The organism is Pararhizobium sp. P1_E7 (assembly GCF_056405855.1).
The window spans coordinates 1-87,564 of the sequence record NZ_JBFUBH010000016.1; the positions used below are offsets into that span (position 1 = coordinate 1).

Consider the following 87,564-nt stretch of genomic DNA (forward strand, 5'->3'; position numbering starts at 1 on the left):
GCTCTTGGCCCAGTCGGCCAGGAAGGTTTCGAGGCCCTTGTCGGTCAGCGGGTTTCTGACCCGCATTCTCAGCCTGCTGTTCGTTTGCAGCATGCTGTCCGTTCAACCTTAATTAGAGTGCCATAACGATGGCGATGAAAGCCGAAATCAAGTCCTGTATCTTGGCGGGGTTGGCCGATCGTCTCGATCCATACATGATCGAGAAAGGGTTCTCTCGTGGCAAGTCGAGTTTGATCTATAAGCGCGTTATTCAAGGTTCTACGCAAAAGATCGACATAGCCGTGCAGGTTCATCCCAAGGACAATCCTAACGCGGCGGCTGCGATTTATCCGCAGATGGAAGTGATCGTTCCCGAAGTGGATTCGGTTCTTGAGGATATGGTCGGCGAAAATGTCGGCCTTCTCGAAGGGATAACCGGCGGGAGATCGAAACAGCCGATTGGATTTCTTTCTGAGAAGGCGCACGCTGGTCGCTGGTTCGTACATCAGTCGGACTCGGCGTTGGGTGTAGTTGAAGATATAGGGGCTTTCATCAAACGTTGGGCTATCCCGTTTTTGGCTGGCTATGCTACGCCTGAAGATATCATCGCGGCCGATCAGCGTGACGATGGAAGGTTGGCTCGCAACCGGGCGCAGATGATGCGGGTGGTCGCTGCGGCGCTGGTGAGTAAGCGCAAGGACTATGCACAGGCGACAATGGAAAAGTGGCTTGGAACACCCGGCACACGTCGCCGTTATGAGCAGATTTACGACTATATCCAGCGGGTAGCCTAACTGGGCGACTATCCACTCACTTTTGCTCGAAGATTATGATCCACAAAATGCGGTTTGAATGCTGACCAACGATATAGGAAGATCGATTGCATTTTCATGCTTGATAAAAAGCCCCGCGATCGTCTCGCGGGGCTTCGTGCATTCGATGTCCAAAAAATCAGGCGATCTTCTGGCCGGTCTTGGCCCAGTCGGCCAGGAAGGTTTCGAGGCCCTTGTCGGTCAGCGGGTGCTTGACGAGTGCCTTCAGCGTTGCCGGCGGGGCGGTGATGACGTCGGCGCCGATCAGGGCTGCTTCCTTGACGTGGTTGACCGTGCGGATGGAGGCGGCGAGGATTTCGGTCTCGTAGCCGTAGTTGTCGAAGATCTGGCGGATTTCGCGGATCAGGTCCATGCCGTCGAAAGCGATATCGTCGAGGCGGCCGACGAAAGGCGATACGAAGGTAGCGCCGGCCTTGGCGGCGAGCAGGGCCTGGTTGGCCGAGAAGCACAGCGTCACGTTGGTCAAGTGACCGTCCGACGACAGGTTCTTGCAGGCCTTGAGGCCATCGAGCGTCAGCGGCACCTTGATGCAGATATTGTCGGCGATCTTCGAAATGACGGCCGCTTCCTTCATGATCGTTTCGTAGTCGGTCGCTGCAACTTCGGCCGAAACCGGGCCTTCGACGATGCTGCAGATTTCCTTGGTCACTTCGAGAATGTTACGGCCGGACTTGAGGATCAGCGAAGGGTTGGTCGTCACGCCGTCGACGAGCCCGAGGTCGTTCAACTCCCGGATTTCGTTCACATCGGCGGTATCGACAAAAAACTTCATTTGTATTCTCCCTTGGGATGCGGGGGCTGCTTGATGTTTCGGGGTTTTCTTTAACGCAATCCGGAGGCAAGGTCACGGCCGATGACTGAAGATTCGACCGATTTGTTTGACGACCTGTTCGCCCGCCGTGTCGTGCCCGTTCTGGTGCCGATGCCCGCCCCGAAAGCATACTCCTATGCCGTTCCGGAGGGAATGGCGGTCGAGCCTGGATCGATCGTCCAGGTGCCGCTCGGCCCGCGCCAGGTCGTGGGCGTCGTCTKGGACGGTGTCGATGATGGAAGCGTTGATCCAAAGAAATTGAAGCCGGTTACCCAGGTCTTCGATTGCCCGCCACTGGCAAGAGACATGCGGACCTTTCTCGATTGGGTCGCCACCTACACCGTCTCGCCACCTGGCCTCGTTGCCCGGATGGCGCTGCGGGCTCCGGCGGCGTTCGATCCGGAACCGATGATCGAGGGATTGCGGCTCACCGATACCCGGCCGGAACGGATGACATCGGCGCGCGAGCGGGTGATCGCAACGGCCGACAACGGGTTTACCTGGACGCGCTCAGGTCTGGCCCATGCGGCCGGTACCTCGTCCAGCGTCATTGACGGGTTGACGGCGCAGGGCGTGTTCGAGACGGTCTTCATGCCGCCGCCGCCGGTGGTGGCAGCGCCCGATCCAGATTATATGGAGCACCGGCTTGAAGGGCCGCAGAAGCAGGCGGCCATCGATCTGCTGGAAAGCGTCGATGCCGGCGGGTTTTCCGTGTCGCTGATCGACGGCATTACCGGCTCCGGCAAGACCGAGGTCTATTTCGAGGCCATCGCCGCGACGTTGAAGGCCGGTAAGCAGGTGCTGATCCTGTTGCCGGAAATTGCGCTGACGGCGAGCTTCCTTGAGCGATTCCAGGACCGCTTCGGCTCGAAACCGGCCGAATGGCATTCCGACCTTGCACCGCGCACCCGTGAAAAGGTCTGGCGGCAGGTGACGGAGGGCGGCGTGCGGGTCGTGGCCGGTGCCCGCTCGGCGCTGTTCCTGCCGTTCGAAAATCTCGGTCTCATTATTGTCGATGAGGAGCACGATCCGGCCTACAAGCAGGAAGACCGCGTCTTTTACAATGCACGCGACATGGCGGTGGTCAGGGCCCGCATCGGTGAATTCCCGATCGTGCTGGTGTCTGCGACGCCGTCGGTGGAAAGCCGGGTCAACGGCGATCTTGGCCGTTACAATCCGATCCACCTGCCGACACGTTTTGGCGATGCGGCGCTGCCGGATCTCGGCCTTGTCGATATGCGCAAGCATCCGCCGGAGCGCGGCGGTTTCCTGTCGCCGGTGCTGCTGCGCTATATCGGCAAGGCGGTCGAGCGCGGCGAGCAGGCGCTGTTGTTTCTCAACCGGCGTGGATATGCGCCGCTGACGCTCTGCCGTGTCTGCGGCCATCGTTTCCAGTGCCCGGATTGCTCCAGCTGGCTGGTCGAGCACCGGTTTCGCGGCCAGATCCAATGCCACCATTGCGGCTATGCGCAGAAGACGCCGGAGAGCTGCCCGGAATGCGGCACGCTCGATCATCTGGTTGCCTGCGGCCCGGGCGTCGAGCGGATCGCCGAAGAGGTCGACCGGCATTTTCCCGATGCCCGCACCATTGTTCTGTCCTCTGACCTGATGGGCGTCAAGCGGCTGCGGCTGGAACTGGAGGCCATTGCCAAGGGCGAGGCGGATATCGTCGTCGGCACGCAGCTGGTTGCCAAGGGGCATAACTTTCCGATGATGACCTTCGTCGGCATCGTCGACGCGGATATCGGCCTTGCCAATGGCGATCCGCGTGCGGCCGAGCGGACATTCCAGCTGCTTAGCCAGGTGACGGGCCGGGCCGGGCGTACCGGCCTGAAGAGCCTCGGGCTGCTGCAGACTTACCAGCCGCAGCACCCGGTGATGCAGGCGATCGTTTCGGGTGATTCTGAAGCGTTCTACGAGCGCGAGATCAGCGAACGGGAAAAGGCGCTTTTGCCGCCGTTCGGACGCCTTGCCTCGATCATCGTCTCGGCCGACACGCGCGCCGACGCGGAAGGGCATGCCCGCGGCTTGCGGCAGGCCGCCCCCAAGGTCAGCGGCATCAGTATCCTGGGTCCAGCCGAGGCCCCGCTGGCGCTGATCCGCGGCCGCCACCGGTTCCGGCTGCTGGTGCACGGCCGCCGCAACAGCGACATGCAGGCATTTGTGAAAACGATGATGGCGAACGGCCCGAAGCTGCGCGGGTCGGTCAGCGTGCAGCTGGATATCGATCCGCAGAGTTTTTTGTGAAGCCTACCAGTCAGGCTCGAGGGAAGGCGGGGTGCTTTCTTTTGTTTCGGCAACCAACGTTGCTGCTCGACGCCTCAGTTCCAGCGGAAGCGCGTTGAGGGCGGTTTCTTCGAAACCCAAATGCGGCAGGTGTTTGGCGATCAGCTCGGCGACAAGATAAGCCTGATCCTTAGATGCAGTTCAAGAGTTATCCCCATTTGTCGGAATTTCCGCATGGTAGGGATAATGGCAGCTATTTTAGTGCCTTACCGCGAAAGCGTGGGAAAGCGCGACCCGCGGGGCCGATCTTTTGGTAGGGTTTCAGCGCTTCCAGGCAGAATCCGTCTGTGCGATAAGCGAATCGGCTGATCGAGCGGGGAGCATATGTAATGGAGTTCTACATTCCGACGGAAACGGGAGAGTTCCTGGCGTTCTGCGCAGCCGTGATCACATCTCTGCTTGGGCTTGTCTTCCTGTTTGCGCCGGGTATCGCCTTTCGGGCTTTGGGAATCGGTCTGCGTGAAGGCCGGCGCGGCGGTTATGCGGAGGCGCGTTCGACGATGGGCGGCTTTCATCTTGGTCTTGGTGTCGCAGCCCTGCTGCTTGCCCAGCCGATGGTTTACCTGGCGCTCGGCGCCGCCTTTGCACTTGCGGCGTTCGGACGCATCCTGTCGATGCTGTCGGACAGCGGCAATACCGTGGTGAATTGGTTGTATTTGAGCGTCCAGATCGTGCTTTCGGCCTTACTCTTGGCCTATGTCTTCGGTTTCGTCTGAGCCCGGCTGTCAGGGCCCTACAGTATGGACCTCGTCAGTTCATACCCCATTTTTGTCAAAATTTGGCCAAACCGGGCTGAACTATGCGCATTCGTGCGCTTCGCGTGTTGCGAGTCCAGATATCCTATGCTAGACGAACCGCGACTTGTGGGGGGAACAGGCCGCTCGGCCTGTGCATCCTTTAAAATATAGCAACAAATTCAAGGTGTTGGGTTTACGGTTCTCCGCAGACATCGCCCTTGAATTAAAATAAGAGAAGCTTGTGCCCGTGGCAGACACATCCCAGCTTATTTCCGGTGTTGCAGAAAGGTACGCGTCTTCGCTTTTCGATCTCGCACTGGAGGCGGGTTCGGTGGAGAGCGTAGGGGCGGATTTGGACAAGTTCCAGTCGCTGATCAATGAGAGCGCCGACCTGAAGCGCCTTATCGTCAGCCCGATCTTTTCTGCCGACGACCAGTTCAAGGCCATTTCCGCGATCGTCGCGAAGGCTGGAATTACAGGTCTGGTCGGTAACTTCCTGAAGGTGGTTGCTCGCAATCGCCGCCTGTTTGCGGTGCCCGGCATCGTCAAGTCCTATCGCGAAACCGCCGCCCGTCATCGCGGCGAAGTTTCTGCAGACGTGACTTCGGCGCATGCCCTGACGGCAGCGCAGCAGACTGAATTGAAGGCGGCGCTCAAGGGCGTCACCGGCAAAGACGTGACGCTCAACGTCACGGTTGAACCCTCTATTCTCGGTGGTCTGATCGTCAAGGTCGGGTCCCGCCAGATTGACACTTCCCTTCGCACAAAGCTTTCTAGCCTTAAGCTTGCACTGAAAGAGGTCGGCTGATGGATATCCGCGCCGCGGAAATTTCCGCAATTCTCAAAGATCAAATCAAAAACTTCGGCCAGGAGGCAGTTGTCTCCGAAGTCGGTCAAGTGCTTTCCGTCGGTGACGGTATTGCCCGCGTCTACGGTCTGGACAATGTCCAGGCAGGTGAGATGGTCGAATTCCCGGGTGGAATTCGCGGCATGGCGCTGAACCTTGAAGCCGACAACGTTGGTGTCGTTATTTTCGGCGCCGACCGCGAAATCAAGGAAGGCGACACCGTCAAGCGGACCGGCGCCATCGTTGACGTTCCGGTTGGTCCGGAACTGCTCGGCCGCGTCGTCGATGCGCTCGGCAACCCGATCGACGGCAAGGGCCCGATCAATGCCAAGCAGCGCTCGCGCGTTGACGTCAAGGCGCCGGGCATCATCCCGCGCAAGTCGGTTCATGAGCCGATGTCGACCGGCCTTAAGGCCATCGACGCTCTGATCCCGGTCGGCCGCGGCCAGCGCGAGCTGGTTATCGGTGACCGCCAGACCGGCAAGACCGCCATCATTCTCGATACGATCCTGAACCAGAAGGCCATTCACGACAATGGCCCGGATGCTGAAAAGCTGTATTGCGTCTATGTCGCTATCGGCCAGAAGCGTTCGACGGTTGCCCAGTTCGTCAAGGTGCTCGAAGAGCGCGGCGCACTGAAGTATTCGATCATCATTGCCGCAACGGCGTCCGATCCGGCGCCGATGCAGTATCTCGCACCGTTCGCCGGCGCTACCATGGGCGAATATTTCCGCGACAACGGCATGCACGCGCTGATCGGCTATGACGATCTTTCCAAACAGGCCGTCGCCTACCGTCAGATGTCGCTTCTTCTGCGCCGTCCTCCGGGCCGCGAAGCTTATCCGGGCGACGTTTTCTACCTGCACTCCCGCCTTCTCGAGCGCGCTGCAAAGCTCTCGGACGAAAAGGGCGCCGGTTCGCTGACGGCTCTGCCTGTTATCGAAACCCAGGGTAACGACGTTTCTGCGTTCATTCCGACCAACGTGATTTCGATCACCGACGGCCAGATCTTCCTTGAAACGGACCTGTTCTATCAGGGTATCCGTCCGGCCGTTAACGTCGGTCTGTCGGTTTCCCGCGTCGGTTCGGCCGCCCAGATCAAGGCGATGAAGCAGGTTGCCGGCTCGATCAAGGGTGAGCTCGCCCAGTATCGCGAAATGGCTGCGTTTGCCCAGTTCGGTTCCGACCTTGACGCCGCGACGCAGCGCCTTTTGAACCGCGGTGCACGCCTGACCGAACTCCTGAAGCAGCCGCAGTTCTCGCCGCTGAAGACGGAAGAGCAGGTCGCGGTCATCTTCGCCGGCGTGAACGGCTACCTCGACAAGATCGCCGTCAACAAGGTTGGCGCGTTCGAGCAGGGTCTGCTCTCGTACATGCGGTCCGAAGGCAAGGACATTCTTGAAGCTATCCGCAAGGACAAGGCTATCAGCGACGACGTCAAGGGCAAGCTCAAGGCTGCCATCGACACGTTTGCGAAATCCTTCGCCTGATCGGGTTCCATTTAGGACGGATAACGGATGCCTTCACTTAAGGATCTGAAAAACAGGATCGCCTCCGTCAAGGCGACGCAGAAGATCACCAAGGCGATGAAAATGGTCGCCGCGGCGAAGCTTCGGCGTGCCCAGGAGGCGGCCGAGGCCGCACGGCCCTACTCGCAGCGGATGAGCGCGGTTCTTTCGAACATCGCTCAGGCTGTCGGTTCGGATGACAGTGCGCCTCGCCTGATGACCGGCAACGGTCAGAACCAGACGCATCTGCTCGTGGTCTGCACGGCGGAACGCGGTCTTTGCGGCGGCTTCAACAGCCAGATCGCCCGCTTTGCCCGCGATCACGTGCGCAAGCTGCTTGCCGAAGGCAAGACAGTGAAGATCATCTGCGTCGGCAAGAAAGGCTTCGATATCCTGCGTCGCGAATTCGCGTCGCTGATCATCGATCGCGTCGATCTGCGCGAAGTCAAGAAGATCGGCTTTGAGAACGCTGACCTGATCGGCAAAAAGGTCATCGGCCTGTTCGAAAAGAACGAGTTCGATGTCTGCACGCTGTTCTATTCGGAGTTCAAGTCCGTCATTTCGCAGGTTCCGACTGCACTTCAGCTGATCCCTGCTGCCGTTCCGGCAGAAGCGGTATCGACTGATGCAGCGGCTGCGATCTACGAATACGAGCCAGATGCGGGCGAGATCCTCAGTGATCTTATTCCGCGCAACATTTCGGTGCAGGTTTTCCGGGCTTTGCTCGAAAATGTTGCCGGTGAAATGGGTGCCAAAATGAGCGCGATGGACAACGCCACGCGCAATGCCGGTGAAATGATCAACAAGCTGACGCTGTCCTACAACCGTCAGCGCCAGGCTCAGATCACCAAGGAACTCATTGAAATCATTTCGGGCGCGGAAGCGCTCTAAGGTTACGGAAAGAGGGTAAGGATTATGGCTAAGGCAGCTACCCCCAGTACAACAGCAGCGGCTAAGAAGCCGGCAGCAGTGAAGGCAGCAGCGGAAAAGCCGGCAGCAGCAGCGAAGACCGCTGTGGCGAAGAAGGCACCGGCAGCCAAGGTCGCCGTTACGGCAACCGGCGCAGTCGGCCGCGTCACGCAGGTCATCGGCGCCGTCGTCGACGTGACCTTCGATGAAGGTCAGCTGCCGCAGATCCTCAACGCGCTGGAAACCGACAACAACGGCAACCGCCTCGTTCTCGAAGTTGCACAGCATCTCGGCGAAAACGCCGTCCGCACGATCGCCATGGACTCGACCGAAGGTCTGGTTCGCGGTCAGCCGGTCACCGACACCGGCGCTCCGATCACCGTTCCGGTTGGTCTGGAAACGCTCGGCCGCATCATGAACGTCATCGGCGAGCCGGTTGACGAAGCTGGCCCGCTGATCACCTCGGGCAAGCGCTCCATCCACCAGGAAGCGCCGTCCTACGTCGAGCAGTCGACGGAAGCACAGATCCTCGTCACCGGCATCAAGGTCGTCGACCTTCTGGCTCCTTACGCCAAGGGCGGCAAAATCGGCCTGTTCGGCGGCGCCGGCGTCGGCAAGACGGTTCTGATCATGGAGCTGATCAACAACGTCGCCAAGGCGCACGGCGGTTACTCGGTGTTTGCAGGCGTGGGTGAACGTACCCGCGAAGGCAACGACCTTTACCACGAAATGATCGAATCCGGCGTGAACAAGCACGGCGGCGGCGAAGGCTCCAAGGCTGCCCTCGTTTACGGCCAGATGAACGAACCGCCGGGCGCCCGCGCTCGCGTCGCTCTGACCGGTCTGACGATCGCTGAACAGTTCCGTGACGAAGGCCAGGACGTTCTGTTCTTCGTTGACAACATCTTCCGCTTCACCCAGGCAGGTTCCGAAGTGTCGGCTCTTCTCGGCCGTATTCCTTCGGCCGTGGGCTATCAGCCGACGCTCGCCACCGACATGGGCCAGATGCAGGAACGCATCACCACGACGACCAAGGGCTCGATCACCTCGGTTCAGGCCATCTACGTTCCGGCCGACGACTTGACCGACCCGGCACCGGCAACCTCGTTCGCCCATCTGGACGCAACGACCGTTCTGTCGCGTTCGATCGCTGAAAAGGGTATCTACCCGGCCGTTGACCCGCTCGACTCGACCTCGCGCATGCTCGACCCGATGGTTGTCGGCGAAGAGCACTACGAAGTGTCGCGTAAGGTGCAGACGACCCTGCAGCGTTACAAGTCGCTCCAGGATATCATCGCCATCCTGGGCATGGACGAACTGTCGGAAGAAGACAAGCTGGCCGTTGCCCGCGCCCGCAAGATCGAGCGCTTCCTGTCGCAGCCGTTCTTCGTCGCTGAAGTCTTCACCGGTTCGCCGGGCAAGCTGGTTGCTCTCGAAGACACGATCAAGGGCTTCAAGGGCCTCGTCAACGGCGACTACGATCACCTTCCGGAAGCCGCCTTCTACATGGTCGGTTCCATCGAAGAAGCGATCGACAAGGCCAAGCGCCTGGCTGCAGAAGCCGCTTAATGACTTTCGACCGGGGCGCCAAGCGGTGCCCCGGTCGTCACTCGCTGCGGCTGGCACGTGCCCGGCCGCGCCGAACGGGATTTTCTGCCGGGGTTTCTCGCCGGTAGCGCCAAAAGAAGCGAATGATCATGGCTGATTTCAATTTCGAACTCGTCTCTCCGGAGCGCCTGCTGCTTTCCGAGCGCGTCAGCGAAGTCGTCCTTCCGGCAACGGAAGGCGAGATGACCGTCATGGCCAATCATGCGCCGACAATGACGACGATCAAGCCGGGTGTCGTGACAGTCAAGGGCATCGACGGCAAGGTAACGCGCTATGTTGTGTTCGGCGGTTTTGCCGACATCCTGCCGACGGGTTGCACCCTGCTGGCCGAATCGGCTGTTCCGGCCGAGGAGGCTGATCGTGCCGCCATCGAAAAGCGTATCGAGGCGGCAAAGCACGAACTTCAGGACGGCGCGCACAGCGACGAGCATCGCACGCGCGTCGAGACGTTTCTGACCGAGCTTACCCAGCTGAACGGTATACTCGTCGCGTTCTGATCCGGCCTTCCGGACCATTTTCAAAACCCGCTTCGGCGGGTTTTTTATTGCCTTGATAATGGACAGGATCGCGGCAACGATGAGCTTTGCGGTCCGGCGCAGCAGGCCTTTTCTTTCCAGCGTCAATGTTTTTCTGCGTTAACGCTTTGATTTTACGAACGGTCGCATCGGCGAAATGATTTTACATACCCTCGTTTTTCGTTAGGCTTTGCTCGTCGCAGGCGGTTTTGAGATTTACGCCTATGATTTGACAAGAGATAAGAAGGTGCGCATGGCTTCGAAGATCGTGCCGGTCATCATGGCCGGCGGCAAGGGAACGCGGCTTTGGCCGCTGTCACGCGCAGCGGCGCCCAAGCAGTTTCTCCAGTTCCTCGGCGATCACTCGCTGTTCCAGAAAACCCTGCAGCGGGTTTTTGATCAGGAACGATACGCGCCGGCCATCGTGGTAACGAACGCCGAGTTCCGCTTCATCGTTGCCGAGCAGGCCCGTGCGCTCGATGCGCCGCTGTCGAGCATCCTTTTGGAACCTGTCGCCCGCAACACCGCGCCGGCCCTTGCAGCGGCCGCCTTCGTCGTGCTGCGCGAACATGGCGATGACGCCATCATGCAGGTGCTGGCCTCCGACCACGAGATCGATGCCGGGGCGCACTATTTCGATTGCATCCGCATCGCGCAGGAGACTGCACGGACAGGAAAGCTGGTGACCTTCGGTATCACGCCGACGGAGCCGGCAACCGGCTACGGCTATATCGAGATGGGTGATGATCTCGAAACGGGCGCCAAAACCGTTGGCCGCTTCGTCGAAAAGCCGGATCGCGAGCGGGCGGAAGAGCTGCTGGCGAGCGGGCGCTATCTGTGGAACTCAGGGATGTTCATGCTGCCCGTCGGGCAGTTTCTCGCGGAAATCCTGCGCTATGCACCGGCTGTTTACGATGCCGCTCAACGGGCGATCCAGGGCGCTCAGCGCGACCTCGATTTCGACCGCCTGGACGAAGCGTCGTTCTCGCAGGCGCCGAATATCTCGGTCGACTATGCCGTGTTCGAGAACACGCCGCATGCCGCCGTCGTACCGTCATCGTTCAGCTGGTCTGATCTTGGCAGCTGGGACAGCGTCTGGGCGATCGGTGAGAAGGACGAGGCCGGCAACGTCGTCGGTGAGAAAGCAACTGTCAGCGACACGCGCAATTCCTTGGTCCTGTCGCGCGATATCCATCTGGCGGTTCAGGGGCTGGATGATGTCGCTGTCATCGCCAGCGAGGACGCCGTCTATGTCGGGCGCATGGAAGATAGCCAGAATGTCGGTGAAATCGTCAAGCAGCTGGCACTTTCGGCGAAGACGCGAGGGCTGACGGAAAACCATCCGACCTCCTATCGCCCGTGGGGGGCTGTCGCATCGGTGTTGAGCGGCGAGCGCTTCGAGGTCAAGCGCCTGCATGTGACCCCCGGCCGCAAGATCTCGCTGCAGAAGCATCATCACCGGTCCGAGCACTGGATCGTCGTGCGCGGCACGGCGGAGATCACCATTAACGGCGAGACGCGGCTGCTGCATGAAAACGAGTCGGTGTATATCCCGCAGGGCGTCGTCCACCGGCTGACAAATCCCGGCAAGATCGCGCTGGAGCTGATTGAAGTACAGACCGGATCCTATCTCGAGGATGACGATATCATTCGGCTGGATGACGAGTTCGGCCGGACCTAGCGGGCTCGGAACTAGGTTTTGTTCAAAGAAGACGCGAAGGCGGCAAGCCTGCGGTCGGGGCCGGACACGCCGGGGTCAAGCCCCGGCTGCGAATTCGGCCGATCAACCGGAAACAGCACGGTCCGGCGCGTTAAGCGAATCGATCTTGCGCAGCTGCGGAAAGCCGAGCGCCCAGATAACCGCAACGGCGAGGGTGCCTACGCCGCCGATCACCACGGCCGGAACCGCGCCGATGATATGCGCCATCGTGCCGGCCCGGAATTCGCCGAGTTCGTTGGATGCACCGACAAACACCATGTTGACGGCATTGACGCGCCCGCGCACGGCGTCCGGCGTCCACAGCGCGATCAGCGTTTCGCGCACATAGACCGAGATCATATCCGCCCCGCCCATCAGCATCAGCGCCGCAATCGACAGCCAGGCAACCTGCGACAGGCCGAAGATCACCGTGCCGACACCGAACAGCGCCACGCCGGCAAACATCAGCCTGCCGGCATTGTGGCGGATCGGGTAGGCGGCAAGCGTCACGGCAACCAGGATGGCGCCGATGCCGGGTGCGGCACGCAACAGGCCAAGACCGAGTGGACCGAGCACCAGGATTTCGCTGGCAAACACCGGCATCAGCGCGACGGCGCCGCCGAGAAGTACGGCAAACAGGTCGAGCGAAATCGCCCCGAGCACGATCTTTTCCGTCCGGATAAACTTGAACCCGGCCAGCACCGAGGTCCAGTCGCGCGGCTCGCTCAGGCTATGCTGCGCCGGCTTCTCGATCATGAAAATCAGAATGGACGCAAGGACAAGAAAGACAAGCGCGACCGAATAGGCAACAAGGGCACTGAGACCATAGAGTAGACCGCCAGCCACCGGCCCGAGAATGGCGGCCGTCTGCCAGGACGATGAATTCCAGGCAATCGCGTTGGATAGATCGTGGGCCGGAACGAGGTTCGGTGCCAGTGACTGCACTGCCGGCGCCATGAAGGCGCGCTCGATGCCGAAGACGACCAGGATGGCAAACACCGGCCAGGGTGAAAAGGCGTCGGCAATCGTCAACCCGAGCAGGGCCGCCGCGCAGAGCGCGCTGACGATCATGCAGATCGAGACGATCATGCGCCGCGAATGGCGGTCGGCCACCGATCCCGTAATGAGGATGAGCAGCAGCGACGGCAGGAACTGGAAAAGGCCGATCAGGCCGAGATAGAGCGTGTTCTGCGTCTGCGCGTACATCTGCCATCCCACAGAGACGCTGATGATCTGGATGGCGAAGGACGCGAGAAAACGGGCGAAGAAGAAACGCGCGTAGGAGACATGCCGGAACGCGGCGAACCGGTCAGCACCCTGATGGACGGACATGCGGCAATCTTTCCGAAAAACGGCAGGCTAGCGCGCCGTATTAAACATGTTTGGCCCATCGCGAAAGCACGGACTTGCCGGTTTAGTCGTCAATGTCTACATGTCTGTCAATAACGAATTGGAGACTGGCATGCTTGCTGTCATTGCGACCCTGAATTTCATCATCAACATTGCGTGGTTCCTGGTCATCGCCTCGGCCATTTTTTCCTGGCTTTACGCTTTCAACGTGATCAACGTGAACAACAACGCCATCAACATGATCGGCCGCTCGCTCTACCAGCTGACCGAGCCGCTCTACCGCCCGATCCGCCGCATGCTGCCTGATATGGGCGGCGTCGACCTGTCGCCGCTGGTCGTCCTCGTGATCCTTTACTTTGCCTGGTACCTGCTCAACACCACCATCGCCGCAGCGCTGCTCGGCTGATAGAGATCGGGCAGACAGCCCCTTCAGACGTGAAAAAACCTCCGGATCGRYCGATCCGGAGGTTTTCTTTTAAGGTCTGCAGGCTTCGCAGCCGCTTGGCTTACTTCGCTGCCTTGGCACGATCGACGGCTTCGACGATCAGCTTCTGGGCAACGGCGGAGTCCTTCCAGCCGTAGATCTTCACCCACTTGCCGGGTTCGAGATCCTTGTAGTGTTCGAAGAAATGCTCGATCTGCTGCAGGGTGATTTCCGGCAGGTCGGTGTAGTCCTTCACCTTGTCGTAGCGCTTGGTCAGGTGATAGTTCGGCACGGCAACGATCTTTTCGTCCTTGCCGGAATTGTCTTCCATCATCAGCACGCCGATCGGGCGCACGTTGATGACGCAGCCGGGAACCAGCGGACGGGTCGAGGCGATCAACACGTCGATCGGGTCGCCGTCTTCCGACAGCGTATGCGGCACAAAGCCGTAATTGCCGGGATAGGTCATCGGCGTATAAAGGAAACGGTCAACCACCAGCGTGCCGGCTTCCTTGTCCATTTCATACTTGATCGGATGCCCGCCAACCGGAACCTCGACGATGACGTTGATATCTTCCGGCGGATTCTTTCCAATCGAAATTGCATCAATACGCATGAGTTTTCCTTCAAAGGCCAGTTTTTCGGATGGGACGTCCGATATCGGGAAACATGCGGCGGCGCAACATTACTTTCGTCCGGGGGCGAAAAATGCGAGGTTTGGATGAATATTCACGCGCTGCGGGGCGTATCTTGAGGAGGAGCACGCATGAGACAGTTCGCCTATGCCATACCGTTTCTGATCCCGTTGCCGATGGCGCCCGGTGCCGCCCTTGCCAATGACAGTGCCTATACCGATCTCGACACGGATCACTGCAAGTCCCTTTTGCCGGAAGACATCGAAGGCGGCAGCATTTCGCTGCGATGCAAGGGGTTCAAGGATTATGCCGTTTATTTCAAGGAAGGCGATCTGCGCCAGAGCATCCTTTACGGCCCCGTCAGCGGCGCCTATATCGACGACGTCTTCGAAAGCTTCGAGCCGTTCAACACTGCCACGCGAAAGATCGAATGGCGGCTCGGCGCGGACGGCAAGCCGGTTGCGACAATCCTGCGTTGGTTCCTGGAAAACATCGATCCGGCCACCTACGAACCGTCGCCGAAATTGAAAGGCCAGGTTCTCGTCGTCTCGAAAGTGGCGGATGATGACGGACAAGGCTGCGTGGTCGGCTATGTCGATGCGCTGGCCAATGCCGAACCCAACCTATTGGCCCGGCAGGTCGCCGACACCAGAGCCGGAGCCTTCGTCTGCGGCCGGGACATGGCCGGGTATCACGGCATACGGGGCTCGACAGCGGCCGAACCGACACATGTTTTTCCAGATTGAAACAAGAGCGCAAGCACATTGCCTGCATCACGGCATGAGTCGCAGCCACCAGTCTGCGCGCGCGGCTCAATCCCAGATATAGCCGATCTTCTTCAGGTTCTTCTCGCCGAAATCTTCCATGCCCTCGCAAATGTCGCGGCCGCCGGCCATGCGGAAGAAGCGGTCGGCATGGTGGCTGTCTTCCAGGCACCAGACGACGAGGCCCTGGCAACCGAGCGACTTTAAGAGGTTCTTCGCTTCGCCGAACAGGATGCGGCCAAGCCCGATGCCCTGGTATTCCGGGCGCAGATAAATCTCGTAGACCTCGCCTTCCTGCGGCAGGGACCGGGAGCGGTTGAGGCCGAGCGTCGCGTAACCGGCGATCACGCCAGCGACTTCGACGACGAGCAGCGTCGAGGGTCCGCGCGTGGCCTTGCGCCACCACGCATGGTCGCGCCGGTGAACCATCTGGGTCAGCGGCTTGTGCGGAATGAGGCCGCTATAGGCCTGCAGCCACGAGACACGGTGCACGTCCGAGATGGACATGGCGTCCCTCGGCTCGCCCGGACGCACCTCGATTGATAGTGTTTTCATAACGCGACTCTAGACCGGTGCCGAACAAACAGGAATCCCGTCCAAGCCCTGTCTTTAACTAACTCACAGGCAACTTATGGGGACAACCATCGAAAGTTAACGCTTTTTTAACTTTTCCGGCAAGCGGCATTCATCGCGGCGCACAGGATTTGAGCACCGCCGCACGCCTAACGTGCGGGCAGCTCTCTCTTTTTTGTCACTGAGGTGATTCGTTCCGGCAGACACCGGTCTCCGGTGGCCATGCAGACCGCACACAGAGGCGCAAACGCAGAAAAATGCCTGCCGCCGCAAAAATACGGCAGCGCAGCGTGGAACCTTTTCATTGGTCGCGCGTTTGAAACCGTCCGGATATGCGCTTCACGCAAATCGGAACGCCGCGGCTCTTCGTTAAGCCTCGGTTCTCAACGGGACGTAGGGCGGTTCGAATTCTGGTCAAGCTCCCAGGCGGCGGAAATCCCGAAAGACCCATCGACCTATCGTTCAGCGGCACCCCCTTGTGCCCGTCATGGAGTAGCCGATGAAAAATCTCTCAGCAGACAGGCGCATGATCAAGATCGCCATGGCGGCCCCCTATCTCGCACGGGATGAGGAGCATGCCCTGGCGCTGGCCTGGAAGGATCATCACGATCAGGAGGCCCGCAACAAGATCGCCATGGCGCACATGCGGCTGGTCATCTCCATGGCCTCCAAGTTCCGCAATTTCGGCCTGCCGATGAGCGATCTTGTCCAGGAGGGGCATATCGGCCTTCTGGAAGCCGCGGCCCGCTTTGAACCGAGCCGTGATGTTCGCTTTTCAACCTATGCCAGCTGGTGGATCCGCGCCTCGATGCAGGATTATGTGCTGCGAAACTGGTCGATCGTGCGCGGCGGAACCTCGTCGGCGCAAAAAGCCTTGTTCTTCAATCTGCGCCGCCTGCGCGCCAAGCTCGCCCAGGGCGACCGCCAGCTGACGGCCCGCGCCGTGCACGAGGAAATCGCCGTAGCGCTCGGCGTCAGCCTTGCCGACGTCCAGACGATGGACGCGCGGCTGTCCGGCAACGATGCCTCGCTGCAGGCGCCTATTTCCTCGTCGGGCGACCCGGACGGCGGAGAACGCCTCGACCTTCTCGCCTGCGATGCCCCTCTTCCCGACGAGCAGGTGTCCGAAATGATCGACAGCGAGCGACGGCGCATCTGGCTCAGCCACGCGCTCGGCCAGCTCAACGAGCGCGAAATGAAGATCATCCGCGCCCGCCGCCTCTGCGAAGACAGTGCCACGCTCGAAGAACTCGGCGCCGACCTCGGCATCTCCAAGGAACGCGTCCGCCAGATCGAGACCCGGGCGCTGGAAAAGCTCAGGATCGCTCTTGTAGCGGAAGCCCCGGTGCTGGCGATGCGGCACTGAGAATGCCAAGGGTGGCGACGCGCGACACCGGAGCGTTCGAGGCAGCGGGCGTGCCGGTCGTCAATCCTTGGATCAACGGCGTCTAGTTTGCTATTCCGAAATGATCTTCACCTTGTCGCCGGGCTTCACCGTCGAGGTGATCTGCATGGCGTTGATCAGGCGGAAGAGATCGAGCTTGCGGTCCGTGCCCATCATCCGGGCTGACAGCGTTGCCAGCGTATCGCCGGGCCTGGCGACGACCACGCGGATGCGTAGCGGCTTCAGGGCCGCTGCTTCCTGCGGCGTCATGCGGCGGAAGGAGGCGCGCAGGATATCGGCGGTCGGCTCAAGGCTCGGCGCACCCTTCGGCACGGCGGTCAGGAAACGGTAGATCTGCGTATCGATGCGGATCACGGTCACATCGAAATCCCAACGCTCGGCCGATGCCCGTGCAGTTGCCGCCTCCAATCCGTTGACGGTGATGGCGTGGATCGTGTCCGGCTGCAGGCCGGTCACCCAGCCGCTGGCAATGTAGTCGGTCAGGCTGCGCTTCTGCGCATCGGCAACGCCGTCGAAGCGGATAGCGGTCTCGTTCGGGCCCGTCGCAAGCACGGCCTCGGCCTTGTTGTCGATCTGGAAACCCGCGGGGACATCGAAGCGGATGCCGAGCTTGCCATGCAGGAAAGTCTGGCCGCGGACATAGCCCTCCTGCGGGCTATCGCCATACAGCAGGCCATCGATACCGGCGAGATAATAGTCGCGGCCGCGGTCGCCAACCGTCCCTTCCGCGCCGAAGGCGCGGGCATGGCGGCGGGCAAGATCGACGCGCTGCGGCGCGCTTGGATGGCTCGACAGGAAGTCCAGGCTTTGGTCGCTGTCGGGATCGACCGAGGAGAACCGGCTATAGGCCGCCATCGAATCGARGAAACGCGCCGCCGCATAGGGGTCATAGCCCGCTTCGCCGAGCATACGAACGCCGATCACGTCGGCCTGCAATTCTTGATTGCGGGAAAAAGCCGCCAGGCGCAGCTTTCCGCGTGCCAGCGCCTGTTTGCCGGCAATGTCGCTCGACAGCACTTCCGAGACGACGCGGCTGGCGATGACTTCAGCCTCTTCGCGCTGCTGCCGCTCGATGCCGTGATTGGCGGTCACGTGCGCCATTTCGTGGGAGAGCACGGCCGCCACTTCCGACGCGTCGTTGGCGAGCGCCAGAAGGCCGCGCGTCACGTAGAGATAGCCGCCCGGCAGCGCGAAGGCATTGATAGCGGGCGAATTGAGGATGGTGATGCGATAGGACTGATTCGGGTTTTCCGAAACAGCCGTCAGCGAGCCGGTGATGCGCGCCACCAGCCGTTCGGTCTTTTCATCCTGATATTCGCCGCCATAGCTTGCGACGATGCGCGGATGCTCGCGGGCACCGACCTGGGCGCGCGGGTCGTCCTTCTGCACTTCCTCGACGATCTGCGGATTGGAAGACGGCGAGACCTTCGGCTCATAGGTCTGCTCGATCACGGACTGGCAGCCGGACAACAGCATCCCCCCAAGCAGCAGCGTGACAACGCGCAGGGAGACGCCGGAATTCGTTCCCGGAAACCGCGCATCGATGGCTGTCGTTCTGTTCATCTGCCTCAGCTCGTTTCCAGTCTTCAGGCCAGCCCTGCAAACTGTTTCCTGATCTGCACGCGTGCAAATTCAGTATTCTTTACAGCCGTATAAATAGGTCTGGCGGCGGTTACGGCAATAATCTGCTGTAGCCTATTCAGCCCTTGCGTGCCTAGCATACACCGATAGAAATAGTTGCCCCGTGTTATCCCGGCAACGCACACGCGAACGTGATGGAAACGGGAAAGGCCCCAGCGCCGTCGCATAGGCTGTCGTTCAAATTGTGGCAAAAGCATCGCAGGCGATGCTCATCTGCCGAGAAACCGGGCGACGGCGGGAATTTCGGTGTGCTCGAGAAACTGGGCCGCCGGCTCATGCAGCAGAATGCGGCCCTGGTCGAGAAAGAGTACGCTGTCGGCCATTATCCGGACGTCGTCGGGGTGGTGGGTGATGATCAGGATCGTATTGCCTTCCTGCCGGTGCAGATCGATGAGAAGATTGGCCATGCCGGTGCGCAGGCCCGGATCGAGCGCCGCAAACGGCTCGTCGAGAAGCAGGATGGGCTTGCGGCGCACCAGCGCGCGGGCGAGCGCCACCCGCTGCCGTTCACCACCCGACAGCGTCGGCGGCAGGCGCTTGCCGAAACCCTCAAGCCCGACCCGCAGCAGCGCGCTTGCAATTTTCGCCTTCTCCTTGATGCCCAGCTTCAGCGCCGGATCGATGCCGAGACCGATATTGGTGCCAGCATCCAGATGCGCGAAAAGGTTGTGCTCCTGGAAGATCACCGAGACCGGTCGTTCGGCGGGATCGCGCCCGGCGGCGTTTTCGCCGAGGATTTCGACCTTGCCCGCATCCGGCGTCTCGAACCCGGCGATCACATTGAGCAGGGTCGACTTGCCGGAGCCGGATGCGCCGGCGACGGCGACGATCTGCCCCTTGCCGATGGCACAATCGAAACGCAGCTCCGTCTTGCCGAACCGCACCGAAACGTCGCTGAGGCGAACGGCGATATCCGTTTCAGGCGGTGACATCTTTTCTCCTTTGATCATCGGCACCTGCCCGCGGCGTGCCGGCGATCGTCAGCACCAGGCAGACGAGGCCGAGAAACAGCGCCAGGCCGGCCGCATCGGTCGAGCGGTAGCCGGCCATGCGGCTGTATAGAAGCCACGGTAGCGTCACCATATCCTGCGAGCCGAACAGCGCGACGGCCCCGAGTTCGCCAAGCGACAAGGCGCAGGCAAAGGACAAGGCCATCAGCAGCGGCTTGCGCAAACCCGGCCAATCGATCAGCCGCAGGCGATGCCAGCCACCGAGACCGAGGCTGGCGGCGAGCCGGGACGTGCGGGCCGTATGGGTGGCCATCGCCGGCTCCAGCACGCGATAGACGAAGGGCAGCGCCATCAGCATGTTGATCAGGATCACCAATATCGGCGCAAAACGGGCGACATCGCCGAGCGGCCGCAAAAGCAGGAACCAGCCGGCCCCCAGAACGACCGGCGGCACCAAAAGCACCAGCGATGCGCTCGCCGAAATACCAGCCGCCAGCCCACGATGGATAGCCAGCGGCCGCCTTGGCGAAAATGCTGCCTGCCGCGCCCGGATCATCAGCGCCGCCGACAGGACGCAGAGCAGACCCGAAACCAACGCGATGACGATACTGGTGCGCAAGGCCCGCTGCACCATCGGGTCGCTGGCAAGCCGGACAAGATCGGAGCGAAGACCGGAGGCGGCGACGGAGCCGAGCGGCAGGGCAAGGAACAGAACCGCAAGCGCAATCACCAGCCAATCGCCAACCCGGCCAAACCCGTCGCGGCCATCGAAGCGGCATACTGCGCGCCCGCCGCCGTGGCCCTGGTCGGCCATCGGCGTCAAAAGCCGGATGGCGATCAGCAGCGCTGATGTCACCGAAATCTGCAGCAGTGACAGCGCGATAGCGCGCGGCGGGTCGAAATCGAAACGCAGCGCCTGATAGATCGCTACTTCGATGGTGCTCGCCGCCGGCCCGCCGCCGAGCGTCAGGACAAGGGTAAAGCTGGTGGCGCAGAGCATGAAGATCAGCCCGGCGATACCCGGCAAAAGCCCGCGGATCGCCGGCCATTCGATGAAGCGGAAAGTCGAACCCGGCCGCATGTCGAGATTGGCTCCGACCAGCCAGTATTCGCCGGGAATGCGCTCAAGCCCGCCCAGCATCAGCCGTGCCGCCAGCGGCATGTTGAAGAAGACGTGCGCGACGAGAATGCCGGACAGGCCATAGATGCTGACTGGCTGATCGAGACCGATTGCGACAAGCGCCGTATTGAGCACGCCTTGGCGCCCCCAAATCCCGATCAGCCCAAGGGCCGCGACCAGCGCCGGCAGGCCGAGCGGCAGCGCCATCAGCCGGATGATCCAGACGCGGCCGGGAAAGGCCACCTGACGCGCCAGCGCCCGGGCAACCGGGATGGCAAAGAGGATGGAAAGAACCGTCGAGAGCGAGGCCTGCAGCAGCGTGAAGCGGGCGACGCGCCAGACATAATCATCGAAGACATAGGCATCGAGCAACACGCCGTCACCGGCAGCGCCCGGCTCGTCGAAGGCAAGCAGTGCGCCAGCCGCCAGGCAGACGAACAGAACGATGCCGCCAAGGCAGAGCGCTCCGGCGGCAAGCGTCAAACGTCTCTCGATGCGGTCAATCATGATGGCCTTATATCGCTTGCAGTCCAATGGTTCCGCGCCATGGCCGTGCCCTGACTTGGCCAACTCCCGACTCACACAAGCGCTTCAGGAGTAACGGCTCCTCCCCCTCTTTTCCCCGCCGGGGAGAAGGTGGTCCAAAGGGCCGCATGAGCATCTGTGTTTACGGTCAAGGTGCATTCGGTGTCCAGAGGCGGTTTTGTGTGAGCAGGGCGTTTGCCAGGACGATGAGTTTGCGCATGACGGCGGCGAGGATGGGCTTGGGCGGCTTTCCCGCCGCCTGGCGTGCTTTTGCAACGAGCGCCGGATGGGCGGTGTAGCGGCATACAGGCAGGGCAGCCATCAGAGTGCCCGCTGTGGCGCGGGCCGCCGTATGGAGTGGTATCTGTGCGCCGCTGTCATTGGCAATCGGTGCCAGGCCCGCGAGCATGGGCGCCTGCTTGCCCGTGCAGGTCCCCAGTTCGTCCACGCTCATCGCCTCATCGCGTTCGGCACTTCTCCCGGCAGGGGCGAAGCGGCAGTCTTGTCTTGCCCCTGAGGGTTCGACTGGCTGTCCCAAAGACAGTAATCGGTCCAATAGTTACGCAAAAAAAACGCCCGGGATCGTAAGATCCCGGGCGGTGCGGTTTTTTGGTCTTTTTATCCCCGCAGGTCAGCCGGCCAGCTTGTCGGCGTAGGCTCGCTGTTCGTAGTGGTGGCCGAAGCGGCTCTTGAGGAAGGCGTCGAGGCCGATTTCTTCCTGGCGGATGAAGCCCTTGGCCGGCAGTTCGCCCTTGGCCAGCATGTCGAGAACGGCGCAGATGCTGGTTGCCGTGGTGATCTGGATGGCGCTCATCATGCGGCCGGCGACAACGGCGCTGTAGACCTTGTTGGCGTAGGTTTCCTGCACCAGGCGGCCTTCCTTGCGGCCGGAGACCGTGACGAAGATGATGACCACGTCCTGCATGGTCGAGGGCAGCGAGTTTTCGAAGATGTCCTTCAAAACTTCGCGGCGATGGCGCAGGCCGAGGTCGTTCAGAAGCGCCTTCATGATCGCAGCGTGGCCGGGATAACGGATGGTGCGGTAGTTGAGCGTGCGAACCTTGCCCTTCAGCGTTTCGCAAAGCGTGCCAAGCCCGCCCGAGGTGTTGAAGGCTTCATAGGTGACGCCGTCGAGCGAGAACTCTTCGCGTTCCTCGAGCGCCGGGACCTCGATGAGCTGGCCTTCGACAATGGCTTCGCAGGGCTCGATATACTCGTTGATGACGCCGTCGGTGCTCCAGGTCAGGTTGTAGTTGAGAGCGTTGGACGGGTACTGCGGCAGGGCGCCGACGCGCATACGCACGCTGTCGAGCGTGTCGAAGCGGCTGGCGAGATCATTGGCAACGATCGAGATGAAGCCCGGTGCCAGGCCGCACTGCGGGATGAAGGCGGTGTTTGCCGTTTCGGCGATCGCCTTGACGTGGCGGGTGGATTCGACGTCTTCGGTCAGGTCGAGATAGTGCACGCCGGCCTTGGAAGCGGCTTCGGCAATTGCAATCGTCAGGTGGAAGGGTGCGGCGCTGAGAACGGCGAACTTGCCGGTCAACAGGGACACCATGGCGGCGCTGTCGGAGATGTCGATTTCCGTCACCGAAATGGCGTCGTGCTTTTCGATCGTGGCGAGCTGTTCGGCGCTGCGGTCGGCCAGCGTGACCTGATAATCGCCCGAATGTGCGAGAAGGCGGGCGATGGTCGAGCCGATCTTGCCGGCGCCGATGACAACGATATTTTTCATAGTGGTTCCCCCGGATGAATCTGTCTGTGGGGTCATTGTCTGCTTTCCAGTGGTTGATATGAAGCGCCGATATGATAAAAATGACGTAGAATAGTCGGCATTATGACGACAAGGATGAACATAATGACGTTAGCAGACAAGGACCGGCAACTTCTGGCCATTCTCAGTGAGAATGCCCGAATGCCGACGGCGCTTTTGGCGCGAAAACTCGGTCTTTCCCGCACGACGGTGCAGGCAAAGCTTGAGCGGCTGGAGCGCGACGGCATCATTGCCGGCTATGGCGTACGGCTGTCGGATGATTTCGAAAAAGGGCTGGTCAAGGCCCATGTGCTGATCACTCTTGCGGCCAAGGCGCTGGGACGTGTGACACAGGAGCTGCACGATATCGAGGATGTGCGAACGCTGCATTCGGTCAGCGGCAGTTTCGACCTGATCGCCATTGTCGCGGCGTCGTCGATCAGCGAGCTCGACCTCGTTATCGACCGGATCGGCGAGATCGACGGGGTGGAAAAGACGCTGTCCTCGATCATCCTGTCGACGCGAATCAATAGGTAATGTTCAGCCCGCAGATATGGAGCGTGCGCGGCTGAAGGGGTGCCTTGAGATGATGCATCCTGGGCATGAATGGATCGGCATGTTGTAGTTGTTGACCAGAGGGCAATTAATGCAACTATATCGGAAGGGAGCATGCTTTAGGGAACATTATGGGATTCGGGGTTTTCATCCATCGCTTTGATTCGATTTACAAAGATAGTCCGGCTGAACAGTATCAATTTCCCAGCCAATATCTCGGCCGTGTCGAAGCATGCCTCGGCCAGTGGATCATCTACTATGAGCCTCGCAAAGTTGCCGAGACGCGTGGCTACTTCGCGATAGCGAAAGTTCAGCAGGTTATTCCAGATCCTTCGGCGCCCGGGATGTATTACGCGCTCATCGAACCCGGAAGTTATCTCGACTTCGTCAACCCCATCTCTTTTAATGGTGTTGACGGCATAGTTGAGCGCGGTTTGTTGAACGAACAGGGCCGGATTTCTGGTCRCGCCCAGTCCGCGGTTCGCCCCATTTCATCGAGCGATTTTTACCGCATTGTCGCCATGGGTCTCGATGAGAATACGCCTTTGCTGCCGCGTGTCGACGAAGCAATTTCTCCGTCCGGTTTTGAAGAGGAGCAAGCGCCCTTCCAAATTGAAGAGAGCCGTGACCGAGTGAGCTATGTCTCGTCGCGCATCGTGAGAAAACGAGTCTTCCGGCGGATCGTCTTGCGCGCCTACGATGAACGATGCGCTATTTCGGGATTGAAATTGATCAATGGCGGTGGCCGCGCAGAGGTCGATGCGGCACATATCCGGCCCGTCGAAGCAAACGGACCTGATATTGTCAGCAACGGAATAGCGCTTTCAGGCACGGCACATTGGATGTTTGACCGCGGGCTGATCAGCTTGTCTGACGATTTAGAGGTCCTTGTCTCACGACATGTCAACGACCCAGACAGCGTGCGGGCCTTCATCAACAAGACTGGTCGTGCACTTTCACCTCAACGAACATTCGAACGCCCGCATCCGCATTTCCTGCAATGGCACCGTGAACAGTGTTTCAAGCAGTGACATCTTGATGCTGATCGTCCTACCGGACCTTCAACCCCAGTTCAGCCAGCAATTGCCCCGCCTGATCGCGGGAAATGGTGGCGCCCTTGAATTGCTTGGCATTCAGCAGGCGGATGCCGCCGAGATCGGCGCCGCGAAGGTCGGCGCCCTCGAACCGGCAATCGGCAAGATTGGCGTCGCGCAGGCTGCAGTCCTGAAATACCGCGTCGCGAAAATCACATTTTTTCAGGTCTGCCATCTGGAAGTCGAGACCGTTCAGGCGGGCCTTTCGAAACGAAAGACCGGGTAATCTGGCGTCGGCCAGGCGTGTTTCGTTGAAGGCCAGGTTGAGCGTCTTTGCCTCGGACAGGTTTGCTCCCGTCAGCTTGCAGCGGTCAAATTGCACCCCGGTCAGCGTCGTGCCCCTGAAATTGCTGTTGTTGAAGTCGCAGCCCTCGATTCTGCTCTCGGACAGATCGCAACCGGTGAAATCGGCAAGGCCACCCTTGCAGCTCGACCAGACGGTGGCGCTCAGTTTTGCCCCGGTGAAATTGGCTTGCTTGACATTGCAGGCCTCGAACACCCAGCCGTCCATGATCAGGCGCGAAAGATCGGCCTCCTCGAGGACACAGCCTATGAGCTTGTGCGGCAGCCCACTTTTCGAGAGCACCTCGACCGCCGAGCGATCAAGCTCACGGTTCTCAAGGATATTGGACGGTGAAATCTGAAAGGTGTCCGGGGATGGCGCCACGTCGATGTTCCTTGTTTGTCATCGAGGAAACACGGCGCTACTGCATAATTCCTTAAATCGGAATGGATTTAAGGAATTATGCTGCGGATCAATCGCTGAAGCCAGCCTCCAGCATGGCCGAATCGACATGTTCGGACGCTTCGGAAGGTTGCGCCGGAGCGCCGGGCCGCTTGATGATGGCGGCAGCCGAGATCACGATCGGGTCGAAGCCGGCATCGCCCTGTTCGATGAGTTCAAAGAACGCCTTGCGCATGCGCGGCTCCCAGAACTTGTTGATGTGCGTCGCCACGCCCTGAATGCGCTCGGCTTCGGGCTGCGACTTGAAGAAGGTGGCGATCTGGTTCGCCATGCGGACGAGTTTGCCATTGGTGTTATCAAGCGACATCGGCGATGGCTCCGGACTGGATACGGTCTGAATGGGTGAAAATCTCGAACTCCGCGCCGCGCACGAGCGCGATCAGCGTCATGCCGGCCTCCTCGGCCGTGCGGATGGCAAGTGCTGTCGGGGCGGAAATGGCGATGATGAACGGGCTGCCGATGATGGCGGTCTTCTGCACCATCTCAACGGAAACCCGGCTGGTGACGACGACGGCGCCGCTTGCGCCGGTGTAACCGGCCCGCGCGGCTGCGCCCACCAGTTTGTCCAGCGCATTGTGCCGGCCGACATCCTCGCGCACCGCGATCAGTCCCTTGCCCGGCACATAGAAGCCGGCGCCATGCACGGCGCGGGTTTCGAAATGTAGGGGTTGCTGACCGTTCAGCAGTGCAACGGCCTCGACGATCTGCTCTTCCGTCAGCCGCAGCGGCGAAGCTGAAACCGAAGGCGTCTTGCGCACCGCCTGCTCGATCGATTCGATGCCGCACAGCCCGCAGCCAACGGGTCCTGCCATATGGCGGCGGCGGGCGGTGAGCGCGGCGTTCTGTTCTTCCCTGAGGACGATCTGCAGGTCGATGCCCTTGTCGTCGGGAACGGCCTCGATCGTCTCGATTTCAGAGGGACTGGTGATGATCCCTTCCGTCAGGCTGAACCCCACGGCGAAATCCTCGAAATCGCCGGGCGTTGCCATCATCACCGCATGGGTCGAGCCGCCATAGGAAAAGGCGATCGGGGTTTCCTCGGGCACGACGCGGGAGCCGGCATCGAGTTTGCCGCTGCGGCGGGCGGTTTCGGGGACCTTTTGCGTGAGCTTGAACGGGGTCATGGGCGGCCGCTCCTCGTCTCGCCGACGGACAGAAGAGGGAGTCTGCCGCGCATGCCCAACTCCATCTCCCCCCTTGAGGGGGAGATGCCCGACAGGGCAGAGGGGGTGAACACGGCAAACTCAAACATCGGAAAACTACTCCGCAGCCTCCATCTTGCCGGCGATCCGGCGGGACTGGCGGGCCTGTTCGTCGTAGTCGACCTGCCATTGCGACGGCCCGTTCGACGGCGAGACCTGCACCGCGGTCACCTTATATTCCGGACAGTTGGTTGCCCAGTCGGAGAAGTCGGTGGTGATGACGTTCGCCTGTGTCGTCGGGTGGTGGAAGGTGGTGTAGACGACGCCGGGCGCGACGCGTTCGGTGATCAGGGCCCGGAGCGTCGTATCGCCGGCGCGGCTCATCAGTTTCACCCAGTCGCCGTCGCGCACGCCGCGCATCTCGGCATCGTTGGGGTGAATTTCCAGCCGGTCTTCCTCGTGCCAGACGACATTGTCGGTGCGCCGCGTCTGGGCGCCGACATTGTACTGCGACAGGATGCGGCCGGTGGTGAGCAGCAGCGGGAAGCGCGGGCCGGTCTTCTCGTCGGTCGCGACATATTCGGTGCGGATGAACTTGCCCTTGCCGCGCACGAAGCCGTTGACATGCATGATCGGCGAACCGAGCGGCGCCTTCTCGTTGCAGGGCCACTGCACCGAGCCCATCTTTTCGAGATAGGCGTAGGACACCATGGCAAAGCTCGGCGTCGTCGCGGCGATCTCGTCCATGATCTCGGACGGATGGGTGTAGTTCCAGTCGAGCCCCATGGCTTTTGCCAGATTCTGGGTCACTTCCCAGTCGGCATAGCCGTTGCGCGGCGTCATCACCTTGCGAACGCGGTTGATGCGGCGCTCGGCATTGGTGAAGGTGCCGTCCTTTTCGAGGAAGGTCGAGCCCGGCAGAAAGACATGGGCATAGTTGGCGGTTTCATTCAGGAACAGGTCCTGCACGACGACGCATTCCATCGCGGCCAGACCCGCCGAGACATGCTTGGTGTCCGGATCGGATTGCAGGATGTCCTCGCCCTGGATGTAGATGCCCTTGAACGAGCCATCGACGGCRGCATCCAGCATGTTGGGGATTCTGAGGCCCGGCTCGTTGGAGATGGTCACGCCCCAGAGCTTTTCGAAGATGTCGCGGGTCGCGTCGTCGGAGACGTGGCGGTAGCCCGGCAATTCATGCGGGAAGGAACCCATGTCGCAGGAGCCCTGGACATTGTTCTGGCCGCGCAGCGGGTTCACGCCGACGCCGGGACGGCCGATATTGCCGGTCGCCATGGCAAGGTTGGCGATCGCCATGACGGTGGTCGAGCCCTGGCTGTGCTCGGTGACGCCGAGGCCGTAATAGATCGAGCCATTGCCGCCGGTGGCAAACAGGCGGGCAGCACCKCGGATTTCCTCGGCGGGAACGCCTGAGAGTTTTTCGACCTCCTCCGGGCTGTGGTGCGGCTCGGCGACGAAGGCTGCCCAGTCCTCGAACTCCGACCAGTCGCAGCGCTCGCGGATGAATTTTTCGTCGTAGAGGCCTTCGGTGACGATGACATGCGCCAGCGAGGTGATGACGGCGACGTTGGTGCCGGGGCGCAGCGGCAGGTGATGCGACGCCTTGACGTGCGGCGAGGAGACCATGTCGATGCGGCGCGGATCGACGACGATCAGCTTTGCACCCTGGCGCAGCCGCTTCTTCAGCCGCGAGGCAAAGACCGGATGCCCATCGGTCGGATTGGCGCCGATGATCATGACGACATCGGTGTGTTCGACCGAATCGAAATTCTGCGTGCCGGCCGAGGTTCCGAATGTGGCGCCGAGGCCGTAGCCGGTCGGCGAATGGCAGACGCGGGCGCAGGTATCGACGTTGTTGTTGCCGAAACCGGCGCGCACCAGCTTCTGGACGAGATAGGTTTCCTCATTGGTGCAGCGCGAGGAAGTAATGCCGCCGACCGAATCGCGGCCGTATTGATATTGAAGGCGGCGGAACTCGGCGGCCGTATGGGCGAGCGCCTCCTCCCAGCTCACTTCGCGCCAGGGGTCGCTGATCTTCTCGCGGATCATCGGATTGAGGATGCGCTCCTTGTGGGTCGAATAGCCATAGGCGAAACGGCCCTTGACGCAGGAATGGCCGCGATTGGCCTGGCCGTCCTTCCACGGGACCATGCGGACCAGCTCTTCGCCGCGCATTTCCGCCTTGAACGAGCAGCCGACGCCGCAATAGGCGCAGGTGGTGACGAGCGAATGTTCCGGCTGGCCGATCTCGATGACCGATTTTTCGGTGAGCGTCGCGGTCGGGCAGGCCTGCACGCAGGCGCCGCAGGAGACGCATTCGGAGGAGAGGAAATCCTCGTGCATGCCGGCGGAGACACGGCTGTCGAAACCGCGTCCCTCGATCGTCAGCGCGAACGTGCCCTGAACCTCTTCGCAGGCCCGCACGCACCGCGAGCAGACGATACATTTGGCCGGGTCGAAGGTGAAATAGGGGTTGGATTCGTCCTTTGGCGACCACTTGATGTTGATCGCTCCGTCATTGCGTGCCTTGACGTGGTTGTCGCCGTCATAGCCGTAGCGCACGTCGCGCAGGCCCACCGCGCCCGCCATGTCCTGCAGTTCGCAATCGCCATTGGCAGCACAGGTCAGGCAGTCGAGTGGGTGGTCGGAAATATAGAGCTCCATGACACCGCGGCGCACGTCCTTCAGCCGTTGCGTCTGTGTGGAGACCTTTAACCCGGCTGCGACCGGGGTCGTGCAGGACGCGGGCATGCCGGCGCGGCCTTCGATCTCCACCAGGCAGAGCCGGCAGGAGCCGAAGGAGTCCATCATGTCGGTAGCGCAGAGTTTTGGAACCTCGATGCCGGCTTCCATCGAAGCGCGCATGATCGAGGTGCCCTCCGGCACGGTGATCTCGTTACCGTCGATGGTCAGCGTCACCATTTTTTCCGAGCGGGAGGCAGGGGTGCCGAAGTCGATTTCAGAAATGAGGGGCATGGGCGGCCTCCTGTGCGGAAAGGACGGAAAATTTTGCGCGTGGGGAGGCTTTACCCCCCTCTGTCACTTCGTGACATCTCCCCCACAAGGGGGGAGATTGTTCTTTTCCCTCGGGCATTCCGAGCAAGGCGATACTGTTCCTGGCAACGGGGCTGAGCCGCATGCGATCTCCCCCCTTGTGGGGGAGATGCCCGACAGGGCAGAGGGGGGTGAAGCCACCAGCTTTGAACATCATTCCGCCGCCTCCACCATAGGAGCCGGCGAAAAATCGTCCGGGAAATGGATCATCGCGCTTGTCACGGGATACGGCGTGAAGCCGCCCAGCGCGCAGAGCGAGCCGAATTTCATCGTGTTGCAGAGGTCGGCCAGCAGTTCGCGGTTCTTTTCCGGCTCGATGCCTTGGGCGATCTTGTCGGCCACCTCGACGCCGCGCGTCGAGCCGATGCGGCAGGGCGTGCACTTGCCGCAGCTTTCGATGGCGCAGAACTCCATGGCAAAGCGGGCCTGCTTCAGCATGTCGGCGGTGTCGTCGAAAACGACGATGCCGGCATGGCCGATCAGTCCGTCTTTTGCCGCGAAGGCTTCGTAGTCGAACGGCGTGTCGAACAGAGCGCGCGGAAAGTAGGCGCCGAGCGGGCCGCCGACCTGGACGGCCTTGACCGGCCGTCCCGAGGCCGTGCCGCCGCCGATGTCGTCGACGATCTCACCCAGCGTCAGGCCGAAGGCGGCTTCATAGAGGCCGCGATGCCTGACATTGCCGGCGATCTGGATCGGGATCGTGCCGCGCGAGCGGCCCATGCCGAAGTCCTTGTAGTACGACGGCCCCTTGTCCATGATGATCGGCACCGAGGCGAGCGAGATGACGTTGTTGATCACGGTCGGACAGTCGAACAGGCCCTTGTGGGCCGGCAGCGGCGGCTTGGCGCGCACGATGCCGCGCTTGCCTTCAAGCGAGTTCAGGAGCGCCGTTTCCTCGCCGCAGACATAGGCACCGGCGCCGGTGCGGATCTCAATGTCGAAGGCATGCGCCGAGCCGAGCACGGAGGTTCCGAGCACGCCCGCCTTGTGGGCGATCTCGACGGCCTCGGTCATCGTCGCAATGGCATGCGGATATTCCGAGCGGATATAGACGAAGCCCTTGGTGGCGCAGGTCGCGACGCCAGCGATCGCCATGCCCTCGATCAGCACGAAGGGGTCGCCCTCCATGATCATCCGGTCGGCAAACGTGCCGCTGTCGCCCTCGTCGGCGTTGCAGACGATGTACTTGCGTGCACCCGGCGTGTCGAGCACCGTTTTCCATTTGATGCCGGTCGGGAAGCCGGCGCCGCCACGGCCGCGAAGGCCGCTCTCCGTCACATGGGCGACGATATCGGCCGGTGCGAGGGTAACGGCCCGTTCCAGGCCTTTCAGACCGTCATGGGCCCGGTAATCGCTAAGCGACAGGGGATCGACGATGCCGCAGCGGGCAAAGGTCAGCCGCGTCTGGCTTTTCAGGAACGGCAGTTCCTCGGTTTTCCCGAGACAGAGCGCGTGGTTGCCGCCAGTCGTAAGACCCGCGTCCAGCAGGGAGGCGACATCGGAGGCCTTGACCGGACCATAGGCGATACGGCCTTGCGCCGTCTCGACCTCGACCATCGGCTCCAGCCAGTGCAGCCCACGCGAGCCGTTGCGCACGATCCTGGCGTCGATGCCGCGCGCTTCGATTTCGGCGGCGAGCGCCTTGGCCACGCGTTCGGCGCCGAGCGCAAGGGCTGCTGCATCTTTGGGAACAAAAATCCTGACGGTCATGCGCGCACCTCCGCAACGAGGTCGTTGACGGCATCCGCATCAAGCCTCCCGTGCACCTCGCCGTCGAGCATCGCGGCGGGTGCGGCGGAACAGAGCCCGAGACAATAGACGGGTTCCAGCGTCACGGCCCCATCGAGCGTCGTCTGGTGGAAATCGATGCCGAGAAGGGCCTTCACCCGTTCTGCCAGCTGGTCACCGCCCATCGATTGGCACGCCTCGGCACGACAGAGCTTCAACACATGCCGGCCCGCCGGGTGGTCGCGATAGTCGTGATAGAAGGTGACGACGCCATGCACTTCGGCGCGCGACAGGTTGAGTTCGCGGGCGATGATCGGCAGACATTCCTGCGGCACATAGCCGAACTCGGCCTGAATCTCGTGCAGAATCGGCAGGAGCGGTCCTTCGAGCGACTTCATTCCGCTGACGATATCCAGCGTCCGTTCGCCGATATCCCGGCTTGATACATGCAGGTTCAACGTTCAGACCTCCCGAACTGAAGCGAATTTTTGCTTGGCGGGGCTTTGCCTGAGACCGATTGGCCGCCGTTCCTCCAAGAACATCCGGCCGGTCAGGGCAACGCGCCAATACGCCTCGCACATCCGATCAGCTTTGCAGTCGGCCGGGGAGGGGTCAATACGCATGTTCCGTCAAGCGATAGAATTTTTCTATCGAAACGTTTGAGCCTCGGCCAGAATGCGTGCCTCGTGCAAAAGGGCCGAGACGAGCGGGGTGAAGGGTTCTCGATGGGTGGCGACGAGACCGACCGTGTGCTGCGCGTCGGGCTCAACGATCGGGATTAGCCGGATATCGTCGTGAAAACCGAATGATTTCCCGACGTTATAGGGCATGATGCTGGCCCAGTGACCGGTGCGTACATGCGAAAAAAGCACGATCATCGAGTTGGATTCGAGCGTCGGCGACACGGTTACCCCGGCCTCCGCGAAATGCTGGTTGATGATGCGCCGGTTCTGCATGTCGGCGGTCAATAGACAAAGCCGAATGCCGCCGACTTCCTTCCAGGTCACAGTTTCGCGATCCGACAGCGGCGTGCCGGCTGCGGTGACGAGATGATAACGCTCCACCTGCAGCGGCACGCTGGTGACCCGCCCGAGCGGTTCGTTTTCGAGGTAGGTAAGACCGGCATCGATCTCGAGGTTTTCCAGGAGCCCGAGAATTTTCAGCGAAGTGGTGGAAAGGACAGAGAACGTCACCTCCGGATGTTTCTCCTGAAAGGGTGCGGTGATGCGCGGCACCATCGCGAGTGTTGTTGGGACGGCTGCCAGCCGGATATGGCCGACAAGCCCGCGCCGGGCGGCGCGCATTTCCTCATGCATGGTGCGCGTATCGCCGACGATCCGGCGTGCCCATTCCAGCACGCGCTGCCCTTCCGGCGTCAGGCTCTGGTAACGCGAGCCGCGATTGACCAGCATGACGCCGAGCTGATCTTCCAATTGTTTGATGGCGGCCGAAAGCGTTGGCTGGGTAATACCGCAGAGTTCTGCGGCGCGGCCGAAATGGCGCTCCTGGGCAAGCGCGATGAAGAATTCCAGCTTGTCGATCACGCCACAGCCCTCCCGAATGCCGTCCTGTCCGTTTTCAGCAGATCAATTGCCCGCCGTTCACTTCCAGCACCTGGCCGGTGATGTAGCCCGAGAGCGCGTTTGAGGCGAGGAACAAATAGGCGGGCGCGCAATCTTCCGCGGTGCCGAGCCGTTGCAACGGGATCGTCTTGCGGGTTGCTTCGAGTTTTTCGGCGGATGAGTAGCGTTCGTGGAAATCGGTCGTGATGGTGCCTGGCGAAACGCAGTTGACGCGGATGCCCTCCGGTGCCAGTTCGCGGGCAAGCGCCTTGGAATAGGTGGAGACGAAGGCCTTGGTGGCCGAATAGATCGCCGATCCGGCACTGCCACCGGTGAGGGCCGAGATCGACACGGTGTTGACGATTGCCGGATGCGTACCGCGGCGCAGAAGCGGCAGGAGTGCGCGGGTTGTCTGCACCACGGAGGTCTGGTTCAGCTGCACCACCGTCTCATATTGCGTATCCGTCAGCTCACCGGCGAGAAACCGGCCGACCATCGTTCCGGCATTGTTGATGAGAATGTCGAGCGTCTGGAAACGAGACGCGATGCTGGTCGCCAGCATCTCAACGCCGCCGGCAGTCGAGAAATCGGCATAGGAGAGGAAGGCCCGGCCTTCGGTCAGTGCTGCGTCGAGAAAATCGGGCAGCGGCTCGCGTGCGACGCGCCCGCCGTGCAGATAGACGGTTGCGCCGCAATCGAGAAACTGGCGCGCGACCTCCTGGCCGATGCCGCGGCCGGCACCGGTCACGACGACATTCAAACCCTTGAACAGCGATGGATGAAACATAATGAATACCTCCCGCGACGGACAGGCTGTCGCATCATGACCGGAATTGCAACGCGGCATCCACTTGTGGGTTCATTTTCGAAGACTCGCCGCGTTTATGAAATTGCACTGCTTTCGTTTTTGCATATTATGAAAGAAAACGAAAACGAGGGGGAGGGAAAATTCATGTATCTGACGGGACGCCAGTCGGAAATCCTTGAGCTCGCCAAGACGGAAGGCCGGGTTCTCGTCGATGAACTCGCCGCGCGTTTTTCGGTGACGCCGCAGACGATCCGCAAGGATCTGAACGATTTGTGCGACGGCCGGGTGCTGACACGCATTCATGGCGGGGCGATTTTTCCGCGCGGCAACGAGAATGTGAAATACGAGGCGCGCCGCTCGATCGCGGCACTTGAGAAGCAGGCGATCGGCCAGGCGGCAGCCGCGATGATCCCCAACAATTCCTCGCTGTTCATCAATATCGGCACGACCACCGAGGCCGTCGGCGAGGCGCTGCTCGACCATACGGAACTGATGGTCATTACCAATAACATCAACGTTGCCAACCGTTTGCGGGTTTTTCCCTCGATTGAGGTGGTGATTGCCGGCGGCGTCGTGCGCGGTGCCGATGGCGGCATCGTCGGCGAGGCGGCGGTCGATTTCATCCGCCAGTTCAAGGTCGATTACGCCGTTATCGGAGCGTCGGCAATCGACCACGATGGCGCGCTTCTCGATTTCGATTACCGCGAAGTGAAAGTGGCGCAGGCGATCATCGCCAATGCCCGCCATGTCATTCTCGTGTCCGATTCGACCAAGTTCGAACGCACGGCGCCGGTCAGGATCGGCCATATTACCCAGGTCCACACCTTCATTACCGATATCTGCCCGATCGAAAACGTCCGGAACATCTGCCAGGAGCAGGATGTCCGGCTGATTGAGACCGCGCGCTGAAATCGCGGATTTTGGCGGCCGCTTGTTTCTATAAACATTCGTTTGACATTCGTAATATTTTCGCTTTAATTACTTTCACTTTCGCATATGCTCAAAATTGTGCAATGCGAAATGTGGGAGGGGAAGCAGTGCCTGCGCAGGACGTATTCGACATTTTCGTGATCGGTGGCGGCATCAATGGATGCGGTATCGCAAGGGATGCCGTTGGCCGCGGATATTCGGTTGCGCTGGCCGAAATGGACGATTTCGCTTCCGGCACCTCATCGCGCGCCACCAAGCTCATTCATGGCGGACTGCGCTATCTTGAACACTACGAGTTCAGGCTGGTGCGTGAATCGCTGATGGAGCGCGAAGTGCTCTGGGCCATGGCTCCGCATATCATCTGGCCGATGCGGTTCGTCCTGCCGTTCCACAAGGGCGGCATCCGCCCGGCCTGGCTCATCCGGCTCGGCCTCTTCCTTTACGATCATATCGGCGGCCGCAAGCTTTTGCCCGCCACCCGCACGCTGGACATGCGGCGCGATCCGGCTGCCAAGCCGTTGAAGGCGCTGTTCACCAAGGCTTTTGAGTATTCCGACGGCTGGGTCGACGATGCCCGCCTGGTGGTTCTCAATGCGAAGGACGCGGCGCTCAAGGGCGCCCGGATCATGACCCGCAGCCGCGTCGTCTCGGCAGAGCGCCAAGGCAATCTGTGGGTCGTCGATGTCGAGGATGGCGCGACCGGCGCCGCCAGCACATTCAAGGCGCGCATGCTGGTCAATGCAGCCGGCCCGTGGGTCGATGTGGTCCTGTCCAATGCCGTGCGCAAGAACAACGTCCACAATGTCCGTCTGGTCCAGGGCAGCCATATCGTCGTGAAGAAGAAGTTCGACGATAGCCGGGCGTACTTCTTCCAGAACCCGGACAACCGCATCATCTTTGCGATCCCTTACGAGAACGATTTCACGCTGATCGGTACGACCGACAATGATTTCACCGGCGATCCGAAGAACATCCAGATCACCGACGGCGAGATCAGCTATCTCTGCAATGCGGCGAGCGAGTATTTTTCCGAACCCGTCAAGCCCGCCGATGTGGTCTGGACCTATTCCGGTGTGCGGCCGCTGTTCGACGACGGCGCTTCGAAGGCGCAGGAAGCGACACGCGATTACGTGCTGAARATCGATGGCGATGCCGGCGAGGCGCCGCTGCTCAATGTCTTCGGCGGCAAGCTGACGACCTACCGGCGGCTTAGCGAGCATGCGCTGGAAAAGATCGCCGGTGCGATCGGCGCCAAGGGCAATCCGTGGACCGCGAAAAGTGTGCTTCCGGGCGGCGATTTTCCGGCCACCGGCTATGACGCCGAAGTCGCGAAACTCAAGAGCCGCTATCCGTTTCTGGTTGAGCGCCACGCGCGCCGCCTGGTTCGGCTCTATGGTACGCTGGCAGCAAGCCTGCTTGGAAATGCAGACAAGGCGGAAGACCTTGGGCTGCATTTCGGTGCCGATCTCTACGAGGTCGAGGTGCAGTGGCTGATTGGTCAGGAATGGGCGCGGCATGCCGAGGATGTGCTGTGGCGCCGCACCAAGCTCGGATTGAAATTGACCCAGGCGGAAGCCGCCGGGTTGGAGGAATACATGCGGGAGACTATCCGCAGCGTTGCCTGAGGGCCGCGCCTGCATGGCGCTGCCGATGGCTGGGAGGAAGCCTGAGAATGCTTGAACTGAAAAACATAACCAAGGTCGTCGGAGCGGATACGCATGTCCACCCGACCGATCTTGTGCTGGAGCGGGGGTCGCTCAACGTGCTGCTGGGCCCGACGCTGTCGGGCAAGACGTCGCTGATGCGGCTGATGGCGGGTCTCGACAAGCCGACGACCGGTACCATCAAGTTCGATGGCAAGGACGTGACCGGCGTGCGCGTGCAGGATCGCTCTGTCGCCATGGTCTACCAGCAGTTCATCAACTATCCGGCCATGACGGTCTATGAAAACATCGCCTCGCCGATGCGCATTTCCGGCAAGGATCATGCAACGATCGATCGCGAGGTCCGCAAGGCGGCCGAGCTGATGAAGCTGACGCCCTATCTGGAACGCACGCCGCTCAACCTGTCCGGTGGCCAGCAGCAGCGCACGGCACTTGCGCGCGCCATCGTCAAGAACGCCAGCTTGGTGCTGCTCGACGAGCCGCTCGCCAACCTTGACTACAAGCTGCGCGAAGAGTTGCGCGAGGAATTGCCGAAACTGTTTGCGGCGTCCGGCTCGATCTTCGTCTATGCGACGACCGAACCACAGGAAGCGCTGCTTCTCGGCGGCAATACCGCGACGCTCAGTCAGGGCCGCATCAGCCAGTTCGGCCCGACCATTTCGGTCTACCGCAAGCCGGCCGATATCGTCACCGCCAAGACCTTTGCCGATCCGCCGCTCAACACGATTGATCTGGTGAAGTCCGGCGACACCTTCGATCGGGACGGCATCACGGTCCTGCCGGTACCGGCACATCTGTCCGGTATCGCAGACGGACCCTACACGGTCGCTTTCCATCCGCACCATCTCTCGCTTGCCCGTCCGCACGAGACGGCGGCGACGCTCAAGGCGCGCATCATCATTTCGGAAATTGCCGGTTCCGAGAGCTTCATCCATGTCGATTGCGCCGGATCGCGCTGGGTCATGCTCGAGCACGGCATTCACGACATCGAGCCGGACACGGCGCTCGAACTTTTCGTCGATACCCGCCACCTGATGGCCTTCGGGCCGGATGGACGTGCGATCGGCGGTCATGCCGGCGGTTCCGCCTTCCGGGCGGCGTGAGGAGGACACCATGGCACGCATCAATCTCGACCATATCCGCCACGCCTACGGCCCGAACCCGAAAAAGCCTTCGGACTATTCGCTGAAGGAAGTGCATCACGAATGGCACGACGGCGGCGCCTATGCGCTGCTCGGCCCGTCCGGCTGCGGCAAGACCACGCTGCTCAACATCATTTCCGGGCTGCTGCAGCCATCGGAAGGCAAGATCCTGTTCGACGGCAGGGACGTCACCAATCTGTCGACGCAGGACCGCAACATCGCCCAGGTGTTCCAGTTTCCGGTCATCTACGACACGATGACGGTCTATGACAATCTGGCTTTCCCGCTGCGCAACCGGCATGTGCCGGAAACCGAAGTCGATCGCCGCGTCACCGAGATCCTCGAAATGATCGGCCTTTCCGACCGCGCGAAGAAGAGGGCGCAGGGGCTGACGGCCGACCAGAAGCAGAAGATTTCGCTTGGCCGCGGCCTTGTGCGTTCCGATGTCAGCGCCATCCTCTTCGACGAGCCGCTGACGGTCATCGACCCGCATATGAAATGGGTACTGCGCTCGCAGCTGAAGCGGCTGCACAAGCAGTTCGGCTTCACCATGGTCTATGTCACGCACGATCAGACCGAGGCGCTGACCTTCGCCGACAAGGTCGTCGTCATGTATGACGGCGAGATCGTCCAGATCGGCACGCCGGCCGAGCTTTTCGAAAAGCCCAAGCACACCTTCGTCGGCTATTTCATCGGTTCGCCGGGAATGAACGTGCTGCCGGCAAAGATCGATGGATCGTCCGTCGATCTCGACGGTCAGACAGTCGCCTTGTCTTTTGCGCCGAAGATCGCCGCCGGTGCCAAGACCGAGCTCGGTATCCGCCCGGAATTCGTCCGTCTCGGCCGCGAAGGCATGCCAGTGACGATTTCCAAGGTCGAAGATATCGGCCGTCAGAAGATCGTCCGCGCCACCTTCGCCAATCGGCCGATCGCCATCGTCGTCCATGAGGACGGCGAAATCCCGGCGGAACCGCGCGTCACTTTTGATCCGTCCGCAGTCAACATCTACGCCGATAGCTGGCGTGTGGGCGGGGAGGCCTGATCATGGAAAAAACCTGGAACAACAAGGCCTGGTTCATGGTCCTGCCGGTGCTGATACTGGTGGCCTTCTCGGCGGTTATCCCGCTGATGACGGTTGTCAACTATTCGGTGCAGGACACGTTCGGCAACAACGAATTCTTCTGGGCGGGCACCGACTGGTTCATCCAGGTGCTGCAGTCCGACCGCTTCTGGGATGCGCTGACCCGCAATCTGATCTTCTCCGGCATCATTCTGACGATCGAAATTCCGCTCGGCATTCTGATCGCGCTCAACATGCCGAAAACAGGGCTCGGCGTTCCCGTCTGCCTCGTCTTGATGTCGCTGCCGCTGCTCATTCCGTGGAACGTCGTCGGCACCATCTGGCAGGTCTTCGGACGCGTCGATATCGGCCTGCTCGGTTATACGCTGGAGGCGATCGGCATTCCCTATAACTACGTCAATAACGTCTTCGATGCCTGGCTGACGCTGATCGTCATGGACATCTGGCACTGGACGAGCCTCGTCGTCCTGCTTTGCTATGCCGGCCTCGTGTCGATCCCGGATGCCTATTATCAGGCAGCCAAGATCGACGGCGCATCGCGCTGGGCCGTATTCCGCTACATCCAGCTGCCGAAGATGAAGCGCGTGCTGTTGATCGCCTTCCTGCTGCGCTTCATGGACAGCTTCATGATCTATACCGAGCCCTTCGTCGTTACCGGCGGCGGCCCCGGCAATGCCACCACATTCCTGTCGATCGATCTCGTCAAAACGGCCATCGGCCAGTTCGACCTCGGTCCGGCAGCAGCACTTTCGCTCATCTACTTCCTGATCATCCTGCTGCTCTCATGGATCTTCTACACCGTGATGACCAATAGCGATGCGCAGAGCTGACGGACGGAGGGAGGAAAAACAATGACCACCGCGACACAATCATCCGGCCGCAGCCTCTCCTGGCTCGTCCCCACGATCTACATCCTCTTTCTGTTGTTGCCGATCTACTGGCTCGTCAACATGAGCTTCAAGACGAACACCGAGATCACCGGCACGTTCTCGCTCTATCCGCATGCGCCCACACTGCGGAACTATGCGGTAATCTTTACCGATCCGTCCTGGTACAAGGGCTATATCAACTCGATCATCTATGTGGTGATGAACACGGTGATCTCCGTTTCGGTGGCGCTGCCGGCGGCCTATGCCTTCTCGCGCTACCGGTTCCTTGGCGACAAGCACCTGTTCTTCTGGCTCTTGACCAACCGCATGGCGCCGCCGGCCGTTTTCGCGCTGCCCTTCTTCCAGCTCTATTCCGCCTTCGGCCTGATCGACACGCATATCGCGGTTGCTCTCGCGCACTGCCTGTTCAACGTGCCGCTGGCGGTCTGGATCCTGGAAGGCTTCATGTCGGGTGTGCCGAAGGAGATCGACGAAACGGCCTATATCGACGGTTATTCGTTCCCGCGCTTCTTTATCCGGATTTACATCCCGCTGATCGCCTCCGGCATCGGTGTCGCGGCCTTCTTCAACTTCATGTTTTCCTGGGTCGAACTGTTGATCGCCCGGACGCTGACGACGACCGACGCCAAGCCGATCGCCGCGATCATGACGCGAACAGTGTCTGCGTCCGGCATGGACTGGGGCGTGCTGGCGGCAGCTGGCGTGCTGACAATCATCCCTGGTGCGATCGTCATCTATTTCGTCCGAAACTACATCGCCAAGGGCTTTGCCCTGGGGAGGGTATAATGGCCACTGTAACCCAACGCACCAATCGCTGGCCCCTGGCACTGGCCGCCGTTCTTGCTGTCTATGCTGGCCTGACCGGGCTGCTCGTCATGGCTCTGCCGATCAAGGACGGCGCGCGCGACTGGTTCGCTCCGCTGATCCCAGGAGGCTGGATGGCGTGGTCTTTTCCCGGTGCGATGTTCTTCCTGACCATCTTTGCGCTTCTGTCGCTGATGGCGGTCTGGGAATATGCGAGCCCCGGTGGCAATCCGCGCGTCGGCATCCTGCGCTTCGAGACGACGCGCGGCGACCGTCTCTTCGTCTCGCTGCTCGGCAGCGCCTTCATTCATCTCGCATGGCTGGGACTTGTCGGTCCCAACGTGTGGTGGGCTCTTGCGCTTTCCTTCGTGTACGCCGTCGGCGTTTTCAAGCTGGTCTGAGGCAAGATTACTGAAACGGACTGCCGGGGAGGCAGTCCGACATCGCAATCGCAAAACCTTTAAGGGAGGACAACTATGCGACGGCATCTTCTAACATCGACGGCAGTTATGCTGCTCGCCTTTACCGGGTCCGCATTCGCGGGCATGGACGAGGCCAAGACGTTCCTGGACAAGGAAATCGGCACCGTATCGACGCTGGACCGCGCCGCTCAGGAAGCCGAAATGCAATGGTTCGTCGATGCGGCAAAGCCATTTGCCGGCATGGACATCAAGGTCGCTTCCGAAACGCTGACCACGCATGAGTACGAGTCCAAGACCCTTGCCGCGGCGTTTACAGCGATCACCGGCATCAAGGTCACCCACGACCTGATCGGCGAAGGCGACGTGGTTGAAAAGCTGCAGACCCAGATGCAGACCGGCGAGAATATCTACGACGCCTATGTCAACGATAGCGACCTGATCGGCACCCATTGGCGCTACCAGCAGGTTCGCAACCTGACCGACTGGATGGCCAACGAAGGCAAGGACGTCACCAACCCGGGTCTCGACATCGCCGACTTCATCGGCACGTCGTTCACCACGGCGCCGGACAAGAAGCTCTACCAGCTTCCCGACCAGCAGTTCGCCAACCTCTACTGGTTCCGGTATGACTGGTTCAACGACGAGAAGAACAAGGCCGATTTCAAGGCGAAGTACGGTTACGACCTCGGCGTTCCGGTCAACTGGTCGGCTTACGAAGATATCGCCGAGTTCTTCACCGGCCGCGAAATCGACGGCAAGAAGGTCTATGGTCACATGGACTACGGCAAGAAGGACCCGTCGCTCGGATGGCGCTTCACCGACGCCTGGCTTTCGATGGCCGGCAACGGCGACAAGGGTATCCCGAACGGCCTTCCGGTCGACGAATGGGGCATCAAGGTCGATGAGAAGTCGCGTCCGGTCGGTTCCTGCGTTGCCCGCGGTGGCGACACCAACGGTCCGGCAGCGGTCTATTCGATCCAGAAGTATCTCGATTGGTTGAAGGCCTACGCACCGCCGGAAGCACAGGGCATGACCTTCGGTGAAGCCGGTCCGGTTCCGGCACAGGGTAACGTCGCCCAGCAGATCTTCTGGTACACCGCGTTTACAGCCGACTCGGTCAAGCCTGGTCTGCCGGTCGTCAACGAGGACGGTACGCCGAAATGGCGTATGGCTCCATCGCCGCATGGCGTCTACTGGAAGGACGGCATGAAGCTCGGCTACCAGGACGTCGGTTCCTGGACGCTGATGAAGTCGACCCCTGAAGATCGCGCCAAGGCCGCATGGCTCTACGCGCAGTTCGTGACATCCAAGACCGTGGACGTGAAGAAGAGCCAGGTTGGCCTGACCTTCGCCCGCGAATCGACGATCCAGGACAAGAGCTTCACGGACCGTGCCAAGGACCTCGGCGGTCTCGTCGAGTTCTATCGTTCGCCGGCCCGTATCCAGTGGTCGCCGACCGGTACCAACGTTCCGGACTATCCGAAGCTGGCTCAGCTTTGGTGGCAGGCGATCGGCGACGCATCCTCGGGTGCGAAAACCGCGCAGGAAGCCATGGATAGCCTGTGCGCCGAGCAGGAAAAGGTGATGGGACGCATCGAGCGCTCCGGCATCCAGGGCGATATCGGCCCGAAGCTCGCCGAAGAGCATGATCTCGACTTCTGGAACAAGGACGCTGTCTCGAAGGGCAACCTTGCACCGCAGCTGAAGGTCGAGAACGAAAAAGAAAAGCCGCAGACCATCAACTACGACGAACTGGTCAAGAGCTGGCAGTAAGTTGGGGCTCGGCGCCGGTTCCTATCGGCGCCGAGGCTTTCAGCCTCGAATGAAAAGGGAAACCGCCCGAAGGGATCAATCTTCGGGCGGTTTTTCATTGTTTCCGGCTGGAACGGCGCGGCTGCAGCCTTTCAAAGGGTCGTTTTACCCTTCAACACATTGATTATGGTGCGCAGGATAATCTTGAGGTCCAGCAGCAGCGAGAATTGCCCGACATAATCGATATCGCAGACGGTCTGGCGGATCGCCATCCAGTGTTGCCCCGCCGGCCCCGGAAAACCACAGGATTGTGCAAGTCCGGTCAGGCCCGGCCGCATCAGGTGCCGGTATTCATAACCTTGGACAAGGTCGCAATAGCTGCGCCCGGCCGCGAGCATGTCGGGAACATGCGGGCGAGGGCCGACCAGTGACATGTCGCCGGCGAGCACGTTCCACAATCGCGGCAACGCGTCGAGATTGCTCCTGTTCAAGAGGCGTCCGAGCGGCGTGAAGAAACGACCGGGCCCGGTATGCATGCAGCGGAAGCTCAACAGCTCGAAGGGAGCTCCATCGAGGCCTGTGTGCAGTTGCCGGGCGAAAACCGGCCCCTTGCTATCCAGCTTGACGAGGACGGCGATGACAATGAGAGCCGGGGCTAGAATTAGAAGCCCGGAAAACGCACTGACGGCATCGATGATGCGCTTGACCGCAAACTGAATGGGCACGTTCGGCAAGCGGGCCGGATTGAGGTGAAAATTGCTGCCAGCCGCCGGGGGTCGGTTGTCCGGGCCGCTATCCCTTGTTCGGACAGGGACTGTTCGTTGCAACATCGTTTTTCCCGTCATGGCTTCAAGCCTCCCGGCGCTTCCCCGGCAGCGCCACCATCGCGTTGGTCCTTGCCAAAGAACGTCTTTTCGCAGAAATCAGTTGGTTTTTTTGCAAAAGCAGAAATCATGAATTATTGAAGGTAATACTCCGCGTTTCTGTCGGCAATTTCTAATATATCCCCTTCCGGAAATGTATTTTCCGTTTTTAACAACTTGTTAAATATTACACACTTCGCCCAGATATTGCGAGCGCAAGCTATCCTTGTGGTTAATGTGCAGCGGCTCAAAATGGTCTGATTTTTCTTAAGGCAGCCTTGGAAATAGCCGTTGGAGGTGCGCAGCAATCCCGTTTTCAAGAAGACGAAGCGGTTCACGGTGCCGGATTGTCGATGGCCGTAAGCGGCAAACCATCAGCGCTTTCGCCTGCCATCATGCCGTCTACCATCGGTAGACCGTCGCTTCCCGTCAGCGGAAACCACTTGCCTCGGTCGAAGAACAGATCCGCCGGCATCTTCTTGCCGGGCGTATTGATCTGATTGGCGAGGAAATTGTAGCGCGGCGTTTCACCGAATTCCTTTTTGAACTGGATGCGGCTGCCGAAATTGCTGATGTCGAAGGGGTCGAGCGCATGAATCTTGCCGATGATCTCTTCCGGGGTTCCCCAGCGCACCTGGCGCAGGAAGATGTTCGCTGCACGCCCGGCGAGTTCGGCGACCTTTCTCGTGTCGGCCGCATTTTCGATGTTCAGTTTGACGCGAAACGAGGTAACGCGATTTTCGCCGTCGCCCTTGATGAAGATGAACAGCGACGATCGTTTGTCGTCATCACCGTTTTCAGGCGGAAGATCGACCGAGGAGGAACATTCCCAATTGTCCTTGTGGGCGCTGCTGACGGTCCAGTCCAGCGCGCCGAAGCCGCCACTCTTCAACTGTTCGCACAGGCTCCGTGGGTCGCTCTGGATCAGGCGGATGAAATGCTGCTCCGGCGCCTTGAAGTCGGCAAAGGCGTAGACAGGCAAAACCATGCGCGCCGGCGGCATTCGTATGCCCCTGCTTTGGGTTATCTTGACGTGTCCGGGTGCGGAGACGGCCCTTGTCATCAGGTCGGGATAGCCAAGATAGGTCAGCAGCAGATCGAGATTGCGGTGGCTATTGGCAAGCAGAACCGTCGCCAGGATGCCGGCAAAAACCAGCCCGACTGCGACGAGAAAGAAGATCTTCCCGGACCGGCTTTTCCGCTTTCCCTTCATGCCGAAACCTGAACTCCGCGGTTCCCGCCGGCCTCAGACATCATCGACCCACATGCCTTCGCCATCCGGCGCCTCTGTCTATGCCAAGCCCATCCTGGCATATGTTCCGGGCGGGATCGTGGAGACTTTTCACGCCGCCTGCCGGCTCCTATCGGCTGGAATGATCCCATGAAAGAGCAGCGAGTGGCCACACAAGGCGCCAAGCCAGCCCAACAATGCGCATTCCATCCCGATCTCGCCGGCCGTCTTGCCCTGGCGATAGGTATTGTCGAGAAAAAACAGACATATCAAGGTCCAAAATGAAAGCAGCCATGCCATCGCGTTGGGTCCGGAGAATTGCTGCCGGAAAGAACACGGCCGTATAGGCGGGTTTGCACGCGCCGGGCTCAGGACCCAGCGCGGTATAGGAGTTCCCCCGGCGTTGAATTTCGAAAGCGTCCTAATGCGCGGCAGCTGCCGGGCGGGTCGCCGCTTCGCCGCTGAAGATGATCACCGCGAACAGCAAGACGCCCGCGAATGTGATCAGCGACGCAATCGCGACAACAGGCTCCATCGCCGGATTTCCGGTAAGCATGAGGTAGAGCGCCGGCACCATCAGGGCGACGCCCGCGGTGTAGACGCAATACTGGATCATCGCGATCCGCCGCTCCGCCTTTGCAGGGTTCAGTGCGTGATATCCGCCAAAGATCGCCATCGTCACCCAGCCGAGCAGATTGGCATGGGCATGCGCGCCGATGGCGCTATGATCCTGCGAGATGGCCATGCTCAGGCCGATCGAGATTCCGATGATCAGGAAAATGATGGCGGTACGAAAATAGAGCTTTGCGATGCGCGGCATGTGACTTCCCCCCAAGTGTTGCCTCGGGCGTATATTAACATTCGCTCCGGTTTGGTGAGAAGGCCAAATTTGGTTGCTTCCGCGCCCTGGTCGTGTTGGCAAGAGGCCTTAGTTTCCTTCGTCGGGAATATTCAGGACATGACCGCAGGCCTTGCAGTGCACCGCGTTGGCGTCATGGCGCTGCAGGCCGCATTGCGGGCAGGGGAAGACGACCTTGTGCGGGCGCACGATCGCCTGTGCCAGCCGCACGAACAGCGAAATACCGAAGATCATTGTCACGATCGAGGTCAGCTTGCCAAGCGTACCGGGCAGGGTGATGTCGCCGAAGCCTGTCGTCGTGATGGTGGCGACGGTGAAATAGAGGGCATCGACAAACCCTTCGACGCCGGCCGCCCGATGGTAGAAGAACGCCGTGTAGACAAAGCCGGTAACAAGGAAAAGGAAGGTGACGAAGTTGATGCAGGCGCGGATGACGTCTTCCCATTCGGCATAACCCGCCCGCTTGATCAGAAGCGTGAAGACCTTGCTTTGGCCGAGCGACCAGATGCGGAAGGCGCGCAGGAAGGCGAAGTTGGAAAATTGCGCCGGAAACAACAGCGTCGCCAGGATAGCGATATCGACCCAGGTCATCGGCCGGGTCAGCCAGCGCCGGAGGTTTGAGGCGATCAGCGCCCGGGCGCCAAGCTCAAAGGCGATCAGGGCGGCGATCGCATAGTCGATGATGAGGTAGGTTTGGCCCGCAGCCAAATAGGGGCCGGCGAGGAAGAAGATGATGATGGCAAGATCGATGATCGCCATGGTGATCTGGAATCGGATCGCCCGGGCGCTGGTCCCGAGATAGAGCATGCGCAGCTTGGCGCGCAGGGCGCTCAATATCGATTCGTCGGGTTTCTTGGCATCGATGTCCTCGGTCATGAAACCGAGATAGGCTGGCGGACGGAAACGGTCAATGCTGCAGTCCTGTCATGCGATGGACCGCGCGCGATAGCGGTTCTTTTCAAAGGTAGCGGCTTCTGCCTTGCGTGCGCGAAAAAGGCTGGCAACCGGCGTTTGAACATTACAGTAAGTTCACTTTTTTAGCCGTGGGACTGGATGTATATCCTCGCCGACGTTCCGTTCGAAATGCCCCGCCAGGTGCCACATGTCCAATCCGGTCGATAGCAACGATGAGCACAGCGGCGCTCGAACCCTGGTTCATCGGGTTTGGGGGCAAGGCCGGCTGCTGGCCGCTGCCGCCACGATCCTCATTCTTGCCCTGGCCGGTTATGCGATCTTTCATTTGACGAGTGAAGTTCGCTATGAGGATGTGATGGCAGCGCTGAACAGCACCAGCGGCGCCTCGATCGTGCTTGCCATCGGCTTTACCGGCTTGAGCTTCCTTGCCTTGACCTTCTATGATGTCGGGGCGCTCACTTATCTCAAGCGCCGGCTGCCCTATGCCGATGTGGCGCTGACGGCGGCAGCGGCGTATGCCATTGGCAATACGGCAGGCTTCGGCCCCTTGAGCGGCGGTGCCATCCGCTATCGCGCCTATTCGCGCCTGGGCCTGAGGCCGGAGGAAATCGGCGGCGTCATCGCCTTCGTCACCCTTGCCTTCGGACTCGGGCTTGCCAGCGTCGTCGCCCTGAGCCTGCTGATGATCGCCCCGGAAGTTGCATCGCTTGCCGGCATGAGTTCACCGGCTTTGCGCGCCATTGCGGTGCTGATCCTGACCGTTCTTCTGGCTTTGATGGTGGCCGGTCGCGATAATCGAGCCTTGCAGTTGGGGCGGTTTTCGCTGCGCATTCCCGATTCCCGCACGGCGTCTCGCCAGTTTCTCGTGACCGTGCTGGATCTGGCCGCCTCGGCCTCCGTCCTCTACGTGTTGCTGCCCGAAGGGGTGATCGGCTGGCCGGCATTTCTTGCCATTTATGCGGTCGCTGTCGGGCTTGGCGTCCTCAGCCATGTGCCGGCCGGTCTCGGCGTCTTTGAAACGGTGATTGTCGCCGCTCTCGGACAGGCCGCCGATGTCGATACGGTTCTCGGCGCTCTTGTCCTCTACCGCCTGATCTACCATGTCATGCCGCTGCTTCTGGCAGTTGTCTTCGTCATCGGCGCCGAGTTGCGCAGTCTCTACCGCAAGCCGGTCGCTTCCAGCCTTCGCCGGGTGGCCGGCCGGCTGACGCCGCTTCTGTTGGCAACGCTCGCGCTTATTCTGGCCGCCATGCTGGTGTTTTCCAGCGTCACGCCGACACCGGACGACAACCTGGCCTTCCTTGCTGGCTACGTGCCTCTGCCGATCATCGAAGGCGCGCATTTCCTGGCAAGCCTGCTGGGACTGGTTCTTGTCATCGTTGCGCGCGGCCTTGCAAGACGGCTGGACAGTGCCTGGTGGGCGGCGCTGGTCGTTGCTGTCATTGCGCTGCTTTTCTCCCTTCTCAAGGCCGTTGCCCTGATCGAGGCAGGCCTTCTGGCATTTTTCATCGTCAGCCTGCTTGCCACGCATCGTATGTTCGACCGGCCGGCAAACCTGACGAATGAACGGCTTACCGTACCGTGGCTGACGGCGATGCTGGCGCTTTGTGCCTTTGCGGTGATCGTGCTGTTGTTCGTCTATCGTGACGTGGAATACAGCAATACGCTCTGGTGGCAGTTCGAGCTCTCGGAGGAGGCGCCGCGTGGCTTGCGCGCTGTGCTGGGGTTGACGATCTTTTCGGGTGCCGCCGCGCTCTGGAGCCTGCTACGGCCCGCCAAAGGCCCGAGAGAAGCGTCCTCCAGCGAGGACATCGCTAAGGCGATCGCCATTGCCAAGGCGCAGGATGTGTCGGATGCCAATCTCGTGCGGATGGGCGACAAGAACCTGATGTTCTCGGCCGACGGCCGCGCCTTCATCATGTATGGCCGCCAGGCCCGGTCCTGGATTGCCCTGTTTGATCCGGTCGGCCCGCGGGATGCATGGCCGGACCTGATCTGGCAGTTCATCGAGGAAGCCCGCTCCTGCGGTTGCCGGCCGGTTTTCTACCAGGTCTCGCCCGCTGGGCTTTCCTACTACGCGGATGCTGGCCTGCGTGCATTCCGCCTCGGCGAACTCGCAACGGCCGATCTCACGACCTTCGAGCTGAAGGGCGGCAAGTGGGCGACGCTGCGCCAGACCGTCAGCCGGGCGAAGCGCGACGGCCTGGAATTCGCCGTCATCGAGCCGGACGGCATCCCGGCGATCATGGCCGATCTCGTCGCGGTATCCGATGCGTGGCTTGCCCATCATCGGGCCAAGGAAAAAGGCTTTTCGTTGGGGGCGTTCAGCGCGGAATACATTGTTGCTCAGCCGGTCGCGGTTCTGCGGCTGAACGGGATAATCGTTGCGTTTGCCAATATCCTAGTGACCGATGCCTGCGAGGAAGGCACCATCGACCTCATGCGCTTCCTGCCGGAGGCACCCAAAGGATCGATGGATTTTCTCTTCGTCTCGCTGATGGAATATCTGAGAGACAAGGGTTTCAAGCGCTTCAATCTCGGCATGGCACCCTTGGCCGGACTTTCCGGCCGCCGGTCTTCGCCGGTGTGGGACAAGGTTGGCCGCACGGTTTTCGAACACGGCGAACGGTTCTACAACTTCAAGGGGCTGAAGGCCTTCAAGTCGAAATTCCACCCGAACTGGCAGCCGCGCTATGTGGCGGCGGGTGGCGGTATCAATCCCGTTCTAGCACTGATGGATGCGACATTCCTGATTGGCGGCGGCGTGAGGGGAATTGTGAAAAAATGATCCTGAAGACATTCTGCCGGGCCGCTTTTGCAGCCAGCCTGCTGTTCACGGCTTCCGCGGCACGATCGCAGGATGCGGCCTCATTCGACACCGGTATGATCCCATCGCCGCATATCCTGATGCCCACCGGCGATGTCGCTGCCGCCGTCGTCTTGATTTCGGACAAGGCCGGGTGGTCGGACAAGGAGGATGGGCTTGCCAAAAGCCTGACCGATAGCGGCGCATTGGTCATCGGCATCGACCTGCCGGGCTATCTGGCGTCATTGGCGAAGGACGATGGCGATTGTATCTACATGGTGTCGGATATCGAAGCGCTCAGCCAGCAGGTCCAGCGGGCGGCTGGAAACAACGACTATCGCCTGCCGGTCGTCGCGGGTGTGGGAGCGGGCGGTGCGCTGGCCTTGGCGATTGCCGCCCAGACGCCCCCGGCCACTTTCGGACAGACATTGGCCGTGGACCCCGAGGCCGGCATCGCGCTTGACAAACAGCTCTGCACGCCGGCCGAAAAGCAAAGGACGGGCGATCGCATGATTTATGGCCTCACCGATGGGCCGCTTCCCGATCCAGTCACCGTTCTTTTCACGGATGATGCCCCGGTAGACGGCCGCGCGCATGTCGCCGCGCTGGTCGCCAAGCACAGCGACATCGAAATCACGGAAACGGATGATGACATGTGGAAGGCTTTCTCCGACGCGCTCACCGCCCTGGTTTCCGCTTCCGCCGGCGAGGATAATCCGCTTGGCCTGCCATTGACGGTTCTCGATGCCAAGCCGACGCGCGACACGATGGCGATTGTCTATTCCGGCGACGGTGGCTGGCGTGACATCGACAAGCAGGTCGGCGACGTGCTCCAGCAGCAGGGCATGCCGGTGGTTGGCATCGATTCGCTGCGTTACTTCTGGTCAGAGCGCCAGCCGCAGGAAACCGCCGATGATCTGCATCGCATCATCGCGTTCTACGGCAAGCGCTGGAACGTCAAGCACATCCTTTTGATCGGATATTCCTTCGGTGCCGATATCTTGCCCCGGACCTATAACCTTTTGCCGCAGGCTGATCGGGACCGGGTTGCGCAAGTATCGCTCCTCGCTGTGTCGCATCAGGTGGATTACAAGATTTCGGTGCTCGGCTGGCTTGGTGCGGCCGGGTCGGATGGGGCGGGCGATCCGGCAGATGACATCGCCAAGATGAAGCCGGCTCTCGTTCAGTGCATTTACGGTACCGATGAGGAAGACGATGTCTGCCCGACGCTGAAGGATACCGGCGTCGAAGTCATCGCCATCGACGGCGGCCATCACTTCGATGAGGATTACCCGGCGCTGGTCAAGCGCATTCTGGACGGTTTTGACCGCAGGCTGGCTGGCAAATAAGAGGTCGCTCGTGTGATGACTGCGCGCAATCTTTCGGTTGATGATCGTTAGTGCTTTTTGGATTCCTCAGTGCCCGCGCGGCCGCTTGGGATGGAGCTGACGGTCGCCGAGACCGGATCGCTGGCGGGGAAGGACGATTCCAGCCCTTCTTCCAGTTCTTCTTCCAATGTAGCGGCATCGTGGGCTGCTCTTGCACTGCGCAGTGAAATCACAGCCGGGGATTCGGTCTTTTTATCACCGGCAGGGTGAATGTCTGCCTGCGCATCAGCGTCATCCGGCGGCTCGAAGGTTGCCGCCTGAAGCATCAGCGCCTTGGCCCTTTCGATGGCATTGAGCCGATTGAGGCCGTCGGCTTCCGTCCCGCGCATCTGGACGGAAATGACATCGCCGCCTTTGCCAACAAATTCAACGGTTATCAGCCCGGATGAAGGCTGCGAATGGACCTGCGTGCCGATTACTTCCATGACTGCCGCCTCCGTGAATGGGTTATGCTGATAACAGTCCTGCACCGGTTTTGTTCCGCTCGCCGACGTCATGCCACAACGAACCGGTAGCCGGTGCCCTTGCGTTCGGCATAGCCGATGCCGGGATAGGTCCAGTGGTAGCCGAGCAGCTTGATGCGATCGGTGGCGGCGCGGTCCATCAGTTTCTGGCGGTTCCTGATGGCCACGTCCTGCAGCGTGTCGAAGCCGAATTTCCAGCCGGGATGTTCGAAGGAAACGATCCGGTTGGTGGCGGCGTCGGCCGAGATAATCATCCCGTCGCCCCCGGCAAGTTCCAGCGAGATATGGCCAGGCGTGTGGCCGGCCGTGTCGAGCACCCGCATGCCGGTGACAATATCGTCTCCGTCCTTCACCAGCTTGACTCGGTCCTTGACCGCGAACAGGTCGCGCTGGGCACCGCGGGCAAAGCTGTGCAGGACCTTCGGCATCCTGGTTTCGAAATCCGGATCGGTCCAGAACGCCCATTCTTTCTCGGAGACGAAATACTCGGCGTTGGGAAAGCGTAATCTGCCGTCCTCCATGAGCGTACCGCCGGTGTGATCCGGATGCGCATGAGTGAAGATCACCTTGGTGACTTCGCTCGGGTCGATACCGGTAATGTCGAAATTTTTGCCGAACATGCCGGCTGTCGCCTGAAAGTTCGTGCCAGAGCCGACGTCCACCACGATGATGTCCTTGCCCGTGCGGATGACCGGAATGTTGGCGGGCATTGGCGCACTGTCGGCATTGCCGCCGAGGCGCTTCAGGATGTCGGCGCGCTCGGCAGGCGTCGCTTCCGGCATGATGATGTCGGCGGGCAGCGTCAAATAGCCGTCGCTGAGAACGGTGATGTCGAAATTGCCTTGGGCGATGCGGTGGGTTTCGGTGGCAAACGTGGTCTTTGGCCAGAATGGGAGAGTGGCGAAGGCCGCCCCAAGCGCCAGGAACTGACGGCGGCTGGTATCGGCGAGGGTCTCGGTGGCAACGACGGCACGGGTCATGACAAAGCTCCAGTGTGGCTGGGTTCAAGGGCGATGCGATTCCGGCACCGCGGGAGGCGGCGGTGCCGGAGGATCGGTGCTACGACCGGGCAAATTCGAGCAGATCGGCGTTGAGCTTCTCCTTGTGCGTGTCGGTGATGCCATGCGGGGCGCCGGCATAGACCTTGAGGATGGCATGCGGCACGAGCTTCTTCGAGGCACGGCCGGCGGCGTCGATCGGCACGATCTGGTCGTCGTCGCCGTGGATGATGATCGTCGGTACGTCGAATTTCTTCAAGTCCTCGGTGAAATCGGTCTGCGAGAAGGCGACGATCGAGTCATAGGTGTTCTTGTGGCCGCCCATCATGCCCTGCAGCCAGAAGCTGTCGATCATGCCCTGCGAAGTAACTGCGCCGGGCCGGTTGAAGCCGAAGAACGGGCCGGAGGCGATGTCCCTGTAGAGTTTTGAACGATCGACGACGCTGGCGGCCTGGATGCCGTCGAAGACCTCCTTTGGCAGGCCGAGTGGGTTGGCCTCGGTCTTGACCATCAGCGGCGGCACGGCGGAAATCAGGCCGGCCTTGGCGATGCGGCCGGTGCCGTGGCGGCCGATATAGCGCGTGATCTCGCCGCCGCCGGTGGAAAAGCCGGCGAGGAAAATATCGTTGAGATCGAGCTGTTCGATCAGATCGGAAAGATCGTCGGCATAGTGGTCCATGTCGTTGCCGTCCCAGGGCTGGGAGGACCGGCCGTGGCCGCGGCGGTCATGGGTGATGACGCGGAAGCCGTTATTGGCGAGGTGGAAGGCCTGGGCTTCCCAGCTGTCGGCCGACAGCGGCCAGCCGTGGCTGAGGATGACGACCTTGCCGTCCTTCGAACCCCAGTCCTTGTAGTAGATTTCGACCCCGTCGCGGGTGATGATCCTGCTTGCCATCGTCTTGGTCCCTTCGTTTGCGGATGTGTTGGAGACTGCGGAATTTGCTGATGCGGATGCTGCCGAGAAGCCTGCGAGGCCTGCCATGCCGGTGGCACCGATCAGCATGGTGCGACGAGTGAGAGCGGCGCTTTCGGTCGAAGTGTGGATGGTCATGGTCGTGTTCCCTTTGGTTCTATCCGGTTGTTTTTCCTCGATGGTCGGCTCCGTTTCCGGTGTGTTCGTTTCTGCCGCCCGTCTTGTTGCTTTGATACCAAGCGGTGCCTAAACTCGGGATTGGCGAAACTGACATTAAGCGGGACGGAAGTGACAAATGGCGCTCGTTGAACCAGCAGAGATCGGCATCGTCATCTATCCGGAGGCGCAGCGTGCTGCGATCCACGGGCTGACGGACCTTTTTCACGTGGCCAATCTGATGAGCGAGGAGCAGGGCGGACGTGCGCCCGCCCGCATCCGCGTCAGCCACTGGCAGCTGTCGGAGGACGGCCGCGATGTGACGAAAGTGTTCGACAGCCATCCAGGACCGCACAGGGGACTGATCGCGCTGATCCTGCCGCCGAGCCTCACCAACCTGCCCGTCGGCGAGCGCATGGGCGTGCTGCCCGACTGGGTCAGGGCGCAGCATGCTGCGGGCACGACAATCTGCTCGATCTGCGGAGGTGCCTATCTACTGGCCGAAAGCGGGTTGCTGGACGGACGGCTGGCGACGACCCACTGGAGCCATTCGGACCAGATTTCAGGCAAATTCCCCGGCATCAAGGTTGATGTCAGCAAGCTGATCATTGACGATGGCGATATTATTACCGCGGGCGCGATGATGGCATGGATCGATCTCGGGCTGAAACTCACCGCGCGTTTCATGAGCCCGAGCATCCAGCTCGCGACCGCGCGCTTCATGCTGGTCGACCCGTCCGGTCGCGAACAGACATTTTACAGCACGTTTGCGCCAAAACTGCATCACGGCGACGAGGCGGTGCTGAAAATCCAGCACTGGCTGCAGGCGCACCATACGGAAAAGATCACCCTGGAAATGATGGCGGGGCGAGCCGGCCTTGGGGAACGCACGTTCCTGCGCCGTTTCCAGAAGGCAACGGGCATCAACCCGACGGAATATTGCCAGCAGCTGAGGATCGCCAAGGCGCGGGAACTGCTGGAGATTTCCAGTATCAAGGTCGAGCAGATTGCCTGGCAAATCGGTTATGAGGACCCCGGCGCCTTCCGCAAAATCTTTCGCAAGCTGCTTGGCCTGTCGCCGGGCGAGTATCGCCGCCGGTTCTTCGTCGGCGAGGATGCGCCGGACACCGCAATTGCCTGAAATGCAAAGAGCGGCCGAAGCCGCTCTTTTTATAGAATAGTGGAGAGGCAGTTATCAGGCCGCCACGTCGTCCATTTCGCGTTCCTTGAACATGCGGGCGAGGTTGAGGAAGCAGATCATGCCGGTCTCGTTGGCGATGATGCCTTCCGCATAGCTCTTGTCGAACGATGTGGTGATTTCCGGAACCGGCTGCACCTGGTCGCCGCGGACGGTCAGGATGTCGGAGACGCGATCGACGACGAGGCCGATGACCATGTTGTGGACTTCGGCAACGACGATGGCGCTGCGCTCGTTGGCGACCGTCGATTTCATGCCGAGCTTGTGGGCAAGGTCGATGATCGGAATGACTGTGCCGCGCAGGTTCATCACCCCGAGGACGTCGGCCGGTGAATGCGGGATCGGCGTCGAGGGCGCCCAGCCGCGGATTTCGCGGATCGTCGTTGTCTTCACGCAGAACTCCTGATCATGAAGACGGAAGGCGATGATTTCCAGCGTTTCGCTATCGAAACCTGCCACTTTCAATGCACTTGTCATCTCGGTTCCTTCCGGTTGCGGCTTCGGCTGGCGTTCTGGCGCGCAGCTTTTGGACAGTCTTCGGCTGCGTGCTGCCGCGGACGTGTTTTCCGCCTGGCGCGTGCTGCGTCGGATCAATTGTCTGGATTGCCGGTTACATCCGGTCAAGGGCGATGCGTCATGCACGGCGGGTAGCCGTTCGCGCCTTGAAAAGAACCCTATATCAAAAATCGTTAAAAGATGATTTTTCGTAGGAAAGGAATGCGCACCGGCTGAACGGCCAGCCGGTGCGGTTAGTGAACGCTCAAATCGAGGCCAGAACGCCTGCAAACTGTTCGACGGCCCAATCGACCTGATCTGCGGTGATGACCAGCGGCGGGGCGATGCGGATCGTGTCGCCGTGGGTATCCTTGGCAAGGATGCCGCGTTCCTTCAGCGCTTCGCAATACTTGCGGGCGCCGCCAGCTTCAGGAACGAGTTCAACAGCCAGCATCAGGCCCCGGCCGCGCACTTCCTTGATGATGTTGGAGCGGATATCCTTGAGACCAGCCTGGAAACGGTCGCCCATGCGGGCGGAGTTGCCGATCATGTCTTCTTCCGTCAGCGCCTTTAGCGAGGCGCGGGCGATGGCGCAGGCGAGCGGATTGCCGCCGAAAGTCGAGCCGTGCTGGCCGGGCTTGAGGACACCGAGCACTTCGGAATTGGAGAGAACGGCCGAGACCGGATAGAAGCCGCCGGACAGCGCCTTGCCGATCAGCGTCACATCGGCCTCGATGCCTTCGTGTTCTTCGGCGAGCAGCTTGCCGGTGCGGCCGAGGCCGGTCTGGATCTCGTCGAGGATCAGGGTAATGCCGTGCTTGGAGCAAAGCGCCCGAACCTCGGGGAAATAACCCCGCGGCGGGATCATCACGCCGGCCTCGCCCTGGATCGGCTCGATCAGGAAGGCAACGGTGTTTTCATTGATCGCCGCGCGGAACGCTTCGATGTCGCCGAACGGAACGGTCTTGAAACCGGGTGCGAACGGACCGAAGCCGGAGCGTGCGTCGGGGTCGGTCGAAAAGCCGACAATGCCCATGGTCCGGCCATGGAAATTGTTGGAGCAGACGATGATCTCCGCCTTGTTTTCCGCGACGCCCTTGACCTCGTAACCCCATTTGCGCACGGCCTTGACGGCGGTCTCGACGGCTTCGGCACCGGAGTTCATCGGCAGGATCTTGTGGCTGCCGGTGAGTGCTGCCAGTTCCTCATAGAAATGCGCGAGCTGATCGTTGCGGAAGGCGCGCGAGGTCAGCGTCAGCTTCTGCGCCTGCTCCATCATCGCCGCGAGGATCTTCGGGTGGCAATGGCCCTGGTTGACGGCGGAATAGGCCGACAGGCAGTCGAGATAACGGTTGCCGTCGAGGTCCCAGACGTAAACGCCTTCACCGCGCGACAGCACGACGTCGATCGGCTTGTAATTGTGCGCGCCCAGCCGGTATTCGGTTTCGATCAGTGCGTTGGTCGTGTTCATGGATCCTCCAGTGGCTTTGTTATTGGCTCAGGCGCTGCGGGTCGGGCGATCGAGAATACGGCGGCCGAACAGGCTTGCGGTCAGCTCGACGAGAATGCGGGCGCTCTTGCCGCGATCGTCGAGGAAGGGGTTCAGCTCGACCAGATCGAGCGAGGAGACGAGGCCGCTGTCGCAGAGCATTTCCATGATCAGATGCGCTTCGCGGAAGGTTGCGCCGCCCGGGACCGTGGTGCCGACACCCGGCGCGAGTTCGGGATCGAGGAAATCGACGTCGAGGCTGACATGCAGCAGGCCGTCCGCGGCTTTGATCGTTGCGATGATCTCGTGCATGATATGGGCCATGCCGGTCTCGTCGATGGCACGCATGTCGTAGACGTTGACGCCGTGCTCGGCGATTTCTTCGCGCTCGCGGTCATCGACGGAACGGATGCCGACCTGGAAGACGTTTTTCGGATCGACCATCGGGCGGTTCTTGTCGAGGATCGGTGCGAATTCCGCCTGGCCGCAGAAGAAGGCGACCGGCATGCCGTGCATGTTGCCGGAGGGCGACGTTGCCGGCGAGTTGAAATCCGCGTGCGCATCAAGCCAGAGCACGAAGAGGGGGCGGCCCTGTTCCTTGGCATAGCGTGCCATGCCGGATACCGAACCCATCGACAAAGCGTGGTCACCGCCGAGAATCAACGGGAATTTGCCGGCGCGGGCAGCGTGATGAACGGCTTCGTCCAGCGCCCGGGTGATGGCTGCGACAATTTGCAGATTGTTGGCTTTCGGATGGTTGGCGAGGTCGCGGGCCGGCAGTGGCTTGAGGTCGCCTTCATCCGTGACGCTGTGGCCAAGGCCAGCAAGGATGGTATCGACGCCTGCGATGCGCAGAGCCGCCGGACCCATTGCGGCGCCACGCCGGCCGGAGCCTTCTTCGAGTGGTGCGCCGATGAGCACGATGTTTTTCTTGGATTCAGCCATGGTCTTCCCCGCAAGTTCGCGTGATGCCGGTTTGCCCGGTTTGTAGGCGGATTATACGGGTTTGTTCGTTGGCAAATAGGTGGAAAACTGGCAAATAGATTGCAATAATTGACACTATGAGAAGTGTGGATGGACAGAATGATAAGTCTCGATGATCTCGACCACGCTTTGATCAGCGCGCTGCGTCACAACGCGCGCACGCCCGTTTCCACCCTTGCAGCCACGACCGGCGCATCGCGCGCAACTGTCGCCGCCCGGATCGACCGGCTGGTGGCATCCGGCACGATCGCCGCGTTCACCATCCGCACCGGAGCCGAACTTTCCGGCAGCGGCGTGCGTGCCATCGTCATGATCGAAATTCACGGCAAGATGGCCGACCGCGTCGCCACGCAGCTGCGCGGCCTGCCGCAGGTGCGCGCCCTGCATTCGACCAATGGCCGCTGGGACTTCATCGCCGAGCTGGAAGACAAGGATCTCGGCACCTTCGACGAAACATTGCGGCTCATACGGCTGATCGACGGGATCAACCTGACGGAGACGAACATCCTCTTGAAGACCAGCAAGATCTCGGCGGCGTTTTAAACCTCAATATTCCTTCTCGTAGAAAATTCCCCCGCCTGCGCCGCCTGCTCCAGCCTCTCCGCGCAGCTTGACGCCGCGGCCGACGTCGAGATTGATGATCGCCTTGCCGCTTCCTGCTTCCGATCCGGATTGAAGCTCGAGATAGGTGCGCTCGTTCAAATATTTGCCGGCGGTCACCGTGGCGCCGCCGGTCGCATCCGTGGAGACATCCAGATCATCGACGCCAAGCTTGTTGCGCAGACCGCTCAAAAGCGAGTTTGAGCCGCCGCCGGCCAGTTCGCTGACGGCGCTTGCCAGCTGGGCGATCTGCAGTGCCGACAGTTTTGACAGTGAACGGTTGAAGATCAGCTGCGCCAGGATTTCATCCTGCGGCAGAGCCGGCGATGAGGAAAAGGTGATGGCGGGATTGTTGGCGGGGCCCGCGACATTGACGGTGATCGTCGTTGACCCGGCGCTGGAGGTAGCGTCGAGGTCGAGCGCCGGGATCAGGTTGCCGCCAAAGGTGATGGTGCCATCGGTGAAGTTGAGGCGCTTCCCGAGAATTTCCAGCCGGCCGCGCCGCATTTCGAAACCGCCGGAGACCGCGGGTTCGACGGCTGTGCCGCGAATGGTCAGATCGCCGCCAAGCTCGGCATCGATGCCGCGTCCCCGGACGAACAGCTTGCTGGGTGCACTCACCGCCAGGTCGAAGGCGATGCCGCCGCTGCCTTTGGCGCCGTCGCCGCTGCCCTCGTCCTTGCGGATATCCGCCTGCATCTGTTTGACTTTGGCCGGGGCATTCCTGTGCTTGATGTTGATTTCCGACAGCGAGGCAGGCAGCTTTTCCGGGATGGTGATGGCGGCCTTCTGGATCGTCACCTTGCCGCCCAGCACCGGCATTGCGGTCAAAGAACCCTTGAGGGTCATCGCGCCATCGACACTGGCTGTAAACAGGCTGCCATCGACATAGGTCGCCTTGGCAAGGCGGATGGCAAGATCGGCCGGGAAACCGGAGCCGGGCGCGATACCGATCGTGCCCGTCACATCGAGCGAACCGCCGCTGGCCAGCTTGCCGGAGAGCTTCTGAATGTTGGCCTGCTTGCCATCGAGTGAAACATTGGCAGCGAGGTCGGTGATCGCAAGGTTACGGCGGACATCGACGAAGCGCGCGCCGGTGGTGGATATCGTCCCGGCCACCTGCGGTGCTGTCGCTGCACCCGTGATGGAAAGATCGACATTGGCCGCACCAGTCAGGGTGAAGCCCTGCTGTGCCAGAAGCGCGGCTGCGAGGCTGAAGGGCAGGTTGCCGGACAGCTTCATATCGATCGGCCTGTTGCCGGTAATGCCGACCTTGCCATCGCCTTTGAAGGCAAGACCGTCGGCCCCGTTGATGACGGTGCCGACTGTCACGCTGTTGTTGGCAAACTGGCCTTTCGCGGCGATGTCGAGGGCGCCGACGCCGGCGGACTTGGCCTGTGCCACGGCTGCATTGGCCCAGCGCAGGTCATAGGAGACGACCGGTGCGGCCGGCGTCCCCTTGACGCCGACGGTGCCGCCGATGGCGCCATCCGCGCCGAGCGAGGGTGCGAAGGTGTTGGCGAGGCTGGCCGGCAATGCGTTGAGGGCGACGGTGAGGTCAAGCTGCTCGCCGGCCGAGCCGGTCACCGCGATCGTGCCTCCCGAAGCGCCGATTGTCAGCTTCTGCAGGCTGACCTTGCCGTTCTCGATGGTGATCGCCGCCGATGCAGACAGCTTCACCGGAATCTTTCGCGGTGCGGCATTGAAGGATGCGAGATTGACGATCGTCCTGCCGTTCGCCGTCTCGATAGCGGCACGCAGGTTGAGCGGTGCTCCATCGTATCGGCCGTCCAGCGTCACGTCGGTTTTCCCGGCCTGCTGGGTGAAGTCGAGCTTCAGGCCGCCGACGCGGTTTTGCCCCTGCGCGAATGTTTCGACGGAGAGATTGCCCTTGATCGCCAGTGCCTTGAGGTCGGCGATGGTGATATCGGCGACCGGTTTGGTGATGACGAGATCACCGCGCTTGATCCCCGAGCCGCTGGCCTTCAGCGCGATCGAGGTCTTGCCGCCGCCGCTGTTGATCGATGCCGATCCGGCAATGTCGCCCGACGCCTTTTCGCCCGCCATGGCGGCCAGCAGGCCGACATCGGGGAATGTGAAATCGATCGTGCCCTGCGGCAGGAAATCGGTGGTGAACTGGATTTTGCCGTTCAGCCGGTTATCGCCGACCTGGACTTGAAGAACCGGAACGCTGGTGCGGCCTTCATCCGAGACAAGGTCTGCATTGACGTTGATGGCCTGGCCGCCTAGCGCGCCGGTGGCCTTGATTTTCGCCTGCGGGTTTTTCGGATTGGCGGTTGCGTCGGCTGAAAGCTGCAGGTCGCTCAGCGTGCGGCCGGCCAGCGTTGCGCCACTGGAGGTGACTTCCGCCTTGATGCCGAGATTGTCGAGCGGGCCGGTGGCATCGACCTTGAAGTCGGCGATGCCGCTTGCATCCGCCAGCACCTTGCCGAGATCGGGCAGCGTGCCGGTGACGGCAGCTGTCAGGGCTCCATCCTTGAGGCCGACGGAGCCAGCCGCCTGGATCGTTCCGGAGCTGACGGCCAGCCGGGTGACATCCACTGCGCCCTCGGCACCGGTGGTCACCATGCCCGAGAGCGTGACCGGCGTGTCGAACTTCGGCGCAAGCGATGCCGGTAGCGCAGCCGGAAGGAGGGAGAGGTTGAACCCGGCATTCAGGGCCTTTGCGGCAATATCGAACGAGCCGTCAACTGTGCCGCCGAGATTGCTGCTGTCGATGGTGGCGGGATCGAAGCCGATCCGTTGCGGCGACACGTCCAGAACAGTCTCGACCTTCAATGGTCCCTTGACCAGCCTGTCGAGGTCGGCGCTTGTCAGTTGAGTGTTGCCGGTCTCGATGCTGGTTTTGATCAGGCCGGTCTGGGCTGACAGGTTGAAGGCGTCGCTATGAGCTGTCAGTTTGATCGCCTCGATGCGGCCTTGCGGCAAGGCCAGCTGACCGGCGCTTGCCCGGACGTCGAGGACGGCGGATTGCATATCGCCGGTGACCGATACTGTGCCCGCATCGAGCACGACATGGGCCTCGCCATTTTCGAGCGGCAGGCGTGCATCGATGCCGGCAAGCACAGCAGTTATATCCAGCTTTTCGCCGGCGCTGCCGCTGAGCGTCACCGTGCCGCCGGATGCCGCAATGGCCAAGTCCCGCAGCGTAACAGCGCCGTTCTCGATCGTAATCGCCGTCGGGGCTGCGAGCTGCAGCGGCATTTTCTTTGGAGCGGCGGCGAAGGACTGGAGATTGATCGTTGTCTTGCCGCCTGCGCTCTGCAGGTCTCCACGCGCTGTCAGCGGCGCAGCGTCATAGGTGCCATCAAGGTCGAAGTTCGTTTTCGGGCCCTGTTGTTCGAAGCCAAGCTTGAGGCCGGCAAGGCGGTTGTCGCCTTGGCTGACCTCTTCCACGGTCACCGCGCCCTTGATCGCCAGGGCCTTCAGATCGGCAATGGTGATGTCGGCGGCGGGCTTGCTGATCACCAGATCGCCGCGCGTAATGCCTGATCCATTGGCCTTGACGGCGACCGAGGTGACGCCGTTTTCAGACTTGATGCTGGCCGTACCGGCGAGATCGCCGGATACGGTTTGTCCGGCCATGGCGGCAAGCAGGCCGAGATCGGGGAAGTTAAAGGCAAGCGAGCCGTTCGGCTGAAAATCCTGCGTCAGATCCAGGCCGCCCTTCAGCGTGTTCTGCCCGATCGTCGCTTCGATCGAGGGAAGGCTGGTGGTGCCCTTGGCGGAAGCGATTTCGGCCTTGGCATTGATCGTCTGTCCGTCCAGCGAACCTGTGGCGGTGACTGTCGCATTGGGGCCGTTCTGGCCGATGGTCGCATCGGCGTCGACGGCGAGATCGTTGAGGGTGCGTCCGGCAAGTGTTGCGCCGTTCGCGGTTACTTCTGCCTTGATGGCCAAAGCGTCGAGCGGGCCGCTGAAGTCCGCCTTGAAATTGGCGGCTCCCTTGGCGTCTGCGAGGAATTTACCGATTTCGGAAACGGTGCCGCTGATCGCCGCCGTCAGGTTTCCTGTTTCCAGCGCCGCCGATCCGGCGACCTCGATCGTTCCGGACTTGAGGGCCAGATCATTGACGGTGAGGCTGCCGTTCGCGCCGGTGCCGAGATTGCCGGTGATGGCGATGGTCGTGTCGAATTTTTCAGCCAGCGCCGGGGGCAGAACGGCAGGTAGCGCGAAGAGCTTGAAACCGGTGGCGAGCGTATTTTCAGCAATCGTGTAGGAGCCGGTCAGGGTGCCGCCGATGCTGGCGCTTTCCAGCGTCAGCGGATCGTAGGAGATCGTTTCGGGGGTCATCGACAGAGTGCCGTCGATCTTTACGGGGCCTTTGATCAGGCGATCGATATCGGCGCTGACGAAGCGGGTCGCACCGGCCTCGATCATGGTTTTCAGCGGACCGGTCTTTGTCGACAGGTTGAAGCCGTCGCTATAGGCATGCAACTTGATCGCCTCGATCTCGCCCTGCGGCAACGTCGCCTTGCCGATATCGGCGCCGATGTCGAGCACGGCCGTCTGAGCGTCGCCGATCAAGGAGATGCTGGCATTGTTGATCGAAAGCTGAGCTTCGCCCTTTGCCAGCGGCAGGCGGAAATCGATCGGACCATTCGTGCCGGTAAGGCTCGCCTGCAGGTCGTTTTGAACCGCCGTGCTGTAGGTCCCGGAGGCGGCGAAGGTCAATGCGCCGGTCGAGAAATTGCCCCTCTGGATGCGCATCGTTGTGCCATCGAGCGCCGCGGACAGATCGATGTCGGTGGTGCCTTCGAAAAGCGGCCTGAAAGCAGCTGGCAGGAGATTGCTGAAGGTTCCGCCCCCCTTGAGCGACAGGGTGCGGAACCCATCAGGAGCAAGTGTATGCTCGCCGTCGACTTTCAGCACCTCATTGCCATCCAGCGCTGCGGTTGCCGTACCGGTCCATTTTGTGAGCGGACCGTCGCCGGTCACGGAAACGCTAACCGCCGGTTCGCCCGGCAGGCGCATGGCCTTGGCAAGCAGTCCGCCCTTCGGCTCGTTGATCGTGGCTTCCAGCTTCAGTTCGTTGCCGGCCGGGTTGAAGACGATGTCGGCGATCGCCTTGGCGTCCGGCCGGTCGCGCTGGGCGACGGCAAGTGCCGCTGCAATGCTGGCATTGGTGGCGTTCACCTTGCCCTTTGCGCTGAGGAACTGGTCGACGCCGGCGATTTCCTTGCCGATGACGATTTCCTTGAGATCGAAGGCATCGATCTTGACGTCCAGCGGCAGGGCAAATGTCTCGCGGACCTCGCGGGTTTCCTGCGAGGGGATCGGCAGCCGTTCGAGGCGCACGGATCCGGCAGACAGTTTTGCTGCATCGAAGCGTTTGGAAAACAGCGCGGTTGGCGACCAGTCGATCGCCACTTCGCGGATTTCCGCATAGACGCCCTTGCTGTCGAACAGCGTCACGGTCGAAGCTGTGAAATCTCCGGTCAGAAGCGCGCTCGGATCGTTGATGCGGACGATCTGGTCCGGCGTCGAGGCATATTTCTCGATGATCATGGCAACAAACCGGGCGCCGGGTGTGGTGAAGCCTGCGAAAAGCACCAGAAGCACAAGGGCGATCAGGGCAAAGCCGAGGCCGTAAGCCAGCCAACGCGAAGCGATTTTCAGAAAACGGAGCAAACGATTCATGGTTCATCCATAGCGCAAGTCGCGTTGCGGTGAAATTGCTTCTCACTCCAGCGCCGCGCGTCATTTATGACGCGCAAAGGGCCCTGTAGCACTTTAGATTTGCCGCATAATTTTTCCTTAAGTCGGTTCTGACTTCAGGAATTATGCAGTGAAACCGGCTTTTTGCGTCCGGGTTCAGGCCGCGGTGATTGCCTTGAGCAATCAGAAGGACTGGCCGATCCCGGCATAGATGCCGTATTTGGTGCCGCCCGGATAGGCGTTCAGCGGCACGGCGACGTCCAGCCGGATCGGCCCGAACGGTGTGTTGTAGCGCAGCCCGATGCCGGCTCCGGCGCGGATATCGGAAAAATCCGGGGTAGACTTTGCCGATACCGTTCCAGCATCGATGAAGGGAACGATGCCGATCTTGTCGGTAATGCCGATGCGGGCTTCCACCGTGGCGTTGACATAGGAACGGCCACCGAGGATTTCGTTGTCGCCGTTGCGGGGGCTGATCTCCTGATAGGAATAGCCACGCACGGTGCCGCCGCCGCCCAGGTAGAAACGCCGGTTGGCGGGAATAGAGGCAAGGCCCTCGCCACCGGCAATCACGCCGGCGCCGAGTCTTCCGGCCAGAACGAAGCGGTTTTCTTCTCCGAACCCGGCATAGGCTGCGGCCGACCCCTCAAACGAGCTGAAGAAGCTCTGGCCGTTGATCTCGTAGCTTGGCTTGGCGTTGATCGACGCGCGATAGCCTGATGCGGGATTGAGCTTGTTGTCGCGGGTGTCCCGGACGTATTCGATCGGGATCGACGCCGTCAGATATTCGTTCTTTCCGAAGGCATCCTCGACATCGGCCCAGGCGAGCTCGCCACCGGCAGAAACCGTGTCGGTGTCGGACAGTTCGAACGTGGCGCCCGCCGCGGCCGTGAAGATCGTCGCCTTGTAGGCGTCGGGATCGAGCAACTGCGCCTTCAGGCTGGCATTGAAGGTCGAGGCAGGCCCGAAGGCGCCGGGCTTGGCAAACAGCAGGCCGGCCGAATAGTCGAGATCGCCGACATCGGTGGTTTCGCCGATACGGCTGACGGAGCCCTCGAGACGTAGGGATTCTGCCCGGCCGAACAGGTTGCGGTGGCCCCAGTAGCCCTGGAGACCGAACCCGTCGGTCGTGGAATATTGCGCGCCTGCGCCGAAATAGCGCTGCTTGCCTTCGGAAACCTCGATGGTCATCGGGATGGTACCATCCGGTGCCAGCTCATTGGCTTGCTTGATGGTGATGCTGGAAAACACGCCCAGCAGCCGCAGCCGTTCGGACGCCTTGCGCAAGGCTTCCGGAGAATAGGGCTTGCCGCCGTTCAGGCGGGAGTAATCGGCAACGAAGGTTGGATCGACGGTCTTGGTGCCGCTGACGGTGACGGCGCCCACCGGTGCGACGGGGCCGCCTTCCGCTGCGATCGTCACGTCGACGGTATTCGTTGCGTGATCTGCGACCACACTGCGTTCAGTCAGTTTGGCAAGCGGCCGGCCTTCTTCCTTGAGATCCTCCACGACCTTTTCGCCGGCCTTGATGATCAGGGTCGAATCCGCCCGTGCGCCGGGCTTCAGATACTCGTCCGGCCGGCGCCCGATGGCGTCGCCCTTGAGGACAATGTCGCCCAGGGTGAACACCGGGTTGGGGGTCACAGTAATTTCAACGGGGACCGGGGCACCGTCCGGAAAGACCGGATCGGGCGGCAGCGTGTCGATGTCCTGCCCATTCACCTTAACGGCCACGGTGCCACCGTAGCGGGCCTGCTCGTAGAGAGCGGCCAGCAGACGGTCGCGGTCGTCGCGGGCCTTGATGGCGAGGCCGAGATCGCCGGAAACCGGCTTGTCCTTGTCCTGAAACAGCCGGGAGCTGTTTTCCAGCGCTTCCTTCAGGTCGGCGTCGCCGGAGGATTCATTCAGTGTCAGGCTGAAATTGACAGGATCGACGACGTCGGTGGGTTCTTCTTCCTTTTCGAAAAACCGCATGCCGAAGATCTTGAAGGCATAGGCGTCGCTGACCGACAGGGGGCCGCAGGCAGCCAGAGCCGCGACTGCAAAAGCAGCGCCAACCTTCCGATACGCAACACTCATAGTCGGCAAACGCATAATTTCCGCATTCCGCTGTTCAGGCCACTCCGAACACCTGCCTGCCATCACGGCAGTGGCACAATCGCATGACAAGGTTTGCCGTTTGTTAATGATGACCCTACACAGCATTGGCCGGGTGATGAAGACTTTTGGCCCACTTTTTGTGGAGAAACCCTTACCGGTGTGACCTGAGGGAAACAAAAAACCCCGGATTTCTCCGGGGCTGAGAGTGGAAAAGCGGCATGTTGCGCCACTTTTCGCGGTGTGCCGCTGCAATCAGCGCGGGCAATCGTCGATGTAGCGGCGGCCGTAGCGATCGCGGTAGTAGCACTGGCCGGGCTGTTCGGTTACGTGCCCGATGACAGCACCCGAAACGCCACCGATCGCAGCACCCACGGCGGCGCCGCGAACGTCGCCGGTGATTGCTCCGCCGATGATGGCGCCGGAAACCGCCCCGATACCGGCACCCTTTTCAGTCTGCGTGCAGCTCGCGACGGATAGAGCGAGCAGGACAAGCACGATGGCCTTCTTCATTTATTTCTCCAAATCTGGACGCGAGAACCAAGTTCTCGGCCGCCCGTTTCTCCCCAGGGATGGAAGATGGACGGTAAGGTCCCCCTCCGGTTGAACTTGCACCTTCGAAAGATAAATGCCTGTCTGTGAAAGTCTACAGATATCCTGCAAAATCCCCTCGGCGCAAGAAATGCTATTCAACCTGAACGGAAGCTGAAGGCTGTTCCTTGCGTGACAGGTTTTTGGGGATGTCCTGTTCGCCAGATTTTTTCCGCGGGATTGAAAGTAGCGGTTGCGGCAATCCGAAAAAAGACAAATGATACGAATGCCGTAACGCTTTGAGGAGAAAGCCTGCGGTCCAGGCATGAAGAGTTGACGCGGTTCTGTCGCGGGAACGAGTTTATCTGCCCGACAGCCGCTCGTGTTGGCAAGACCAACCTCGGAGGAGCGAGATGGCAAAAGTGAAAATGACGGTCAACGGCCGGCAGGTCGGCAGTGACTGCGAGGACCGCACCCTTCTGGTGCATTTTCTTCGAGAAAATCTGGCCCTGACCGGAACGCATGTCGGCTGCGACACGACGCAATGTGGAGCCTGCGTCGTCCATATGGATGGCCGCTCGGTGAAGAGCTGTACCATCCTGGCGGCCCAGGCCGCGGGCTCGACGATCGTGACGATCGAGGGGCTGGCCCCAAACGGCGAGTTGCATCCCGTCCAGGCGGCCTTCAAGGCCAATCATGGTCTGCAATGCGGCTTCTGTACGCCCGGCATGGTGATGACCGCCGTCGATATGATTCGCCGGCATGGCGCCAAACTGGATGAGGCGACAGTGCGCTCGGAGCTTGACGGCAATATCTGTCGCTGCACCGGCTACCACAATATCGTCAAATCGATCCTTGCTGCCGCTGCCGAAATGGCCGGCGCGCAACAGGCTGCGGAATGAGGCAATAGCCGACAGGCAATAGGCCGTAGCCAGTAGCCAATAGGGATAGAACCTCGAAATTGCCTACTGGCTACTGCCTAAAAGGTGTGATCTCGGGAGGAGATGACGAATGGGTGTTGAAGGCATTGGCGCAAGTGTTGCGCGTAAGGAAGACAAGCGATTTTTGACCGGCAAAGGCCGGTACACCGATGACATGAGCGTTCCGGGCATGAAATATGCGTTTTTCGTGCGCAGCCCGTATGCCCATGCCAGGATCAAGAGCATCGACATGTCGGCCGCCAAGGACATGCCTGGTGTCATCGGTATTCTCGAAGGCAAGCAGCTGCAGGCCGATGCGATCGGCAACATCATCTGCGGCTGGATGATCCATTCCAAGGATGGCTCGCCGATGAAGATGGGCGCCTGGCGGCCCCTGGCGCATGAAACCGTCCGTTATGTCGGCGATGCCGTTGCCATCGTTGTTGCCGATAGTTTGGGCGAGGCGCGGGATGCGGCCGAGGCGGTCGCGGTCGACTACGATGTCCTGCCGGCAGTGACCGAAGCCGTCAAGGCTCTGGAGGCGGGCCAGCCGCAACTGCATCCGGAGGCGCCGAACAATCTGATCTTCGACTGGCAGCTTGGCGATGGCGCCGCAGCCGACACGGCGATTGCCGAAGCTGCGCATGTGACCGAAATCACCCTTCGCAACAATCGCCTCGCACCGAACCCGATGGAGCCGCGCGCAACGCTCGGCATCTACGATTCAGCCGAAGATCACTACACCTGCTACACGACGAGCCAGAATCCGCATGTCGCCCGGCTGGTGATGAGCGCCTTCTACAATGTCGCGCCGGAAAACAAGCTGCGGGTGATCGCGCCGGATGTCGGTGGCGGCTTCGGCTCGAAGATCTATATCTACCCGGAGGAGATCGTCTGCCTGTGGGCGTCGAAGAAGACCGGCGTTCCGGTCAAATGGACATGTGATCGCACCGAAGCGTTTCTCACCGATGCCCATGGCCGCGACCATGTTTCGACGGTGAAAATGGCGTTCGACAAGGACAATCGCATCACCGGGCTGAAGGTCGATACGATCGCCAATCTCGGCGCCTACATGTCGCTGTTCTCGTCGGCCGTGCCGACCTATCTTTATGCCACCCTGCTATCCGGCCAATATGCCATTCCGGCCATCCATGCCAATGTCCGCACGGTCTATACCAACACCGTGCCGGTCGATGCCTATCGCGGCGCCGGACGTCCTGAGGCGACCTATCTGCTCGAGCGGACGATGGAGACCGCGGCGCGGGAACTGGGCGTTTCGCCGGCGGAACTCCGCCGCAAGAACTTCGTGCGGACTTTCCCCTACCAGACGCCGGTGATCATGAATTATGACGCAGGCGACTACGAGGCTTCGCTGGAGGCCGCGATGGCGTCCGCCGACTGGAACGGGTTTGCCGCCCGCAAGGCCGAGGCTGCCCGGCGCGGCAAAAAGCGCGGCATCGGCATGAGCTGTTATATCGAGGCCTGCGGGATCGCGCCGTCGGCGGCGGTCGGTTCGCTTGGTGCGGGCGTCGGCCTGTGGGAATCGGCAGAGGTCCGGGTCAATGCCGTCGGCACGATCGAGGTGATGACCGGATCGCACAGTCACGGCCAGGGGCATGAAACCACTTTTGCCCAGCTGGTCGCCGACCGGTTCGGAATTCCCATCGACAACGTCAACATCGTCCATGGCGATACCGACAAGGTGCAGATGGGCATGGGCACTTACGGCTCGCGTTCCGGCGCCGTCGGCATGTCGGCGGTGGTCAAGGCGCTCGACAAGGTGGAGGCGAAGGCCAAAAAGATCGCCGCCCATCTGATGGAAGCCGACGAAAGCGATATCGTCATCGAGAATGGCGAGTTGAAGGTGGCGGGTACCGACAAGGCGCTGCCCTGGTTCCAGGTTGCGCTCGCCGCCTATACCGCCCACAATCTGCCTGCTGGCATGGAGCCGGGATTGAAGGAAGGCGCGTTCTACGATCCGTCCAACTTCACCTTCCCGGCCGGCTGCTACATCTGCGAGGTCGAAGTCGATCCGGAAACGGGCGTGACCGAAATCATCCAGTTCGTGGCTGCCGATGATTTCGGCAATATCATCAATCCGATGATCGTCGAGGGCCAGGTGCATGGCGGAATCGCGCAAGGGATCGGCCAGGCGTTGCTCGAAAACGTCCTGTACGATCCGCAGAACGGCCAGCTGATCACCGCGAGCTATATGGATTACGCCATGCCGCGCGCCGACGATCTGCCGTCGTTCAAGCTGTCGCACCAGAACACGCCGTGTCCGTCCAATCCGCTGGGGATCAAGGGCTGCGGCGAGGCGGGCGCCATCGGCTCGCCGCCGGCGCTGATGAACGCCATTACCGATGCGATCGGCAACAACAACCTGACAATGCCTGCGACCCCGCAAAAGGTCTGGGCTGCGCTCAACGCCGCCAACTGAGGAGGAAACGATATGTATGCGACCAATTACCATCGCGCATCCTCTGTTCAGGATGCGGTGAAACTGAAGTCGGGCGCGGACGAAGGCAAATACCTGTCCGGCGGCATGACGCTGATAGCAACCATGAAACAGCGGCTGGCAGCGCCGAGCGATCTCGTCGATCTCAGGCATATTCCTGACCTAAAGGGCATTTCCGTCAACGGGAAATCTGTGCGGATCGGCGCTGCAGTGACGCATTTCGACGTTGCTTCTTCCGTGGAGCTGAAGGCCGTCTGTCCGGCGATCTGCGATCTCGCGCACGGGATTGGCGATCCGCATGTGCGCCATATGGGCACGATCGGCGGTTCGGTTGCCAACAACGATCCGGCAGCGGATTATCCGGCAGCCCTTCTGGCGCTCGATGCCGTCGTCGTTACCAATGCCCGCGAGATCAACGCGGCGGACTTCTTTACCGGTCTGTTCGAGACGGCGCTGGAGGAGGGCGAGATGATCGTCGCCGTCACGTTCGATGCGCCGGCAAAAGCTGGATATGCCAAGTTCCGCAATCCGGCATCGCGCTATGCCATAACCGGTGTGTTCGTTGCCCGCCGTGACAATGGCGATGTGCGGGCGGCGGTGACCGGTGCCGGTGCCGGCGGGGTGTTTCGTCATTCCGGTATCGAGGCGGCCCTTGCCGCCAGCTGGTCGCCGGATGCGCTTGCCGGTGTCACGGTCGATCCATCGGACCTGCTGTCGGATATCCATGCCAATGCCGAGTATCGCGCCAATCTGGTGAAAGTCATGGCCAAGCGCGCCGTTGCTGCTGCCTGATGAATTAGGGTGGTTTTCGTTGAAACAGAATATAAGGACGGGGAGGCCCGTCCTTTTCCTTGTGACTTGACTCATTTCGTGCCGGATGGAATGAAATTCGCGACGGATAGTTTGGAACTGTTCAAAATTAAGGGCCTTTTGCCGCACTTGGCCGCGATAACCCTCGTAGAGGTTGACGCCGCCGCGCTTTGGATCGAAAAGACGGCAAGGTTCTGGAGACAATGATGGATTTCGAGAGTTTCTTCAAAGGCGAGCTGGACGGCCTGCATCAGGAAGGCCGCTACCGCGTTTTCGCCGATCTGGAGCGCCAGAGCGGGCAATTCCCCAAGGCGATCCGTTACAATGCGAGCGGCGAAAAGCAGGACGTCACCGTCTGGTGTTCCAACGACTATCTCGGCATGGGCCAGCATCCCAAGGTCACCGAGGCGATGAAACTCGCCATCGACCAGTGTGGCGCGGGTGCCGGGGGCACCCGGAATATCTCCGGTACCAACCATTATCACGTTCTTCTCGAGCGCGAGCTTGCCGATCTGCATGGCAAGGAATCGGCGCTTCTGTTTACCTCCGGCTACGTGTCCAACTGGGCAGCGCTCGGAACGCTCTGTTCGAAGATTCCCGGTGTGATCGTCTTTTCGGATGCCGGGAATCACGCATCGATGATCGAAGGCATCCGCCACTCCAAGTGCGAGCGGGTGATCTTCAAGCATAATTCGGTTGCCGATCTCGAAGCCAAGCTGAAGGCTGCCGACCCGCGTGCGCCAAAAATCATCGCGTTCGAATCGGTCTATTCGATGGATGGCGATATCGCCCCCATCAAGGATATCTGCGATCTCGCCGACACCTATGGCGCGATGACCTATCTCGACGAAGTGCACGCTGTCGGCATGTACGGCGCCCGTGGCGGCGGCATTGCCGAACGCGAAGGCCTGATGCATCGCCTGACGGTGATCGAAGGTACGCTCGGCAAGGCGTTCGGGGTGATGGGCGGCTACATCGCTGCATCCACGGCGCTGTGCGACTTTATCCGTTCGTTCGCGTCCGGCTTCATCTTCACGACGGCGCTGCCCCCGGCGCTTGCTGCCGGTGCTGTTGCCTCGATCCGTCACCTGAAGGAAAGCCAGGTCGAACGCTTTGCCCATCAGGAGCGGGTTCGCCGGCTGCGCAATCTGCTCGACAAGAACGGCATTCCGCATCTCAACAATCCCAGCCATATCGTGCCGGTGATCGTCGGCGACGCTGCGAAGTGCAAGTGGATCTCCGATCTGCTGCTCGACAATTGCGGCGTCTATGTCCAGCCGATCAATTATCCGACGGTGCCGAAGAAGACCGAACGCCTGCGCATCACGCCGACGCCGCTGCATTCGGACGCCGATATCGACCATCTGGTCGGCGCTCTGCACCAGCTCTGGTCGCGCTGCGCGCTGGCAAGGGCCGTGGCCTGATCTTTCGGGATACCTGAAACACGAATGCGGGTCGCCGAGAGGCGGTCCGCATTTTTGATTCCGAGGACTTATGCAGCGGCGGGCTTACGCTCGACGATGGTCTTTGCGATACGCCGGGCTTCGCCGTCCACGGTAAAGACATCGTCCATGCTGGACGCTGCCGGCACTGCGCTCATCGCCTCCATGACGGTCTCGGTGATCTCGGCCATCTGCAGGAAGCCGACGTGCCCGCTGATGAAGGCTTCCAGCGCCACTTCCTTGGCGCCATTCAGCACTGCGCTCTGCATGCCGCCGCGCTCCATCGCCATCCGGGCGAGGCGCAGGGCCGGGAAGCGTTCTTCATCCGGGGCCTCGAAATCGAGCCGTGACAATTTTGCAAAATCCAACCGCTGGACATCGAGTGCCGGCCGCGCCGGATGCGACAAGGCATAACCGATGGCGGTGCGCATGTCCGGGCAGCCGAGCTGCGCCAGCACCGAACCGTCGCTATAGCCGACCATCGAGTGAATGACCGATTGCGGATGGACGATCACCTCGATCTGGTCCGGCCGCATGCTGAAAAGGTGCTTTGCCTCGATCATCTCCAACGCCTTGTTGAACATCGAAGCGCTGTCGATCGAGATCTTCAGGCCCATCGACCAGTTGGGATGGGCGCGGGCCGTCGCTGCGGTGACGTCGCGCATCTCTGTCAGCGTCGACTGACGGAACGGGCCGCCGGATGCGGTCAGGATGATGCGTTCGACGGCATGGCACTGGTTCTCCTCCAGCACCTGATAGATGGCGTTGTGCTCGCTATCGACCGGCAAAAGCTTGCCGCCGCCTGCGTGTACGGCACGCACGAAGAGATCGCCGGCCGAAACCAGGCATTCCTTGTTGGCAAGCGCGATGTCGGCGCCGCGCCTTGCTGCAGCCAGTGTCGGGGCCAATCCGGCCGTGCCGACAATAGCGGCCATCACCCAGCCGGCGTCGCGTTGTGCGGCCTCGATCAGGCCGTTGCGGCCAGCCGCAACTTCGATGCCGGTTCCGGCAAGAGCCGCCTTGAGGTTTTCGTACTCGCCTTCATCGGCAGTGACGGCAAGTTCGGCGCCCGTTGCTTTTGCCTGTTCGGCAAGCAGCGCTATGTTGCCGTTGCCGGTCAGGGCGGCGATGTCGAAGGCATCGCGTCCGCCGAGCTGGCGGATGACGTCGAGCGTGTTGGTGCCGATCGAGCCCGTCGAGCCCAGAATGGTCAAGCGGCGTTTTTCAGGTGCGCCGGAAGTCATGGCCAAGTCCCGTTGTTTTTGTTCTTTCATGTTAGGCTCTACAGCTGAAAGCGGATGTCAACAAGGGTAGCTTCGCTCCGGGTGGTGGCGATAGGGTCGCAGGTGCTGCGAATCACGGGCCGCAGCTGGCGGGGCCGAACCTGCCGTTTGCCGGAAAGGATGTTCCTCATGCTGAAGCTTGCGCTGTTTCTTTCCTGTTCCTGCGTGCTGATCGATGCCGCATCGGTCTCCACCGTTGCTGCCGAATCGGTGCCGATTGAGCTGGTGGGAACATGGCTGGCAGAGGATATCGGCGGCGGCGGCGTCATTGATTACCTGCAGACGACGCTGGAAATCAACGACGACGGCACCTATTCCGGCTTTGCCGGCTGCAACAATTACACCGGAACCTTCGACCTGAAGGGCGGGGAGATCGTGTTCGGCCCAGCCGGCTCGACGCGCAAGCTGTGCGTGCCAGCCGTGATGGATCAGGAGACGAAATTCTTCGAGGCCCTGAAGGCCGGGCTGTCCTGGAAAATCGAAGAGACGAAGCTGGTTCTTACGAAAGCCGATACGAAGATTGCCCTGAGGCTCGCTCCACATACGGTGTCGTCAGATGTGCTGATCAATATTCCCGGCGCCCGGACGGTCGACAGGCAGATGGTGCGTTACGACTGCGCCGGACAATCCGTGGCTGCCGAATACATCAATGCCGGTCCGGTCTCGCTGGTCACGCTGACCATCGGCGGCGAGTTCGTGATCGCCTCCAACGTGCTTTCGGCATCGGGCGCCAAATATGCGGGCGGGCAGTATGTGTGGTGGACGAAGGGCGATGAGGCAACGCTGATCGACACAATGAAGGGCGAGGACGTCGCGGGCATCACCTGCTCGAAAGTGGAATGAGCCAGACGCACCGGCGATTGGCGCGCCGGTGGGGTCCCTTTGTGGCTCCAATCCGTTAGCCGCGCGCCGCCAGTCTTGCCCATTCCTGCGCCTGGTGGCGATAGGCTGCGCCGGGATGGGGTGCTGCAAGGCGCGGTCCGTCGCCGAAGAGTTTTTCTCGCAGGGTGCCCTTCGCGTAGTCCTTCTTGTAGACGCCCCGTTTCTGCAGTTCCGGTACCAAAAGATCGACGGCATCCTCGAAACTTTCCGGCGTCACCGCATAGGCAAGATTGAAGCCATCGACATCGGTATCCTCGACCCATTCCTCAAGGAGGTCGGCGACTGTCGAGGGCGAGCCGACGAAAACCGGGCCAAAACCGCCGATGCCGACCCAATCGGCCATTTCCCGCACCGTCCAGACCTTGTCAGGGTCGATGGTGGTAAAGGTCTCGACGGCTGACTGTACGGCATTGGTATAGCGATGGCGCAACGGTTCGTCGGGTGCGAACTGGCTGAAGTCGATGCCGGTCCAGCCGGAGATCAGGGCCTGTGCGCCTTCGTAGGAGACATATTTGCGGTAGTCGTCGAGTTTCTTTTTCGCCTCGGCATCGGTCTCGCCGAGGATCACAGTCTGCAGGTTGAAGGCGAGGATCTTGCGGGGATCGCGGCCGGCCTTTTCGGCGGCCTCGCGGACATTGGCGACGTAGCGCTTCAGCACCGGCTTGGAGGGAGCGGCGACGAAGATGCATTCGGCATGGGCACCGGCGAAATCCTTGCCGCGGCTTGAAGCGCCGGCCTGGTAGAGCACCGGCGTTCGCTGCGGCGAGGGCTCGCTCAAGTGAATGCCGGGCACGGTGAAATGCTTGCCCGCGTGATGGATCGGATGGACTTTCTCCGGATGGGTGAAGATGCCGCTTTCGCGGTCACGCACCACGGCGTCCTCTTCCCAGCTGCCCTCCCAGAGCTTGTAGCAGACGTCGAGATATTCCTCCGCCAGATCGTAGCGGTCGTCATGTTTTGTCTGGCTTGCCTGTCCGATATTCTGGGCGCCGCTGTTCAGGTAGGATGTAACGATGTTCCAGCCGACGCGTCCCTTCGTCAGGTGATCGAGCGTCGAGATGCGCCGGGCGAATGTGTAGGGGTGCTCGAAGGAGAGCGAGGCCGTCAGGCCAAAGCCGAGATGTTCGGTGACGTAGGCCATGGTGGGCACCAGCTGCAGCGGATCGTTGACCGGCACCTGCGTGGAATGGCGCAGCGCTGCATCGACATTGCCGTTCAGCACGTCATAAACCCCGAGGACATCGGCGATGAACAGGCCGTCGAACTTGCCGCGCTCCAGCGTCTTTGCCAGATGCACCCAGTAGTCGAGATCCTTGTATTTCCACGACTGGTCGCGCGGATGCCGCCAGAGACCTGGCGACTGGTGTCCGACGCAGTTCATGTCGAAGGCGTTCAACCGGATTTCGCGGCTCATATCTGTCGTCCTTGTCTTGGGGCCTTGCTTGTCTTGAGGCGTTGTGTCTGTCGATGAAGTTCAGCCATCAGCTATTGCCGCGTCCAGGCCCGTAGGTCAGCGCCAAGGCTCCGACGAGGACGGCGCCCTTGACGAAATCCTGCGTGTAATAGGGTGCGTTCAGCATGGTGAGGCCGTTGAGCAGCACGCCGACGAAGACGGCGCCGACGATGGTGCCGAGAACATTCGGCCGCCGTTTTCCAAGTACCGCGAAACCGATCAGCGCGGCTGCGACCGCATCCATCAGCAGCGAGCCGCCGGAGGAGACGTCGCCGCGGCCGACACGGGCGGCGATGACGATGCCGCCGAGCGAGGCGAGCGTGCCGGAGATCACATAAGCAAGCGTCTTCAGCCGTGCCGTCGATGCACCAGCCAGCCGCGTGGCCACCTCATTGCCGCCGGTGGCAAACAAAAGGCGTCCGACACGGGTCCTCTCCGTCAGCACGAACAGGGCGATAGCAACAAGCGTCATCAGCACGACGGAAACCGGGACGACGCCGAACAGGCTGGAGCGGCCGATCAGCAGAAAAGCCGGATCGTAGGCGCCCGTGGCAGTCGTTCCATCCGGCAAGATCAATCCTGCGGAAATCGAGCGGCCGGCGGTCGGGATCAGCTGCAGGCCGGAGAGCAGGAACATCATCGATAGTGTGGCCAGGAGATCGGGAACCTTCAGCCGGACGATGAGGAATGCGTTGACGAGGCCGATGAATGCCCCGAAGGCGAGGACCAGCGGTACCGTGGCAATGGCCTCAAGCCCCCAGACGATCATCGCATAGCTGGCGGCCATGACGCTCGATGCGGCAATGGCGCCGATCGAGAGATCGAAACCGCCGACGGCGAGGGTGACGGTGACGCCCGCACCCAGGATGGCAACGACGGCCACGGCCTGCAGGATGCTCATCAGGTTACCGAGATTGGCGAAAGCGGGCTCGGCAGCGGAGAAGCCGAAAAGCAGCGCGGCAAGCAGAATGAAGACGGCGCCGGATCTGAGTGTCGCGCCGAGGTCTGCAAGCCAGCGTGATGTCGCGGCGTCTGGGCTTGCGTCGCGGGGTAGTGCTGGAGCGGTTTCGTCAATGATGGAGGTCATGCATGGGTCTCCTCAGGGAGGCGGGATGGCGCGCCATGGGATACGGCGGCAAGGCTGTGATGGTCGATGACGAGAATGCGGTCGGCGACCTCATGGGCCTCTTCTGGGTCGGAGGTAGCGATCAGGGTGGCGCGGTCACTGCGGCTGCGGATGGCCTTGATGATGTCGTAGCGGGCGCCGACGTCGACACCTTGAAAGGGTTCGTCGAGCAGCAGAAGCCGGCTCGGTTCGGCTTCCCAGCGGGCGAGAACGACCTTCTGCTGATTGCCGCCGGAGAGCGAGCCGATCGGCGCCTGCGGTCCGGATGCCTTGATGCGCAGGCGGGAGATTGCCTTTTCCGCCTCGCGCTGCTCGCGGCCGCCAAACAGCAGGCCGTGGGGATACCATTTGGAAAGATGCGGCAGGCTGATGGTGGCAGCCAGCGAACTTCCCGGCCAGTTGGCGGGCATCAGGGAAGACCGATGCCGGTCTTCTGCTGCMATGGCGACACCGGCGGCAATCGCTTCTGCCGGTGTTTTCGGCCGATGCAGGCGGCCATCCAGATACATGTCTCCCGCAGCAAGGCGGCCGGCGCCGAAGATCGCCGAGAGCAGGCGGCTCTTGCCTGCGCCAAGCACACCGGTGATTGCCACCACCTCGCCGGTGTGGACAGCAAGGTCGAAGGGTGCGGAATCGGACCTCAGCCGCGCATCGCGCATTTCAAAGACCGGCGGTCCGTCGGTATTGCGGATGGCGGGCCGCCCCGATTGCAGCTTGCGGCCGATCATCGTTTCGATCGCTGCGGGAAAATCGATGGGGCGCTCGAAGGCACCGGCAACCGCGCCGCCGCGCATGACAAGCACCCTGTCGGCAATCGCTTCCAGATCGGCGGTCCGGTGGGAGATATACAGAATGGCAAGGCCGCCGTCGCGCAGGCGCTTGAGAACGGAAAACAGGCGCTGGCTTTCGGCAATGGAGAGGCTTGCAGTCGGCTCGTCGAGGATCAGCAGGTCCGCCCGGTTGGCAAGCGCACGGGCAATGGCCACCAGCTGCCGGTCTGCGGCGGCCAGGTCGGCGAAGTCGCGGTCAAGCGGCAGATCGAACCCGGCGGCATCGAGGATCGCTTGCGCTTGCCGCCTTATGTTGGAGCGGGAGACAAAAAAGGGCTGGCCGCGCAGGCTGAAGCTAGTCAGCAGCAAAGTGTCCGCAACGGTGAGACCGGCAGCGCCGACCAGGTCGGTCGATTGATGAACGGTGACGACGCCGGCAGCGGCGGCCTCGGCCGGGGTGCGTGGCGCGTAAGTCTGCCCGCTCAGCATGATCGTGCCGGTATCGGCGGGTAAGACACCGGAGAGGATTTTCACCAGTGTCGACTTGCCCGCGCCGTTTGCTCCCATCAGCGCGACGATCTCGCCGGCATCAATCGTCAGCGTCGCGCCGGCGAGGGCGCGGGTGGACTGAAAGCTGCGGCTGAGCGCATCGACGTGAAGCAGCGGCATGGATGGGAATCCTAATGTCTCTAAAGTCTATATAATTTGTCATATAATTTCCGCTGATGACAGCCGAACTGGGGGAACAGCTTTGCGAAGTACCGGCTGCCCCGGTAATTTCTTTGCGGATGGTTGGGCTGCGGCAGAAAGTTCGCGCCGAACGTCTATCCGTTCATGGGGGTTTTCTTCGGTAGGACTTTGCCGCGCAGCCCGGTTCCCGGGAAACAGGTTTCTCTTCAACCCGGAAAAATGGCACTAATTAGTCTATTAAATTTATGGATTGCATATCTAATAAGTGCTGCGTCCCGAGAAGGGCTGGCTGCTTGCCGGTGACGCGTTTCGATTGTCCTCAGAAGGAACGCTTTCCATGAAAACCATTCTCCGTCTGGCGGCAACCGCCGCTCTCATTCCCTTTCTGTTTGTCCCGGCGGCCAAGGCCGGCGGCGTTGCCGGTGCGCCGGCGCCGTTCGACAAGGGCGGCGTCAAGCTGGCGCTGATCAGCTATATTTCCGCCGGCGATTTCTTCCAGGCCTATCAGGCAGGAGCCGAGGCGCAGGCGAAGGCGCTTGGTATCGATCTGCGGATATTCCCCGGCCGCCAGAACGCTGCCGAACAGCGCGAGCAGATCCTGCAGGCGATCAATCTCGGCGTCGAGGGCATCGTCGTCGATCACGGCGTTCCCGAATCTCTCGGCGATGTCGTGCAGCAGGCACTCGACAAGGGCATCAAGGTCGTCGCTTTCGATGTCAATCTCAACAATTCGAAGGTGCCGCAGGTCGAGCAGAGCGACCATGCGCTGGCAAAACAGGCGCTCGAGCAGGCCGTCAAGGACAATGGCACCAGTTTCAAAGCCGGTTATGTCTATGTTGCCGGCTTTGCGCCACTCGATCGCCGCAACGAGGTCTGGGATACGTTCAAGGCTCAGAACAAGGGTGTCGTCGAGAAGGCGCGCTTCGGCAATGTCAGCGATACGACGGCGACCAGCACGGCCGATCAGGCGAAAGCCGCACTGCGGGCCAATCCCGATATTTCCGTGGTTTTTGCGCCCTATGACGAATTTGCCCGCGGCGTGAAGCTGGCGGCGGCCGATCTCGGCATTTCCGACAAGCTGAAGATCTACTCGGCCGATGTTTCGACTGCCGACATCCAGGAGATCGTCGAGGAGGGCAGCCCCTGGGTCGCAACGGTCGCGACAAATCCAGCTGTGGTCGGCGCGGTCTCGATCCGCGCTGCAGCACTCGAAATTGCCGGAGAAGAGGTTCCCCGCCAGATCACCGTCGAACCGACGCTGCTCACCCAGAAGAGCCTGCGCGAAGCCGGCGTCAAATCGATCGAGGAACTGGCTGCCAAGATCCCGGCCTTCAGCGTCAGCGACGCGGCCACCGCCAGCTGGATCCCGGCCAAACTGTTCTGATCCTTCGCATCGCGACGGCGGAGCCGCCGATGGTTCCGCCGCTCTCCTTTCTTCACCAACGGAGCTTTTCCCATGAGCCAGTCCAATGTCGTCTATGCAGCCGGCCTCGGCGTAACGCGCGACAGCCTGTTTGCCAGTGCCGCCGAAATCTCCCGCGATCTATCGTTGCGCGCAGCGGAGCTCGACAGGGAAGGGCGTCCCCCGATCGGCGAGATCGTCAAGCTGAAGAAGGCCGGCCTGCTCAACGCCCTGCACGCGCGCGATATCGGTGGCGGCGGGCTGGGTTGGGTCGACGGCCTGAAACTCGTTCGCATTCTGGCCCGCGGCGAAAGCTCCATCGGGCAGCTGCTCGGCTACCACTACGTCAACAGCCAGTCGATCTACTGGTCCTTCACTGACCAGGCCCGCGCGCAGGTGCTGGGCGCCGAAACCGTAACGCGGAACCTCTATTGGGGTGCGGCGGTTAATCCGCGCGACCCCGGCCTGATATTGACGCGCCGCGGCACCGGCTATGTGCTGAACGGCCGCAAATCCTTCTCCACCGCCGCCCGGGTGTCTGACTACATCAACGCCAGCGCGGCGCTTTCGGGCAAGATTGCCAATTTCGCCGTTCCGACAGACCGCCCCGGCTATGTTGCCAATGACGATTGGGACAATATCGGCCAGCGGCTGTCCGATTCAGGCAGCGTCGAGTTCCATTATTTTCCGGTCTATGACGAGGATTTCATCGCGCCGCCTGCCGACGAAAGCACCCCGCCGCCGGTTCTGGCGACCTTCAATACGCCGTTGATCCAGCTGGTCTTCGTGAATTTCTACCTGGGGGCGGCCGAAGGCGCGCTGGCTGCCGCCATCGACTATGTCCGAACCACGACCCGTCCATGGGTGACATCAGGCGTGGAGCGCGCGGCCGATGATCCGTATATTCTTGAACGTGTCGGCGAATTCACCGCCGCGCTGAAGGCATCTGCAGCACTTGCGGACAGTGCAGCACTTGCAGTGCAGGCAGCCCTTTCCAAGGGGCGGGATGTAACGGCGCGCGAACGCGGAGAAGCGGCGGCGGAGGCCTATGCAGCCAAGGTTCACGCCACCCACGTGGCGCTCGACATCACCGCCCGCGTCTTCGAGGTGACTGGCGCCCGCTCGACGGCGGAAAAATACCGGTTCGACCGCTTCTGGCGCAACGTGCGCACCCATACGCTGCATGATCCGGTATTCTACAAAGCCAAGGAAGTCGGCGAGTTCGTGCTCAACGACAGGATCCCGGTGGTCAGCTTGTATAGTTGAATGGAGAGCGTTTGAACGAAATCCCATTCGCTGCCGGCGCGATGGGTTAGCGCCTGGCGGCAGAGCCATTTCTATATTTAGCATTGCCTAAATCAACAAAGGGCGCAAAATGCGCTCTGCCGGTGCCTTGGTGAGCGCCGCCTCAAAAGAAGGGGGAGTATCGTGACACTTGCAATCAATGACCTCGCGCCGGATTTCACTGCCGAAACCACCGTAGGCGATATTCGGTTTCATGACTGGCTCGGCGATTCCTGGGCTGTGCTTTTCTCGCATCCAAAGGATTTCACGCCGGTATGCACCACCGAACTGGGATACATGGCCCGGATCAAACCCGAATTTGACAGGCGTGGCGTCAAGATCATCGGCCTTTCCGTCGACCCGCTTGATCGCCATTCCGGCTGGGTAAAGGACATCGAGGAAACGCAAGGGTTCGCACCGAACTTCCCGATGATTGCCGACACTGGCTATACCGTGTCGAAGCTTTACGGCATGCTGCCGGCTGCAGTATCGGGCGACCCGACCCAGCGCACACCGGCCGACAATCAGACCGTGCGCAATGTCTTCGTCATCGGACCGGACAAGAAGATCAAGCTGATCCTGGTCTATCCGATGACCACCGGCCGCAATTTCGACGAGGTGCTGCGGGTGATCGATTCGCTGCAACTGACCGCCAAGCACAAGGTCGCCACCCCGGTAAACTGGAAGCAGGGCGACGACGTGATCATTGCCGGCTCGGTGACGGATGAGGATGCGCGCAAGCAGTACCCGCAAGGCTGGCGCGCGCCTAAACCCTATATCCGGATCGTGCCGCAGCCCCAGGGGTAACGGCCGTGCTTCGGCCCAGCGCAAGCGACACGCAAAGGAGCGGCCGGTGATCTTCCGTCAGCTCTTTGACAGCGTGTCGGGCACCTATACCTACCTCATTGCGAGCCGGCATGGGGGAGAGGCGCTGATCATCGACCCGGTGCTGGAAAAGGTCGATCGCTACCTGCAGCTGGTGCGGGAGCTTGATCTCAAGCTGGTCAAGGCCGTCGATACGCATCTGCACGCCGATCACATCACCGGGCTTGGTGCGCTGCGCGACCAGACGCACTGTATCACGGTGATGGGCGAGCAGACCCTTGCCGATGTCGTCTCGATGCGCGTGGCGGAAGGTGACCGGGTGGCAATCGAGGGCCTGAGCCTCGACGTGCTCTATACGCCCGGTCATACGGATGATTCCTATTCCTTCCTCATGGGCGGCCGGGTGTTCACCGGCGACACACTACTCATACGCGGCACGGGCCGCACCGACTTCCAGAATGGCGACCCGCGCCAGCAGTATGACTCGATCTTCAACAAGCTGCTGAAATTACCGGATGAAACGCTGGTCTTTCCGGCCCATGATTACAAGGGTGACACCGTTTCGACCATCGGTGAGGAGAAACGGTTCAACCCGCGCCTCAGGGTCCGATCGGTCGATGAGTATGTTGATGTGATGAACAATCTGCACCTGCCCAACCCGAAGATGATGGATGTGGCCGTACCCGCCAATATCCATGTCGGCCTTCATCAGGAGGAAATCGCGCGCAAAGGCTGGGCCGTTTCAGCGTCCGAGGCATTGGCGCTCGGCGGCCGCCCCGATATTGCGATCGTCGATCTGCGCGAGAAGGCGGAACGCGAAAAGCACGGCATCATTCCGGGTGCGCTGCACGCACCGTATCTCGACCTGCAGGAAAACATCTCTGCGGGCGGCATGCTGCATGAGCTGGTGGCAGCCACCGGCAAGCGGATCATCTTCTACTGTGCCTTCGGCGAGCGTTCGGCCATGGCCGTCGAGGCTGCACAGGATGCCGGCCTGACGAGCGCCTGCCACATCGAGGGCGGCATTGACGCCTGGAAGAAGGCGAACGGCCCGGTCATTCGATAGGCTTCCCGGCCTCACAGTGCTCCGTTCTTCGGCGGCGCCACGCCGTTCAGGTGATAATTGCCCACGACATGCGCCTTCCAGCGCACCGGGTCGTGCAGCGTGTGGGTGCGGGCGTTGCGCCAGTGGCGGTCGAGGTTGAGGCCGATGCGGGTGGCCGAGGTTCCTGCAAGCTCGAATAACGTTGTGGAGGCTGCGAGCGCCACTTCTGTTGTCAGCACCTTTGCGGCGGCGACCGAGAGGGTGGCATCGATGACATTGGCTTCGGTCGCATCCATCTGGGCGACATCGACCTTGCGGCCGGCCCGCTCGATCAGGGCCGTCGCCGCCTCTATCTTGATGGCGATCTCGCCGACCTTGGCGATGGTCAGCGGGTCGTCTGCGGCGCGTTCGACGCCGGCATCTTTCCACGGGCGGCTTTGGGTGCGCACGAAGCCCAGCGTCTCGGCAAAGGCGGCACGCGCAATGCCGAGATCGACGCCTGCATGGACGATCTGGCCGACCGAACCGATCGTTGTTGGCCGCTCGAAGCCTTTGTGATGGAAGACAATGGCATCGGCATTGACATAGACATTGTTGAAGATGGTCGTGCCGCTGCCGGTGGTACGCTGGCCGAAGCCGTCCCAATCGTCGACGATCTCGATACCCTCTGTGCCCTTGGCGATGAATGACATGGTCAGCCGGTCCTCAGGATCGAGTGCGAACACGGTGATCCAGTCAGCGAAAAGCACCCCGGTCGAATAGAACTTCTGGCCGTTGACTCGGTAGCCCGGCCCGTCCGGCGTGATGCGGGTATTGTAGTCGGCCACGGTTTTGGTGCCGCGTTCGGAAAGCGCATTGCCGAAACGGTCGCCCGACAGTGCACGGCCAAAGAAGTAGCGCTTTTGTTCCTCGCTGCCGTCCACCCGCAGGGCTTCGAGGATGTAGAAATGGTTTTGCGGGATCTGGCCGATCGATGCATCCGCCTCCGACAGAATGGCGGTCACTTCTGCAAGGACCGCATTGGAGACATCAAGCCCGCCATATTCGGCTGGAACGGTGATCGCCAGAAGTCCGGACCTGGCGATCTCGTCGAGTTCGTCATAGGGCAAGATACGACTGGCATCGCGGCCGGATGCGCGGGTGGCGAAATCTGCGGCCAGTGCGCGGGCGGTTTCGATGGCTTCGAAATCGCTGCGGAGGCGATCGGCCGTTTGTTTGACGACTGGCTGATACTGCAAGAGGGTTTCCATCACACGCTCCGTTTTTTGCACGGACCATGGGTGGAAGAAGTCAGGCAGAAAGATAAGATTATAATTTCTATAGATCGAGTAGACTAAGAAAAGTCTTTCCTTAAGACGTGTTTTACGCCGCCTTTGGTGTCTGCGCCAGCAAACAGTCGGCGATCCTTGCGGCTACGAACAGGGCATGATCGGTCACCTGCGGCAGGCCCATCAACTCACCGAACGTGCCGCGCGCCAGCGGACCGGCGATCAGCAACGAAGGTGTCACGCCCGCCACCGGGCCGATGGCTTCCGACTGGCGGGTGCAGGATAGCCCAAGACCGGTCGGATCGAGTTCGAGATAACCGCTGTGTGAGAGCTCGGCGAGGAAGGGCTGGCTGGCAAGAATGCCGCCATGTCCGGGACCGGTGGTGACGACCACGGCGTCGTAGGTTTTCTCGACGGTTCCCGGACACCGCCGCAGGCGCAGCGCGCAGTGAATTGCATCGGTCTCGATACGGCTTGCCGCAATCGACCCGGCCAGGATTTCAAGGCGTCCTTCGGCGATCGCCGCGTCGAGCGCGGTTTCAACCTGCGGCGCGACGCGGAACCGGTGCACATCCCAAAACGGCCGTAAGTGCCGGACAATGCGCTGCCGTTCCACCACGGGCAGCACCTGCCAGAGTGCCTGTCCCTGTGCCCGCACCTGATCGATAACGCTGTGCCAGGTCAGGCCGTCCAGAGCCGCTTGCCGGATGGCACTGCGGATGTTTTTCAGCAGTGCCCGCGCCGTGAAGGCCGGATCGGTGAGGAAGTCACCGACGGGATCCTGTGCCACCGGCGCATGGCCGCGCGAGCGCAGCCCCCGGCGCGAGATCGCGGTGATCGGACCTTTGTGACCCTTGAGGGCGAGCGCGGCGATCACATCGGCCGAGGTCAGGCCATTGCCGACGACAAGCACCCGGTCCGATTGCCGGATACCCGCAAGCGCGCCGGCCTTGGTTGGGTCGGGCACGAAGCGGGGATGGTCCTTCAGCACGGCTTGAAGCTGGCCTGGCGCCACCGGCGGCGGATGGCTGGTGGCAATGACGACGATATCGGCCTCCGTCTGTCCGCCATCGTCGCCGATGACCGACCAGCGCGGGCCTTCGCGCAGCACCTGAACGACAGCGCAGCGGCGATGCAGGACTGCGCCGCTGGCAACAAGTGGCTGCAGCATGGCGTTGACATAGCCGCCGAACACGTTGCGGCGGGGAAAGAGCGCGCCATCGGGCCGCAGAGCATCGTCATCGCCCTCTGTCGCCGAATGCGCCGCGATCCAGCGCAGGAAGTGATCCGGTTCGTCGGCCAGAAGGCTCATCCGCGCTGCCGGCACGTTGATGCGGTGGGCGGGTTCCGCCGTGTCGTAGGCGAGGCCTTTGCCAAGGCTCGCGCGCGGCTCGAATACGATAATTTCCGGAGCCGGGGTTTGGTTCGCCAGCGCAAGATGAAAGGCCGTCGTTGCGCCGGACACGCCACCGCCGATAATGGCGACGACCGGCCTTTGCGGTCCCGCCGGTGCTTCGTCTGATGCAGGTTCAGTGCCGGATAATGCCATCGGGTAGACGATCGACTGGTTCATGACACCCCACCGTCGGGCCGTTTCGATAGTCTACATTTTTTATCAATATCATCCGGCGGTCAAGCCTTTACATGTACACGCAACCCGCCAGGATTTGACCGCCGGTTCAGGACTTCTCGTCCAGGGCCAGAAGAACGCGCGTCAACAGTTCGTCTTCGTCGCGAACACCGTGGCGATACAGCGTTAGTACCAAGGCCGCCACCGGGTCGTTGGCGTCACTGTCGGGGGCGATCTGGCGGGCAGCCCTCGTGCTGTCGAAGACACGCTGGCACAGCGCCACATGGTCAGGGAGCATCGGCTCGTTGCGCCATTTTGTCATGCTTCGTCTCCTGTTTCCGGCTGCCACGACAGCCGCCTTCTCCGGCCGGCAAGGACCTTCGCATTGCCGGAAACCAACAAGGCCCGCGCCGCCGCAACAGTTGCGGCGCGTCCCTGGGCGCTACGAGTGACGATTGATTGTGGCGGTTTTTTATCGATGCGGATCAGACCGGCCCCGCGGCCACGGCCGGGTCGATCATCGGCACGGCGGCGTTCAGATCGTTATTGGCATATTTGATCACAAGAATGCGCAGAATCGACCCGACGATCACGAAGACAACGGCGCGCAGGGTCATTTGCATTCTGTCTTTTCCTGTTTAAGCATCCCTTCGAACGCCTAGGTCGAAAGCTTGTTCCAAAAGCGGCCGCTGCAGCCGTTTCTGATCCAGGCGCGGGCATTCCGTCCGCTACGCAGCATGAAGTCAACAAAGCGCCCTTTTCCGCATATCGGACTTGGTCGAGCTCTTGCTGACAGCATACGATGCAAATAGACCGTATGGGCGGAATGAGAGCAACCGGGGGGAACGCGTGCATCAGGATATGGCTTTGGTGGCAACCGTCGCAATCAGCTTCGTGCTGGCTGCGGGCTTCGGCTATTTCGCGGATCGGCTGCGCCTGCCGCCGCTGGTCGGATATCTGGTTGCCGGCATCGTGATGGGATCTCTCACGCCCGGGTTCACGGCCGATACCGCTCTTGCCGCCCAGCTGGCCGAGATCGGCGTCATTCTTCTGATGTTCGGTGTCGGCCTGCATTTCTCCGCCGCAGATCTCATCGCCGTTCGCGGAGTGGCCATTCCCGGCGCCATCGGCCAGATCATTTTGGCAACACTTTTGGGGATCGGCCTCTGTACGCTCTGGGGGTGGAGCCTCGGCGCCGGGCTGGTCTTCGGGCTGAGCATTTCCGTTGCCAGCACCGTCGTGCTGCTCAAGGCGCTGGAGGAGCGAAATCTGGTCAACTCGCCGAGCGGCCGGGTGGCCATCGGCTGGCTGATCGTCGAGGACCTGGCCATGGTTCTGGCGCTGGTTCTGCTGCCAATCGTCGCTGAGGTCTTAGGCGCCCATGGCGCCGGTGCGCATGAGACGGGCGCCGGCGCAACGCCCGTCGTGCTGACGATCGTGCTGACGCTGGTCAAACTCGGCGCATTTGCCGTCCTCGCCATCGTTTTGGGGCCGCGGATCGTTCCCTGGCTTTTGACGCTGGTTGCCCGCACCGGGTCGCGCGAACTGTTCACGCTCACGGTGCTCGCCATTGCGCTCGGCATTGCCTTCGGTTCGGCGATGCTTTTCGGCGTGTCGTTTGCGCTGGGAGCGTTTTTTGCCGGCGTCGTGATGAGCGAATCGCATCTCAGCCATAGGGCGGCTGCGGATTCGCTGCCGCTGCAGAATGCCTTTTCGGTGTTGTTCTTCGTATCGGTCGGCATGCTGTTCAACCCGACGATTCTGGTCGATCAGCCGCTTGCCGTCCTCGCCATCCTGGCGCTGATCACGCTTGGAAAATCGATGATTGCCGCCGGTTTCGTGCTGATGCTGCGCTATCCCATGTCGATGGCGCTTACGGTGGCGGCCGGTCTCGCCCAGATCGGCGAGTTCTCTTTCATCGTCGCTGGGCTTGGGGTCTCTCTCGGGCTCCTGTCCCAGCAGGGGCACGACCTCATCCTGGCCGGCGCCATCCTGTCGATTACCCTCAACCCGCTGATCTTCGGGGTGGCGGCAAAGCTGAAGGCGGTGCTCAGCGCAGCCGCGCCGAATTACGGTGCGCGGAAATTTGCAGTCCTCAGCCGTGAGCTGGATGTTATCAAGGCGCGGGCCGACGAAAAGGAAAGCCAGCAACAGCTGAAAAAACAGCAGCTGGTCAGCACCTTTCCGCTGTTTTCCGAAGTCAACGAACATGCGCTCGAGGAGCTTCTCCTCTTGTTCAGGCCGGCATCGGCCTCGCCGGGCGACAAGGTGATCCGGGTTGGCGAGCGTGGCGATGCCATGTACTTCATCTCGTCCGGCGCCTGCGAGGTCCGCTTGCCGGGCAACGCCATCCTGCTGGAGGCTGGCGCATTTTTCGGTGAGATGGCACTGCTCAGTGGCGGAC

The 87,564-nt window shown here is 61.2% G+C and carries 75 protein-coding genes; 36 read left to right on the forward strand and 39 right to left on the reverse strand.

Annotated features, from left to right (window positions below):
• Nucleotides 1-128 precede the first annotated feature (128 nt).
• Nucleotides 129-773: a hypothetical protein gene (locus AC1D17_RS16290; protein ID WP_477566419.1), complete on the forward strand. Its 645-nt coding sequence runs from the start codon at nt 129-131 to the stop codon at nt 771-773.
• Nucleotides 774-930: 157 nt separating this feature from the next.
• Here the strand turns inward: AC1D17_RS16290 and fsa are convergent, their stop codons facing one another.
• Entirely contained in the window at nt 931-1,584 is a 654-nt protein-coding gene (gene fsa / locus AC1D17_RS16295; RefSeq protein ID WP_477566420.1) for a fructose-6-phosphate aldolase, read from the reverse strand.
• A gap of 81 nt (nt 1,585-1,665) precedes the next feature.
• Between fsa and AC1D17_RS16300 the strand changes: the two genes are divergently transcribed.
• From AC1D17_RS16300 to AC1D17_RS16335, 8 genes are all read left to right on the forward strand, one after another.
• The gene (locus AC1D17_RS16300; RefSeq protein ID WP_477566421.1) at nt 1,666-3,870 is read left to right on the forward strand and encodes a primosomal protein N'; all 2,205 of its coding nucleotides are present in this window, start codon (nt 1,666-1,668) and stop codon (nt 3,868-3,870) included.
• 368 nt (nt 3,871-4,238) lie between these two features.
• The gene (locus tag AC1D17_RS16305) at nt 4,239-4,625 is read left to right on the forward strand and encodes an AGROH133_08824 family phage infection protein (protein ID WP_477566422.1); all 387 of its coding nucleotides are present in this window, start codon (nt 4,239-4,241) and stop codon (nt 4,623-4,625) included.
• 262 nt (nt 4,626-4,887) lie between these two features.
• The gene (locus tag AC1D17_RS16310) at nt 4,888-5,454 is read left to right on the forward strand and encodes a F0F1 ATP synthase subunit delta (protein ID WP_264219673.1); all 567 of its coding nucleotides are present in this window, start codon (nt 4,888-4,890) and stop codon (nt 5,452-5,454) included.
• Entirely contained in the window at nt 5,454-6,983 is a 1,530-nt protein-coding gene (atpA, locus tag AC1D17_RS16315) for a F0F1 ATP synthase subunit alpha (RefSeq protein WP_477566423.1), read from the forward strand. The genes AC1D17_RS16310 and atpA overlap by 1 nt, the downstream gene beginning before the upstream one ends.
• Nucleotides 6,984-7,010: 27 nt before the next feature.
• Nucleotides 7,011-7,892, forward strand: a complete 882-nt coding sequence (locus AC1D17_RS16320) for a F0F1 ATP synthase subunit gamma (RefSeq protein WP_477566424.1) — start codon at nt 7,011-7,013, stop codon at nt 7,890-7,892.
• Between the two features lie 24 nt (nt 7,893-7,916).
• Nucleotides 7,917-9,479, forward strand: a complete 1,563-nt coding sequence (gene atpD / locus AC1D17_RS16325; RefSeq protein WP_477566425.1) for a F0F1 ATP synthase subunit beta — start codon at nt 7,917-7,919, stop codon at nt 9,477-9,479.
• Nucleotides 9,480-9,607: 128 nt separating this feature from the next.
• On the forward strand, nt 9,608-10,015 hold the full coding sequence (locus AC1D17_RS16330) for a F0F1 ATP synthase subunit epsilon (protein ID WP_477566426.1): 408 nt from the start codon (nt 9,608-9,610) through the stop codon (nt 10,013-10,015).
• A 271-nt stretch (nt 10,016-10,286) separates the two neighbouring features.
• Nucleotides 10,287-11,714 (forward strand): mannose-1-phosphate guanylyltransferase/mannose-6-phosphate isomerase, encoded by a 1,428-nt coding sequence (locus AC1D17_RS16335; RefSeq protein ID WP_477566427.1) that lies wholly within the window; start codon nt 10,287-10,289, stop codon nt 11,712-11,714.
• A gap of 102 nt (nt 11,715-11,816) precedes the next feature.
• Here the strand turns inward: AC1D17_RS16335 and AC1D17_RS16340 are convergent, their stop codons facing one another.
• On the reverse strand, nt 11,817-13,064 hold the full coding sequence (locus AC1D17_RS16340; RefSeq protein ID WP_477566428.1) for an MFS transporter: 1,248 nt from the start codon (nt 13,062-13,064) through the stop codon (nt 11,817-11,819).
• A gap of 130 nt (nt 13,065-13,194) precedes the next feature.
• Here AC1D17_RS16340 and AC1D17_RS16345 point away from each other — a divergent pair, with 130 nt between their 5' ends.
• Nucleotides 13,195-13,488 carry a YggT family protein gene (locus AC1D17_RS16345; protein ID WP_264219707.1) on the forward strand — a complete coding sequence of 98 codons (294 nt, stop codon included), beginning with the start codon at nt 13,195-13,197 and terminating at the stop codon, nt 13,486-13,488.
• A 100-nt stretch (nt 13,489-13,588) separates the two neighbouring features.
• Here AC1D17_RS16345 and ppa read toward each other — a convergent pair whose 3' ends face one another.
• Nucleotides 13,589-14,122: an inorganic diphosphatase gene (gene ppa, locus AC1D17_RS16350; protein WP_477566429.1), complete on the reverse strand. Its 534-nt coding sequence runs from the start codon at nt 14,120-14,122 to the stop codon at nt 13,589-13,591.
• A gap of 150 nt (nt 14,123-14,272) precedes the next feature.
• Between ppa and AC1D17_RS16355 the strand changes: the two genes are divergently transcribed.
• Nucleotides 14,273-14,887, forward strand: a complete 615-nt coding sequence (locus AC1D17_RS16355) for a hypothetical protein (protein ID WP_477566430.1) — start codon at nt 14,273-14,275, stop codon at nt 14,885-14,887.
• A 66-nt stretch (nt 14,888-14,953) separates the two neighbouring features.
• Here AC1D17_RS16355 and AC1D17_RS16360 read toward each other — a convergent pair whose 3' ends face one another.
• On the reverse strand, nt 14,954-15,460 hold the full coding sequence (locus tag AC1D17_RS16360) for a GNAT family N-acetyltransferase (protein WP_455269847.1): 507 nt from the start codon (nt 15,458-15,460) through the stop codon (nt 14,954-14,956).
• A 517-nt stretch (nt 15,461-15,977) separates the two neighbouring features.
• Here AC1D17_RS16360 and AC1D17_RS16365 point away from each other — a divergent pair.
• Nucleotides 15,978-16,844 (forward strand): RNA polymerase factor sigma-32, encoded by an 867-nt coding sequence (locus tag AC1D17_RS16365; protein ID WP_477566431.1) that lies wholly within the window; start codon nt 15,978-15,980, stop codon nt 16,842-16,844.
• A gap of 90 nt (nt 16,845-16,934) precedes the next feature.
• Here the strand turns inward: AC1D17_RS16365 and AC1D17_RS16370 are convergent, their stop codons facing one another.
• The 5 genes from AC1D17_RS16370 to AC1D17_RS16390 all read right to left on the reverse strand — a co-directional run bounded on the left by AC1D17_RS16370 (nt 16,935) and on the right by AC1D17_RS16390 (nt 22,854).
• A complete protein-coding gene (locus AC1D17_RS16370; protein ID WP_477566432.1) occupies nt 16,935-18,446 on the reverse strand; it encodes a M48 family metalloprotease in 1,512 nt (503 codons plus the stop codon).
• A gap of 287 nt (nt 18,447-18,733) precedes the next feature.
• Nucleotides 18,734-19,456, reverse strand: coding sequence for a thiamine ABC transporter ATP-binding protein (locus tag AC1D17_RS16375; protein ID WP_477566433.1), 723 nt, complete (start codon nt 19,454-19,456; stop codon nt 18,734-18,736).
• Complete coding sequence (thiP, locus tag AC1D17_RS16380; protein WP_477566434.1) at nt 19,443-21,101, reverse strand: thiamine/thiamine pyrophosphate ABC transporter permease ThiP; 1,659 nt, start codon at nt 21,099-21,101, stop codon at nt 19,443-19,445. Before thiP ends, AC1D17_RS16375 begins: the two co-directional genes overlap by 14 nt.
• A gap of 166 nt (nt 21,102-21,267) precedes the next feature.
• The gene (locus AC1D17_RS16385; RefSeq protein ID WP_477566435.1) at nt 21,268-21,573 is read right to left on the reverse strand and encodes a hypothetical protein; all 306 of its coding nucleotides are present in this window, start codon (nt 21,571-21,573) and stop codon (nt 21,268-21,270) included.
• A 177-nt stretch (nt 21,574-21,750) separates the two neighbouring features.
• The gene (locus AC1D17_RS16390; protein ID WP_264219667.1) at nt 21,751-22,854 is read right to left on the reverse strand and encodes a saccharopine dehydrogenase family protein; all 1,104 of its coding nucleotides are present in this window, start codon (nt 22,852-22,854) and stop codon (nt 21,751-21,753) included.
• A 123-nt stretch (nt 22,855-22,977) separates the two neighbouring features.
• On the opposite strand from AC1D17_RS16390, the gene AC1D17_RS16395 reads away from it, so the two are divergent.
• Both AC1D17_RS16395 and AC1D17_RS16400 read left to right on the forward strand, forming a co-directional pair.
• Nucleotides 22,978-23,409 (forward strand): Lrp/AsnC family transcriptional regulator, encoded by a 432-nt coding sequence (locus AC1D17_RS16395; protein ID WP_477566436.1) that lies wholly within the window; start codon nt 22,978-22,980, stop codon nt 23,407-23,409.
• A gap of 149 nt (nt 23,410-23,558) precedes the next feature.
• Entirely contained in the window at nt 23,559-24,458 is a 900-nt protein-coding gene (locus AC1D17_RS16400; RefSeq protein ID WP_477566437.1) for an HNH endonuclease, read from the forward strand.
• A gap of 19 nt (nt 24,459-24,477) precedes the next feature.
• Here the strand turns inward: AC1D17_RS16400 and AC1D17_RS16405 are convergent, their stop codons facing one another.
• From AC1D17_RS16405 to AC1D17_RS16440, 8 genes are all read right to left on the reverse strand, one after another.
• Nucleotides 24,478-25,188, reverse strand: coding sequence for a pentapeptide repeat-containing protein (locus AC1D17_RS16405; RefSeq protein WP_477566438.1), 711 nt, complete (start codon nt 25,186-25,188; stop codon nt 24,478-24,480).
• Between the two features lie 88 nt (nt 25,189-25,276).
• Complete coding sequence (locus AC1D17_RS16410) at nt 25,277-25,573, reverse strand: formate dehydrogenase subunit delta (RefSeq protein WP_477566439.1); 297 nt, start codon at nt 25,571-25,573, stop codon at nt 25,277-25,279.
• A complete protein-coding gene (gene fdhD, locus AC1D17_RS16415) occupies nt 25,563-26,390 on the reverse strand; it encodes a formate dehydrogenase accessory sulfurtransferase FdhD (protein ID WP_477566440.1) in 828 nt (275 codons plus the stop codon). Before fdhD ends, AC1D17_RS16410 begins: the two co-directional genes overlap by 11 nt.
• Before the next feature lie 135 nt (nt 26,391-26,525).
• Complete coding sequence (gene fdhF / locus AC1D17_RS16420) at nt 26,526-29,405, reverse strand: formate dehydrogenase subunit alpha (RefSeq protein WP_477566441.1); 2,880 nt, start codon at nt 29,403-29,405, stop codon at nt 26,526-26,528.
• Between the two features lie 231 nt (nt 29,406-29,636).
• The gene (locus AC1D17_RS16425) at nt 29,637-31,193 is read right to left on the reverse strand and encodes a formate dehydrogenase beta subunit (RefSeq protein ID WP_477566442.1); all 1,557 of its coding nucleotides are present in this window, start codon (nt 31,191-31,193) and stop codon (nt 29,637-29,639) included.
• Entirely contained in the window at nt 31,190-31,609 is a 420-nt protein-coding gene (locus AC1D17_RS16430) for a formate dehydrogenase subunit gamma (RefSeq protein ID WP_477566485.1), read from the reverse strand. The genes AC1D17_RS16425 and AC1D17_RS16430 overlap by 4 nt, the downstream gene beginning before the upstream one ends.
• 249 nt (nt 31,610-31,858) lie before the next feature.
• On the reverse strand, nt 31,859-32,755 hold the full coding sequence (locus AC1D17_RS16435) for a LysR family transcriptional regulator (protein WP_477566443.1): 897 nt from the start codon (nt 32,753-32,755) through the stop codon (nt 31,859-31,861).
• Nucleotides 32,756-32,789: 34 nt separating this feature from the next.
• Nucleotides 32,790-33,560: an SDR family NAD(P)-dependent oxidoreductase gene (locus tag AC1D17_RS16440; RefSeq protein WP_477566444.1), complete on the reverse strand. Its 771-nt coding sequence runs from the start codon at nt 33,558-33,560 to the stop codon at nt 32,790-32,792.
• Between the two features lie 165 nt (nt 33,561-33,725).
• Between AC1D17_RS16440 and AC1D17_RS16445 the strand changes: the two genes are divergently transcribed.
• The 8 genes from AC1D17_RS16445 to AC1D17_RS16480 all read left to right on the forward strand — a co-directional run bounded on the left by AC1D17_RS16445 (nt 33,726) and on the right by AC1D17_RS16480 (nt 42,287).
• A complete protein-coding gene (locus AC1D17_RS16445) occupies nt 33,726-34,490 on the forward strand; it encodes a DeoR/GlpR family DNA-binding transcription regulator (RefSeq protein ID WP_264219657.1) in 765 nt (254 codons plus the stop codon).
• Between the two features lie 104 nt (nt 34,491-34,594).
• Nucleotides 34,595-36,136 carry a glycerol-3-phosphate dehydrogenase gene (gene glpD / locus AC1D17_RS16450; protein WP_477566445.1) on the forward strand — a complete coding sequence of 514 codons (1,542 nt, stop codon included), beginning with the start codon at nt 34,595-34,597 and terminating at the stop codon, nt 36,134-36,136.
• 47 nt (nt 36,137-36,183) lie between these two features.
• Nucleotides 36,184-37,278: an ABC transporter ATP-binding protein gene (locus tag AC1D17_RS16455; RefSeq protein WP_477566446.1), complete on the forward strand. Its 1,095-nt coding sequence runs from the start codon at nt 36,184-36,186 to the stop codon at nt 37,276-37,278.
• Nucleotides 37,279-37,288: 10 nt separating this feature from the next.
• On the forward strand, nt 37,289-38,359 hold the full coding sequence (locus AC1D17_RS16460; protein ID WP_477566447.1) for an ABC transporter ATP-binding protein: 1,071 nt from the start codon (nt 37,289-37,291) through the stop codon (nt 38,357-38,359).
• Between the two features lie 2 nt (nt 38,360-38,361).
• Nucleotides 38,362-39,228: a carbohydrate ABC transporter permease gene (locus AC1D17_RS16465; protein WP_477566448.1), complete on the forward strand. Its 867-nt coding sequence runs from the start codon at nt 38,362-38,364 to the stop codon at nt 39,226-39,228.
• A 21-nt stretch (nt 39,229-39,249) separates the two neighbouring features.
• On the forward strand, nt 39,250-40,074 hold the full coding sequence (locus tag AC1D17_RS16470) for a carbohydrate ABC transporter permease (RefSeq protein ID WP_477566449.1): 825 nt from the start codon (nt 39,250-39,252) through the stop codon (nt 40,072-40,074).
• The gene (locus AC1D17_RS16475; RefSeq protein ID WP_477566450.1) at nt 40,074-40,493 is read left to right on the forward strand and encodes a DUF2160 domain-containing protein; all 420 of its coding nucleotides are present in this window, start codon (nt 40,074-40,076) and stop codon (nt 40,491-40,493) included. Before AC1D17_RS16470 ends, AC1D17_RS16475 begins: the two co-directional genes overlap by 1 nt.
• Before the next feature lie 75 nt (nt 40,494-40,568).
• Nucleotides 40,569-42,287 (forward strand): ABC transporter substrate-binding protein, encoded by a 1,719-nt coding sequence (locus tag AC1D17_RS16480; RefSeq protein ID WP_477566451.1) that lies wholly within the window; start codon nt 40,569-40,571, stop codon nt 42,285-42,287.
• Between the two features lie 131 nt (nt 42,288-42,418).
• On the opposite strand, the gene AC1D17_RS16485 is transcribed toward AC1D17_RS16480, so the two are convergent.
• From AC1D17_RS16485 to AC1D17_RS16505, 5 genes are all read right to left on the reverse strand, one after another.
• Nucleotides 42,419-43,096, reverse strand: a complete 678-nt coding sequence (locus tag AC1D17_RS16485) for a sugar transferase (RefSeq protein ID WP_477566452.1) — start codon at nt 43,094-43,096, stop codon at nt 42,419-42,421.
• Nucleotides 43,097-43,463: 367 nt separating this feature from the next.
• Nucleotides 43,464-44,342, reverse strand: a complete 879-nt coding sequence (locus tag AC1D17_RS16490; protein ID WP_477566453.1) for a DUF6030 family protein — start codon at nt 44,340-44,342, stop codon at nt 43,464-43,466.
• A 129-nt stretch (nt 44,343-44,471) separates the two neighbouring features.
• Entirely contained in the window at nt 44,472-44,660 is a 189-nt protein-coding gene (locus tag AC1D17_RS16495) for a hypothetical protein (RefSeq protein WP_477566454.1), read from the reverse strand.
• Between the two features lie 121 nt (nt 44,661-44,781).
• Nucleotides 44,782-45,180, reverse strand: a complete 399-nt coding sequence (locus tag AC1D17_RS16500) for a hypothetical protein (RefSeq protein WP_477566455.1) — start codon at nt 45,178-45,180, stop codon at nt 44,782-44,784.
• Nucleotides 45,181-45,288: 108 nt separating this feature from the next.
• Nucleotides 45,289-46,095, reverse strand: a complete 807-nt coding sequence (locus tag AC1D17_RS16505) for a potassium channel family protein (protein WP_477566456.1) — start codon at nt 46,093-46,095, stop codon at nt 45,289-45,291.
• A gap of 226 nt (nt 46,096-46,321) precedes the next feature.
• Here AC1D17_RS16505 and mprF point away from each other — a divergent pair, with 226 nt between their 5' ends.
• Together mprF and AC1D17_RS16515 are read left to right on the forward strand one after the other, a co-directional pair.
• Nucleotides 46,322-48,922 (forward strand): bifunctional lysylphosphatidylglycerol flippase/synthetase MprF, encoded by a 2,601-nt coding sequence (gene mprF, locus AC1D17_RS16510; protein WP_477566457.1) that lies wholly within the window; start codon nt 46,322-46,324, stop codon nt 48,920-48,922.
• Nucleotides 48,919-50,289, forward strand: coding sequence for a virulence factor family protein (locus tag AC1D17_RS16515; RefSeq protein WP_477566458.1), 1,371 nt, complete (start codon nt 48,919-48,921; stop codon nt 50,287-50,289). Before mprF ends, AC1D17_RS16515 begins: the two co-directional genes overlap by 4 nt.
• Before the next feature lie 47 nt (nt 50,290-50,336).
• Here the strand turns inward: AC1D17_RS16515 and AC1D17_RS16520 are convergent, their stop codons facing one another.
• The 3 genes from AC1D17_RS16520 to AC1D17_RS16530 all read right to left on the reverse strand — a co-directional run bounded on the left by AC1D17_RS16520 (nt 50,337) and on the right by AC1D17_RS16530 (nt 52,685).
• On the reverse strand, nt 50,337-50,753 hold the full coding sequence (locus AC1D17_RS16520; protein ID WP_477566459.1) for a hypothetical protein: 417 nt from the start codon (nt 50,751-50,753) through the stop codon (nt 50,337-50,339).
• Between the two features lie 68 nt (nt 50,754-50,821).
• A complete protein-coding gene (locus AC1D17_RS16525; RefSeq protein ID WP_477566460.1) occupies nt 50,822-51,772 on the reverse strand; it encodes an MBL fold metallo-hydrolase in 951 nt (316 codons plus the stop codon).
• A gap of 79 nt (nt 51,773-51,851) precedes the next feature.
• Nucleotides 51,852-52,685, reverse strand: coding sequence for an alpha/beta fold hydrolase (locus AC1D17_RS16530; protein WP_477566486.1), 834 nt, complete (start codon nt 52,683-52,685; stop codon nt 51,852-51,854).
• Between the two features lie 313 nt (nt 52,686-52,998).
• Here AC1D17_RS16530 and AC1D17_RS16535 point away from each other — a divergent pair, with 313 nt between their 5' ends.
• Nucleotides 52,999-54,000, forward strand: a complete 1,002-nt coding sequence (locus AC1D17_RS16535) for a GlxA family transcriptional regulator (protein ID WP_477566461.1) — start codon at nt 52,999-53,001, stop codon at nt 53,998-54,000.
• Nucleotides 54,001-54,054: 54 nt separating this feature from the next.
• Here AC1D17_RS16535 and AC1D17_RS16540 read toward each other — a convergent pair whose 3' ends face one another.
• The 3 genes from AC1D17_RS16540 to rocF form a co-directional block, all read right to left on the reverse strand.
• Nucleotides 54,055-54,534, reverse strand: a complete 480-nt coding sequence (locus AC1D17_RS16540) for a chemotaxis protein CheW (protein ID WP_477566462.1) — start codon at nt 54,532-54,534, stop codon at nt 54,055-54,057.
• A 283-nt stretch (nt 54,535-54,817) separates the two neighbouring features.
• The gene (gene rocD / locus AC1D17_RS16545) at nt 54,818-56,023 is read right to left on the reverse strand and encodes an ornithine--oxo-acid transaminase (protein ID WP_477566463.1); all 1,206 of its coding nucleotides are present in this window, start codon (nt 56,021-56,023) and stop codon (nt 54,818-54,820) included.
• Nucleotides 56,024-56,050: 27 nt separating this feature from the next.
• Entirely contained in the window at nt 56,051-56,986 is a 936-nt protein-coding gene (gene rocF, locus AC1D17_RS16550) for an arginase (protein ID WP_477566464.1), read from the reverse strand.
• 138 nt (nt 56,987-57,124) lie between these two features.
• Here rocF and AC1D17_RS16555 point away from each other — a divergent pair, with 138 nt between their 5' ends.
• Entirely contained in the window at nt 57,125-57,568 is a 444-nt protein-coding gene (locus AC1D17_RS16555) for an Lrp/AsnC family transcriptional regulator (RefSeq protein WP_477566487.1), read from the forward strand.
• Between the two features lie 3 nt (nt 57,569-57,571).
• On the opposite strand, the gene AC1D17_RS16560 is transcribed toward AC1D17_RS16555, so the two are convergent.
• From AC1D17_RS16560 to AC1D17_RS16570, 3 genes are all read right to left on the reverse strand, one after another.
• Entirely contained in the window at nt 57,572-63,286 is a 5,715-nt protein-coding gene (locus AC1D17_RS16560; RefSeq protein ID WP_477566465.1) for a translocation/assembly module TamB domain-containing protein, read from the reverse strand.
• A 201-nt stretch (nt 63,287-63,487) separates the two neighbouring features.
• Nucleotides 63,488-65,398 (reverse strand): autotransporter assembly complex protein TamA, encoded by a 1,911-nt coding sequence (locus AC1D17_RS16565; protein WP_477566466.1) that lies wholly within the window; start codon nt 65,396-65,398, stop codon nt 63,488-63,490.
• A gap of 258 nt (nt 65,399-65,656) precedes the next feature.
• Nucleotides 65,657-65,914, reverse strand: coding sequence for a glycine zipper domain-containing protein (locus AC1D17_RS16570; RefSeq protein WP_455269931.1), 258 nt, complete (start codon nt 65,912-65,914; stop codon nt 65,657-65,659).
• A gap of 431 nt (nt 65,915-66,345) precedes the next feature.
• Here AC1D17_RS16570 and AC1D17_RS16575 point away from each other — a divergent pair, with 431 nt between their 5' ends.
• From AC1D17_RS16575 to hemA, 4 genes are all read left to right on the forward strand, one after another.
• Complete coding sequence (locus AC1D17_RS16575) at nt 66,346-66,834, forward strand: (2Fe-2S)-binding protein (RefSeq protein ID WP_477566467.1); 489 nt, start codon at nt 66,346-66,348, stop codon at nt 66,832-66,834.
• 109 nt (nt 66,835-66,943) lie between these two features.
• Nucleotides 66,944-69,292, forward strand: a complete 2,349-nt coding sequence (locus AC1D17_RS16580; protein ID WP_477566468.1) for a xanthine dehydrogenase family protein molybdopterin-binding subunit — start codon at nt 66,944-66,946, stop codon at nt 69,290-69,292.
• Nucleotides 69,293-69,304: 12 nt separating this feature from the next.
• Nucleotides 69,305-70,102 carry an FAD binding domain-containing protein gene (locus tag AC1D17_RS16585; protein WP_477566469.1) on the forward strand — a complete coding sequence of 266 codons (798 nt, stop codon included), beginning with the start codon at nt 69,305-69,307 and terminating at the stop codon, nt 70,100-70,102.
• A gap of 224 nt (nt 70,103-70,326) precedes the next feature.
• Nucleotides 70,327-71,544 (forward strand): 5-aminolevulinate synthase, encoded by a 1,218-nt coding sequence (hemA, locus tag AC1D17_RS16590; protein ID WP_477566470.1) that lies wholly within the window; start codon nt 70,327-70,329, stop codon nt 71,542-71,544.
• Between the two features lie 68 nt (nt 71,545-71,612).
• On the opposite strand, the gene dxr is transcribed toward hemA, so the two are convergent.
• Nucleotides 71,613-72,806, reverse strand: a complete 1,194-nt coding sequence (gene dxr / locus AC1D17_RS16595; RefSeq protein WP_477566471.1) for a 1-deoxy-D-xylulose-5-phosphate reductoisomerase — start codon at nt 72,804-72,806, stop codon at nt 71,613-71,615.
• A gap of 168 nt (nt 72,807-72,974) precedes the next feature.
• On the opposite strand from dxr, the gene AC1D17_RS16600 reads away from it, so the two are divergent.
• Entirely contained in the window at nt 72,975-73,688 is a 714-nt protein-coding gene (locus AC1D17_RS16600; protein ID WP_477566472.1) for an META domain-containing protein, read from the forward strand.
• Between the two features lie 55 nt (nt 73,689-73,743).
• Here the strand turns inward: AC1D17_RS16600 and AC1D17_RS16605 are convergent, their stop codons facing one another.
• From AC1D17_RS16605 to AC1D17_RS16615, 3 genes are all read right to left on the reverse strand, one after another.
• Entirely contained in the window at nt 73,744-75,141 is a 1,398-nt protein-coding gene (locus AC1D17_RS16605) for an LLM class flavin-dependent oxidoreductase (RefSeq protein ID WP_477566473.1), read from the reverse strand.
• 67 nt (nt 75,142-75,208) lie between these two features.
• Nucleotides 75,209-76,267 (reverse strand): ABC transporter permease, encoded by a 1,059-nt coding sequence (locus tag AC1D17_RS16610; RefSeq protein ID WP_477566474.1) that lies wholly within the window; start codon nt 76,265-76,267, stop codon nt 75,209-75,211.
• Nucleotides 76,264-77,745 carry a sugar ABC transporter ATP-binding protein gene (locus AC1D17_RS16615; RefSeq protein WP_477566475.1) on the reverse strand — a complete coding sequence of 494 codons (1,482 nt, stop codon included), beginning with the start codon at nt 77,743-77,745 and terminating at the stop codon, nt 76,264-76,266. The genes AC1D17_RS16610 and AC1D17_RS16615 overlap by 4 nt, the downstream gene beginning before the upstream one ends.
• A 358-nt stretch (nt 77,746-78,103) precedes the next feature.
• Between AC1D17_RS16615 and AC1D17_RS16620 the strand changes: the two genes are divergently transcribed.
• The 4 genes from AC1D17_RS16620 to AC1D17_RS16635 all read left to right on the forward strand — a co-directional run bounded on the left by AC1D17_RS16620 (nt 78,104) and on the right by AC1D17_RS16635 (nt 82,343).
• A complete protein-coding gene (locus tag AC1D17_RS16620; RefSeq protein ID WP_477566476.1) occupies nt 78,104-79,150 on the forward strand; it encodes a substrate-binding domain-containing protein in 1,047 nt (348 codons plus the stop codon).
• Between the two features lie 72 nt (nt 79,151-79,222).
• Nucleotides 79,223-80,434 (forward strand): acyl-CoA dehydrogenase family protein, encoded by a 1,212-nt coding sequence (locus tag AC1D17_RS16625; RefSeq protein ID WP_477566477.1) that lies wholly within the window; start codon nt 79,223-79,225, stop codon nt 80,432-80,434.
• A 162-nt stretch (nt 80,435-80,596) separates the two neighbouring features.
• On the forward strand, nt 80,597-81,259 hold the full coding sequence (locus AC1D17_RS16630) for a peroxiredoxin (RefSeq protein WP_477566478.1): 663 nt from the start codon (nt 80,597-80,599) through the stop codon (nt 81,257-81,259).
• 46 nt (nt 81,260-81,305) lie between these two features.
• The gene (locus AC1D17_RS16635) at nt 81,306-82,343 is read left to right on the forward strand and encodes an MBL fold metallo-hydrolase (RefSeq protein ID WP_477566479.1); all 1,038 of its coding nucleotides are present in this window, start codon (nt 81,306-81,308) and stop codon (nt 82,341-82,343) included.
• Between the two features lie 11 nt (nt 82,344-82,354).
• Here AC1D17_RS16635 and AC1D17_RS16640 read toward each other — a convergent pair whose 3' ends face one another.
• The 4 genes from AC1D17_RS16640 to AC1D17_RS16655 form a co-directional block, all read right to left on the reverse strand.
• Nucleotides 82,355-83,572 carry an SfnB family sulfur acquisition oxidoreductase gene (locus tag AC1D17_RS16640; protein ID WP_477566480.1) on the reverse strand — a complete coding sequence of 406 codons (1,218 nt, stop codon included), beginning with the start codon at nt 83,570-83,572 and terminating at the stop codon, nt 82,355-82,357.
• A gap of 112 nt (nt 83,573-83,684) precedes the next feature.
• Nucleotides 83,685-85,163 carry an FAD/NAD(P)-binding protein gene (locus AC1D17_RS16645; RefSeq protein ID WP_477566481.1) on the reverse strand — a complete coding sequence of 493 codons (1,479 nt, stop codon included), beginning with the start codon at nt 85,161-85,163 and terminating at the stop codon, nt 83,685-83,687.
• A gap of 106 nt (nt 85,164-85,269) precedes the next feature.
• Nucleotides 85,270-85,482, reverse strand: coding sequence for a hypothetical protein (locus AC1D17_RS16650; RefSeq protein WP_477566482.1), 213 nt, complete (start codon nt 85,480-85,482; stop codon nt 85,270-85,272).
• A 163-nt stretch (nt 85,483-85,645) separates the two neighbouring features.
• Nucleotides 85,646-85,783, reverse strand: a complete 138-nt coding sequence (locus AC1D17_RS16655) for a hypothetical protein (protein WP_477566483.1) — start codon at nt 85,781-85,783, stop codon at nt 85,646-85,648.
• A gap of 226 nt (nt 85,784-86,009) precedes the next feature.
• On the opposite strand from AC1D17_RS16655, the gene AC1D17_RS16660 reads away from it, so the two are divergent.
• Nucleotides 86,010-87,564 (forward strand): cation:proton antiporter domain-containing protein (locus tag AC1D17_RS16660; protein WP_477566484.1); only part of this gene is annotated, 1,555 nt, incomplete at its 3' end.

Excerpts from the sequence above, each read along its gene's own strand:
- AC1D17_RS16290 (WP_477566419.1), top strand. The coding sequence starts at position 129 with ATGGCGATGAAAGCCGAAATCAAGTCCTGTATCTTGGCGGGGTTGGCC.
- fsa (WP_477566420.1), bottom strand. The coding sequence starts at position 1,584 with ATGAAGTTTTTTGTCGATACCGCCGATGTGAACGAAATCCGGGAGTTG.
- AC1D17_RS16305 (WP_477566422.1), top strand. The coding sequence starts at position 4,239 with ATGGAGTTCTACATTCCGACGGAAACGGGAGAGTTCCTGGCGTTCTGC.
- atpA (WP_477566423.1), top strand. The coding sequence starts at position 5,454 with ATGGATATCCGCGCCGCGGAAATTTCCGCAATTCTCAAAGATCAAATC.
- AC1D17_RS16320 (WP_477566424.1), top strand. The coding sequence starts at position 7,011 with ATGCCTTCACTTAAGGATCTGAAAAACAGGATCGCCTCCGTCAAGGCG.
- atpD (WP_477566425.1), top strand. The coding sequence starts at position 7,917 with ATGGCTAAGGCAGCTACCCCCAGTACAACAGCAGCGGCTAAGAAGCCG.
- AC1D17_RS16330 (WP_477566426.1), top strand. The coding sequence starts at position 9,608 with ATGGCTGATTTCAATTTCGAACTCGTCTCTCCGGAGCGCCTGCTGCTT.
- AC1D17_RS16335 (WP_477566427.1), top strand. The coding sequence starts at position 10,287 with ATGGCTTCGAAGATCGTGCCGGTCATCATGGCCGGCGGCAAGGGAACG.
- AC1D17_RS16340 (WP_477566428.1), bottom strand. The coding sequence starts at position 13,064 with ATGTCCGTCCATCAGGGTGCTGACCGGTTCGCCGCGTTCCGGCATGTC.
- AC1D17_RS16345 (WP_264219707.1), top strand. The coding sequence starts at position 13,195 with ATGCTTGCTGTCATTGCGACCCTGAATTTCATCATCAACATTGCGTGG.
- ppa (WP_477566429.1), bottom strand. The coding sequence starts at position 14,122 with ATGCGTATTGATGCAATTTCGATTGGAAAGAATCCGCCGGAAGATATC.
- AC1D17_RS16355 (WP_477566430.1), top strand. The coding sequence starts at position 14,273 with ATGAGACAGTTCGCCTATGCCATACCGTTTCTGATCCCGTTGCCGATG.
- AC1D17_RS16360 (WP_455269847.1), bottom strand. The coding sequence starts at position 15,460 with ATGAAAACACTATCAATCGAGGTGCGTCCGGGCGAGCCGAGGGACGCC.
- AC1D17_RS16365 (WP_477566431.1), top strand. The coding sequence starts at position 15,978 with ATGAAAAATCTCTCAGCAGACAGGCGCATGATCAAGATCGCCATGGCG.
- AC1D17_RS16375 (WP_477566433.1), bottom strand. The coding sequence starts at position 19,456 with ATGTCACCGCCTGAAACGGATATCGCCGTTCGCCTCAGCGACGTTTCG.
- thiP (WP_477566434.1), bottom strand. The coding sequence starts at position 21,101 with ATGATTGACCGCATCGAGAGACGTTTGACGCTTGCCGCCGGAGCGCTC.
- AC1D17_RS16385 (WP_477566435.1), bottom strand. The coding sequence starts at position 21,573 with ATGAGCGTGGACGAACTGGGGACCTGCACGGGCAAGCAGGCGCCCATG.
- AC1D17_RS16390 (WP_264219667.1), bottom strand. The coding sequence starts at position 22,854 with ATGAAAAATATCGTTGTCATCGGCGCCGGCAAGATCGGCTCGACCATC.
- AC1D17_RS16395 (WP_477566436.1), top strand. The coding sequence starts at position 22,978 with ATGACGTTAGCAGACAAGGACCGGCAACTTCTGGCCATTCTCAGTGAG.
- AC1D17_RS16410 (WP_477566439.1), bottom strand. The coding sequence starts at position 25,573 with ATGTCGCTTGATAACACCAATGGCAAACTCGTCCGCATGGCGAACCAG.
- fdhD (WP_477566440.1), bottom strand. The coding sequence starts at position 26,390 with ATGACCCCGTTCAAGCTCACGCAAAAGGTCCCCGAAACCGCCCGCCGC.
- AC1D17_RS16425 (WP_477566442.1), bottom strand. The coding sequence starts at position 31,193 with ATGACCGTCAGGATTTTTGTTCCCAAAGATGCAGCAGCCCTTGCGCTC.
- AC1D17_RS16430 (WP_477566485.1), bottom strand. The coding sequence starts at position 31,609 with ATGAAGTCGCTCGAAGGACCGCTCCTGCCGATTCTGCACGAGATTCAG.
- AC1D17_RS16440 (WP_477566444.1), bottom strand. The coding sequence starts at position 33,560 with ATGTTTCATCCATCGCTGTTCAAGGGTTTGAATGTCGTCGTGACCGGT.
- AC1D17_RS16445 (WP_264219657.1), top strand. The coding sequence starts at position 33,726 with ATGTATCTGACGGGACGCCAGTCGGAAATCCTTGAGCTCGCCAAGACG.
- AC1D17_RS16455 (WP_477566446.1), top strand. The coding sequence starts at position 36,184 with ATGCTTGAACTGAAAAACATAACCAAGGTCGTCGGAGCGGATACGCAT.
- AC1D17_RS16460 (WP_477566447.1), top strand. The coding sequence starts at position 37,289 with ATGGCACGCATCAATCTCGACCATATCCGCCACGCCTACGGCCCGAAC.
- AC1D17_RS16465 (WP_477566448.1), top strand. The coding sequence starts at position 38,362 with ATGGAAAAAACCTGGAACAACAAGGCCTGGTTCATGGTCCTGCCGGTG.
- AC1D17_RS16470 (WP_477566449.1), top strand. The coding sequence starts at position 39,250 with ATGACCACCGCGACACAATCATCCGGCCGCAGCCTCTCCTGGCTCGTC.
- AC1D17_RS16475 (WP_477566450.1), top strand. The coding sequence starts at position 40,074 with ATGGCCACTGTAACCCAACGCACCAATCGCTGGCCCCTGGCACTGGCC.
- AC1D17_RS16480 (WP_477566451.1), top strand. The coding sequence starts at position 40,569 with ATGCGACGGCATCTTCTAACATCGACGGCAGTTATGCTGCTCGCCTTT.
- AC1D17_RS16485 (WP_477566452.1), bottom strand. The coding sequence starts at position 43,096 with ATGTTGCAACGAACAGTCCCTGTCCGAACAAGGGATAGCGGCCCGGAC.
- AC1D17_RS16490 (WP_477566453.1), bottom strand. The coding sequence starts at position 44,342 with ATGAAGGGAAAGCGGAAAAGCCGGTCCGGGAAGATCTTCTTTCTCGTC.
- AC1D17_RS16495 (WP_477566454.1), bottom strand. The coding sequence starts at position 44,660 with ATGGCATGGCTGCTTTCATTTTGGACCTTGATATGTCTGTTTTTTCTC.
- AC1D17_RS16500 (WP_477566455.1), bottom strand. The coding sequence starts at position 45,180 with ATGCCGCGCATCGCAAAGCTCTATTTTCGTACCGCCATCATTTTCCTG.
- AC1D17_RS16505 (WP_477566456.1), bottom strand. The coding sequence starts at position 46,095 with ATGACCGAGGACATCGATGCCAAGAAACCCGACGAATCGATATTGAGC.
- mprF (WP_477566457.1), top strand. The coding sequence starts at position 46,322 with ATGTCCAATCCGGTCGATAGCAACGATGAGCACAGCGGCGCTCGAACC.
- AC1D17_RS16515 (WP_477566458.1), top strand. The coding sequence starts at position 48,919 with ATGATCCTGAAGACATTCTGCCGGGCCGCTTTTGCAGCCAGCCTGCTG.
- AC1D17_RS16520 (WP_477566459.1), bottom strand. The coding sequence starts at position 50,753 with ATGGAAGTAATCGGCACGCAGGTCCATTCGCAGCCTTCATCCGGGCTG.
- AC1D17_RS16525 (WP_477566460.1), bottom strand. The coding sequence starts at position 51,772 with ATGACCCGTGCCGTCGTTGCCACCGAGACCCTCGCCGATACCAGCCGC.
- AC1D17_RS16530 (WP_477566486.1), bottom strand. The coding sequence starts at position 52,685 with ATGGCAAGCAGGATCATCACCCGCGACGGGGTCGAAATCTACTACAAG.
- AC1D17_RS16535 (WP_477566461.1), top strand. The coding sequence starts at position 52,999 with ATGGCGCTCGTTGAACCAGCAGAGATCGGCATCGTCATCTATCCGGAG.
- AC1D17_RS16540 (WP_477566462.1), bottom strand. The coding sequence starts at position 54,534 with ATGACAAGTGCATTGAAAGTGGCAGGTTTCGATAGCGAAACGCTGGAA.
- rocD (WP_477566463.1), bottom strand. The coding sequence starts at position 56,023 with ATGAACACGACCAACGCACTGATCGAAACCGAATACCGGCTGGGCGCG.
- rocF (WP_477566464.1), bottom strand. The coding sequence starts at position 56,986 with ATGGCTGAATCCAAGAAAAACATCGTGCTCATCGGCGCACCACTCGAA.
- AC1D17_RS16555 (WP_477566487.1), top strand. The coding sequence starts at position 57,125 with ATGATAAGTCTCGATGATCTCGACCACGCTTTGATCAGCGCGCTGCGT.
- AC1D17_RS16560 (WP_477566465.1), bottom strand. The coding sequence starts at position 63,286 with ATGAATCGTTTGCTCCGTTTTCTGAAAATCGCTTCGCGTTGGCTGGCT.
- AC1D17_RS16565 (WP_477566466.1), bottom strand. The coding sequence starts at position 65,398 with ATGCGTTTGCCGACTATGAGTGTTGCGTATCGGAAGGTTGGCGCTGCT.
- AC1D17_RS16570 (WP_455269931.1), bottom strand. The coding sequence starts at position 65,914 with ATGAAGAAGGCCATCGTGCTTGTCCTGCTCGCTCTATCCGTCGCGAGC.
- AC1D17_RS16575 (WP_477566467.1), top strand. The coding sequence starts at position 66,346 with ATGGCAAAAGTGAAAATGACGGTCAACGGCCGGCAGGTCGGCAGTGAC.
- AC1D17_RS16580 (WP_477566468.1), top strand. The coding sequence starts at position 66,944 with ATGGGTGTTGAAGGCATTGGCGCAAGTGTTGCGCGTAAGGAAGACAAG.
- AC1D17_RS16585 (WP_477566469.1), top strand. The coding sequence starts at position 69,305 with ATGTATGCGACCAATTACCATCGCGCATCCTCTGTTCAGGATGCGGTG.
- hemA (WP_477566470.1), top strand. The coding sequence starts at position 70,327 with ATGGATTTCGAGAGTTTCTTCAAAGGCGAGCTGGACGGCCTGCATCAG.
- dxr (WP_477566471.1), bottom strand. The coding sequence starts at position 72,806 with ATGACTTCCGGCGCACCTGAAAAACGCCGCTTGACCATTCTGGGCTCG.
- AC1D17_RS16600 (WP_477566472.1), top strand. The coding sequence starts at position 72,975 with ATGCTGAAGCTTGCGCTGTTTCTTTCCTGTTCCTGCGTGCTGATCGAT.
- AC1D17_RS16605 (WP_477566473.1), bottom strand. The coding sequence starts at position 75,141 with ATGAGCCGCGAAATCCGGTTGAACGCCTTCGACATGAACTGCGTCGGA.
- AC1D17_RS16610 (WP_477566474.1), bottom strand. The coding sequence starts at position 76,267 with ATGACCTCCATCATTGACGAAACCGCTCCAGCACTACCCCGCGACGCA.
- AC1D17_RS16620 (WP_477566476.1), top strand. The coding sequence starts at position 78,104 with ATGAAAACCATTCTCCGTCTGGCGGCAACCGCCGCTCTCATTCCCTTT.
- AC1D17_RS16625 (WP_477566477.1), top strand. The coding sequence starts at position 79,223 with ATGAGCCAGTCCAATGTCGTCTATGCAGCCGGCCTCGGCGTAACGCGC.
- AC1D17_RS16640 (WP_477566480.1), bottom strand. The coding sequence starts at position 83,572 with ATGGAAACCCTCTTGCAGTATCAGCCAGTCGTCAAACAAACGGCCGAT.
- AC1D17_RS16645 (WP_477566481.1), bottom strand. The coding sequence starts at position 85,163 with ATGAACCAGTCGATCGTCTACCCGATGGCATTATCCGGCACTGAACCT.
- AC1D17_RS16650 (WP_477566482.1), bottom strand. The coding sequence starts at position 85,482 with ATGACAAAATGGCGCAACGAGCCGATGCTCCCTGACCATGTGGCGCTG.
- AC1D17_RS16655 (WP_477566483.1), bottom strand. The coding sequence starts at position 85,783 with ATGCAAATGACCCTGCGCGCCGTTGTCTTCGTGATCGTCGGGTCGATT.